The sequence below is a fragment of the Halobaculum sp. XH14 genome (genome assembly GCF_032116555.1).
GTDB lineage: Archaea > Halobacteriota > Halobacteria > Halobacteriales > Haloferacaceae > Halorarum > Halorarum halobium.
Genome location: NZ_CP134949.1, coordinates 1,940,480 through 2,050,486 on the forward strand (window position 1 = coordinate 1,940,480; position 110,007 = coordinate 2,050,486).

110 protein-coding genes and 2 tRNA genes (1 of these 112 running past the window's edge) are annotated in these 110,007 nt (G+C 69.7%); 52 read left to right on the plus strand and 60 right to left on the minus strand.

Features of this window, described 5'->3' with window-relative positions; translation table 11 throughout:
• Positions 1-178 carry the 5' end (the start) of a DUF7319 domain-containing protein gene (locus RJT50_RS09905; protein WP_313691101.1) on the minus strand. The gene continues 761 nt to the left of window position 1, outside the view, so the window shows 178 of its 939 coding nt (coding positions 1-178); its start codon is at positions 176-178; its stop codon lies beyond the left edge, outside the window.
• A gap of 352 nt (positions 179-530) precedes the next feature.
• Here RJT50_RS09905 and RJT50_RS09910 point away from each other — a divergent pair, with 352 nt between their 5' ends.
• A complete protein-coding gene (locus RJT50_RS09910) occupies positions 531-1,016 on the plus strand; it encodes a DUF7321 family protein (RefSeq protein ID WP_313691102.1) in 486 nt (161 codons plus the stop codon).
• Positions 1,017-1,061: 45 nt separating this feature from the next.
• Here the strand turns inward: RJT50_RS09910 and RJT50_RS09915 are convergent, their stop codons facing one another.
• The 3 genes from RJT50_RS09915 to pan1 form a co-directional block, all read right to left on the minus strand.
• Positions 1,062-1,310: a hypothetical protein gene (locus RJT50_RS09915; RefSeq protein ID WP_313691103.1), complete on the minus strand. Its 249-nt coding sequence runs from the start codon at positions 1,308-1,310 to the stop codon at positions 1,062-1,064.
• Positions 1,311-1,399: 89 nt separating this feature from the next.
• Positions 1,400-2,083 carry an endonuclease III gene (gene nth / locus RJT50_RS09920; protein WP_313691104.1) on the minus strand — a complete coding sequence of 228 codons (684 nt, stop codon included), beginning with the start codon at positions 2,081-2,083 and terminating at the stop codon, positions 1,400-1,402.
• A gap of 319 nt (positions 2,084-2,402) precedes the next feature.
• Complete coding sequence (pan1, locus tag RJT50_RS09925; RefSeq protein WP_313691105.1) at positions 2,403-3,620, minus strand: proteasome-activating nucleotidase Pan1; 1,218 nt, start codon at positions 3,618-3,620, stop codon at positions 2,403-2,405.
• Between the two features lie 123 nt (positions 3,621-3,743).
• On the opposite strand from pan1, the gene RJT50_RS09930 reads away from it, so the two are divergent.
• The 4 genes from RJT50_RS09930 (at position 3,744) to rad50 (ending at position 8,404) form a co-directional block, all read left to right on the plus strand.
• Positions 3,744-4,013 carry a winged helix-turn-helix domain-containing protein gene (locus tag RJT50_RS09930; RefSeq protein ID WP_313691106.1) on the plus strand — a complete coding sequence of 90 codons (270 nt, stop codon included), beginning with the start codon at positions 3,744-3,746 and terminating at the stop codon, positions 4,011-4,013.
• Positions 4,014-4,125: 112 nt separating this feature from the next.
• Positions 4,126-4,464 carry a DUF7966 family protein gene (locus RJT50_RS09935; RefSeq protein ID WP_313691107.1) on the plus strand — a complete coding sequence of 113 codons (339 nt, stop codon included), beginning with the start codon at positions 4,126-4,128 and terminating at the stop codon, positions 4,462-4,464.
• Positions 4,461-5,714: a DNA double-strand break repair protein Mre11 gene (gene mre11 / locus RJT50_RS09940; protein ID WP_313691108.1), complete on the plus strand. Its 1,254-nt coding sequence runs from the start codon at positions 4,461-4,463 to the stop codon at positions 5,712-5,714. The genes RJT50_RS09935 and mre11 overlap by 4 nt, the downstream gene beginning before the upstream one ends.
• On the plus strand, positions 5,714-8,404 hold the full coding sequence (gene rad50 / locus RJT50_RS09945; RefSeq protein WP_313691109.1) for a DNA double-strand break repair ATPase Rad50: 2,691 nt from the start codon (positions 5,714-5,716) through the stop codon (positions 8,402-8,404). The genes mre11 and rad50 overlap by 1 nt, the downstream gene beginning before the upstream one ends.
• 32 nt (positions 8,405-8,436) lie before the next feature.
• Here the strand turns inward: rad50 and RJT50_RS09950 are convergent, their stop codons facing one another.
• From RJT50_RS09950 to RJT50_RS09960, 3 genes are read right to left on the minus strand one after another with little or no spacing between them, the layout of a single operon-like run.
• Positions 8,437-8,856 carry a DUF7346 family protein gene (locus RJT50_RS09950; RefSeq protein ID WP_313691111.1) on the minus strand — a complete coding sequence of 140 codons (420 nt, stop codon included), beginning with the start codon at positions 8,854-8,856 and terminating at the stop codon, positions 8,437-8,439.
• Between the two features lie 55 nt (positions 8,857-8,911).
• Complete coding sequence (locus RJT50_RS09955) at positions 8,912-9,382, minus strand: DUF7322 domain-containing protein (RefSeq protein WP_313691113.1); 471 nt, start codon at positions 9,380-9,382, stop codon at positions 8,912-8,914.
• 48 nt (positions 9,383-9,430) lie between these two features.
• A complete protein-coding gene (locus RJT50_RS09960) occupies positions 9,431-9,607 on the minus strand; it encodes a DUF7331 family protein (protein ID WP_313691114.1) in 177 nt (58 codons plus the stop codon).
• Positions 9,608-9,750: 143 nt separating this feature from the next.
• On the opposite strand from RJT50_RS09960, the gene RJT50_RS09965 reads away from it, so the two are divergent.
• The 4 genes from RJT50_RS09965 (at position 9,751) to sufD (ending at position 16,278) form a co-directional block, all read left to right on the plus strand.
• Complete coding sequence (locus RJT50_RS09965; RefSeq protein WP_313691116.1) at positions 9,751-12,525, plus strand: DNA-directed DNA polymerase; 2,775 nt, start codon at positions 9,751-9,753, stop codon at positions 12,523-12,525.
• A 132-nt stretch (positions 12,526-12,657) separates the two neighbouring features.
• Positions 12,658-13,572, plus strand: a complete 915-nt coding sequence (locus RJT50_RS09970) for an ABC transporter ATP-binding protein (protein WP_313691118.1) — start codon at positions 12,658-12,660, stop codon at positions 13,570-13,572.
• A gap of 58 nt (positions 13,573-13,630) precedes the next feature.
• Complete coding sequence (sufB, locus tag RJT50_RS09975) at positions 13,631-15,061, plus strand: Fe-S cluster assembly protein SufB (protein WP_313691119.1); 1,431 nt, start codon at positions 13,631-13,633, stop codon at positions 15,059-15,061.
• On the plus strand, positions 15,058-16,278 hold the full coding sequence (sufD, locus tag RJT50_RS09980; protein WP_313691120.1) for a Fe-S cluster assembly protein SufD: 1,221 nt from the start codon (positions 15,058-15,060) through the stop codon (positions 16,276-16,278). The genes sufB and sufD overlap by 4 nt, the downstream gene beginning before the upstream one ends.
• Before the next feature lie 464 nt (positions 16,279-16,742).
• Here the strand turns inward: sufD and RJT50_RS09985 are convergent, their stop codons facing one another.
• Positions 16,743-17,945 (minus strand): MFS transporter, encoded by a 1,203-nt coding sequence (locus tag RJT50_RS09985; RefSeq protein WP_313691121.1) that lies wholly within the window; start codon positions 17,943-17,945, stop codon positions 16,743-16,745.
• 140 nt (positions 17,946-18,085) lie between these two features.
• Here RJT50_RS09985 and RJT50_RS09990 point away from each other — a divergent pair, with 140 nt between their 5' ends.
• The 3 genes from RJT50_RS09990 to RJT50_RS10000 all read left to right on the plus strand — a co-directional run bounded on the left by RJT50_RS09990 (position 18,086) and on the right by RJT50_RS10000 (position 19,346).
• Positions 18,086-18,574 carry a ferritin-like domain-containing protein gene (locus tag RJT50_RS09990; RefSeq protein WP_313691122.1) on the plus strand — a complete coding sequence of 163 codons (489 nt, stop codon included), beginning with the start codon at positions 18,086-18,088 and terminating at the stop codon, positions 18,572-18,574.
• Positions 18,571-19,005, plus strand: a complete 435-nt coding sequence (locus RJT50_RS09995; protein ID WP_313691123.1) for a metal-dependent transcriptional regulator — start codon at positions 18,571-18,573, stop codon at positions 19,003-19,005. The genes RJT50_RS09990 and RJT50_RS09995 overlap by 4 nt, the downstream gene beginning before the upstream one ends.
• A gap of 268 nt (positions 19,006-19,273) precedes the next feature.
• Positions 19,274-19,346, plus strand: a tRNA-Gln gene (locus RJT50_RS10000).
• A 75-nt stretch (positions 19,347-19,421) separates the two neighbouring features.
• Here RJT50_RS10000 and RJT50_RS10005 read toward each other — a convergent pair.
• From RJT50_RS10005 to RJT50_RS10015, 3 genes are all read right to left on the minus strand, one after another.
• The gene (locus tag RJT50_RS10005; protein ID WP_313691124.1) at positions 19,422-20,426 is read right to left on the minus strand and encodes a phosphotransferase family protein; all 1,005 of its coding nucleotides are present in this window, start codon (positions 20,424-20,426) and stop codon (positions 19,422-19,424) included.
• A 174-nt stretch (positions 20,427-20,600) separates the two neighbouring features.
• On the minus strand, positions 20,601-21,014 hold the full coding sequence (locus RJT50_RS10010; RefSeq protein WP_313691126.1) for a DUF5518 domain-containing protein: 414 nt from the start codon (positions 21,012-21,014) through the stop codon (positions 20,601-20,603).
• A gap of 221 nt (positions 21,015-21,235) precedes the next feature.
• Entirely contained in the window at positions 21,236-21,667 is a 432-nt protein-coding gene (locus RJT50_RS10015; RefSeq protein WP_313691128.1) for an ester cyclase, read from the minus strand.
• A 197-nt stretch (positions 21,668-21,864) separates the two neighbouring features.
• Between RJT50_RS10015 and RJT50_RS10020 the strand changes: the two genes are divergently transcribed.
• The 3 genes from RJT50_RS10020 to RJT50_RS10030 all read left to right on the plus strand — a co-directional run bounded on the left by RJT50_RS10020 (position 21,865) and on the right by RJT50_RS10030 (position 24,084).
• Entirely contained in the window at positions 21,865-22,326 is a 462-nt protein-coding gene (locus tag RJT50_RS10020; RefSeq protein ID WP_313691129.1) for a DUF2240 family protein, read from the plus strand.
• Positions 22,327-22,361: 35 nt separating this feature from the next.
• Positions 22,362-22,778, plus strand: a complete 417-nt coding sequence (locus tag RJT50_RS10025; protein WP_313691130.1) for a DUF7993 family protein — start codon at positions 22,362-22,364, stop codon at positions 22,776-22,778.
• Positions 22,779-22,848: 70 nt separating this feature from the next.
• Entirely contained in the window at positions 22,849-24,084 is a 1,236-nt protein-coding gene (locus RJT50_RS10030) for a DNA double-strand break repair nuclease NurA (protein WP_313691132.1), read from the plus strand.
• 49 nt (positions 24,085-24,133) lie between these two features.
• Here the strand turns inward: RJT50_RS10030 and RJT50_RS10035 are convergent, their stop codons facing one another.
• Positions 24,134-24,469, minus strand: coding sequence for a DUF7113 family protein (locus RJT50_RS10035; protein WP_313691133.1), 336 nt, complete (start codon positions 24,467-24,469; stop codon positions 24,134-24,136).
• A gap of 99 nt (positions 24,470-24,568) precedes the next feature.
• Here RJT50_RS10035 and RJT50_RS10040 point away from each other — a divergent pair, with 99 nt between their 5' ends.
• The 3 genes from RJT50_RS10040 to RJT50_RS10050 all read left to right on the plus strand — a co-directional run bounded on the left by RJT50_RS10040 (position 24,569) and on the right by RJT50_RS10050 (position 27,729).
• Positions 24,569-26,551, plus strand: a complete 1,983-nt coding sequence (locus RJT50_RS10040) for an ATP-binding protein (protein WP_313691134.1) — start codon at positions 24,569-24,571, stop codon at positions 26,549-26,551.
• A gap of 87 nt (positions 26,552-26,638) precedes the next feature.
• Positions 26,639-27,058, plus strand: a complete 420-nt coding sequence (locus tag RJT50_RS10045) for a universal stress protein (RefSeq protein ID WP_313691135.1) — start codon at positions 26,639-26,641, stop codon at positions 27,056-27,058.
• 134 nt (positions 27,059-27,192) lie between these two features.
• Positions 27,193-27,729 carry a CARDB domain-containing protein gene (locus RJT50_RS10050; protein WP_313691136.1) on the plus strand — a complete coding sequence of 179 codons (537 nt, stop codon included), beginning with the start codon at positions 27,193-27,195 and terminating at the stop codon, positions 27,727-27,729.
• Positions 27,730-27,804: 75 nt separating this feature from the next.
• Here the strand turns inward: RJT50_RS10050 and RJT50_RS10055 are convergent, their stop codons facing one another.
• On the minus strand, positions 27,805-28,992 hold the full coding sequence (locus RJT50_RS10055; protein ID WP_425499726.1) for a KaiC domain-containing protein: 1,188 nt from the start codon (positions 28,990-28,992) through the stop codon (positions 27,805-27,807).
• Between the two features lie 136 nt (positions 28,993-29,128).
• On the opposite strand from RJT50_RS10055, the gene RJT50_RS10060 reads away from it, so the two are divergent.
• Positions 29,129-29,950, plus strand: a complete 822-nt coding sequence (locus RJT50_RS10060) for an NAD(+)/NADH kinase (RefSeq protein ID WP_313691138.1) — start codon at positions 29,129-29,131, stop codon at positions 29,948-29,950.
• Between the two features lie 12 nt (positions 29,951-29,962).
• Here RJT50_RS10060 and RJT50_RS10065 read toward each other — a convergent pair whose 3' ends face one another.
• On the minus strand, positions 29,963-30,982 hold the full coding sequence (locus RJT50_RS10065; RefSeq protein ID WP_313691139.1) for a S66 family peptidase: 1,020 nt from the start codon (positions 30,980-30,982) through the stop codon (positions 29,963-29,965).
• 137 nt (positions 30,983-31,119) lie between these two features.
• On the opposite strand from RJT50_RS10065, the gene carB reads away from it, so the two are divergent.
• Positions 31,120-34,464 (plus strand): carbamoyl-phosphate synthase large subunit, encoded by a 3,345-nt coding sequence (carB, locus tag RJT50_RS10070; RefSeq protein ID WP_313691141.1) that lies wholly within the window; start codon positions 31,120-31,122, stop codon positions 34,462-34,464.
• 123 nt (positions 34,465-34,587) lie between these two features.
• Positions 34,588-35,154: an HD domain-containing protein gene (locus tag RJT50_RS10075; RefSeq protein WP_313691142.1), complete on the plus strand. Its 567-nt coding sequence runs from the start codon at positions 34,588-34,590 to the stop codon at positions 35,152-35,154.
• Between the two features lie 48 nt (positions 35,155-35,202).
• Here RJT50_RS10075 and RJT50_RS10080 read toward each other — a convergent pair whose 3' ends face one another.
• Positions 35,203-35,736: a DUF5815 family protein gene (locus tag RJT50_RS10080; protein ID WP_313691143.1), complete on the minus strand. Its 534-nt coding sequence runs from the start codon at positions 35,734-35,736 to the stop codon at positions 35,203-35,205.
• A gap of 72 nt (positions 35,737-35,808) precedes the next feature.
• The gene (locus RJT50_RS10085) at positions 35,809-36,141 is read right to left on the minus strand and encodes a hypothetical protein (protein ID WP_313691145.1); all 333 of its coding nucleotides are present in this window, start codon (positions 36,139-36,141) and stop codon (positions 35,809-35,811) included.
• Positions 36,142-36,985: 844 nt separating this feature from the next.
• Here RJT50_RS10085 and RJT50_RS10090 point away from each other — a divergent pair.
• Entirely contained in the window at positions 36,986-38,893 is a 1,908-nt protein-coding gene (locus RJT50_RS10090) for a S9 family peptidase (RefSeq protein WP_313691146.1), read from the plus strand.
• On the opposite strand, the gene RJT50_RS10095 is transcribed toward RJT50_RS10090, so the two are convergent.
• A complete protein-coding gene (locus tag RJT50_RS10095; protein ID WP_313691147.1) occupies positions 38,890-41,625 on the minus strand; it encodes an autotransporter outer membrane beta-barrel domain-containing protein in 2,736 nt (911 codons plus the stop codon). The genes RJT50_RS10090 and RJT50_RS10095 overlap by 4 nt on opposite strands.
• Positions 41,626-41,762: 137 nt before the next feature.
• On the opposite strand from RJT50_RS10095, the gene gpmI reads away from it, so the two are divergent.
• A complete protein-coding gene (gene gpmI / locus RJT50_RS10100; protein ID WP_313695967.1) occupies positions 41,763-43,307 on the plus strand; it encodes a 2,3-bisphosphoglycerate-independent phosphoglycerate mutase in 1,545 nt (514 codons plus the stop codon).
• A gap of 13 nt (positions 43,308-43,320) precedes the next feature.
• Here gpmI and dnaG read toward each other — a convergent pair whose 3' ends face one another.
• On the minus strand, positions 43,321-44,790 hold the full coding sequence (dnaG, locus tag RJT50_RS10105; RefSeq protein WP_313691149.1) for a DNA primase DnaG: 1,470 nt from the start codon (positions 44,788-44,790) through the stop codon (positions 43,321-43,323).
• Positions 44,791-45,032: 242 nt separating this feature from the next.
• Between dnaG and RJT50_RS10110 the strand changes: the two genes are divergently transcribed.
• The 7 genes from RJT50_RS10110 (at position 45,033) to RJT50_RS10140 (ending at position 51,375) form a co-directional block, all read left to right on the plus strand.
• The gene (locus tag RJT50_RS10110) at positions 45,033-45,845 is read left to right on the plus strand and encodes a YqcI/YcgG family protein (RefSeq protein ID WP_313691151.1); all 813 of its coding nucleotides are present in this window, start codon (positions 45,033-45,035) and stop codon (positions 45,843-45,845) included.
• Positions 45,842-46,402: a cysteine hydrolase family protein gene (locus RJT50_RS10115; protein ID WP_313691152.1), complete on the plus strand. Its 561-nt coding sequence runs from the start codon at positions 45,842-45,844 to the stop codon at positions 46,400-46,402. Before RJT50_RS10110 ends, RJT50_RS10115 begins: the two co-directional genes overlap by 4 nt.
• 255 nt (positions 46,403-46,657) lie before the next feature.
• Complete coding sequence (gene pyk / locus RJT50_RS10120) at positions 46,658-48,418, plus strand: pyruvate kinase (protein ID WP_313695968.1); 1,761 nt, start codon at positions 46,658-46,660, stop codon at positions 48,416-48,418.
• A 170-nt stretch (positions 48,419-48,588) separates the two neighbouring features.
• On the plus strand, positions 48,589-48,786 hold the full coding sequence (locus RJT50_RS10125; protein ID WP_313691154.1) for a DUF7312 domain-containing protein: 198 nt from the start codon (positions 48,589-48,591) through the stop codon (positions 48,784-48,786).
• 23 nt (positions 48,787-48,809) lie between these two features.
• On the plus strand, positions 48,810-49,466 hold the full coding sequence (locus tag RJT50_RS10130) for an NfeD family protein (RefSeq protein ID WP_313691155.1): 657 nt from the start codon (positions 48,810-48,812) through the stop codon (positions 49,464-49,466).
• Between the two features lie 40 nt (positions 49,467-49,506).
• On the plus strand, positions 49,507-50,688 hold the full coding sequence (locus RJT50_RS10135; RefSeq protein WP_313691156.1) for an SPFH domain-containing protein: 1,182 nt from the start codon (positions 49,507-49,509) through the stop codon (positions 50,686-50,688).
• 78 nt (positions 50,689-50,766) lie between these two features.
• A complete protein-coding gene (locus RJT50_RS10140) occupies positions 50,767-51,375 on the plus strand; it encodes a winged helix-turn-helix transcriptional regulator (protein ID WP_313691157.1) in 609 nt (202 codons plus the stop codon).
• Between the two features lie 63 nt (positions 51,376-51,438).
• On the opposite strand, the gene RJT50_RS10145 is transcribed toward RJT50_RS10140, so the two are convergent.
• Positions 51,439-51,699, minus strand: a complete 261-nt coding sequence (locus RJT50_RS10145) for a DUF7123 family protein (protein WP_313691159.1) — start codon at positions 51,697-51,699, stop codon at positions 51,439-51,441.
• A 288-nt stretch (positions 51,700-51,987) separates the two neighbouring features.
• Here RJT50_RS10145 and RJT50_RS10150 point away from each other — a divergent pair, with 288 nt between their 5' ends.
• On the plus strand, positions 51,988-53,913 hold the full coding sequence (locus tag RJT50_RS10150) for a flippase-like domain-containing protein (RefSeq protein ID WP_313691160.1): 1,926 nt from the start codon (positions 51,988-51,990) through the stop codon (positions 53,911-53,913).
• Positions 53,914-53,943: 30 nt separating this feature from the next.
• Here RJT50_RS10150 and RJT50_RS10155 read toward each other — a convergent pair whose 3' ends face one another.
• The 3 genes from RJT50_RS10155 to RJT50_RS10165 form a co-directional block, all read right to left on the minus strand.
• Positions 53,944-54,360 (minus strand): DUF8059 family membrane protein, encoded by a 417-nt coding sequence (locus tag RJT50_RS10155; RefSeq protein ID WP_313691161.1) that lies wholly within the window; start codon positions 54,358-54,360, stop codon positions 53,944-53,946.
• 80 nt (positions 54,361-54,440) lie between these two features.
• Complete coding sequence (gene yjjX / locus RJT50_RS10160) at positions 54,441-54,965, minus strand: inosine/xanthosine triphosphatase (protein WP_313691162.1); 525 nt, start codon at positions 54,963-54,965, stop codon at positions 54,441-54,443.
• Positions 54,966-55,040: 75 nt separating this feature from the next.
• Positions 55,041-55,802: a cobalamin-binding protein gene (locus RJT50_RS10165; protein WP_313691163.1), complete on the minus strand. Its 762-nt coding sequence runs from the start codon at positions 55,800-55,802 to the stop codon at positions 55,041-55,043.
• A 177-nt stretch (positions 55,803-55,979) separates the two neighbouring features.
• Between RJT50_RS10165 and RJT50_RS10170 the strand changes: the two genes are divergently transcribed.
• Positions 55,980-56,948, plus strand: a complete 969-nt coding sequence (locus RJT50_RS10170; RefSeq protein WP_313691164.1) for a transcription initiation factor IIB — start codon at positions 55,980-55,982, stop codon at positions 56,946-56,948.
• A gap of 67 nt (positions 56,949-57,015) precedes the next feature.
• Positions 57,016-57,705, plus strand: a complete 690-nt coding sequence (locus RJT50_RS10175) for a type I 3-dehydroquinate dehydratase (RefSeq protein ID WP_313691166.1) — start codon at positions 57,016-57,018, stop codon at positions 57,703-57,705.
• A 36-nt stretch (positions 57,706-57,741) separates the two neighbouring features.
• On the opposite strand, the gene RJT50_RS10180 is transcribed toward RJT50_RS10175, so the two are convergent.
• From RJT50_RS10180 to RJT50_RS10190, 3 genes are all read right to left on the minus strand, one after another.
• Positions 57,742-58,023 carry an ArsR/SmtB family transcription factor gene (locus tag RJT50_RS10180; RefSeq protein WP_313691168.1) on the minus strand — a complete coding sequence of 94 codons (282 nt, stop codon included), beginning with the start codon at positions 58,021-58,023 and terminating at the stop codon, positions 57,742-57,744.
• A complete protein-coding gene (locus RJT50_RS10185; protein ID WP_313691170.1) occupies positions 58,010-58,747 on the minus strand; it encodes a hypothetical protein in 738 nt (245 codons plus the stop codon). The genes RJT50_RS10180 and RJT50_RS10185 overlap by 14 nt, the downstream gene beginning before the upstream one ends.
• Before the next feature lie 202 nt (positions 58,748-58,949).
• Positions 58,950-60,140: a 3-dehydroquinate synthase II gene (locus RJT50_RS10190; RefSeq protein WP_313691172.1), complete on the minus strand. Its 1,191-nt coding sequence runs from the start codon at positions 60,138-60,140 to the stop codon at positions 58,950-58,952.
• A 286-nt stretch (positions 60,141-60,426) separates the two neighbouring features.
• Here RJT50_RS10190 and RJT50_RS10195 point away from each other — a divergent pair, with 286 nt between their 5' ends.
• Positions 60,427-61,098, plus strand: coding sequence for an HAD family hydrolase (locus tag RJT50_RS10195; RefSeq protein WP_313691174.1), 672 nt, complete (start codon positions 60,427-60,429; stop codon positions 61,096-61,098).
• 109 nt (positions 61,099-61,207) lie between these two features.
• Here RJT50_RS10195 and RJT50_RS10200 read toward each other — a convergent pair whose 3' ends face one another.
• From RJT50_RS10200 to trpC, 4 genes are read right to left on the minus strand one after another with little or no spacing between them, the layout of a single operon-like run.
• Positions 61,208-61,993 (minus strand): 2-amino-3,7-dideoxy-D-threo-hept-6-ulosonate synthase, encoded by a 786-nt coding sequence (locus RJT50_RS10200; RefSeq protein ID WP_313691175.1) that lies wholly within the window; start codon positions 61,991-61,993, stop codon positions 61,208-61,210.
• Positions 61,994-62,042: 49 nt separating this feature from the next.
• Positions 62,043-62,891, minus strand: a complete 849-nt coding sequence (gene trpA, locus RJT50_RS10205; RefSeq protein ID WP_313695970.1) for a tryptophan synthase subunit alpha — start codon at positions 62,889-62,891, stop codon at positions 62,043-62,045.
• A gap of 2 nt (positions 62,892-62,893) precedes the next feature.
• Entirely contained in the window at positions 62,894-64,150 is a 1,257-nt protein-coding gene (gene trpB / locus RJT50_RS10210; protein WP_313691176.1) for a tryptophan synthase subunit beta, read from the minus strand.
• On the minus strand, positions 64,147-64,995 hold the full coding sequence (trpC, locus tag RJT50_RS10215; RefSeq protein WP_313691177.1) for an indole-3-glycerol phosphate synthase: 849 nt from the start codon (positions 64,993-64,995) through the stop codon (positions 64,147-64,149). Before trpC ends, trpB begins: the two co-directional genes overlap by 4 nt.
• A 149-nt stretch (positions 64,996-65,144) precedes the next feature.
• Here trpC and RJT50_RS10220 point away from each other — a divergent pair, with 149 nt between their 5' ends.
• Entirely contained in the window at positions 65,145-65,606 is a 462-nt protein-coding gene (locus tag RJT50_RS10220; RefSeq protein WP_313691178.1) for an MGMT family protein, read from the plus strand.
• Between the two features lie 57 nt (positions 65,607-65,663).
• Here RJT50_RS10220 and RJT50_RS10225 read toward each other — a convergent pair whose 3' ends face one another.
• From RJT50_RS10225 to lonB, 4 genes are read right to left on the minus strand one after another with little or no spacing between them, the layout of a single operon-like run.
• Positions 65,664-66,083, minus strand: coding sequence for a rhodanese-like domain-containing protein (locus RJT50_RS10225; RefSeq protein WP_313691180.1), 420 nt, complete (start codon positions 66,081-66,083; stop codon positions 65,664-65,666).
• 31 nt (positions 66,084-66,114) lie between these two features.
• On the minus strand, positions 66,115-66,459 hold the full coding sequence (locus tag RJT50_RS10230) for a hypothetical protein (protein ID WP_313691182.1): 345 nt from the start codon (positions 66,457-66,459) through the stop codon (positions 66,115-66,117).
• A gap of 43 nt (positions 66,460-66,502) precedes the next feature.
• A complete protein-coding gene (locus tag RJT50_RS10235) occupies positions 66,503-67,453 on the minus strand; it encodes a CPBP family intramembrane glutamic endopeptidase (protein ID WP_313691184.1) in 951 nt (316 codons plus the stop codon).
• 6 nt (positions 67,454-67,459) lie between these two features.
• Complete coding sequence (gene lonB, locus RJT50_RS10240) at positions 67,460-69,553, minus strand: ATP-dependent protease LonB (protein ID WP_313691186.1); 2,094 nt, start codon at positions 69,551-69,553, stop codon at positions 67,460-67,462.
• A 166-nt stretch (positions 69,554-69,719) separates the two neighbouring features.
• Between lonB and RJT50_RS10245 the strand changes: the two genes are divergently transcribed.
• The gene (locus RJT50_RS10245) at positions 69,720-70,253 is read left to right on the plus strand and encodes a nicotinamide-nucleotide adenylyltransferase (protein ID WP_313691188.1); all 534 of its coding nucleotides are present in this window, start codon (positions 69,720-69,722) and stop codon (positions 70,251-70,253) included.
• Positions 70,254-71,093: an SAM hydrolase/SAM-dependent halogenase family protein gene (locus RJT50_RS10250; protein ID WP_313691190.1), complete on the plus strand. Its 840-nt coding sequence runs from the start codon at positions 70,254-70,256 to the stop codon at positions 71,091-71,093. It begins immediately after the preceding gene.
• Positions 71,094-71,116: 23 nt separating this feature from the next.
• On the opposite strand, the gene RJT50_RS10255 is transcribed toward RJT50_RS10250, so the two are convergent.
• Together RJT50_RS10255 and thsA are read right to left on the minus strand one after the other, a co-directional pair.
• The gene (locus RJT50_RS10255) at positions 71,117-72,469 is read right to left on the minus strand and encodes an APC family permease (RefSeq protein WP_313691191.1); all 1,353 of its coding nucleotides are present in this window, start codon (positions 72,467-72,469) and stop codon (positions 71,117-71,119) included.
• Positions 72,470-72,533: 64 nt separating this feature from the next.
• On the minus strand, positions 72,534-74,090 hold the full coding sequence (gene thsA, locus RJT50_RS10260; protein ID WP_313695972.1) for a thermosome subunit alpha: 1,557 nt from the start codon (positions 74,088-74,090) through the stop codon (positions 72,534-72,536).
• Positions 74,091-74,261: 171 nt separating this feature from the next.
• Here thsA and RJT50_RS10265 point away from each other — a divergent pair, with 171 nt between their 5' ends.
• Positions 74,262-75,092 carry an amidohydrolase family protein gene (locus tag RJT50_RS10265; protein ID WP_313691192.1) on the plus strand — a complete coding sequence of 277 codons (831 nt, stop codon included), beginning with the start codon at positions 74,262-74,264 and terminating at the stop codon, positions 75,090-75,092.
• 28 nt (positions 75,093-75,120) lie between these two features.
• On the opposite strand, the gene RJT50_RS10270 is transcribed toward RJT50_RS10265, so the two are convergent.
• Both RJT50_RS10270 and RJT50_RS10275 read right to left on the minus strand, forming a co-directional pair.
• Positions 75,121-76,035 carry a glycosyltransferase family 2 protein gene (locus RJT50_RS10270; RefSeq protein WP_313691193.1) on the minus strand — a complete coding sequence of 305 codons (915 nt, stop codon included), beginning with the start codon at positions 76,033-76,035 and terminating at the stop codon, positions 75,121-75,123.
• A gap of 145 nt (positions 76,036-76,180) precedes the next feature.
• Positions 76,181-76,453 (minus strand): MarR family transcriptional regulator, encoded by a 273-nt coding sequence (locus RJT50_RS10275; protein WP_313691194.1) that lies wholly within the window; start codon positions 76,451-76,453, stop codon positions 76,181-76,183.
• A gap of 125 nt (positions 76,454-76,578) precedes the next feature.
• Here RJT50_RS10275 and RJT50_RS10280 point away from each other — a divergent pair, with 125 nt between their 5' ends.
• Entirely contained in the window at positions 76,579-76,971 is a 393-nt protein-coding gene (locus RJT50_RS10280) for a PPOX class F420-dependent oxidoreductase (RefSeq protein ID WP_313691196.1), read from the plus strand.
• Between the two features lie 128 nt (positions 76,972-77,099).
• Positions 77,100-77,804, plus strand: coding sequence for a class I SAM-dependent methyltransferase (locus RJT50_RS10285; protein ID WP_313691198.1), 705 nt, complete (start codon positions 77,100-77,102; stop codon positions 77,802-77,804).
• 37 nt (positions 77,805-77,841) lie between these two features.
• On the opposite strand, the gene RJT50_RS10290 is transcribed toward RJT50_RS10285, so the two are convergent.
• Together RJT50_RS10290 and RJT50_RS10295 are read right to left on the minus strand one after the other, a co-directional pair.
• Entirely contained in the window at positions 77,842-78,246 is a 405-nt protein-coding gene (locus RJT50_RS10290; RefSeq protein WP_313691199.1) for a TRAM domain-containing protein, read from the minus strand.
• Positions 78,247-78,359: 113 nt separating this feature from the next.
• On the minus strand, positions 78,360-79,157 hold the full coding sequence (locus RJT50_RS10295) for a YkgJ family cysteine cluster protein (RefSeq protein ID WP_313691200.1): 798 nt from the start codon (positions 79,155-79,157) through the stop codon (positions 78,360-78,362).
• Between the two features lie 118 nt (positions 79,158-79,275).
• On the opposite strand from RJT50_RS10295, the gene RJT50_RS10300 reads away from it, so the two are divergent.
• Positions 79,276-79,485 (plus strand): DUF7511 domain-containing protein, encoded by a 210-nt coding sequence (locus RJT50_RS10300; protein ID WP_313691201.1) that lies wholly within the window; start codon positions 79,276-79,278, stop codon positions 79,483-79,485.
• A 41-nt stretch (positions 79,486-79,526) separates the two neighbouring features.
• Positions 79,527-81,224, plus strand: a complete 1,698-nt coding sequence (locus tag RJT50_RS10305; protein WP_313691202.1) for a sensor histidine kinase — start codon at positions 79,527-79,529, stop codon at positions 81,222-81,224.
• Here RJT50_RS10305 and RJT50_RS10310 read toward each other — a convergent pair.
• Both RJT50_RS10310 and RJT50_RS10315 read right to left on the minus strand, forming a co-directional pair.
• Positions 81,221-82,009 (minus strand): MBL fold metallo-hydrolase, encoded by a 789-nt coding sequence (locus tag RJT50_RS10310; RefSeq protein ID WP_313691204.1) that lies wholly within the window; start codon positions 82,007-82,009, stop codon positions 81,221-81,223. The genes RJT50_RS10305 and RJT50_RS10310 overlap by 4 nt on opposite strands.
• A gap of 7 nt (positions 82,010-82,016) precedes the next feature.
• Complete coding sequence (locus RJT50_RS10315; RefSeq protein ID WP_313691206.1) at positions 82,017-83,741, minus strand: radical SAM protein; 1,725 nt, start codon at positions 83,739-83,741, stop codon at positions 82,017-82,019.
• A 138-nt stretch (positions 83,742-83,879) separates the two neighbouring features.
• Here RJT50_RS10315 and pdxS point away from each other — a divergent pair, with 138 nt between their 5' ends.
• From pdxS to RJT50_RS10330, 3 genes are all read left to right on the plus strand, one after another.
• A complete protein-coding gene (gene pdxS, locus RJT50_RS10320) occupies positions 83,880-84,785 on the plus strand; it encodes a pyridoxal 5'-phosphate synthase lyase subunit PdxS (RefSeq protein ID WP_313691208.1) in 906 nt (301 codons plus the stop codon).
• Positions 84,786-84,957: 172 nt separating this feature from the next.
• On the plus strand, positions 84,958-85,491 hold the full coding sequence (locus RJT50_RS10325; RefSeq protein WP_313691210.1) for a hypothetical protein: 534 nt from the start codon (positions 84,958-84,960) through the stop codon (positions 85,489-85,491).
• A gap of 238 nt (positions 85,492-85,729) precedes the next feature.
• Entirely contained in the window at positions 85,730-86,245 is a 516-nt protein-coding gene (locus RJT50_RS10330; protein ID WP_313691212.1) for a thiol-disulfide oxidoreductase DCC family protein, read from the plus strand.
• On the opposite strand, the gene RJT50_RS10335 is transcribed toward RJT50_RS10330, so the two are convergent.
• From RJT50_RS10335 to RJT50_RS10345, 3 genes are all read right to left on the minus strand, one after another.
• Positions 86,246-87,121, minus strand: a complete 876-nt coding sequence (locus RJT50_RS10335; RefSeq protein ID WP_313691214.1) for a homoserine kinase — start codon at positions 87,119-87,121, stop codon at positions 86,246-86,248.
• A 54-nt stretch (positions 87,122-87,175) separates the two neighbouring features.
• The gene (locus RJT50_RS10340; protein ID WP_313691216.1) at positions 87,176-87,424 is read right to left on the minus strand and encodes a DUF8006 family protein; all 249 of its coding nucleotides are present in this window, start codon (positions 87,422-87,424) and stop codon (positions 87,176-87,178) included.
• 111 nt (positions 87,425-87,535) lie between these two features.
• A complete protein-coding gene (locus RJT50_RS10345) occupies positions 87,536-87,790 on the minus strand; it encodes a DUF7996 family protein (RefSeq protein WP_313691218.1) in 255 nt (84 codons plus the stop codon).
• Positions 87,791-87,953: 163 nt separating this feature from the next.
• Between RJT50_RS10345 and RJT50_RS10350 the strand changes: the two genes are divergently transcribed.
• The gene (locus RJT50_RS10350; RefSeq protein WP_313691219.1) at positions 87,954-89,183 is read left to right on the plus strand and encodes a GNAT family N-acetyltransferase; all 1,230 of its coding nucleotides are present in this window, start codon (positions 87,954-87,956) and stop codon (positions 89,181-89,183) included.
• Positions 89,184-89,199: 16 nt separating this feature from the next.
• Here the strand turns inward: RJT50_RS10350 and RJT50_RS10355 are convergent, their stop codons facing one another.
• The 6 genes from RJT50_RS10355 to RJT50_RS10380 all read right to left on the minus strand — a co-directional run bounded on the left by RJT50_RS10355 (position 89,200) and on the right by RJT50_RS10380 (position 93,144).
• Positions 89,200-89,739, minus strand: a complete 540-nt coding sequence (locus RJT50_RS10355) for a hypothetical protein (RefSeq protein ID WP_313691220.1) — start codon at positions 89,737-89,739, stop codon at positions 89,200-89,202.
• Positions 89,740-89,842: 103 nt separating this feature from the next.
• Entirely contained in the window at positions 89,843-90,658 is an 816-nt protein-coding gene (locus RJT50_RS10360) for a hypothetical protein (RefSeq protein WP_313691222.1), read from the minus strand.
• Positions 90,659-90,722: 64 nt separating this feature from the next.
• Positions 90,723-91,463 (minus strand): DICT sensory domain-containing protein, encoded by a 741-nt coding sequence (locus RJT50_RS10365; RefSeq protein ID WP_313691223.1) that lies wholly within the window; start codon positions 91,461-91,463, stop codon positions 90,723-90,725.
• 46 nt (positions 91,464-91,509) lie between these two features.
• Positions 91,510-91,926 carry a DUF7344 domain-containing protein gene (locus tag RJT50_RS10370; protein WP_313691225.1) on the minus strand — a complete coding sequence of 139 codons (417 nt, stop codon included), beginning with the start codon at positions 91,924-91,926 and terminating at the stop codon, positions 91,510-91,512.
• Positions 91,927-92,370: 444 nt separating this feature from the next.
• A tRNA-Ile gene (locus RJT50_RS10375) sits at positions 92,371-92,444 on the minus strand.
• 76 nt (positions 92,445-92,520) lie between these two features.
• On the minus strand, positions 92,521-93,144 hold the full coding sequence (locus RJT50_RS10380) for an FxsA family protein (RefSeq protein ID WP_313695974.1): 624 nt from the start codon (positions 93,142-93,144) through the stop codon (positions 92,521-92,523).
• 108 nt (positions 93,145-93,252) lie between these two features.
• Here RJT50_RS10380 and RJT50_RS10385 point away from each other — a divergent pair, with 108 nt between their 5' ends.
• From RJT50_RS10385 to RJT50_RS10395, 3 genes are read left to right on the plus strand one after another with little or no spacing between them, the layout of a single operon-like run.
• Positions 93,253-93,957: an SDR family oxidoreductase gene (locus RJT50_RS10385; RefSeq protein WP_313691226.1), complete on the plus strand. Its 705-nt coding sequence runs from the start codon at positions 93,253-93,255 to the stop codon at positions 93,955-93,957.
• Positions 93,958-94,011: 54 nt separating this feature from the next.
• Positions 94,012-95,586 (plus strand): DUF255 domain-containing protein, encoded by a 1,575-nt coding sequence (locus RJT50_RS10390; protein WP_313691227.1) that lies wholly within the window; start codon positions 94,012-94,014, stop codon positions 95,584-95,586.
• 42 nt (positions 95,587-95,628) lie between these two features.
• On the plus strand, positions 95,629-96,432 hold the full coding sequence (locus RJT50_RS10395) for a TrmB family transcriptional regulator (RefSeq protein WP_313691228.1): 804 nt from the start codon (positions 95,629-95,631) through the stop codon (positions 96,430-96,432).
• A gap of 45 nt (positions 96,433-96,477) precedes the next feature.
• Here RJT50_RS10395 and mptA read toward each other — a convergent pair whose 3' ends face one another.
• The 4 genes from mptA to RJT50_RS10415 form a co-directional block, all read right to left on the minus strand.
• A complete protein-coding gene (gene mptA / locus RJT50_RS10400) occupies positions 96,478-97,401 on the minus strand; it encodes a GTP cyclohydrolase MptA (RefSeq protein WP_313691230.1) in 924 nt (307 codons plus the stop codon).
• 163 nt (positions 97,402-97,564) lie between these two features.
• Positions 97,565-97,981, minus strand: coding sequence for a DUF7124 domain-containing protein (locus RJT50_RS10405; RefSeq protein ID WP_313691231.1), 417 nt, complete (start codon positions 97,979-97,981; stop codon positions 97,565-97,567).
• Positions 97,982-98,066: 85 nt separating this feature from the next.
• On the minus strand, positions 98,067-98,357 hold the full coding sequence (locus tag RJT50_RS10410) for a hypothetical protein (protein WP_313691232.1): 291 nt from the start codon (positions 98,355-98,357) through the stop codon (positions 98,067-98,069).
• A 194-nt stretch (positions 98,358-98,551) separates the two neighbouring features.
• Positions 98,552-99,796, minus strand: coding sequence for an NAD(P)/FAD-dependent oxidoreductase (locus tag RJT50_RS10415; RefSeq protein ID WP_313691233.1), 1,245 nt, complete (start codon positions 99,794-99,796; stop codon positions 98,552-98,554).
• Between the two features lie 153 nt (positions 99,797-99,949).
• On the opposite strand from RJT50_RS10415, the gene RJT50_RS10420 reads away from it, so the two are divergent.
• A complete protein-coding gene (locus RJT50_RS10420) occupies positions 99,950-100,543 on the plus strand; it encodes a DUF6149 family protein (RefSeq protein ID WP_313691234.1) in 594 nt (197 codons plus the stop codon).
• Positions 100,544-100,854: 311 nt separating this feature from the next.
• Here the strand turns inward: RJT50_RS10420 and RJT50_RS10425 are convergent, their stop codons facing one another.
• From RJT50_RS10425 to RJT50_RS10440, 4 genes are all read right to left on the minus strand, one after another.
• Positions 100,855-102,981 (minus strand): type B DNA-directed DNA polymerase, encoded by a 2,127-nt coding sequence (locus RJT50_RS10425; RefSeq protein ID WP_313691236.1) that lies wholly within the window; start codon positions 102,979-102,981, stop codon positions 100,855-100,857.
• Positions 102,978-103,247, minus strand: coding sequence for a DUF8156 family protein (locus RJT50_RS10430; protein WP_313691237.1), 270 nt, complete (start codon positions 103,245-103,247; stop codon positions 102,978-102,980). The genes RJT50_RS10425 and RJT50_RS10430 overlap by 4 nt, the downstream gene beginning before the upstream one ends.
• Before the next feature lie 67 nt (positions 103,248-103,314).
• Positions 103,315-103,986: a P-loop NTPase family protein gene (locus RJT50_RS10435; protein WP_313691238.1), complete on the minus strand. Its 672-nt coding sequence runs from the start codon at positions 103,984-103,986 to the stop codon at positions 103,315-103,317.
• Positions 103,987-104,206: 220 nt separating this feature from the next.
• Positions 104,207-105,565 carry an NAD(P)/FAD-dependent oxidoreductase gene (locus RJT50_RS10440; protein WP_313691240.1) on the minus strand — a complete coding sequence of 453 codons (1,359 nt, stop codon included), beginning with the start codon at positions 105,563-105,565 and terminating at the stop codon, positions 104,207-104,209.
• 632 nt (positions 105,566-106,197) lie between these two features.
• On the opposite strand from RJT50_RS10440, the gene RJT50_RS10445 reads away from it, so the two are divergent.
• Positions 106,198-107,100 (plus strand): HFX_2341 family transcriptional regulator, encoded by a 903-nt coding sequence (locus tag RJT50_RS10445; protein ID WP_313691242.1) that lies wholly within the window; start codon positions 106,198-106,200, stop codon positions 107,098-107,100.
• Positions 107,101-107,126: 26 nt separating this feature from the next.
• Here RJT50_RS10445 and RJT50_RS10450 read toward each other — a convergent pair whose 3' ends face one another.
• Complete coding sequence (locus RJT50_RS10450) at positions 107,127-108,221, minus strand: hypothetical protein (RefSeq protein ID WP_313691244.1); 1,095 nt, start codon at positions 108,219-108,221, stop codon at positions 107,127-107,129.
• Between the two features lie 71 nt (positions 108,222-108,292).
• Entirely contained in the window at positions 108,293-109,057 is a 765-nt protein-coding gene (locus RJT50_RS10455; protein WP_313691246.1) for a DUF1405 domain-containing protein, read from the minus strand.
• A gap of 144 nt (positions 109,058-109,201) precedes the next feature.
• Between RJT50_RS10455 and RJT50_RS10460 the strand changes: the two genes are divergently transcribed.
• Complete coding sequence (locus RJT50_RS10460) at positions 109,202-109,906, plus strand: DUF1405 domain-containing protein (protein ID WP_313691247.1); 705 nt, start codon at positions 109,202-109,204, stop codon at positions 109,904-109,906.
• The last annotated feature ends 101 nt before the right edge of the window (positions 109,907-110,007 follow it).

A 110,007-nucleotide genomic window follows, 5' to 3' on the forward strand; every position in this document is an offset into this window, starting at 1 on the left:
TCTCGGCCATGTCGGCCGGGGAGAAGTCGTCGAAGTCGTACTTCTCCTCCACCTCGGCGCGAAGCGCGTCGAGGTCGGGGTCGGCGGTTGCTGCCGCGCCGCCCTGCTCGTCCCGGACCGCCGGGGATGCCGACCGCTCATCGCGGTCCTCGGCCGGCGCGTCGGCGGGGTCGCTCATCGTCCGACGGTAGCTCTCGTGGCCGGATATGCGTTCCGACACTCGTTCGGGGTGAACGGGTTTGCGATGGGTTGACGGTTCGAACGTCATGTGATGGGTCCGAAAACCCTCCAGGCCACGACGCTCCGTCAATTTGTTCGGGCGTCGACAGCCCCGCGGCTGTCGGCTCCGGGGCCCCGCTGCGCTCCTCGGCCTGCGGCCTGCGGTGCTCGTCCCTCGCACGCGTCCGCTCGCACTCCTCGGGGTTCACCGTCACGCGCGCCACCTCGACCGGGTTCGACCGATCGGAGCCGACACACGGGGCATCGCCGTATCGGGGGGCTTTACCACCGACCGGCCGTAGCGGGCGGCGATGGTCGCAGACTGGGTCGTGGCCACCGTCGCGCTGCTGCTGGTCACGGCGAGTTTCCCGTTCTACCTCTACGGCGCGTGGATCCTGCTCGACCGTGACCAGGACAACGTGACCTGGGAACTGCTGGTTCGCCACCTCTCCGTTATCCTTCCCGGGCTGGTTCTCACGACGATTCCGGTCGCGCTCTGGATGGCACCGCGCCTGCCCGGCCAGCTCGGCGGGCTGTCGGCCGTGCACGCCTTCCTCGGCCTCCAGGCGTACGCGCTGCTCGTGTTCGGGCTCACGGGAATCGTGCGCATCTTCCAGGTGAAACGCGAGGCCGACCTCTACCGGGACCCGGGCCCCGACGTGAACCTGAACGACCTCCACGAGCACATGGGCGCCTGGCGCGGCCGGTTGCGCCTCGGCGTGTTCGGCTACACGCTCTTCTGGCTCTTGGCGTACCTCGTCGGCCTGTATCGGTACTACCTCCGGTACGTCGCCTGAGGCTGCCGCGGGGGCGTCGCGTTCGCCGAACCCCGACCCGTGGCCTCAGGACTGGTACGGCTCCTCGTCGCGGTGGGCGTCCGGGTTCTCCTGTTCTGCCGCGTCGCCCTCGCGCATCTCGCCGTCGGCGTCCTCGCGCGTCTCGCCGTCGGCGTCCTCGCGGCCGACCTCCTGATCGGGCGTCGGGTCCTCCCCCTCGGGTTCGGGCCCGTCGTCGTCCTGCACGTCGACGTCGGTGTGCTCGTCGACGTCGATGCCGTGCTCGTCCCCCCCATCCGACTCGTCACGTGCCATGCCCCGAGGTACGTGCTCGCGCCGAGTAAGTTCGCTGGCCACCTCGCGTTCGACTGGTTACCCGCCGCCTCGCCGGGCGCGTCGTCCGTCTACCACGCCTCGCCGTTCGCCAGGTCGACCGCCGAATCGCCGCGCTCGGACGGACAGATGTCCGCGAGCACGCAGTCCTCGCAGTCCGGGTTCCGCGCCGTACAGGTCGCCCGGCCGTGGCTGATGAGCAGATGGGTGAACATCCGCCAGTCCTCCTTCGGGACGACGTCGACCAGGTCACGCTCGATCGCGTCGGGTCGCTCCTCCCCCGTGATGGCGAGCCGCCGCGAGAGCCGCTGGACGTGCGTGTCGACGACGATTCCCTCGACGACGTCGTGGGCGTGCTGGAGGACGACGTTCGCCGTCTTGCGACCCACGCCCGGCAGGTCCGTGAGCGCCGACATGGTGTCCGGCACCTCGCCGTCGTGCTCCTTGGTCAGGATCTCGCCGATCCCCTTCAGGTAGCCAGCCTTGCTGTTGTGGAACGTGATGCCGTAGATGTCGTCGGCCAGTTCCTGCTCGTCGGCCGCGGCGTAGTCGGCGGCGGTCGGATACTTGTCGAACAGTTCCGGCGTCGTCTCGTTCACCCGTTCGTCGGTACACTGGGCCGAGAGGACGACCGCGACGAGCAGTTCGAGCCGCGTCGAGAAGTCGAGCGAGATGTCCGTGTCGGGGTACGCCTCGTAGAGCCTGTCGAGCAGTTCGGCGACCTGGTCCTCGCGCGAGTCGAGCGCCGTTCCCATGGCCCGGCCATCGGCGTGGCCGGTGTTGAGTGGTCCGGTCTCACCCGGCGGCGAGCAGGGGAGCCGGTCGGAAGGCAAGCGTGGGAGTAAGCCGGAAAGCGAGCGGGAGATCCGGACGGAGGGCAACGGTTTTGTCCCGGCAGGCGGATCTGATCGTATGAACCTCGAACACGAGTCGTTCCGCGCCGCGCTCGGCACCGCGGCGGGCTACGGGCTCATCCTGGCGCTCATGACGGTCCTGCTGTTCGGCGTTCCGTACCTCATCTTCTCGCTGTAGGCGATCGGCGTCGGGTGGGCCGAAAAGGGAACGAACGACGAGTTACGCGAACGCGAGCGAGTCGCCGCCGGAACTCTCCTCGGTCCGGGAGATCTTCTCCCAGGCCTCGCGGAAGTCGGCCATCCTGACCTCGGTCCGATCCTCGCGGATGGCGAACATCCCGGCCTCGGTACAGACCGCCTTCACGTCCGCGCCGGAGGCCTCCGAGGCCATCTCGGCGAGCCGCTCGAAGTCCACGTCGTCGGCGACGTTCATGTCGCGGGTGTGGATCTTGAAAATGATCTCGCGGCCCTCGTAGTTCGGCTTGGGCACCTCGATGAGGCGGTCGAAGCGGCCGGGGCGGAGGATGGCCGGGTCGAGCATGTCGAACCGGTTCGTCGCCGCGATGATGCGCACCTCGCCGCGCTCGTCGAACCCGTCCATCTCCGAGAGCAGCTGCATCATCGTGCGCTGGACCTCGGCGTCGCCGGACGTCTTCGAGTCCGTCCGCTTCGAGGCGATGGCGTCGATCTCGTCGATGAACAGGACGGCGGGCTCGTTCTCGCGCGCGACCTCGAACAGGTCCCGCACGAGCTTCGCGCCCTCGCCGATGAACTTGTGGACGAGTTCGGAGCCGGCCATCTTGATGAACGTCGCGTCCGTCTGGTTGGCGACCGCCTTCGCCAGCAGGGTCTTGCCCGTGCCGGGCGGGCCGTGGAGCAGGACGCCGCTCGGCGGCTGGATGCCGACGTCGGTGAACATGTCGGGGTTCTTGAGCGGCATCTCGACCGTCTCGCGCACCTCGTTCATCTGCTCCTCGAGGCCGCCGATGTCCTGGTAGGTGACGTCCGGCGAGTGCTCGACCTGCATCACGCGGGCCCGCACGTCGGTCTCCTTCTCCAGCTTCTTCACGACCGAGAGGGAGTTGTTGACCGCGACGCGGTCGTCCGGGTCGAGGTCCTCGCGCATCTCGTCGGTGACCTCGGTGAGTGCCTCCTGGTTGTTGCCGTGCTGTTTGATCACGACGCCGTCGTCGTTCAGTTCCTGGACCGTCGCCACGAATAGCGGCGACTGCTTGAGCTTCTTGTTCTCGTGGGTCAGCCGCTCCAGTTTCTGTTGGTACTTGTTGTTCTCCGCGTTCGCATCCAGGAGCTTGTCGCGCATCTCCTCGTTCTGGTCCTCGAGGACTTCGAGCCGTTCCTCGAGTGCCTCGATCTGCTCCTGACGCGACGTCGACTCCTCGTCGAACGGCAGGTCGACGTCGTCAACCGTGTCGGTCATCGACGGTGGTAGGGCAGACGGTAATAAGAGGCTTCGGGTGGGGGCGACCAGCCGGTAGATTCCCTGCAGTAATGATTTGAGATGAGAAGTATTATCTAACAGCATCCCATTGCCCGAACTACGATGGGTGTTTCCGACACGGAGGCCGTGACGACCGGCGAGGGCGAGGGAGTCGGCTGGGAGGCGGTCGAGGAGCTTCCCCCCAGCGCGAAGCTCGTGGCAAAGGTGCTCGAGTACGAGGACACGCTGACCCAGAGTCAGCTCGCAGAGGAGACGCTGTTGCCGCCCCGGACGGTGCGATACGCGCTCTCCCGGCTCGAGGACGCCGGCGTTGTCGAGTCCCGCTTCTCGTTCTCGGACGCGCGCAAGCGCCTCTACACGCTGAAGCTCTGAACCAGGCACGCCGTTCTCGCCACCGCTACTGACTCGGTGAACGGTCGCTCCGAGCGGCGATTCCGGACCAGCCACGGGAAGGTTTTTTCCGTGATACCGCACCAGACGTCCCGTGAGCGATGACGTCGAGGCGGTGAAACGAGCTCTCAGAGCGCTCGTCGACGACAACGAGCGGCAATCTACCGGGGAGTTCGACGAACTGGTCCTGCGAGCCGAACGGGCCCTCGAAGACGTACGTGCGGCCGCCGAGTTCGCCGACGCCGACGGGTTCGCCGCGCTCGAATCCGCAACATCGGAGGTGGGGCCTGTCGGCGACCCGGAGACGACCGACCGAGCGCGCGCGGTTCTGGACGCCGTCGGCGAGTACAGGGCGACCGCGGCCGACCACTTTCACGCCGGTCACGAGGGGCTTATGCCGGGTGACCCAGTATCCTCCGACGAGACTACATGACGCGGGTCATCCACACCGGCGACACCCACATCGGCTACCGGCAGTACCACTCGCCGGAGCGTCGTCGGGACTTCCTCCGTTCGTTCGAGCAGGTCGTCGCCGACGCGGTGGAAGAGGAGGTCGACGCGGTGATCCACGCGGGCGACCTGTTCCACGACCGTCGTCCGGAACTGCCGGACCTGCTCGGCACGCTCTCCGCGCTCCGCGACCTCGACGACGCGGGCGTCCCGTTCCTCGCCATCGTCGGCAACCACGAGTCGACGCGTGGCGGCCAGTGGCTCGACCTGTACGAGTCGCTCGGGCTGGCGACGCGACTCGGCTCGGAGCCGATTACGGTGGGGAACACGGCGTTCTACGGCCTCGACCACGTCCCCGAATCGCGACGCGACCGGCTGGAATACGAGTTCGAGCCACACGAGGCGGACCACGCCGCGCTCGTCGGCCACGGCCTGTTCGAACCGTTCGCGCACGGAAACTGGGATACGGAGACCGTCCTGACCGAGGCGACCGTCGACTTCGATGCGATGCTGCTGGGGGACAACCACGCCCCGGACACGGCGGAGGTCCTCGACGCCCGGGTCACCTACTGCGGGTCGACCGAGCGCGCGAGCGCGACGGAACGCGACGGTCGGGGGTACAACCTCGTCGAGTTCGAGGCCGGCGAGGTGGACGTCCGCCGGCGCGCGCTCGACACGCGGCCGTTCGTGTTCGTCACGGCCGGACTGGGGCCGAGCGAGGGCGTGAGCCGCGTCAGGGACCGCGTGCGCGAGCACGACGTCGAAGACGCGGTCGTCGTCGTCGAAATCACGGGCGAGGGTGAGCCGGTCGCGCCCGCGGCCGTCGAGGAGTTCGCCGACGAGCGGGGCGCGCTCGTCGCCCGGGTGAAGGACCGACGCGAGATCGACACCGAGACGGAAGTGTCGGTGAGCTTCGCGGACCCGGACGCGGCGGTGCGCGAGCGGGTGAGCGAACTCGGCCTCTCGACGGTGGCCCGCGACATCGACGACGTGGTACGCGGGGAGGCGGCCGACTCGAACGTTCGCGCCGACGTGAAACGTCGCGTCGCGGAACGGTTCGAGGGCGACGAGTTCGAGGCTGCCGTCGAACGGGCAGAGCCCGACGACGGGGACGACGGCGACGACGGCCCCGCCGAACCGGACGCCGACGGCGACGCCAGCACGGCCGCCGAGGACGACGAGCCGACGACCGACTCCGACACGGACCGGCAGGTCACCATGGAGGACTACTGATGCGCTTCGACCGTATCCGGCTCCGGAACTTCAAGCCGTACGCCGACACGGACCTGCGGCTCTCGGACGGCGTGACGGTCATCCACGGGCTGAACGGGAGCGGGAAGTCCTCGCTGCTCGAGGCGTGTTTCTTCGCCCTCTACGGGTCGAAGGGATTGGACGGGACCCTGGAGGACGTGGTGACGAACGGAGCCGAGGAGGCCGAAGTCGAACTCTCGTTCTCCCACAAGGGGGACGCCTACCACATCCGCAGGGATCTGAAGCGATACGGCGACCAGATCCAGACGACGGCCTGCACGCTCGAAGCGGAGGACGGCGACCTCGCGCGCGACGGTGCGACCGAGGTCCGCGCGTTCGTGACGGACCTGCTGCGGATGGACGCGGAGGCGTTCGTCAACTGCGCGTACGTCCGGCAGGGCGAGGTGAACAAGCTCATCAACGCCACGCCGACCGGTCGGCAGGACATGATCGACGACCTGCTTCAGCTCGGCCGGCTCGAGGAGTACCGCGAACGCGCCGCTGACGCGCGGCTGGGGGTCGAGGACGTGCTCGGCGAGAAACGCGGCGCGCTCTCGTCGGTCGCGGAGCAACTGGACGAGAAGGAGGAAAAGGACCTCCACGAGCGGCTGAACGGACTTCAGTCGGAGCTGCGCGAACTCGACGAGAAGGTCGAGAACTACGAGGAGCAGCGAGCGAAGGCCGAATCGACCCGCGACGACGCCCGCGAGATTCTGGAGGAGTTCGAGGAGCGACGCGATGAACTGGAGTCGATCGAGGCCGACATCGACGAGCTGGAATCCGACGTCCGGGAGGCCGAATCCGAGCGCGAGGAGTTCGGCACGCAGGTGGCGGAAACGCGCGACGAACTCTCGAATCTGCGGGAGAGGCTGGACGAACGGCTCGCGGAGATGGAGCTCGATGGGGCGTCCGCCGACGAGATCGAGGCCAGGCGGTGCGCCCTCGACGACCGGGAGGGCGAACTCCGGGAGGAGCGCGACGAGGTCCGGAGCGAAACCACCGCGTTCGAGAACCAGTCGGAGAACCTCGAATCGAGCGCCGACGAGTACGCCGAGCGCGCCGAAACGAACCGCAAGACGGCGGCCGATCTGGAAGTGGAGATCGAGTCCGCACGCGAGACGCTCGCCGACCGGGAGGACTCGCTGACCGAACTCGAAGCGGAGCGGGCGGAACGCGAAGCCGAGTTCGAGGACGCGCCGGTTTCGGTCGGGGAGGCGGCCGCCCACCGGGACGACCTCCGGGAGCGACTCGAAGCCCTCAGGGACGAGAAGACGGAGCTGACGGCCGAACTCTCGACCGTCCGTGCGAGCGTCGAGGAGGCCGAAGCGCTGCTCGACGAGGGGAAGTGCCCGGAGTGTGGACAGCCCGTCGAGGACTCTCCCCACGTCGACACGCTCGCGGCGGACCGCGAACGGGTGGCGGAACTCGAGGACGAACTCGCTGAGCTTCGGGAACGGGAAGACGAGCGGGAGGACGACCTCGACCGCGCCGAGGCGCTCCTGACCGCCCAGAACCGGCTCGACGAACTCGAGAGCACCCGGAGCCTGGTCGAGGACGGGATCGACGAGAAGCGGAGCGAAATCGAGGCGAAGGAGGGGCGGATCGAGTCGCTCCGCGAGGAAGCCGAAGAACTCGAGCAGGAGGCGGCAGAGAAACGCGAGATCGCGGAGCGGAAGGCCGAACAGGCGGGAGAGGCACGCGAGCGGGCCGAGGAGATCGAGTCGGGCCTCGCGGAACTGGACGAAGCCCGCGACCGGATCGACGCGGTCGAATCGACCGCCGAGGCGATCGAGGACGCCGAAACGAGGATCGAACGACTGGAGGAGCGTCGCTCCGACCTCGCCGAGAGGAACGACGAACGCCGCGAGTTCCTGAGCGAGAAACGCGACCGGCGCGACGAACTCCGCGACGCGTTCGACGAGGAGCAGGTCGAAACCGCGCGCCAACGGCACTCGAACGCCGAGGAGTACGTCGAACAGGTGTCGGAGACGCTGGCGTCGCTCGCGGAGGAACGGGACGAACTCACCAGCGCGATCGGCGCGACGGAACGGGAGCTCGAAGAACTGGAGGAGTTGCGGGACCGACACGAGCACCTGTCGGCCCGCGTCGAGGCGCTCGAATCCGTCCACGAGGAATCGGAGGAACTGGAGACGATGTACGGCGACCTCCGCGCTGAGCTCCGGCGGCGGAACGTCGAGAGCCTCGAACGGATGTTGAACGAGACGTTCGAGCTGATCTACGCCAACGACGCGTACTCGCACATCGAACTCGACGGCGAGTACGCGCTGACGGTTTACCAGAAGGACGGCGAACCGCTCGACCCCGAACAGCTCTCCGGCGGCGAGCGCGCGCTGTTCAACCTCTCGCTCCGGTGTGCGATCTACCGCCTGCTCGCCGAAGGGATCGAGGGGGCCGCACCGACGCCGCCGCTCATCCTCGACGAGCCGACCGTGTTCCTGGACTCGGGCCACGTCTCCCGACTGGTCGATCTGGTCGGCGAGATGCGTGGGTTCGGCGTCAGACAGATCCTCATCGTGAGCCACGACGACGAACTCGTCGGCGCCGCCGACGACCTCGTTCGCGTGGAGAAGAACCCCACGACGAACCGGTCGTCGGTCGAGCGGACCGACGCGGCCTCGCTCGCCGATCTCGACGCGTTCGCGGACGACTGACCCGCTCGGAAACGGCCCCGCGAGCCGATCGCTTACCCCCGAAGATGCCCGACCGCGTTCCGTGCCGCATCCGTCGGTTCGTACCCCCGTTCGCCCGCAACCTCGGCCTCCTCGATGAACCCCGCCGCCCGGAACTCGGCGAGGAGTCCGTGGAGGTCGGACTCACAGAGGTCGTAGCCGTCGAGGAGTGCACGGACCGACAGCGGGCCGCGGTCGACGAACTCGACCAGCAGTCCGAGCGAGCGCTCGTCCCGACACGCCAGCACCGCGCGACGGACGTCCTCCGGGAGTCCCCCAGCGGCGACCGCGAGCGGGGAGTCCCCCTCGGGCGTGAGTCGCTCGTTCGGCAGGTACCGCTCCTCGCCCGTCTCCGGGTCGCGGACGCGGCTCGACCCCGAAGAGCGCTTCAGGCGGATGTACCGGGTCCCGTCCTCGTCGCGGACTGACTGCACGGTCGGAACGAGGCGGGTCGGGCAAAAAGCGGTGTCGGTCAGGGAGCGATGTTGGTCAGGGAGCGGTGTCGATTTCGGCGTCCTCGCCCTCCGCTTCGACGCGCTCGTCGGTGTCGGAACCGGCGTTGGGTTCGTCGTCACCGTCGCCGTCCTCCCCGCCCGTGTCGCGCCGTTTGAACGCCCTGTGAGTCTGATAGACCCGGACCCCTGCGAGCAGGCCGACGAGTATCGCCGCCCCGCCCCAGCGCCACTGGGCGCGGAAGCCGATCAGCATGAGGCCGAACGAGACGCCGAACAGGGCGACGTTCGCGTAGAGCACCGCCGTCCAGAACGCCGTGAGCACGTCGGCGTCGACGTCGGCCGGGTCGGTGAGGTCATCCGCGGGGTTCCGGACCGTCGGGGGGTCGACCTCCCGGGTCCGCACGCTCGGCGGGTCCACCTCCGGGATGTCGACGTACTCCTCGGCGGGGTTCGGTCCGGACTCCTCGAGACCGAACCCGACCTCCTCGTCGTCGTCGTGCGGCACGGGACTGGATACGGACATCGCGTTCAAAAGGGTTCGTTCCCGACCCGCTCAGACCTGTTCGGAGACCGGGACGGCGAGGCTCGCCTCGACCCAGGCCAGCGGGTTCGCCGCGTCGTACAGTACCACCCGGCCGTCGTCCTCGTACGCCTCGACCGTGTCGACGGCCTCGTCCGAGCGCGCGTCCGCGCTCGTGCTGTCCCACGATGAGTCGGTTGGGTGGCTCATGGGGTATCCCGTGGTATACTTTCACATGGTATAGGCCTTTCCGTCGCGGCGGTCGTCGCCGGGCCGGACCCCCGACCTCGGCCGTTCGGACCGTCGGGGGGCGAACGGTTGGCTTTTTAGCCGGCACCGCCGAAGCCGCGACCATGACAAACGCGAGCCTCACGGACTTCGGTTCGGGTGACGCCGACGGGGGGGACGGCGACCGGCCGGACGAGGAGGCCGCCCACGTGGCCGGCGACGGGACGGGCCACGTCAGCGAGGTCGTCGACGCCCAGGACATCCGCGTTCCCGACTCGACCGGGACGCTGGAGCTGATGGTGACGGCCGTCGATTACACTGTCGAGGGGAACGGCGCGACCGAGTACCCCGTCGTCAACGTGTTCGGCAGGACGAGCGATGACGAGACCGAACACGTCCGGGTGCTCGGGACCGAGCCGTACTTCTACGTCCCGACGGCCGACCTGGAAGGTCGGGACCTCGCCGACGAGTACGACGTCGTCGTCAGCACGCGCGAGCATCCCCGGGGTGGCGGTGATGATGCCGGGGTCGAGAACGGCGAGCCGGGGGACGAGACCGGCGGGTTCGAGAGCATCCGCGGCGAGGACGTCACGAAGGTCATCGCGAGGACGCCCCGCGACGTGGGGCAGATCCGCGACGACTTCGAGCGAACGTACGAGGCCGACATCCTGTTCCCGAACCGCTTTCTCATCGACAACGGCGTCAGCTCCGGGATCCGCGTCGAGGAGCGCCGCCTCGACGACGGCCGTCTCCAGGTGTTCCCCGGCCACCTCGAAGCCGCGGACGTGGACGCGAACCTCCGGGTAAACACGTTCGACATCGAGGTCGACGACCGGCGCGGGTTCCCCGAGGACGGCGAGGAGCCCATCGTCTGTCTCACCAGCCACGACTCCTACCGCGACGAGTACGTCGCCTGGCTCTACGAGTCTCCCGACGCGGAGGTCGACTCCCCCGAAGAGCTCAGGGGGTACGAGCCGTACCGCGACGGTCCGGACCTCGACGTCAGGACGTTCGCCGCGGAGGACGCGATGCTCGACGCGTTCCTCGCGTACGTCAGCGAGACGGACCCCGACGTGCTCACCGGCTGGAACTTCGAGGACTTCGACGCGCCGTACTTCCTCGACCGCTGTGAGGAACTCGACCGCAAGAGCGAGTACGACCTCTCGCCGGACCGCCTCTCGCGGGTGAACGAGACGTGGCGCTCCGGGTGGGGCGGCCCGGACGTGAAGGGCCGGGTCGTCTTCGACCTGCTGTACGCCTACCAGCGCACCCAGCGCTCGGAACTGGACTCCTACCGGCTCGACGCGGTCGGCGAACTCGAACTCGACGTTGGCAAGGAGCGCTACTCGGGCGACATCGGCGACCTCTGGGAGCAGGACCCCGAACGGCTCCTCGAGTACAACGTCCGCGACGTGGAACTGTGCGTCGAGATCGACAGGAAGCAGGACGTCGTCACGTTCTGGGACGAGTCCCGGAAACTCGTCGGGTGTCAACTGGAGGACGCGACGACGCCCGGGGACGCCGTGGACATGTACGTCCTCCACAAGGCGTTCGGCGAGTTCGTGCTCCCGACGAAGGGCCAGCAGGAGGGCGAGGAGTTCGAGGGCGGCGCGGTGTTCGAGCCGATCACGGGCGTCCGGGAGAACGTCACCGTGCTCGACCTGAAGTCGCTGTACCCGATGTGTATGGTGACGATCAACGCCTCGCCGGAGACGATCGTCGAGGACCCCGACGCCTACGACGGCGAGACGTACCGCGCGCCGAACGGCACCCGGTTTCGGAAGGAGCCGGACGGGATGATGCGCGAGATGGTCGACGAACTGCTCGCGGAACGCGACCAGAAGAAGGCCGCCCGCGACGAGCACGACCCCGGCTCGGACGCCTACGAACAGTACGACCGCCAGCAGGCGGCCGTGAAGGTCATCATGAACTCGCTGTACGGCGTCTCCGGCTGGGAGCGGTTCCGCCTGTACGACAAGGAGAACGCCGCGGCCATCACCGCGATGGGCCGGCGCGTTATCGAGTTCACCGAGGAGGCCGCCAACGAGATCGACCACGAGGTCGCTTACGGGGACACCGACTCGGTGATGCTCGAACTCGGCCCCGACGTCTCGACCGGGGAGGCGATCGAGCAGTCGTTCGCCATCGAGGAGCACATCAACGGCCGGTACGACGACTTCGCCGCGGAGGAACTCGACGCCGAGCAACACCGCTTCCAGATCGAGTTCGAGAAGCTCTACCGCCGGTTCTTCCAGGCGGGCAAGAAGAAGCGCTACGCCGGACACATCGTCTGGAAGGAGGGGAAGGAGGTCGACGACGTCGACATCACCGGCTTCGAGTACAAGCGCTCCGACATCGCGCCCGTCACGAAGCGGGTCCAGAAGGAGGTCATCGAGAAGATCGTTCACGGGGAGGACACCGGGGCCGTCAAGGAGTACCTCCACGGCGAGATCGCCCGCTTTTCCGACGGCGAGGTCGACCTCGAGGAGGTGGGCATCCCGGGCGGCATCGGCAAACGGCTCGACGCCTACGACACCGACACCGCGCAGGTCCGGGGCGCGAAGTACGCGAACATGCTGCTCGGGACGAACTTCCAGCGCGGGTCGAAGCCGAAGCGGCTCTACCTTGAGAAGGTCCATCCCGACTTCTTCCGACGGATGGAGACCGAGGAGGGGTTCGACCCGGCGGCCGACGACCTCTACCGGGAGTTCAAGCGGACGCCCGACGTCATCTGCTTCGAGTACGCCGACGAGATTCCCGACGAGTTCGCGGTCGACTGGGCCAAGATGCTCGACAAGACGCTGAAGGGACCCATCGCCCGCGTCATCGAGGCGCTGGGCATGTCCTGGGACGAGGTGAAGACGGGTCAAGAGCAGACGGGACTTGGCTCGTTCATGTGAACCGACGCGACGTCGAGCCGACCGGGTTTCCCGAATCGGAAAGAAATTTTGGTGTGGGACGACCTCTCACGCGCGCATGCGAAAGGATTAACCCCCGAAGTCCCCCATTCCCGCGCACGAGGAATTCATACGATGGCAACACTCGAACTTCGCAATCTCAAGGCCGAGGTCGCCGAGACGGGGGAAGGGATCCTTCACGGCGTCGACCTCAAGGTTGAAAGCGGCGAGATCCACGCGCTGATGGGACCGAACGGCTCGGGCAAGTCCACGACCGCGAAGGTCATCGCGGGCCACCCGGCCTACGAGGTCACGGGCGGCGAGGTGCTGCTCCACCTCGAGGACGCCGACGTCTCGGACCTCGACGTCGACCTCGACGACGAGGACTACACGTGGGACCTGCTCGATCTGGAGCCGAACGAGCGCGCCGCGCTCGGCATCTTCCTCGGCTTCCAGTACCCGGCCGAGATCGAGGGTGTCACGATGACGAACTTCCTCCGCCAGGCACTCAACGCCAAGCTCGAGGAGCGCGAGGAGCTGTTCGAGGACGAGGAGGAGGCCGAGGCCGACGACGAGGACGACGCGGGCTACGACACCTCGCCGATGGAGGGCAACGTCGATGAGGGCGAGGTCGGCGTCGCCGAGTTCCAGCAGCTCCTGAAGGAGAAGATGGAGCTGCTCGACATGGACGAGAAGTTCGCCTCGCGCTATCTCAACGCCGGCTTCTCCGGCGGGGAGAAGAAGCAGAACGAGGTGCTCCAGGCCGCGATCCTCGAGCCTTCCATCGCCGTGCTCGACGAGATCGACTCCGGGCTGGACATCGACCGCCTGCAGGACGTCTCGGAGGGCATCAACGCGCTGCGCGACGAGCAGGGCACGGGCATCCTGCAGATCACCCACTACCAGCGCATCCTGGAGTACGTCGAGCCGGACCACGTCCACATCATGCTCGACGGCGAGATCGCAAAGAGCGGCGACGCCTCCCTCGCGCGCGAGCTCGAGGACGAGGGGTACGACTGGGTCCGCGAGGAAGCGTACGGCACCGCGTAATCGGATTCGGGTACTGAACAGCCTAATAACCGTTCGACGGTAATCAACAGACAAGAACATGAGTTCGGATCAAGACCACCTGAAGCAGACGGACACCGAGGACCGCTTCGACTTCAAGAAGGAGGAGAAGTCGGCGTTCCGGAGCGAGAAGGGCCTGAACGAGGAGACGATCAGGGCCATCTCGGAGGACAAGGACGAACCGGAGTGGATGCTCGAGCGGCGCCTGCGCGCGCTCGAGCAGTACCACGCGATGCCCATGCCGACCGACTGGCCGGGCCAGCCCGACCTCTCGGAGATCGACGTGGACGAGATCGTCCCGTACATCCGGCCGGACGTCGACACCCGCGGCGGCGTCGACGACTGGACGGAGCTCCCCGACGAGATCAAGGACACGTTCGACAAGTTGGGCATCCCGGAGGCCGAGAAGAACGCGCTCTCGGGCGTCGGCGCCCAGTACGAGTCCGAGGTCGTCTACCAGAACATGCAGGAGCGCTGGGAGGAGAAGGGCGTCGTCTTCTGCAACATGGACGAGGCCGTGCGCGAGCACGAGGAGCTCGTCCGCGAGCACTTCATGACGACCTGCGTCCCGCCCAGCGACAACAAGTTCGCGGCGCTGCACGGCGCGGTGTGGTCCGGCGGGTCGTTCGTCTACGTCCCGGAGGACACGACCGTCGACATGCCCGTCCAGGCGTACTTCCGCATGAACTCCGAGGGGATGGGCCAGTTCGAGCACACGCTCATCATCGCCGAGGAGAACTCGGAGGTCCACTACATCGAGGGCTGCTCGGCCCCGAAGTACTCGGCGTTCAACCTCCACTCGGGCGGCGTCGAGGTGTTCGTCGGCGAGGACGCACACGTCCAGTACTCGACGGTGCAAAACTGGTCGAAGAACACGTACAACCTGAACACGAAGCGCGCGCTCGCGGAGAAAGGCGGCCGCATGGAGTGGATCTCGGGGTCGATGGGGTCGAAGGCGACGATGCTGTACCCCTCGACGATCCTCAAGGGCCGCGGCGCGAGCGACAACCACATCACCATCGCGTTCGCCGGCGAGGGCCAGAACATCGACACCGGGGCGAAGGTGTACCACAACGCCCCGAACACGAAGTCGACCATCGAGTCGAAGTCCATCTCGAAGGACGGCGGCCGCACGAACTACCGGGGGCTCGTCCACATCGCGGACGGCGCGGAGGACTCCTCGACCGCGGTCGAGTGTGACGCGCTGATGTTCGACAACGAGTCGACCTCCGACACGATGCCGTACATGGAGATCAACGAGTCGAAGGTCGACGTCGCCCACGAGGCGACCGTCGGCAAGATCGGCGACGAGGACGTGTTCTACCTCCAGTCGCGCGGTCTCGACGACGACGACGCGAAGCAGATGATCGTCTCTGGCTTCATCGAGCCGATCACGGAGGAACTGCCCATCGAGTACGCGGTCGAACTGAACCGGCTCGTGGAACTGGAGATGGAGGGGTCGCTCGGATGAGCACGCAGGTGCCACTGAGCATCTCCGAGGACACCATCCACACCATCTCGGAGGAACGAGGCGAGCCCGAGTGGCTGCTCGAACGCCGCCTCGAAGCGTTCCGCGCGCTCGAGGAGCTCGACCTGCCGGACGTCATCCAGACGCCGGGCCGCCGGTGGACGAACCTCGAGGACCTCGCGTTCGAGGAGTTCGTCGACCCGCTCGACCAGCGCGACGAGACCGAGCGCGTCACCGCCGAGGGCGCGGAGGTGCTCCCGTTCACCGACGCGCTCGACGAGCACGAGGAGCTCGTCCGCGAGCGCTTCGGCTCGGTCGTCGACCCGGAGACGAACTACCTGACCGCGCTCTCGGCCGCGCTGTTCACCACCGGCACGGTGATCCACGTCCCCGACGGCGTCGACGCCGAGGACGTGAAGATCCGCGCCGAGATGAACAGCGGCTCGCTGTTCAGCCACACGCTCGTCGTCGCCGGGAGCAACGCCTCCGCGACGATCCTCGAGCGCGTCTCGAACGGCGAGGACACTCCCGCCGACGGCGACGACCGCCGCTACTTCAGCAACGTCGTCGAGGTCGCGACCGACGAGAACTCGTACGTCCAGTACGGCTCGCTCCAGAACCTCGACGAGGACGTCTACACCTACTCGCTGAAGCGCGGCGACGCCGCCCGCTACGCGACGATCAGCTGGATCGAGGGCAACCTCGGCTCCCGCCTCACCCGCTCGGACATCGAGACGGAACTGGACGGCGACTCCTCGGAGACGAAGATCGTCGGCGCCTTCTTCGGCCACGACGACCAGCACTTCGACGTCAACGCCCGCGTCTGGCACAACGGCGAGCACACGACCGCCGACCTGGTGACACGCGGCGTGCTCGACGACGAGGCGCGCTCGGTGTACGAGGGCGTCCAGGACGTCGGCCGCGAGGCCTGGGACACCTCGAGCTACCAGCGCGAGAACACGCTGATGCTCTCGGACGAGTCCGAGGCCGACGCCTCCCCGAAGCTCATCATCCACAACCACGACACCGAGGCGTCCCACTCGGCCACCGTCGGCCAGGTCGACCGCGAGGACCTGTTCTACATGACCTCGCGTTCGATCCCGCCGCGGACCGCCCGGAACATGCTCGTGGAGGGCTTCTTCGTGCCGGTGCTGGAGGAGGTCGAGGTCGACGAGCTTCGGGATGACATCCAGGAGCTCATCGCGCAACGGCTGGACTGACGCGGGCGAATTTTCGTTTTCCGGGTTACGAGCTTCGGTTTGGTTGAGACGGTGCAACGTTACGGCCGCTGTTCAATCAGCGCCCTCGAAAGCCCCCTGCCGTGCATGGTTCAGTGGGCGGTGCTGGAGTCGCTGCGACTGCCTCGAAACCCCCCGCGGGGTTCGGCTCCCGCGAACCGCGATGCGCGCATCGGCTCACTACGTTCGCCTACGGTGCTTGCGGGTTCGGGGTTCGCCGAGCCCCGCGGCCCCTATCAGTCCCACCCAGACCGCACCGCACAGCCACACGCCTCCCTTACGTCGGAGCACGCTCCTCGGAACTCACCCTCGCTTCGCTCGCGTGAACAGCCGATTCGCTCGGTCGGCTCGCTCCGCTCGCCAGCTCTCACTCATCCCTCGCGCGATTCGGCCGCCCACGAGGGGCGGCCGCCGCGCGCCACTGCAACCGATCGGTCGAAGAAGCGTCAGTCCCCGGAGCCGAACACCGCGGTCCTCCCCGTCCGACGACCCAGCCTGAGCAGCGCCGGCAGCGTCGCCAGCGCGACGAGCATCTCCAGCCCGCCCGCGACGCCGAACGCCGCGAGGTAGCCGTACGTCGCCGCGACGCCGCCGCCGACGAGCGACCCTGCCAGGAACCCGAGGCTGCCCGCGGCGTTGAAGCCGGCGACGGCCAGGCCGCGTTCGGTGTCGCCCGCGAGGTCGACCACGAGCGCCAGCGTCGCCGGGGCCATCAGCGCGCCGAGCACGCCGACCACGACCATGGCGACCGCCGCCCACGCCGCCGACGGCGCGAGCCCGACCGCGACCACGGCGACCCCGAACGTGAGCGAGCCGGCCGACACCGGGACGATACGGCCGACCCGATCCGAGAGCACGCCGAACGGGTACTGGAGGAGCGCGAACGGGGCGAAGAAGGCCGCGAGCATGAGCCCCGTCGCGGCCGGCCCGAGTCCGAACGCCTCCCGGAAGTAGAGCGTGCCGACGAGCGCGAAGAAGCCGGCCGTGAGCCGGTCGACGAACGCGAACGCGTACGGAACGGCGAGCTCCCGGCGCTCGCGGACGCCGCGGACGAGCGCCGAGAGGCCGCCCTCGTCGCTCTCTGCGGGCACCTGATCGGGGACGAGCAGCGCGAGCACGCCGGCGACCGCGAGCAGGCCGGTGGCGAGATACAGCGGCGCGAACACGTCGTACTCGTACAGCCGTCCGCCGACCGGCGCGCCGATGGCCGTCCCGAGACCGATTGCGATGCCCGCCGCGCCCATGTTTCTCCCGTTCCCGCCCTCCAGGTCCGCGAGCGCACTCATGGCGAGCGAGAACGCACCGACCGTGAGCGCCCCCTGGACCCCGCGGACGGCGAGCGCGCCGACGAACGAGAGGTCGACGAGGCTCGGCAGGACGGCGAGCGAGAGGTAGCCCGCCGCGCCGCCGAGCGCGCCGACCACGATGAGCGGGCGTCGCCGGCCGGTCGAGTCGCTGAGCGCGCCCCAGCCCCCGACGAAAAGGACGAACGCCGCGAACTCGACCGAGAGGAACAGCGTCGGCGCAGAGACGCCCGAGCCACCGAGCTCGGCCGCCAGGAGGTCGACGCCGGGGTAGACGAGCGTCTGGGCCAGCATGACTGCGAACACCACGGCCGTGAGCGCGACCCGGTCGGCCCTGTCGGTCATCAGCGACGGTTGGCGGTCCCCGGGCTTGAGGGTTGGCGATTCGGCACGCGAGGGAACCGCTTAAGTCGCAGGTCCCCCGAGAAATCCCTAATGGATCACGCATCGAGACGGGAAAACCGAACGGCGCGCGGCCCGGGCCGATGAGCGTCGGGCAGCGGGTCACCTCCGACCACCAGCTCGCCCGGCTGCTCCAGATCGGGGTGGTGCTGGAGGAGGTCGTCGAGGCGCGGGCGACCCAGCACTACCGCGAGATGGACGCGGCGTTCGACGACGAGATCGTCGAGCTCCTCGACCACGCGGCCGAGGAGTCGGCCGAGCACCGCGACCGCCTGGAGGAACTCATCGAGGAACTCGACGCGGAGTCGGTGTCCTACGAGGAGATCGAGGCGCTCGTCGAGGCCCAGTACGGGCAGACGAAGCCCGAGGACTTCGACGGCGTGCTGTACGACCAGCTGTGCAACGAGGAGACGGCCTACAAGTTCTACGACGACCTCATCCGCGCGGTCGAGGGGAGCGACGCGACGTACTCGATCGGGCGCGACCGCCTGCTCTCGACGCTGCGGGCGATCCGCGAGGAGGAGGCTGACGGCGTCGAGGACGTGACCGACGTGATGGAGCGACGAGCATGAACACGGCAGATCAGTACCTCAAGGCGATCTACCTGGTGCAGGAGATGGAAGACGGCCCGGCTTCGACCGGCGCCGTCGCGGACGCGCTGGACATCAGCCCCGCGAGCGCGAACGAGATGATTGGCAAGCTGGAGGATCGGGGCCTCGCGGAGCACGAGAAGTACAAGGGCGTGAGCCTCACCGAGGACGGTATCGTCCGCGCGCGCGACGCGATCCAGAACTACTGCATCATCGAGCGCTTCCTGGCCAACGTGCTCGAGGTCGAGGAGTTCCGCGCGGAGGCACACTCGCTGGAGGCCGTCATCGACGACACGGTAGCGGAACGGCTCGACACCATCATCGACCGCTCGTCGGAGTGCCCCGACTGCTTCGACGCCGGCACCGACGCCTGCCGCTATCTCGAAGTCGAACAGGAGAACATCGCCGACTGACGCCGACCGAAACGACCCACGGGAGTTAAGAGGTGGGACCGTTTCGGGCTACCCGTTCTACATGGGTGGGAGTGTAACGAAACGTCTTCGGCGGTTCGTCGGACTGGGTGCGGATTCGGCGGCCGCCTTCGAGTGCCAATCGTGTGGCGAGGGGTTCGAGATGGACAGACAGCAGTGTCCAGAGTGTGATGGGTTCGACATCCGTCGCGGGTGAGGCCGTTCCGGAACCGCTTAGTTTCGCGCGCCGAGACGGTTTCCCGTGGCAAGCAGTCCCGTGGTGTAGCGGCCAATCATAATGGCCTTTGGAGCCATTGACGGCGGTTCGAATCCGCCCGGGACTATGATTCTCCGAGACGCTCGGCGCGCTCACCGGCGAAGCTCACTAGCGAATTCGTCCGAACCGTCCTCGGCCACGGTTACGAACCGACGCGCGTCGGAAGCGGCGACCGCTCCAACCGCGACGAACCGGTACACAGGTCCTCGAAGGCCCGCCGGTGTTCGGCGACGCGTGCCGAGACCGCAGCCTCGGGGAGCCCCTCCGTCTCGGTCGTCAGATGGCGGGCGAGTCGCATCCTGGCGAGCAGTTCACAGCAGTGCCACCGCTCGGAGTCCGCGTCCGGGGGGTCGCCGTACCCCTCCCAGAACGCCGTCCGGTAGGACCGCCCGGCGTCCGCGTCGACTCCGTACCCCTGCGTGAGCAACGCGAGCGTCGTCACCGCGTCCCAGAGCGGGTCGCCCGCGGTCGGTAGTTCCCAGTCGAGGACGGCCGCGGTCACTCGCGACCCCTCGGGGTCGAGACGGAGGTTGTCGAGTCGGTAGTCGCCGTGGACGAACACCGGGTCGACGGCGTCGAGGTCGGCGCCGTCGAGCAGGTCGGATCCGAGGCCCCGAAGCCGATCACACCGGTCCGCGAACGGGGAGTCCCGGAGGTCACCGACCTGGCGATCGAGCGATCCGCGAAGCATCCGTTCGTACTTCCGCTCTTCGGCCACCGTCAGTTCGCCGTCCCGAACAGCGACGCGACCGAACGCGGGCAGGTCGAGCCGATGGAGGTCCGCGAGGTTGGACCCCGCCTCCCGGCAGAGCCGCTCGGCGGTCCGACGCGGGAGGTCTCGTATCCGGCCGTGGCCCGAGCCAGCGACGAACTCGGACACGGCGAACGGGTAGCCGAGCGGCGCCTGGCCGGTCGCGTGGACCGCCGGAACGGGGACGTCGGTCTCGCGGCCGACGACCCGCATCGTAGCCGGTTCGGCGTCGAAGCGGTCCGGAAAGCGCGTCCCGACCTTGAGGAACCGTCGCTCGCCGTCCCGCGTCGTGATCCGATACGCGTGGTTCTTTCCGGCCTCGACGACGGTGGTCGTCCGAATCGAGTCGCCAGTCGCACGGGCGAACGCCCGACCGAGCGCAGTCCGAGTGAACATTGGGATCAGGTGGAAACCGCGTCGCACCGGTCCGTCCGGCTCACGGCTCGGGAGTCGGGACCCGCCGGGAAAAGTCGGACTGTTCGCCGCGAACGGTCGCGGGGCGGTTCCGGAGGACGGACGGGGAGAGATGGATGGCTCTCCTCACCCTGATCGCTCACAAAAATGAACCGGTCAGCGGCCCGCGGGCCGCCCGGCGTCCATCTCGCTCGGCTCCTCAGCCGACCGCTTCGCCATCGCGCCGACCCAGCCGCCGATGGCCCCCGGAATCGCGTAGAGACCGAGCAGCAGGAGGGAGACGAGCAGCAGTTCGAGGCCGATGGCGGCCGCGAGGAACGACCCGGCGGCACCCAGCACGACGAGCACCGCGAGCGCGCCGATTGTCGTGGCGAGCGCCCCGTGGGCCGCGCCGGTTCTCCGCCCGGCGTCGGCGACGTAGCCCGCCGCCGCACCACCGAGGATGCCGGCGACCACCCAGCTCGCCCCGGAGAGCGAGAGGTCGGCCACCGGGACGGTGAAGCCGGCCACCACGCCCGCGAGGAGTGTGACGACGAATCCGATGCCTACCGCACGCCAGTTGATTGTCATGGTTGCAGCCGTACGGACGACGTGTGAGATATTAATCTAGTATTGCTGAATTACTGCCCGTTCGTTGTCGACGTGCTCGTGTGAGCCAACACGTCCGTGGCTCGGGCGCACGATTACCGGTGTATCGTGGGGTCCGGGGTCGTCGTTCCCCGGCAGTCGCTCCCGACCGGCGAGCCACGGCCGCAAGCCGACTCACACCGACAGCCCCACATGGGTCGATCCTACGGCATCGGGGAGTCGACGATACCCAGCTGGTTCAGCATCCCGAACATGTCGGGCTGGACCCATCGCTCGACGATCTTCCCGTCCTCGATCCGCGTGAACACCGTGTTCTGGATCTCGAAGCTCCGATTCGTCGGCTCCACCCCCATGAAGAGGCCCTCGTGGGTGCCGCGTATCGTGACGCGCATGGCGACCCTGTCGCCCTCCGTGACGACGTCCTCGACGGTCGCCGTAACGTCGGGGAACCCCTCCAGGAACTGCTCGAAACTCCGACGGATCGCGTCGCGGCCGCGGTGGTCGCCCACCGGGTCGTGTTCGACCGCGTCCTCGGCGTACAGTTCCTCGACGAGGTCGAGGTCCCGCTCGGTCGCCAGTTCCTCGGGGATGCGCCGTGCCAGTCGTTCGTTCTCCCGTGAGTGTGTAGTGGCCATCGTTCTCCTCGAGGCCCTCGACCGTCCGGTTCCGTCGGTGGGCGGGAGAGCCTCGTCCGGGAGTTCGCCATCCGTCTCGGTAGCCGTTGTCACACATTGGTTGCCAGATTGGGGTGGCGCCCACCGGGGGTCCGTCCGGCGTGGTCGAGGCGCGCGGGATAGCCGCGCTTTTGGTGCCCGACGCGGACCCTCCACGCATGACTCTCGAGGCGGCGGTCGCCGTCCCGTTCCGCGGGGCGGGCGCCGACAGGATGGGCGAGGGCGAGTTCGTCGTCGCCCTCTCGCTCGACCGCGACTGGTTCTCGCCCGACCAGGCGAAGCGGCTCGTCGACGTCGCGACCGGACGCGGACTCATCGCGCAGGACGACGGCGACCTCGTCGCGCGGTTCGACCCCGCCGAGGTGTCGGTCCCGGCGGACTTCGTCCCCGACGAGTCGGTGCTGCGCGAACAGTCCACCTTCGAACAGGTGGTGGACGCACTCGTCGCCGGCGGCGTCGAGAAGCGCGAGGCCGTCGCCGCGGCGAACGAGCGCCAGCGGGACCTGGGTGTGACGCTCGAAGCCGCTGCCGTGCTCGTCGCCCGCGAACGCGGCGTCGACGTCGACGGCCCGGCTGCCGCCGCGCGCGCCGACCTGCTCGCGGGAGGGGAGGACCGATGAGCCTCCCCCAGCAGCCTGACCGGGGCGAGTGAACGATGGTCGAGGAGCGCACGACCGACGGCGTCCGCATCGCGCAGCTGCTCGCCTCCGAACTGACCGGCGGGGGCGGGCACCTCGCGGACGTGACCGTCGCGGACGCCGACCCCGACGTGGCGCCCGCCCCGGACGGCGCGCTGGCGTACCGGGTGCGTCCGGGAACGGACGACGAACCGCTCGCGGACGCGTTCGTCCATCCGGACCGCGCCCGCGTCGAGTTCCGCGTCGCGCCCGACGTCGCAGCCGAGGAGGCGACCGAGGCCGGACTCAGGGTGCGACCGAAGGCGGTCAGGCCGCCCCGGACCGTCGTCTTCCTCGAGGACGGCGCGGAGGTAAAGCGGGTGCTCCCGGCGTTCGGAGCGGTCGTCCGTGCCGTCGCCGGCGACGCCGGCGATCGAGGTCCGGACGACGGGTAGGGAGACCTGCCGGACCATCCCGCCGGTAGGGACCGCACAGTTTTTGCACCGGCCGGGTAGTGACCCGATAGTGACGCTCGACCCCATCCACGTCGACACCATCGCGTATCTGGCCTCGGCCATCGCGGACGGGGTCGACGACGGGGATCACGACGACCTCGCGGGCACCGTCTGGACCGACTGGCTCGACCCGCTCCGGGACGACGGCAGACCGGTCATCGAACCGGTGGGCGAACACGAACTCCGGCGGGCGAGCGTCGAGGACGCCGCGCTCGCCGAACGACCGTTCCCAACCACCCACGGCGTCGACTCCGGGACGCTGAACCCGACGGCGTTCAAGAACGGGCTGGTGCTCGACGTCGCACACGCCGCGATGGGGACCGAGCCGACGGACCTCGACGTCCACCAGTCGCGCTCGATCGTCGTCACCGTCCACGCCACCGACGCCACCGTCCACCTCCCGGACGGCTGGAGCCGGTACGACGGCAGCAACAGCGAGCGACGGGTCCTGACGGTCCCTCGCACCCGCCGGTTCGCCGACGAGACGGTCCACGAACTCGCGCTCTCGCTCGCGGAGTCCCATCACGCGCTCCAGCACAGCCACGTCGTCGACGACCTGCTCGTGCTCGACGGGCCGCTCTACCCGAAGCAGCTGCTCAACTGGGCGACGAGGGACCGCGAACTCCGGGACCTGGCGTACGGCGACGCGGTGACGGAGGCCGTCGAGAACTACGTCCGCCTCGTCGAGCGGCACGTCGAGCGCGAGGTCCCGCTGCTCGGGTTCGTGAAGAACTCGACGTCGCGGTATCTCACCCGGACGCTGGACGCGAAGGGGGTGGAGGCGCCGTGGCCGGACGACGCGGCGATGTTCACCCGGCTGCTCGAACGGCGGGCCGACGGGGAGCGGGTCACGGACGAACTCACGTTCACGTCCTGGCTGCACTCCCGGGGCGGGTCGGACGAACCCCTCTCGGCCTCCGGCGACGCGCTCGGCGTGGAGCGGAACTTAGACCCGGCGCTGTACGAGGTGACGTTCATGTTCGTCTACGACCCCCGGGGGGACCTGCTGTTCAAGGTCGAGTCGCCCGCGGCGTTCACCGAGGACGAGGCGGTCCGGTCGGCGCTGACGACCCAGGTCGTCTCGGAGGTGGCAGCCGAACGCGGCCCGCCGCGGGCGGTGGACAAGGCCGACGAACTCGCGGCCATCGGCGTCGGCGAGAAGGAGTCGCTCCGCCGGAAGTTCGAGGAGCGGTTCGGCAGCGAGTTCCTCCACACGTACGACGACGTCCGGTGGGGCGAGGAGTAGGCGACCGCCCCGGTTCGTTCGGTGGGGGAGCCGGCAGTCGGGGCCCTGCTCACTCGGGGTCCGCCTTCTCCACCGCGACGTCGACTTCGTCGGCCGCGACGCCGACTCGCGCGAACTGCGTCCTGATGTGCTCTTTTGCCGCCTCCACCGCCTGGTCGCGCGTGTCGAACCCCCGGGGCATCGGCGACTCGAAGGCGACCTGGATGGTTCGACCGCCGAGTTCGAGGCTCGACCCGCCGCTCTCCACCTCGTAGAACTCGTCACAGACCCAGACGTACGCCGCGTCCTCCTCGGGCGCGCCCCTGAATCGGGGCGCGTCCTCCCCCCGCTCGTACACCGAGCCGGTCAGCTCGGTGCCCCAGGCTTCACCGCGGATGAGCAACATACCGACGGTAGGGTTCGGAGCCGGAAAAGTCGCCTCCTCCCGGCGCGGCCCCCGAGCAGGTGAGCGGTCTTTTTGGTGGGCCCCGCCGTGGCCCGGGACATGGCCGACTCCGGCGACTCAGAGCTCGGGGACTTCCAGGACGTTTCCTCGTCCGTCGACGGCGGCTCCGACCACGACGGGTCCGGCGACGCGCACGGGAGCGGTGGGACGGACGAGCCCTCCGAGGGGTCCACCGATTCGGGGTCCGACGACGGGGGATCCGGCTCAGTCGAGGGGGGCGCTGGCTCCGTCGACGAGGGATCAGGCTCCGTCGGCGACGACGATGAGGCGGCCGACGGGTTCGCCCAGTACGCGATGGACGCCGCCGCCGGTCCCGCGGCGACCGGCATCGGGACCCTCTCGGTCGCACAGGGGCTGTGCGTCTCCGAGGACGGCGAGGAGACGAGCCTGAAGGCGTTCGTCACCACCGGGAACCGCGAGGGGATCAGGCTCGGCACGTACCTGCTCGTGCCGTATCCGGACGGCGAGACGATGTTCTCGCGAATCACCGCGCTGGAGTACGCCCAGGAGTTCCACACGGACGACGCGACCGAACTCACCGCGCGCCGTCGCCTCCAGGGCAACGGCGACGCGTTCAGCGAGGCCGACTACAAGTTCGTCGCGGACCTCGACCCGACCGCCGTCCTGTTCTCCGATGACGGCGGCACCGCCGGCGACGGCGAGGGCCCCGACGACGACCTCAAGCGGCGGATGGTCGACCGCGTTCCGAAACCGGGCGCGCCGATCAGGCAGGCGACCGACGCCGAGCAGATCAAGACCGGCCTCGCCATCCCGGAGGAGGGCGTGTTCCTCGGCCACCTCTCCGTTGGCGGCGAGAAGGTTCGGACCGCGGCCGAACCGCCGACGGTGGACTACCGGCTGAAGGACGACTACGCCGACGGCGACCCGCTGGTGTTCCGCCACACGCTCGTCGCCGGGGGCACCGGGTCGGGCAAGACCCACGGCGCGAAGAACGTCCTCCGGCAGTACCTCGGGCGCAGCTACGAGATGGACGACGGCAGGGACGCGAAAGCGGCCGTCGTCATGTTCGACCCGCAGGACGAGTACGCCCAGATGCACGACGACAACCCCGCGTTCGACGGCGACTGGGCGAGGCGGCTGGATCGGGAAGGCATCGAACACGGTGGCCACGATGACACCGTCGCGCTCGTCCCGAAGGAGGCCGGCACGAGCTATCCCGGCGTGGGCCACCGCGCGGAACAGGTCGAGTTCACCGTCCCGTTCAGCATCGTCGACGAGTACGACATGCCGTGGCTCGTCGCCGGCGCGTCGCTGAACGACAACCAGTACCCGGCGCTCCTGACGCTGCTGAACCGGTTCTTCCGCAACTACGACGACGGCACCTACGAGCAGTTCCTCTCGTTCCTCGACGACCCGGCGCTGAAGGAGGAACTCCACGAGTCCGGCCGGGTCCACGAGGCGACCTACGACGCCGTGAAGCGTCGGGTTCGGGGCATCCCCTCCGGCGTGTTCGATCAGGACGCGAAACCGATCACGGAACTGGACACGACGCTCGTCCGCTCGGGCGGGCTGACGGTCATCCCGACGTACCACCTCTCCTCGGCCCGCGCGAAGGAGATGTTCGTGCTCGCCGTCTCCGCGATGCTCGTGGACGACAAGCTCTCGAACGACCCGAACAGCGCGCGCGTCGACGAGACGCCGCTCGTGCTCGGGATGGACGAGGCGCACAACTTCCTCGCGGACGCCGAGAACGTGCAGGCCCAGAAGGTCGTCCAGAAGTTCACCGAGGCCGCAAAGCAGGGCCGGAAGGAACGGCTCGGCCTGTTCCTCGTCACGCAGGACCCCCAGGACGTCGCGGATCCGGTGTTCAAGCAGGTGAACACGCGGCTCGTCCTCAACCTCGGCGACGAGGACGCGATCCGGAGCGTGAACATCCCGCCGGAGCTGACCGGGAAGGTGCCGTACATGGAGAAGGGCCAGATGGTCGTCTACTCGCCCGACAACTCGGAGCCGGTGGAGGTAACCGGCCTGCCGGTGTGTGTGACCAGACACGGCGAGTGACGACCGGGTCCCCCGACCGAACTTCGGGTGACTGCGGGGGACCGGTTCGCCGTCAGCATTTTGCGGTCGCATATGCTACCATTCCGCATGAAAAAGCGGATCCTCGTCGCCTTCGACGGCACCGAACAGTCGGCCGCCGCCCTAGAGTACGCGGCCGAGGAGTGGCCCGACGCGGAGCTGGTCCTCCTCACCGTCATCGACCCCTCGGAGGGCTCGTTCAGCGCCGGTCGGGGCGTCCCCAGCGGGTCCGAGGAGTGGTACGAGACGATGAAAACCAGGGCGGAGGGGACCCTGGCCGACGGCGCGGCGCTCGTGGACCGGGACGTCGAGACCGTGACCGAGGTCGGCGGACCCGCCGGGGCGATCGTCGACTACGCCGAGGAGGCCGACGTGGACGTCGTCGTGGTTGGGAGCCACGGCCGACGGGGCATCTCGCGGATGGTCCTCGGCAGCGTCGCGGAGCAGGTCGTCCGCACCTCGCCGGTCCCGGTGCTGGTCGTCCGGTAGCGTACCGAGTCCCACGCCGTACCGCCTTCCGGTGACCGCCCCGAACCCGATCCGTCACGGCCCGCGCCACGACCGTTTTCAACGCCGATAGACGGGGCGAAGCGTTTAGGGTGGGCCACCCGCCCGACCAGAGTATGGGAGCGAGGAGCGGAACGCTGGCGGTGCTGGTCGTGGTGCTCGTGGCCGCGCTCGCGGCGGGGTCGGTCGCGGGGGCCGAGGACACCCCGTGCGAGGCGGACGGGGAGAAGAAGTTCTGTCTCACCGAGGTCAGCCTCTCGACGGAGAGCATGACCGCCGGACAGTCGGCGACGCTCGACGTGACGGTGCGAAACGAGGGGAACGCGACGGCGAACGCGACGGTCGTGTTGAACACCGTCGACCCGAACAACGTCACCCAGTCGTACAACCTGCGGGAGCAGCGACTCGAACCGGGCGAGGAGGTGAGCCTCTCACAGCAACTCGACGCGACGACGCCGGGGATGCACGGGATGCAGGTGCTCGTGTTCGGCGACTCCATTGGGCACCGCTACGACGCCTCCGCGGCGAAGACGCTCTCGGTCGAGGAACAGACGCCCGGGCTGGGCGGTCCGCTCGACCGCGCGGAGTTCGCGCTCGTCGCGCTGCTGGGCTCCATCGGCGTGCTGGGGTTCATGACCTACCGGACCGACTGACACGGCTTCGCCGGGGTTCGACGAGCGAGCGAACGAAGTGAGCGAGCGAGGAGGACCCCGGTCAAAAGAGGTTCCCTAGAAGATGTTCGCCTGCCGGTAGACCGAGATTCCTTCGCCGGTGATCTCGTAGGGCTTCGTCTCGCGGGAGTGGTTCGCGTCGCGGATCTTCTGGATCTCAACCGCCAGCCGCGTCTCACGGAAGTCCGAGGGGCGGACGTACTGGAGGATGAACACCGCGTCCGTGAGATACTCCACGATGCCGTGCCGGGAGGCGTAGGCGTTCTCCTCGCTCGCCTCGGAGGTCAGCATCGTCGTCACGCCGGCGTCCTTTAGCGACCGCGCGAAGTCGAACACCTCAGAGCGCCGCTTCGACGGGTGGTCGTACATCATCTCCAGCAGGGAGACCGAGTCCAGGACGAGCCTGTCGGCGTCGAACTCCTCGACGAGCCGCGAGATGTCGTCCCGGATGGAGTCGAGCGAGTTCGCCATCTCGATCGGATCCATCGACACGACCGCGAGCCTGTCCTCCTCGACGTACTCGCGGTACGACCAGCCCTTCTCCTCGGCCGTCGAGAGGATCGCATCCCGGCACTCCTCGAGGGTGATGTAGACGGCCTTGCCGTCGCTCGTCAGCGCCTCGTTGAGGAACTGGAGCCCGAACGTCGTCTTCCCGGTGCCGGCGCTCCCGATGACCGTCATCAGCGACCGCCGGGGGACGCCCCCGAGGATCATCTCGTCGAGGCCGCCGATGCCGACGTCGATCCGCTCGATGTCGGAGTCGAACGCCTCCTCGTCGAACTCGACCCCGCCGCCGCCGAACCCGCCACCCTCCCCGGCCGTGCCGACGCCGCCGTCTCCGGTGCCCATGCCGAAGTCGTCGCTGCCCCCGGTTCCGAAGCCGCCGCCCCCGCCGAACCCGTCTCGCTCGCCGCCCGGGGAGGGGGCACCGCCCATCGCGTCGGCGAAGTCCTGTCCGAACGGGTCCGCCCCGTCGGACTCGGTTCCCTCGGCGTCCGCCGCACCGAACCCCGCGTCGGCTCCGGGTCCGTCGGGGCTACCGAACTCGCCGTCAGCCGCACCCGCGTCGAACCCGTCGGAGTCGTCACCGAACCCGTCGTCGGTTCGGCCACGCTCGGCCGCATCCGGACCGGCGGCGGAGCCGTCCTCGTCGTCGGCCGAATCGCCGTCCACGTCCTCCTCGTCGTCCTCGCGGAGCGCCCGCTCGAACCAGTCGTCCCCGTCCTCGTCGCTCACGCGGGCCACCCCGGCAGGCGTGTCGCGGACGACCGACCGGCGTCGCGCGCCTTCATCACGGTGCAAGAGCGTGCCGGACGCCATGAATGTTCCCCAGCGGTTCGGGGTCGGCGGGGTTTTTGTCGGGGGCAGCCAACCTCGGGGCATGGACGTCGGCATCGTCGCCCAGAAGGGGAACACCCGGGCAACGTACCTCGCGTCGGACGTGGCCGACCGCCTGGCGGCGGTCGACGTTCGCGTCCGCCTCGACGAGGTGACCGCCGACGCGCTCGACGCGTCCGGGATTTCGATGGACGAGATGGACGCGACGGACCTGGTCGTCTCCATCGGCGGCGACGGCACCTTCCTCTTCGCGGCGCGCGCGGCCGGCGGGACGCCGGTGCTCGGGGTGAACCTCGGGGAGGTCGGCTTCCTCAACGCGGTCCCGCCGGCCGAGGCGGTCGACGCGATCCTCGCCGAGGTCGAAGCGTTCCGGGACGGCGAGATGACGATCCGGGAGGCCCCCCGACTCGCGGCGACCTGCCGTGACTGGGAGAGCGCACACGCGGCCAACGAGATCGCCGTGCAGGGATCACGGCGGGGCCACGGCGGCGGCGTCGGCATCGAGGTGCGCGTCGACGGCTCGCTCTACTCGGGCGGGCACGCCGACGGCGTCCTCGTGGCAACCCCGACGGGGTCGACGGCGTATAACCTCTCCGAGCGCGGCCCGCTCGTCCATCCGAGCGTCGACGGCCTCGTCGTCAACGAGATGTGTGCGACCGGCGGAATGCCGCCGCTGGTCGTCGCGCCGGACGTCACCGTGAGCGTCACGCTCACCGACGCGGACGGAGCGGTCGTCATCAGCGACGGCCGACGGCCTCACACGGTGGAGGTCCCGACGGAGGTCGTCGTCGAGCGCGCCGGCCCGCCGGTCCGGGTCGCCGGGCCGTCCTCGGACTTCTTCGAGGCGCTGAAGAAACTGGAGTGAGGTCGGTCCGGTTCAGTCGAAGCGAACCGTCGCGGCCTCCGGATCGAGCGTCGCGGTCGCACCGAGCGGGAGCGGGAAGATCGGCGAGGTGTGCCCGAAGTCGACGTCGAAGGCGGCGGTCGCGTCCTCGCAGTACCGATCCAGTTCCCGGTTCACCGCTGCCCGGACGTTCGCACGATACTCGTCGAACTCGCGCGAGTAGTCCAGCGTGGGGTTGTTCGCCTGCGGGCGGGCCACGAGTACGCCCGCGAACCGCTCCAACCAGCCGCGCTCGCCGAGCGAGCGGAGCAGGTAGCCGACCTCGTCGGGGTCGGGCAGCGTTTCGGACGTCTCCAGGGCCAACACGGCGCCGTCCAGGTGCTCGGGCTCCGGCAGGTAGCGCTCCGTTTGGAGGTGCCATCCGACGATGGCGAGACAGCCGCCCCAGGTCGGCCCGGAAACCGTGCCGCGGTCGCGCCAGGTCCAGTCCGGGGCGTCGTGCCAGTCCCTGGACTCACCCGACTCGAAGTCGTACCAGTCGTCGGTCCACTCGGCCGCCGGCTCGACCGGGCCGAGCGCGTCGTCGAACAGCGCGCGGTCGAGGTACCGCGCGGTGTAGGGGTGCAACTCGGGGTCCACGACGAGGTCCGGCAGCGCGGTCGCGCCCCAGGACACCTGCCCCAGCGTCCAGAGCAGCAGCCGCAGGTTGTCGTTGTCCGAGTAGCCGAGGAATCGGGTCGGATTCGATCGGAGCCGCTCAGGGTCGAGATGCTTGAGGACGCGAAGCTGGTCGTCGCCGCCGGTCGCCGCGAGCACCGCGCCCACGTCGGGGTCCTCGAACGCGCCCATCAGCTCCTCGGCGCGCTCCGCCGGCGGTGCCGGGCCGTCCGCCGGGTCGCGGTCGGCGGTCGGGTAGCTGACCACGTCGAGGTCGAACCGGCCCGCGAGGCGACGCTCCGCGACGTCGATCAGTTCGTCCGGAATCGGCCGGGACGGCGCGAGGATCGCCACCGTGTCGCCCGACGAGAGGGCGGGAGGGCGCGTGTGCTCCATGTATCCGGCAAAAGCGGCGGTGCGGACCAAAGGTCCATCGACGGTGTGTGAACCGTTGGCTTGCGAATTTCGCAAACTCGCTACGAATATCGAGGCGCTTCGCCGAGCTTATTACGATACGCGAACTCGTCCCGACAATGAGTGGAGACGGCCGCACCATCCTCCTCATCGGCAGCGGACCGATTCAGATCGGGCAGGCCGCGGAGTTCGACTACTCCGGGGCGCAGGCCTGCCGCGCGCTTCGTGAGGAAGGGGCCCGAGTCGTGCTCGTGAACTCCAACCCCGCGACGATCATGACCGACCCCGAGATGGCGGACCGGGTGTACATCGAACCGATCACGACCGACGCCATCGCGGAGATCATCCGGACGGAGCAGCCGGACGGCGTCATCGCCGGGCTGGGCGGACAGACGGGGCTGAACGTCACCGCCGAACTCGCGGAGGAAGGCGTGCTGGAGGAACACGACGTGGAGATCATGGGCACGCCGCTCGATACCATCTACGCGACGGAGGACCGGGATCTGTTCCGCCAGCGGATGGAGGACATCGGCCAGCCCGTCCCACGCTCGACGACCATCTCGCTCGACGAGGGCGAGTCGGTGACGGAGTTGACCGAGGACTCGATCCGCGAGCGCGTCGAAGCGGCCGCCGACGGCGTCGGCGGCCTGCCGGTCATCGCCCGGACGACCTACACGCTCGGCGGCTCCGGCTCCGGCGTCGTCGGCGAGATGGACGAGCTGATCGAGCGGGTCCGGACCGGCCTGCGTCTCTCGCGCAACAGCGAGGTGCTCGTCACCGAATCCATCTCGGGCTGGGTCGAACTCGAGTACGAGGTGATGCGCGACGCCGACGACTCGTGTATCATCATCTGCAACATGGAGAACCTCGACCCGATGGGCATCCACACGGGCGAGTCGACGGTCGTGACCCCCAGCCAGGTCATCCCCGACGACGGCCACCAGGAGATGCGCGACGCGGCGCTCGGGGTCATCCGCGAACTCGGCATCCAGGGCGGCTGTAACATCCAGTTCGCCTGGCGCGACGACGGCACGCCGGGCGGCGAGTACCGTGTGGTCGAGGTGAACCCGCGCGTCTCCCGCTCCTCGGCGCTGGCCTCGAAGGCGACCGGCTACCCCATCGCACGCGTCACCGCGAAGGTCGCGCTCGGCAAGCGCCTCCACGAGATCGACAACGAGATCACCGGCGAGACGACCGCGGCGTTCGAGCCGGCGATCGACTACGTCGTGACGAAGGTGCCGCGCTGGCCCCAGGACAAGTTCGAGGACACGGACTTCACGCTCGGCACGGCGATGAAGTCCACCGGCGAGGCGATGGCGATCGGCCGCACGTTCGAGGAGAGCCTCCTCAAGTCGCTCCGTTCCTCCGAGTACGACCCGGCCGTCGAGTTCGGCGCGCTCGAGGACGAGGAGCTGACCGAGGAGTACCTCGAACGCCCGAGCCCCGACCGCCCGTACGCGATGTTCGAGGCGTTCGAGCGCGGGTTCTCCGTCGAGGAGGTGGTCGAGGCGACCGGCATCTACGAGTGGTACGTCGAGCGCTTCGCCCGCATCGTCGAGGCGAGCAAGGAGGTCGTCGACGGCGAGTTCACGCCCGCCGCCACGGCCGGGTTCACGAACGCCGAAATCGCCGCCCTCGCGGGCAACGAGTTCGAGGACAGCAGCCTCACCTGGCTGCCCGAGACCCGGGGTGCCTGGCGGACCGCGGAGGCGACCGAGGCGGTTGCGGGGGACGCGACCGGATCCACCGACGGCGAGGACCTCCCGGTCTCCGCGGCCCGCGCGGGCGTCGGCGAGGTGGAGGCCGCGGTGCCCGGCCGGACGTACAAGCAGGTCGACACCTGCGCGGGGGAGTTCGAGGCGTCGACGCCGTACTACTACTCCTCGCGCAAGCCGGAGTGGTTCAGCGGCCCCTACGAGGGGGACGCGGCCGCGGGCGAACTGCAGGTCGACCGCGACGTCGAGTCCGTGGTGGTGGTCGGCGGTGGCCCGATCCGCATCGGGCAGGGCGTCGAGTTCGACTACTGTGCGGTCCACGCGGTGCGCGCGCTCCGGGAGGTCGGCATCGAGGCCCACGTCGTCAACAACAACCCCGAGACGGTCTCGACCGACTACGACACCTCCGACGGGCTGTTCTTCGAGCCCATCACCGCCGAGGAGGTCGCCGACGCCGTCGAGGCGACCGGTGCGGACGGCGTGATGGTCCAGTTCGGCGGCCAGACGTCGGTCGACGTCGGCGAACCGCTGAAGGACGAGTTCGAGCGCAGGGGGCTCGACTGCGAGATCATGGGCACGACCGTCGAGGCGATGGACCTCGCGGAGGACCGCGACCGGTTCAACCGCCTGATGGACGACGTCGGCGTCGCTCAGCCGGAGGGCGACTCGGCGACGAGCGAGGCCGAGGCGCTCGAACTCGCCCGCGACATCGGCTACCCGGTGCTCGTGCGCCCGAGCTACGTGCTCGGCGGGCGCGCGATGCGGGTCGTCCACGACGACGACGAACTGCGGGAGTACATCACGGAGGCGGTCCGCGTCTCGCCGGACAAGCCGATCCTCGTCGACGAGTTCCTCACGGGCGCGGTCGAATTCGACGTGGACGCCGTCTCGGACGGCGAGGACGTGCTGATCGGCGGCGTGATGGAGCACGTCGAGTCGGCGGGGGTCCACTCGGGCGACTCGGCCTGCGTCATCCCGCCGCGCTCGCTGAGCGACGAGACGATGGCCCGCGTGCGCGAGGTGACGGCCGACATCGCCCGCGCGCTGGACACCGTCGGGCTGTTGAACGTCCAGCTCGCGGTCCGGGAGGGCGACGGTCCGGACGCGGACGTGTACGTGCTGGAGGCGAACCCGCGCTCCTCGCGCACGGTGCCGTTCGTCTCGAAGGCGACGGGCGTCCCCATCGCGAAGCTCGCGGCCCAGGTGATGACGGGACGGTCGCTCGCGGACCTGGACGCGTCGGAGGCGATCCCCGAACACTTCAGCGTGAAGGAGGTCGTCCTCCCGTTCGACCGCCTGCCGGAGTCGGATCCGCGGCTCGGTCCCGAGATGAAGTCGACCGGCGAGGTGATGGGCACCGCGACCAGCTTCGGGAAGGCGTACGGAAAAGCGCTCGAGGCTGCCGGCCAGGGACTGCCCGAATCGGGGACGGTCACGTTCGCGTTCGTCGGCGACGCGCTACCGGACGCCGGGAGCGGGGCGGCAGCAAAACTCCGCGACGGCTTCACGGAGTACTACGACGCGACCGAGTTCGAGGACATCCCGGCCGCGCTGCGCGAGGGCAAAATCGACCTGCTGGTCACCGACGAGCGGGACGCGCTCCGCGCCGCGGTGGACGAGGACGTGCCGTACGTCTCGACCGAGGCGGCCGCCCGCGCGTCGCTGGCGGCGCTGGCGAGCCGCGGGGACGACCCCGACATCCAGGCAGTCTCCGACCGGCCACACCGGGCGGCCGAGTGGGGTCGCTGAACCGAACTTCCGTCCTGACTTTTGAACCGGACTTCCGGACCGACCTTCCGAACCGAACTCGCAGCCCGGGCCGACCAGCGAACCGCTGAACGCTTTTCACCCAGCCGTCCGTCGCGTCGGTCGATGACCGACACGGGACCCGCCGACCTCGCGGAGACGTTTCCGGCACTGGAGGACGTCACGAACCGCACGCTCCGCGATGGTGTTCGGGACGCCTGGGCCACCGCGCTCGCCGAGACCGAGTGGGACGACCTCGATTCCGTTCCCTGGCTCCCCGACGAGCAGGAGCGACTCGGGCTGCCGGACGAGACGCTCGTCGCGCACGTGAACGACGTGGTCGAACTCTCGCGGGCGCTGACCGAAACGCTGCGCGAACGTCGCGGCGACGTCGTCTCGACGGACCTCGTCGTCGCCGGCGCGCTGATCCACGACGTGAGTAAGCTGTACGAGTTCGCCCCGGACTCGCCGGGTGGAACGAAACGCTACGACCTGCTCGGGCATCCCTACGTCGGCGTCCACGTCTGCGAGGCGGCCGGCCTCCCGGTCGAACTCGCCCACGTCGTGCTCTCACACACCCACCGGACGGCCGTCGACCCGGCGACGCTGGAAGCAACTCTGATCGCTCGCGCGGACCAGGTCGCCGCGGCCGCCATCCGCTCGCGGGCGCTCGACGACCTCCGGGACGCCTGAAACCGACCCGAACAGACGCCGAACCGTGGAACCGGGGAGACCGGAAAATCAGACGTACACGTCGTCGGCGTCCAGGTCGCGCTCGGCCCGGTACTGCTCGACGAACTCGCCCACGTCGAACTCGAGCATCTGCTCCTCGAACTCCGTCATCGCGCCCTCGTCGTCGCTGTGTGAGACGGCGTGCTCCATCAGCTCCACGACGAGTTCGACGATGACCTCGTGGAGTCGTCGGGAGTCGAAGTCGGTCACCCACAGCATCGTGTAGCCGACGTCCTGGTCCTCGCTCACGTCCTCGGCGGCGACCGACTCGGGGAACTCCTCCAGCACGATGCCCATCAGGTGGGGCGTGCCGAACTCGGGCATCTCGTCGCTCGTCGTCTCGACGGCCTCACGGAGCAGCGAGACGAGGAACTCCGGGAGGAAGCGGTCCGGCGGGTTGACGTCGGTGACGACCGCGTGGGTCGCGCCGCAGTCGCACTCGAACTCCCGCATCCCCATGTCGAACTCGCGGACGCGGACGGTCTCCCCGCACGGGAGGTCGAACGCCTCGCCCCCGCCGCCGGGGACGCGCGGTTGTGCCATACCGGGGGGTAGTGGTCGGGGTCGGTTAAAAAGCGCGTTCGACGCCGACGGCGCCGACGGACCCGACAGGTGTTACTCGAAGTCCTCGTACTCCGGCTCCTCGCCCTCGGGAACCGCGTCGGTCTCGCCGGTCGGCTGGTCGAGGTTCTCCGCCTCGCTGCCGGCGTCCTCGTCCTCCTCCCAGCCGTCTGCGTCGTCTTCAGGGCCCCATTCGTCCGCTTCGGATTCGTCCGCTTCGTGTCCCTCCCCACCGTGTCGCTCCACCTCGACTTCGACCTCGATCCCGACGCCGTCGACCTCGAGTTCGGCCTCCGCCTCCGTGACGTCGCCGACCTCGATCTCGAGTTCGTCCTCGTCCACTTCGACCTCGACTTCCACGTCGACGCTGAGTTCCGCTTCCGACATGGATGCGAGTACGTGTTCATCACGCTTCAGCGTTTTCGCCGTGATTGGATTCAGGCGCCGGTGTAGGCTGTCGCTGTCGTCCTCACGGTAGTCGGGTTTCGTGTCCGTTCGGTCTCTGTGTCAATCGTCTCGAAAGCCCCCGCGGTTCTCGGCTTACGTGTTTGATCGCGGTCGGTTCGGCCACCTCGAAAGCCCCCGCGGCGCTCGACTCGGTGCGGCCGCTGTCGTTCGAAAATCGAAGAGTTTCGTGATGACGAAAGGCGCTCGCGCCTTTCGAACCACGCTCCTCGTCACTCGGCTCGCTGCGCTCGCCTGCGGTGGTTGTCGGTCCGCGCCTGCGCCGACTTACGGGAGAGCACGCTCTCCTGAATTCACGGGCGCAAGCACCCGTGAACGCCGCGGCCCCTTTCAGTCCCACCCGCCGCACAGCACCTCACCCTCCCTTCCCTCGGAGCACGCTCCTCGGAACTCACCCTCGTGGTTCGAAAGACGCCAGGGCGTCTTTCGTCAGTACGGGAAACCGACGGTTCCCCGTCAGCGGTCGGATTCCGTCGGAATCCGACGGCATCACGAAACTCTTCGATTTTCGAACGACTCCGCTCGCGTGAGCAGCCTCCTGCGCGTCTCGACCTCCGGCCTGCGGTGCTCGTCCCTCGCACGAGCGGCCGCGCTCCGCGCGAACGTCGCGCGCCAGGTGGTTTAGTCGGGAAGAGGCGCGGGAATTCGGAGAGGTCAGGCCGGCGATTCGGATGGAAAGCCTCTGGCCGCCGTCCGGTGCAGGCGAGTGACCGCCACCGTTCCGGTACCCGGAGATACAAGCGTCCTGGCCGCCGTTCCTCGGAACATGTACCGACGCGACATGCGCGACACGAGCGCGGACGACCTGCTCGCGGCGATGGCGAGCGCCGACGCGGTCGTCCAGGCGGCCCCCTCGCCCGACGGCGACTCGGTGGCCTACGCGAAGTCCCGCGAGGGGCGGATCGACCTCTGGTGCTGGGACGGCGAGACCGACACGCGACTGACGAGCGAGGGGATCACGGCCCAGCGCTACGGCCGCGGCGACCCCGCGTGGTTCGACTGGCACCCCGACGGCGGCGAGGTCGCGTTCGTCGACGCCGACGGGTCGCTCTCGACGGTCGACGTCGACACCGGCGAGGTAACCGCGCTCACGACGGCCGACGAACCGGACCTCGGCCTCGCGTACGGCCCCGACGGCGAGGAACTCGCGGTCGTGACGAACCGGTTCTCGCGCGCCTCGCTCGCGCTCGTCGCGGCCGACGGCTCCCGCGTCGAGGCGCTCGCGGACGACGAGTTCCTCTATCAGGACCCCCGATTCGCCGAGGACGGCACCGTCTACGCAGTGCGAGCGCGCCACCGGGACCTGTTCGACTACGAGGCGGCGCTGGTCCGCGCGGACCGCGACGGCGTGACGGAACTGTTCGGCCCCGATGGCGTCCGCGTCCAGAACGTCCGCCCGCGACCCGGGAGCGACGAGGTGGCGTTCGTCCACGACGCATCGGGATTCGACGCGGTCGCGGTACTTGACGGTGAGAGCGCGGCCCGCGACGGCGGCAGCGACGACGACGGCGACGATATCGACGATGGCGACGGAAGGGTGGAGCCGGAGGAACTGTACGCGGTCGAGGGTGCGGAGGTCGCCGACCCCGCCTGGAGCCCGTCCGGGAAGTCGCTCGCGGTCACCGTCACCGAGGACGCCGCCGCGAACGTCCACGTGCTCGACCGCGACGGCTTCAGCGACGTCCTCACCGACGAGCGCGCGTTCCACACCGCGCCCCGGTGGCTCGACGGCGACGTGATCACGGTCCGCGACACGCCACACCGGCCGCCGACCGTCCGGAACGCGAGCGCGGGCGAGCGGGTGACCCCGACAGCCGCGCCCGACTTCGGCGCTCGAATCCCGACCCCGGAGACCATCACCTACCAGTCGGGCGACCGGGACGTCCAGGCGGTCGTCTACCCGCCGGGTCCCGAGTCCGGGGACGACTCCGTCCCGGTGCTCGTGAAGGCCCACGGAGGACCGACCTCCTTCGACCGCTTCCGCTTCGACCACCGCGCTGCGTACTTCGCCGCGCTCGGCTACTGCGTCGTCCTCCCGAACTACCGCGGCAGCGACGCGTACGGCCGCGAGTTCCGGATGGCGAACGACCGCGACTGGGGCGGGGGCGACCTCGAGGACGTGATCGGTGCCGCGGACGCGGCCGCGGCGGCCTACGACGCGGCCGATGGCGACCGCGCGGGCATCTACGGCGGCTCCGGCGGCGGGCTGATGACGGTGAACGCGCTCGGCAACTCGGACCGGTTCCGCGCGGGCGCAGCGTTCTACGGCGTCTACGACTACGAGACGTTCGTCGACGACACCGACGACGTCGGCTGGCAGCTGATGAAGCGCGAACTCGGCGACCTCTCGACCGACGTCGAAAACTACCGCGACGCCTCGCCCATCCGCACGGTCCCGGACATCGAGGACCCGCTGCTCGTCCTCCACGGCGAGGACGACGCCCGCGTTCCGATCAGCCAGTCCGAACAGCTCTGCGATGAACTCGACAAGCACGGCAAGCGGTACGAGTTCCGCCGCTACGACGGCGAGCCGCACGGCTTCGGCGACCGGGAGAACGTCGTCGACGCCTACACGCGGGTCGCGGACCTGTTCGCGAAGTACCTCGCCGTCGACCCCGACGACGGCTCCAGCAGCCCGCACGAGCCCGAGGAGCCGGACCGGTCGTCGAGCTAGGTTTCGGCGTCGAGCGCCTGTGCGATCCGGCGGTCCGCCTGTGCCACGCGGCGTTCCACGAGCGTCCCGAAGTTTCCGGGCAGATCATCGCCAGTTCGTTCGACGGCGTCCAGAACGGCAGAGAGCGCCGACCGAAGCTCGCGGAGCTGCCGGTCGGCCTCCTCCCCGTCGCCGTTCTCCGCCGCCGCGGCGGCGCGGGCCGCACGTGTGGTTGCCTCCCGGAGCGCGCCGAGCAGGTCCACGAAACCGCCGAACGGACCGCCTCCGGCGTCGCTACCGCCGTCCTCGGTTCCGTCACTCCCGCCGTCCTCGGTTCCGTCACTCCCGTCGTTTTCGGTTCCGTCACTCCCGTCGCCACCGTCTCCGGTGCTCGTCGTTCCGGTGCCCGGACTCGTTTCGGTCTCGGATCCGTCGGTCGGGGTGTCCTCCCGGAACGGACCGTCCTCGCCCCGGTAGTTCAGGTCGTCGAGCACGCCGCCGTCGCTCTCCGTCCCGTTGAGCAAACTCTCGGCCGTCCCTTCGGCGGTCGTCTCTCCGGCGGTCGTCTCTTCTGCGGTTCGAACGACGTCCTCGCCCGCGTCCGAGACGCTCGTCACGACGTCGCTCGTGTCGGTCGTCACCGCCTCGGTCGCGTCTGCGACGTCCGTCCCGTCGACCGCGTCGTCGGTCGTTCCGTTCAGGAGTTCGTCGCCGTCGGTGTCGTTCGGAAGATCGTCGCCGTCCGTCCCGTTGAGGATCCCGTCGTCCTCCGTCCCGTTGAGCAAATCGTCGCCGTCGGTCTCGTTCAGCAGGTCGTCGCCGTCCGTGTCGTTCGACACGCCGTCACCGCCGACGGTCCCGTTCGTCAGCATCTCGACCGTCGAGAGCGCGCCCTCGACGGCGTCGGTGGCCGCCTCGGTCGTCCGCTCGGCGGTGTCGTCGGGCGCCGCGGCCCCGTCGATGGCGTCGATGCCGTCCTCCGCGACCGCGACCGCCTGCACCAGCGTCTCCGAGAGGAGCGTGTCGAGAAAGTCGACGAGCGCCGCCTTGCCGGTCCGCAGGTCCTCGACCGTGGCGGTCGCCTGGTCCGCGTCCGGGTTCACCCGGAACGCGCCGACGTCGCCGTTCCGGTCGGTCACCTCCGCCGTGAACGCGCCGGCCCGGTGGACGTACAGGCCGAAGCCGCCGTCCTCGTCTTTCGGCGGGCTGCCGGCGTAGACGGCCCCGGCGAAGTCGTCCTCGACGGTGACCGCCGCAACGGTGGGGTCGCCGGACCCGCCGCCGGCCCGTACCTTCACCGCGTCCTCGTTGGGGGCGAGGACGAGCGCGCCGTCGGCACCCGCGGCCGTCGTTCCGCCCTCGTCCCCGCGTTCGAACGTCTCTGCGTAGGGCGCGACGCCGGGCGCGTTCACCGTGAGCCGGTGGTCGCCGGCCGGGACGTCCCGGAACGCGGCCACGCCGCCCCAGGTCGGGACGGCGACCGGATCCGACTCAAGCCGCGCGACGCCCTCCGTGCGCGGGCTCCGGGTGTCGACGCCGTTGCTGCCGGGCGCTTGCGTCGACTCGGTCGCCTCGCGGACGGCGCCGACGACGTTCCCGAGCGTCCCGGTGAGATCGAGATCGTAGCGCTCGGTGAGCGCGTCCCTGTGGATCGGGTCGGTCACGTCCGCCGCCGGGTTCTCGAACCGCGGCTGGGTCCACGGCGTACCCACCGAGGTGAGGTGTGAGGCGACGGCGTCCTCGGCGAACCCCGGGACGGCGAACTGGAAGCTCAACTGTGGGCCGGTGAACGCCTCGACGTGGCTCACCTCCCCGACGTGGACGAGGGCGTAGGTGCCGTCCGCGGCGTCGGCCTCCGGGTGGCGTTCGGGGCGGAGGTGCAGGCCGTCCTCGCGGGTCGGGAGCTCCGAGGGCGGCGAGTCGTACTCGTCGAACGAGTCGACGGTCAACTCGCCGGGAACCAGGTGCTCGCGCGTGACGTTCGGCAGCTCCGGCAGGTCGTACACCGGGGTCCCGTCGAGCTCCGGGACGGCGTACGGGAGCGGGATGCCCTCGTCGCGGGGCAGGCCGTAGGCCGCCGGGATGTCCACCAGGTCGAGCACGCTGTTCGTGATGTCGGCGATGCCGCCGTCGAGCGGGAAGCGCTGGAACGTCTCCCTGTCCGCGTTCACCCCCAGCGCGCTGGAGTGGCTGCCGACCTCCGAGATGATCGCCGGCCGGTCGAGGTCGGGGTCGAGGAACTCGTTGTTGGGCACCTTCCGCGAGTGGGAGCTCGCGACGAACAGGACGGGCTCGTCGCGTTCCAGGTCGAAGAAGACGTGGAGCACCTCCCAGTCGTGCCAGTGGAAGTTCACCGAGAACTGGTCGAACGCCGAGTAGAACCAGAACTGCACGACGCCGAGGTCGGTTCCGGCGTACGTCCGGCCCTGATAGAACGACGTCGGTGCCGGCGGCGACCCGGATTCGGAGAGCTCCCTCGCGTAGCCGTCGAACGCGTCGAACCCGGTGACGACGGTCCGGCCGTCGTCGGTCTCGGACGCGTAGCGTCGCGGATCCGTCGGGTACCACGCCTCGCCCGCGCCGAAGTGCAGGTCGGGCGCGAACCGGTCGGCAAGCCGGCGCTCCCGCTCGGCGTCCATCGCCTCCGTCTCGGGCGCCTCGGACGTGCCCGTTCCCGAGAGCAGCACGCCGGCGCCGATGGCCGCCGCTCCCGCCGTTCCCCCCACCAGCAGCTTCCGTCGCGTAAGTTCCACGGTCGGCTCCCCCCTGAGGTACCCGCTCGATTTCCGCTCCCGGATGAAAGGTCCATCGGCGTGGCGCGGCGACGAACCGGAGCCGGGCGATGGCGGCAACCGACGGAGTGATGGGCGACGGGAAGCAGTTGGTTCCCATGAAGGCCGCGCTCGTGATCCTCGACGGCTGGGGCCTCTCCGCCGAGGAGTCCCCCCAGCACCGCGACGCCGTTCGCACCGCCGAGACGCCCACCTTCGACCGGCTCAGGGAGACCGGCGCGTTCGGAACCCTCACCGCGTACGGCCGGGACGTCGGCCTGCCGGACGACCAGATGGGCAACAGCGAGGTCGGTCACGTCAACGTCGGGGCGGGGCGGACCGTCTACCAGGAGTACACGCGGATCAACGACGCCATCGAGTCCGGCGCGTTCGCCGAGAACGAGGCCATCGCGGCCGCGCTCGACCACGCCGCCGACGCCGGCGGCCGCGTCCACTTCACGGGGCTAGTCAGCGACGGCGGGGTCCACTCCGATCGGGCACACCTCGCCGCGCTGATCGAGGCCGCCGCCGAGCGCGGCGTCGATGCCGTCACCCACGCGTTCACCGACGGGCGCGACACCGCGCCGAAGTCGAGCGCGGGCTTTCTCGCCGACCTCGAACCGGTCGTCGCTCAGCACGGAACCGGCGACGTCGCCACCGTGTCGGGCCGCTACTACGCGATGGATCGCGATCGGAACTGGGAGCGGACGAAGCGGGCCTACGACGCCATCGTGAACCGCGAGGCCGACCACGAGACTCCCACCGCCGTCGGGGGGGTGGAGGAGAGCTACGAGCGCGGCGACACGGACGAGTTCCTGGAGCCGACGCTCGTCGCGGGCGGGCCGGCGCTCGCCGACGGGGACGCGGTCGTGTTCTTCAACTTCCGGGCGGACCGCGCCAGACAGCTCACCCGGATGCTCGCCGACATCCGCCCGGCGGACTGGGAAGCCGACGGCGTGGCGACCGACCCGCCGGACGTCCACGTCACGACGATGACCGAGTACGACGCGACGTTCGGGCTGTCGGTCGCCTTCCCGCCCCAGCAGCCCGAGGACACGCTGGGGGAAGTGCTCTCGGAGGCCGGGCTCACCCAACTTCGCATCGCGGAGTCCGAGAAGTACGCCCACGTCACCTACTTCCTCAACGGCGGGCGCGAGGTGGAGTTCCCGGGCGAGCGCCGCGAGATCGTCGAGTCGCCGGACGTGCCGACCTACGACATGCGCCCCGAGATGAGCGCCGTCGAGGTGACCGACACGGCGCTGTCGGTGATAGAACGCGACGACCCGGACGTGCTCGTGCTCAACTACGCGAACCCGGACATGGTCGGACACACCGGCGACTTCGACGCGGCGGTCGAGGCCGTCGAGGCGGTCGACCGCGAACTCGGTCGGCTCGTCGAGGGCGTCCGCGCGGCTGGCGGTCACTTGCTCGTCACCGCCGACCACGGCAACGCAGACGACATGGGGACCCCGGAGAACCCACACACCGCACACACGTTCGCGCCGGTGCCGTTCGTCCACGTCGCGCCCGATTCCGCGCGTTCGGACGGACCGGCCCGGCGGGTCCGCCAGGGTGGGTCGCTCGTCGACATCGCGCCGACGCTGCTCGAACTGGTCGGCGTGGAGAAACCGGCCGCGATGACCGGAACGTCGTTGCTAGAGTGAGTCCGGTCCCGAACTACTGCAACAGCGCGTCGGCGGTGAGCACCCGGACCGACGTCGGGCGCTTCACGTACTCGCCCTCGCTCTCCGCGACGATCCGTTCGACTCCCCGCTGGGCAGCCACGTCGAGCACTCGCTGGGTGAGTTCGCCGTCGAGCACGAGCGTCACCGGCCGCTCGTCGGCGTCCGAGAGCGCGTCGAACGCCTCAGCCGCGGGGACTTCCGCCACGACGCCGTACTCACCGTCGAGCACGCGAGCCCGGTTCGAGCCGTCGCCGATCACCTCCCGCACGTGGTCCTTGAGCGTCCGCGGCGTGTCGTCGGTCGGGCCCGCGTCGGCCGTCGCCGCGCTCGACGCCGCACCGTCGGGTGTCGATTCCGGGTCCGGGTCCGCCGCCGGCTCCGGTTCCCCTCCCTGCTCCGACTCCGGATCCGACGCTGACTCCGGCTCCGGTTCCGCTCCCGACGTTTGCGGGGGGTCTGGACCGTCGGGCCCCCTCGTCGTCTCTGGACTCTCCGTCCCGGCCCTCGTGGAGTCCGTGTCGGGGGCGGGGTGGGCGCTCCCGTCGGTCGCGGCCACCGAGTTCGACTCCGACCCGGAGCTCCGGTCCGTGCCCGGACTGACGGTCGAGTCCGGTTCGGACGGCAGGTCGCCCGTCGTGGGATCGAAGCGGTACTCCTCCAGGTCGACCGTGTCGAACGGGACCTTCTCCCTGAGCGCGGCCATCACGTCGCGGCGCGGCAGGTCCTCGACCGACCGGCCTGCCGGGGCGAACGCGACGTAGTCCACGTCCCCGACCTGGGCCAGTTCGCGGAGGATGAGCTTCCCGCCGCGGTCGCCGTCGAGAAACGCCGTGACGGTTCGTTCTGCCGAGAGGTCCGCCACCGCGTCGGGGACGTTCGTCCCCTCGACCGCGACCGCGTTCTTGATGCCGAACTGCAGGAGCGTGAGCACGTCGGAACGGCCCTCGACGACGATGATGGCGTCGGAGTCACGGACGCGGGGACCGGCCGGCAGCCCCTCGTACTCGTCGATGCGTTCGACCCGCTGGGCCTCCCGCACCTCCTCGAGAATTTCGGCCGAGTCCATGATCGACTCGTCGAAGGAGTCGGCGAGCAGTTCCTTGGCCCGGTCGACGACCTCGCGGCGCTTTGCCGCGCGCATGTCCTCGATGGTCCGCACCTCGATTCGGGCCTCGCAGGGCCCGACGCGGGTGATCGATTCGAGGCTCGCGGCGAGGATGGCGGTCTCGACCCTGTCGAGGCTCGAGGAGATGGTGATCTGTCCGAAGCTCTGACCGTTCTCGGAGCCGACGTGGACGTCGATGCGACCGACCTTGGAGGACTGCTGGAGGTCCCGGAGATCGAGTTCGTCCCCGAGCAGGCCCTCCGTCTGGCCGAACACCGCGCCGACGACGTCGCTCCGTTCGACGACGCCGTCCGCGGTGATTCGCGCGTGGATGAGGTATTTGGCTGAATCGTCCATGTGAATCCCCTCCCGGGGGTGATGTATGTGGTGAGACGGTGACGGTGGTCACCAGTTGATATATAAGCGTTCCACCGTGGAAATACCTGTCGTACCACGCGGCCGACGCGTGTACACGTGGGGGCCACCGAGCACGTTCCCGACCGAAGTGAAACGCCGCCTCGTCCCCCTCCAAAGTGGATGAACGGTCGGTCCCGCGACCCGTGCGAAAGACACATCGTACCCGGAACGTATCGGACAGTATGAACGAACCGGGGCTGTCGTCGCTGCTCGACCAGTCGACGATGGCCGAGCGCGTCGTGCGGTCCGGGTCGCCGGCGTGGGCCCGTCGGCACTTCGAGACGTTCACCGACGGGCTGACCGGCGAACGAAACGGGTCCCCGTTCCCGTGTCACTTCGGCACGAACGCGGTCCAGCGCGGCGACCTGCTGTTCACCGCGGTCCCGTCGCTCACGGCCCCCGATGCGCTGTTCGACCTCCGGGACGCGATGCTGGAGTACCTCGACGCGTACGACGAGCACGCCGACCTCGCGCCGCTGGTGGCGTTCTTCGCGCCGCCAGAGGGGGCGTTCGCTGAGGCGGACTGGCACGAGGCGCTCTGGCACGTCCTGCAGTTCCTCCACGTCAACGACCCGGAGCCGTGGCCCGACGACATCCCGACCGACCCCGACGACGCGCGCTGGGAGTTCTGCTTCGGCGGGGAGCCGCTGTTCCCGACCTCGCGCGCGCCGTTCTACGACGAGCGTATGAGCCGATTCTCGCCGGTCGGCCTCGAGATCACGTTCCAGCCGCGCTCGCTGTTCGACGGACTGACACATGACACCGAGGCGGGCCGGCACGCGCGGGAGGTCATCCAGGGACGGCTCGGCGAGTACGACGGCGTCTGCCCCCACGCGGACCTGGGCGACTGGGGCGTGGAGGGCGACCGCGAGTGGCGGCAGTACCTCTTTTTCGACGACGAGTCCCAGTTCCCCGAGGAGTGTCCGCTGACGGTGACTCCCGAGGTGACCGCGATGGACGACCCGCGCGTGGCGACCGACGGGGGCCGGCCGTGACCGCGCTGCCTGCCCTGCTGTTGATCGACTTTCAGGTCGGCTTCGACGAACCGGGCTGGGGCGAGCGAAACAACCCCGACGCGGAGGCGAACGCCCGCCGACTGCTCGACGCCTGGCGCGAGCGCGGCGGCGGCGTGTTCCACGTCCGGCACGACTCGACGGAGCCGGACTCGCCGCTCCGGGGCGACGACGACGGCTTCGCGTTCAAACCCGACCTGGCACCGGAAGACGGCGAGCGCGAGTTCGTCAAGCACGTCAACTCGGGGTTCATCGGCACCGACCTCGAAGCCGAACTCCGCGGGGCCGGCCACGGGGAACTGGTCGTCGTCGGCCTGACGACGGACCACTGCGTCTCGACGACGACCCGGATGGCCGAGAACCTGGGCTTCGCCCCCACGGTCGTCTCGGACGCGACCGCCGCGCACGAACGCTCGCTCGACGGCGAACGCTTCGACGCCGACACCGTCCACAGAACGGCGCTGGCCCACCTCGCCGGCGAGTTCGCCGACGTGGCCACGACCGACGACGTGCTCGCCCGTCTCCCGGACGGAGCGTAGGTCGGAGTTCCGACGGCGACGAACGGTCGTCATCCGCCAAACGAACGACCGATCGACACCCCGGCGTGGTCCCGGCGGGTGTCCAGTAGCGGCGCGGGCCCGACCATCCGCCGGGTGGGACTTTCCAGCCGTTAGGTGTGGTGTTGACGGTCGGAGCGAAGCCGCCACCACACGCGGATGCGCAGAATTCACTCGGTTTCGACTCCCATCGTCGCACCTTTATCAACCGTCCCGCAAAGGGGCTAGAACATGACCATGCGCCGCGCCAAGATCGTCTGCACGCTCGGCCCGGCCTCCGACGACCGCGGGACGGTGCGGGCGCTCGCCGACGCCGGGATGTCGGTTGCGCGTCTCAACGCCAGCCACGGCACTACCGCCGACCGGGGGAACCTCATCGACACCATCCGCGCGGTCGACGACGCGACCGCGGACCCGCTCGCCGCGATGCTCGACCTCCAGGGTCCCGAGGTCCGGACCGCCGAACTCGACGAACCGATCCGGCTGGAGACCGGTTCCCGGATCCGGTTCGTCGAAGGTGAGGACGCGACGCCCGAGGAGGTCGGACTCAGCTACTCCATCACGGCCGTCGAGGCCGGGGACACCGTGCTGCTCGATGACGGTCGCATCGAGACGACCGTCGAGGGGATCGACGACGACGGGGCGGTCGAGGCGACGGTCGTGTCGGGCGGCGAACTCGCCTCCCGAAAGGGCGTCAACGTTCCCGGCGTGGAACTGGGACTCGACACCATCACCGAACGGGACGAGGCCGAACTCGATCTCGCCGCCGAGAAGGAGGTCGACTTCGTCGCCGCGTCGTTCGTCCGTGACGGGGAGGACGTCTACACGGTGAGCGAGGCGCTGGAGGAGCGCGGCGCGGAGGACGTTCCCATCGTGGCGAAGATCGAGCGGGCCGGCGCGGTCGAGAACCTCGAGGGCATCATCGACCCCGCCTACGGCGTGATGGTCGCCCGCGGCGACCTCGGGGTCGAGTGCCCGCTCGAGGACGTTCCGATGATTCAAAAGCGCATCATCCGGGGCTGCGTCGAGTCGGGCACTCCCGTCATCACCGCGACCGAGATGCTCGACTCGATGGTCCACTCGCGGCGACCGACACGGGCGGAGGCTTCCGACGTCGCGAACGCCGTGCTCGACGGTACCGACGCCGTGATGCTTTCCGGGGAGACCGCCATCGGCGACCACCCCGTTCGGGTCGTGGAGACGATGGACCGCATCGTCCGCCAGGTGGAACGCAGCGACGAGTACGCCGAGACCCGGGAGGGGCGCGTGCCGCTGGCGGACGCCGACTCCCGGACCGAGGCGCTCGCTCGCTCGGCGCGGTATCTCGCCCGCGACACGGAGGCCGCCGCGGTCGTCGCGGCTTCCGAGTCGGGCTACACCGCGCGCAAGACCGCCAAGTTCCGCCCCGGCGTGCCGGTCGTGGCGACGACGCCGAGCGACAGGGTCCGCCGGCAACTCGCGCTCTCGTGGGGCGTCCGGGCGATGTACGCCGACTACTCGGGCGGCATCGACGCCGTCATGGACTCGGCGGTGTCGGCCGCGCTCGACGCCGAGGCGGCCGAATCGGGCGACACGCTCGTCGTGCTCTCGGGGATGATGACCGAACTGGAGGGGACGAACACGACGAACACGCTGAAGCTCCACGTCGCCGCCGAGACCGTCGCGGCCGGGCGGGCCGTCGTCAGCGGCCGCGTCGCGGGACCGGTCCGGCGCGTCGGCGACGGCGACCTCTCCGCGTTCCCGGAGGGCGGTATCGCCGTCCTCCCCTCGGAGTTCGACGCCGAGTTCGAGGGCGACACCGGGAAACTCGGCGGCATCGTCGACGCCCGCCCGGGAATGACCGGCTATCCGGCGCTCGTCGCCCGCGAGCGTGGGATCCCGATGATCTCGGGCGCGCAGCTTCCCCCGGACGTCGACGACGGAACCACCGTGACGCTCGACGCCGAGCGCGGCGTCGTCTACGAGGGCAACGTCATCGCACACGCGAGGCGACGCTGACGCAGGCGGCCGGTGACGCAGGGAGCCGGTGACGCAGGGAGCCGGTGACGCAGGGAGCCGGACGGGGTCGGAGCGACGTCTCCGTCGGGCGAGCAATACTCGAGTCCGAACCGAGTCCGGAGGTCGCAGGTCCCGTTACCCATTTACCGCCCCGCCACGAACTGGTCCGCATGAGCGACGAGTTCGGTGACGACGGCGAGGCCGACGACGAGGGGTGGCGCTTCGCGCTCGATGACGTCGACGAGGACGGCATCGTCGGCCCCGAAACCGACCCGATCGAACCCGAACACGTGTCCGTCGAGAACGCGCTGTTCGTCACGGTGGGCGTCCTCGGGACGCTGCTCGTGTTCGTCGCGGCCACGCTTTAGTACCCGCCCCCTAACACCCGGGTATGGTCCTGCAGTTAGACGTCCTGGGGCCCGACACCCTGCCGCTGTTGCTCGTCGCCTCGGGACTCGTCATCTCCATCCTCGAAGCGCTCGCGCCGGGCGCACACCTCATCGTCGTCGGCGTCGCCCTGCTCGCCGCCGGACTGGTCGGCCTGCTCCTTGGCCCGTTCGCAACCGTCCTGGCCAGCCCGTTCGTCCTCGGCCTGCTCGTCATCCTCTTCGGCTCGCTCGCGTTCTACGGCTACCGCGAACTCGACATCTACGGCGGGAAGGGTCAACAGCAGACGTCCGACTCCGACTCGCTCCGCGGCTCTACCGGCCGCGTGACCGAGACGGTGACGCCGACCGGCGGGGAGATCAAGCTCGACGGCGGCGGCTTCAGCCCGTACTACTCCGCGCGATCGGTCGAGGGCGAGATTCCGGAAGGCACCGAGGTGATGGTGGTCGACCCCGGCGGCGGCAACGTCGTCACCGTCGAGTCGCTGGCGGGCGGGATGGACGACATCGACCGCGAACTCGCGCGGGGTCGAGAGCACCAGCGCGAGTCCGCGGACGTCGAGGGCGGAACGAACGGCGGTTCCGGGGGGGACGAGGGTGGCGCAGTCGGCGGCGAGGAAAACCACGAGATCGAGCCGGAACGGGAGCGGGAACGGGAGTAGGGAGCCGAACGCTTAAGCCGCGAGGCGAGAAGCCTCCGACATGGTCCCGCTTCCCTTACAGTTCGCCGGGCTGACCGCGGCGTTCCTCGGGCTGTTGTTCCTGCTCGTGGTCGTCGTGGCGCTGTATCAGGCGATCGTCATCGTCGACGCCTACGAGAAGCAGGCGCTCACGGTGTTCGGCGAGTACCGACAGCTGCTCGAACCGGGAATCAACGTCGTCCCGCCGTTCGTCTCGCGGACGTACACCTTCGACATGCGGACACAGACGCTCGACGTGCCGCGCCAGGAGGCGATCACCCGCGACAACTCGCCGGTCACCGCCGACGCGGTCGTCTACATCAAGGTGATGGACGCGAAGAAGGCGTTCCTCGAGGTCGAGGACTACAAGACGGCCGTCTCCAACCTCGCGCAGACGACGCTGCGCGCGGTGCTGGGCGACATGGAGCTCGACGACACGCTCAACAAGCGCCAGGAGATCAACGCGCGCATCCGGAAGGAGCTCGACGAGCCCACCGACGAGTGGGGGATCCGCGTCGAGTCCGTCGAGGTCCGCGAGGTCAACCCCTCGAAGGACGTCCAGCAGGCGATGGAGCAGCAGACCTCCGCCGAGCGTCGCCGCCGCGCCATGATCCTCGAGGCGCAGGGTGAGCGGCGCTCCGCCGTCGAGTCCGCGGAGGGTGAAAAGCAGTCGAACATCATCCGCGCGCAGGGTGAAAAGCAGAGCCAGATCCTCGAGGCGCAGGGCGACGCCATCTCGACGGTACTTCGCGCGAAGTCCGCCGAGTCGATGGGCGAGCGCGCCATCATCGACAAGGGGATGGAAGCGCTCGTCGACATCGGCCAGGGCGACTCCACGACGTTCGTGCTCCCCCAGGAGCTCACCTCGCTCGTCGGCCGCTACGGCAAGCAGCTGACCGGCTCCGACGTGCAGGACTCGGCCGGGCTCGACTCGCTGGAGTTCGACGAGGAGACCCGCGAGATGCTCGGGCTCGACGACATCGAGGAGATCCTCGGCCAGATCGACGAGGCCGCCGAGATGGACACCGAGGCGCTCGAACAGGAGGCCGAGGCCGTGAAGTCCGGCGACATCGACGACAGCATCAAGTCCGCCGACGAGATCATCTCGAACGCGAACGCGGACGACTCCGTGCAGTCGGCCGATCAGGCCGTCGACGAGGGTGACGGCGCCGCCGACGCCGAAACCGAGTCGGAGACCGAGTAGTTACCGGTCGCGGCCGGCTACTGACCCGGCCGTCGCGGCGACGACATCCTTTTGCGGACACCCCGAGAACGTGGAGGCGTGACGCGCGAGGTCGACGCGAACAAGCGGGCCACGCTCCGGCGGTTCGCCGCGCTCGGAGCGGCGACGCCGCTGGTCGCGAGCGGCTCTGCCGCCGCCGAGGAGGACACCTCCGCGGTCCGGGACGCCATCCGCGGCTACCTCACGCGAACCCCCGGCGCGCACTTCTCGAAGCTCCGCGACGACCTCCGACTCGGAACCGGCGAGACCCAGCACCACCTCCGGCGGCTCGAAACCGACGGCGAGGTGACGTCGCTGAAGGACGGCGACTACAGACGGTACTACCCGGCCGAGCGCTTCTCGACGTTCGAGATGGTCGCGCTCGGCTACCTCCGCCGGCCGACGCCGCGCGGGATGCTCGTCGAACTGCTCAGGGAGCCCGACGCGACCGGCGCGGACCTGGCCCGCGCGCTCGACGTCTCGCGGGCGACGGTGAGCAACTACGCGGGCGAACTGGAAACCGCCGACCTGCTCGACCGGTCGGACGGCTACGCGGTCGCGGACCCCGAAACCGTCATCGCGCTGCTCGTCCGCTACGCCGACTCGTTCGGCCCGGACGCCGTCGCGTTCGCCGACGAGGCGGCGCGGTTCATCAGCTACGACGGGTAGGTACCGTCGAACGAATCGTCACGGTCGAACTGCAGTCGCAGGAAAACTGGTCCTCGGAGGGCCTCACGCCGTGACCATCCACGTCGTGCCCGAACTGTAGCCCCACTTCTCGACGTCGAGGTCGAACTCGCCCTCACAGATCGGGGGCATGTTCGCGCCGACCTCCTTCGCGCTCATGTCCAGTTCCTCGGCGATGAGCCGCGACTTGAAGTACGTCCGGCTGTCGGCGTGCTCGCGGAGGTAGCCGAGAATTCGAAGCTGTTTGTCGGTCAGGTCGGTCACCGCGGGGGCCGCCGCCGTCTCGGTCGTCCCGGTGGCGCTCATACACGTCCGTGGGTCCGCTCCGGACATAGGGGATTTGGTACGGTGGCTTAACACGCCGCCGTACCGCGATCAGAGTCGGACACGTTCGGGTGGGACTACCGACGGCACCCTCCCTCGGTACGGTCGTCAAACGTGAGCCTACCGTCGCGGCTCTCCCTCCGCCGAGCGCCGGAAGCCAGGCCGGTCGAGTCGATGGTCACCGGGAGGTGGGCGGACGACGGGGAGTTCCAGCGCGGACGGGACCGAGGACAGAAGGTTCTTACCCGGGCGAGGGCGACCTGTGGGGTAATGAGCCGACCCGGCGGCGACGCGGTCACGCCGGGGGACTCGTCCCCCCGACCCGTCGAGGTGAGCGTCGTCCTCCCCGCCTACGACGAGGAGCGGACCATCGAGTCCACGGTGCGGACGACCGTCGAGACGCTCTCGGCGTTCCTCCCGGCGAACGCCTTCGAGGTCATCGTCGCCGAGGACGGCTGCTCGGACCGGACGCCCCAGATCGCCGACCGCCTCGCGGCCGAGGACGAGCGCGTCCGCCACTTCCACAGCGAGCAGCGCCTCGGTCGGGGCGGCGCGCTGGAGTTCGCGTTCGAGCGGGCCGCGGGGGACACGCTGGTCTACTTCGACACCGACCTCGCCACGGACATGCGCCACCTCGAGGAGCTCGTGGCGACCGTCCGGTCGGGCGAGGCCGACGTGGCGACGGGGTCCCGTTGGATGCCCGGACGGGAGGCAGATCGCCCCCCAGAGCGTGGCGTGCCGTCCCGCGGGTTCAACCTCCTCGTACGAACCGTCCTGCGGTCGGACCTCCGGGACCACCAGTGCGGGTTCAAGGCGCTCTCGCGGGAGGCGTTCGACCGCCTGCAGGGCGACGTCGAGGACGAGCACTGGTTCTGGGACACGGAACTGCTCGTGCGCGCCCAGCGGAGCGGCCTGGCGGTCGCGGAGTTCCCCGTGGACTGGGAGCCGAAAGGTGACTCGAAGGTCGATCTCGTCCGCGACGTGTTCGGCATGGGGAGCCAGATCCTCCGGCTCTGGTGGCAGCTCTCGGTCACCCCGCGCATCACCCGCGGCCGGACGGTCGGTGCCGGCGTCCTGCTCACGCTCGTCGCGCTCGCGCTGATGACGCTGTACCTCGACCCGACAGCCGTGTTCGACGCCTTCGGGCGAGCCGACCTGACCCTGGTCGCGGCGGCGGCCGCCGTCTACGTGCTGTCCTGGCCGCTCCGGGGGCTGCGCTACCGCGACATCCTCTCGGAACTGGGCTACCGGGAGACGCTGGGCTTTCTCACCGGCGCGGTGTTCATCAGCCAGACCGGCAACCTCGTGTTCCCCGCACGCGCGGGCGACGCGGTCCGGGCGTACGTCGTGAAAGCCCGTCGCGGAATCCCGTACCCGACCGGCTTCGCATCGCTCGCGGCGGAACGCGTGTTCGACCTGCTGACGATCACCGCGATGGCCGGCGCGGTGCTGCTCGGACTGCTGGCGACCGGCAGCACGGGTGATCTCGCCGCGGCGGTCTCGGGCAACGTCTCGGGCGACGTGGTCACCGCGGGCGCGATCAGGACCGCAGTCCGCGTCGCGGCAGCCGTGGGCGTCGCCGCCGCCGTCGGGATGTTCGTCATCATCGCCTCGACCCGGACCGAGCGCAACTACGTCCGGGAGGTCGTCGGCCGGTTCTCCTCGGACTCGTACGTCGACTACGTCGCGGGCGTCATCGAGGAGTTCGTCGAGGGCGTCCAGACCGTCGCCGGCCGGCGGGGCTCGTTCCTGCGCGTGAGCGGCGAGTCGGTCGCCATCTGGTCGCTCGACGTCGTCACCGCGCTGCTGGTGCTGGCCGCGTTCCCGGACGCCGCCGCGTCGATGGGCACCGGCCAGCTGGTCGCGGTCGGCTTCTTCGCCGTCTCGGTCGGCAACCTCGCGAAGGTACTCCCGCTCTCGCCGGGCGGGATCGGCCTCTACGAGGCGGCGTTCACGGCGTTCGTCGTCGCGCTCGGCGGCGTCGCCGCGCCGGTCGCCTTCGCCGCGGCGGTGCTCGACCACGCGGTCAAGAACGCCGTCACGGTGGTCGGCGGCGTCGGCTCGATGCTCGGGCTGAACGTCTCGCTCACGGCCGCGGTCGAGGAGACGGAGGAACTCGACTCCGACGATGACGTGGACGCGGAGGTCGACGGTGACCCGGACGTCGAGAGCGACGTGGACGTCACCGACGACTGACGGCGGAACGGGGCGGGAAGAACGCGCGGCTCAGTCGTCCGCCGGCGACGCGCTCCCGAGGCGACCTCCACGGTCGTGATCGCCGGTCGCCGCCACGTACGCCATGAGCAGCATCGAGACGAGCAGGCAGAGGCCCCAGAGGAACGACGTCGGGATAAGCATCGTCACGCCGGCACCCTCGCCGACCCAGATCGTCACCGGGAGCAGCCACTGGCCGGCGACGAACAGCCCCGTCACCGCGCTCCGGAGGCGTCCGGTGACGCCGAGCGCGGGCACCGCGAAGCCGAGGACGACGGCGAGGATCGAGAGCACGCCCATGTGTGCGTGGCCGCCGACGAGCCAGCCCGGGACGCCCTGCCCGGACGCGAGGAGCATGTTCTGATACAGTCCGATCGTCATCATCGTGGCGAGTCCGAGGAACCCGGACGTCTTGAGAATTCGTGTCATCACTCGTCGGGAGGTGACAACGACAACTGATAAATGTGAGTGAATTTCTGCAGGGCGGCGACGGTGAAACCGAACGTCGCTCAGTAGAGTGAGCTTACGAACGGGCCGAGCGCGCCGGCGACCGCGGTGGTGAGCGCTCCCGTCCGGTCGATGCGACCGCCCGTGAGCGCGCCCGCTGCCCCCTGCCGTCTCGCCACGTCGTCCTCGCCGAGCGTTTCGTCCATCACCGGGCCGAGTTCCTCGCCCTCGCGGACGCGGCTGGCGATGTCATCCGGGAGGACGAGGCTCGGTCCCGCGCCGTCCCCCCGGCGGTCGCCGTCCGTGACGGCGGCCCACATGACGAGCAGGAGGTCGCCCTCGGGGCCAGGCGCGACGCCGCCCTCGATGCCGACTGCGAGGTCGTACCCCTCGGCGAGGACCGCCTCCGCGCGGTTTCTCGCGCCGGTACGCGTCTCGCCGTGCCCGGACGGCTGCTCGGGCACGCCCGAGGGGACCGGACACGCTTCGACTGCCGCGTCGGTCCCGAACGCGTCGGCCTCGCTCGTCAGTACCGCCCTCGTCGCCTCGATCTTGACCGGGTTCCCCGACCCGACGCCGACTCGCATCGAGTGTGAGACGGGAGTGCGGGGAGGTGTGTGTTACGGTCGCGGCCCCGGCGCGTCCGTCGGGGACGCCGGCCCTCAGTCGTCGTCCCCCTCGTCGACGTCGACCCCGTGGAGTCGTTCGGCGAGCCCCTCGATGCCGTCGACGAGTCGGGGGCTCGGCTGGTTCAACAGGTCGTCGTCGACGACGTGGACCTCGGCGTCGAGCTCCCAGTCGCGCTCCTCGAGGACGGACGGGTCCGACCGATCGCCGGAGCCGCAGACGTGGAGGACGACGTGGTCGGGGTCGGCGTCGGGGACCTTCTCCGGGCCGACCTCGTGCGAGCGGTCGCCCGGTTCGGTGAACGGGTAGCGGCCGCCGGCCGCGACGACGGCGTCCGGGACCCAGTTGCCGGCCGCCATCGGCGGGTCGGACCACTCCTCGCAGTAGACGACGGGTCGGTCGCGCCCGGCGACGGCGTCCCGGACGCGACGGACTCGCGTCCGACACTCCCGGACGAGCCGGTCGCCGTCCCCGGGGCGACCGACCGCCTCGCCGACGGCCGCGATGGACTCAAACACGTCCGCGAGCGTCGACGGCTCACGGTGGTGAACGTCGAGCCCCCGCCCCCGGAGTTCGTCCCGGAGCTCACGCTGGAGCGGGTCGTTCGTCAGGACGACGTCCGGGTCCAGCGCGGCGACTCGGTCCGGGTCGGCGTTCAACCAGCCCCCGAGCGACGCGGCCTCGTCGTACCCGCAGTGAGCAGTCACCCCCACGAGCGACTCGGCCGCGCCCATCTCGACCAGGGTCGCGGTCGCGCTCGGGGCGAGCGAGACGGTCCGAGTCGCCGGGTCGCACATACCGACTGGTAACGAGGTGGGTTGAAATAGGTCACGTTACGTGATGACACGACCCGTAGACGGCGGGGTGCTCTCGCGCTCGAAACCGTTTGGTTTATACGTCTGTCTTTCCTCCTTTACTTACAGAATTTGCCCGGGCCTTTTTCAGCAGTTACCCGGGAGCATTCGCGCCACCAAATGAGCGAGAAAACATACGCCCGACGGGAGACGACCGAGCGGGAGACGGCGACGGAGGAAACGGCCGACGAGACGCTCGCGTGTCCGGAGTGTAGCGGCAACGTCATCCAGGACGAGGAGCACGGCGAGACGGTCTGTGCGGAGTGTGGACTCGTCATCGAGGAGGACTCGGTCGACCGCGGGCCCGAGTGGCGCGCGTTCGACGCCGCCGAGAAGGACAAGAAGAGCCGCGTCGGCGCCCCGACGACGAACACGATGCACGACAAGGGGCTCTCGACGAACATCGACTGGCGCGACCAGGACGCCTACGGCCGGTCGCTCGGCTCCCGGCAGCGCCAGAAGATGCGTCGGCTCCGCAAGTGGAACGAGCGCTTCCGCACCCGCGACTCGAAGGAGCGGAACCTGAAGCAGGCGCTCGGCGAGATCGACCGGATGGCGAGCGCCCAAGGGCTCCCGGACAACGTCCGCGAGACCGCGTCAGTCATTTACCGCCGCGCGCTCGAGGAGGACCTGCTTCCCGGCCGCTCCATCGAGGGCGTCTCCACCGCGTGTACGTACGCCGCCGCCCGGATGGCCGGCGTGCCGCGCTCGCTCGACGAGATCTCGGACGTCTCCCGCGTCGAGAAGGACGAGGTCGCCCGCACCTACCGCTACGTCGTCCGCGAGCTGAAGCTGGAGGTCAAGCCCGCGGACCCCGAGCAGTACGTCCCCCGGTTCGCGTCCGCGCTGGGTCTCTCGGAGGAGGCCGAGCGCCGCGCGAAACAGCTCCTGAAGAACGCCAAGGAGAAGGGCGTCCACTCGGGCAAGTCGCCCGTCGGGCTCGCGGCCGCCGCGGTGTACGCCGCCGCGCTGCTCACCAACGAGAAGACGACGCAGGCGGCCGTCTCGGAGGTCGCCGACATCTCCGAGGTCACCATCCGGAACCGCTACCACGAGCTGCTCGAGGCCGAGGAAGGCCTCGTCGCGTAACGTCCGCGACCCCGGTTCGAACTGGTTCGCGGGAAACCGTTTTGCGCCGCCGTCCCGAGGCCCCGGTATGACCCTCGACTCGTTTCACCTCGCGGCGGCAACCGCCGACCTCGCCGAGGAGCCGGCGGCCCGCGAGCACGCCGACTGGCTGGAGTTCAGGATGGATCTGGCCGAGGAGCCGCTCGAATCGCTCGCCGACTACGACGGCGAACTGCCGCTGGTCATCACCAACCGGGCGACGTGGGAGGGCGGCGACGCCCCGCCGTACGAGCGGCTTGACGCCCTGGTGCGCGCCGTCGAGCACGAGTCGGTCGCGGCCGTCGACGTCGAACTGGCGACCCTCCTGGGTCGTCCGACCGGGACGAACGACGCGACCGCCGCCGACCTCGTCGGCGACGCGCGCAACCGCGGCGTGACCGTCGTCGCCTCGGTCCACGACTTCGACGGAACGCCCGACCCCCGGACGCTGGATTCGCTCCTCTCGGCCGCGGCCGCCGCGGGGGACGTGGGAAAACTGGCGACGAGAGCGGGGAATCGGGCGGACTCGCTCGCGCTGCTCTCCGCGACCCACCGCGCTACCGAACGCGGCGAGACGGTGGCGACGATGGCGATGGGCGAGGCGGGAAAACACACCAGGGCGGTCGCGCCGGTGTACGGATCACGCATCGGCTACGCGCCGGTCCGCGCCGAGGCCGCGACCGCGCCCGGCCAGTACGACCTGGCGACGTTGCGGAAGCTCGTCGATCGACTGCAGTGACCGGCGGGCTCGGTCGATGACGGCTACGGGAGGAGATCAGGCCGGGACGGAGGTTCGAAGCAGTCCGGCGAGCGTGTCGCCCTCGCGGGTCAGCACGTAACCCCCTTCGCGCTTTTCGACGAGGCGACCGCGGAGGCGACCGAGGTGGTAGTTGAATCGACCGGTGTCGCTCACCCCGAGGCGGTCACAGAGGACGCTGAACGGGACCGGATCGGAGTCACCCCCGGCTAGCTCGCGGACGATCCGCAAGCGAGTCTCGTCGCTGAGCAGGTCGAACGTCGACGCCAGCGCCGGCTCGTCCCCTTCACTCGTCGGCATCGAGCACCACCTCCGGAACGTCGACCTCGTCCACGGTCGGTCGGCCGTCCTCGCCGCGCGTCCAGGACAGGACGGGGCGGACGCGGTAGGACTCCGCGCCGTCGGCGAAGGACAGCACCGCCGCGTCGCCGGCGGCGAGGCGGGTGTTCACGCGCTGTCTGTCCCCGGCGTCGAAACTGTTCGCCTCCGCCACGCCCTTTCCTCGCCTGAGGGCGACGACCTCGATCGAGAGGCCGTCCGGCCCAGTCTCCAGCGCGACGCGGAGCGGAACCGTGGCGGACCCCTCGTCGTCGAGGAACGGAAACGCCAGCGTCGCGTCCTCGGCACTGGCGAGCGATTCCACCTCGTCGTCGAGCCCCCCTGGCGCGTCGGCGGCGTCCGGCCGCGGCGGCACGTCGATGCCGGCCGATCCGAACGACGACGCGAGCGTGTCGTACACCTTGTTCTGAATCTCGCGCTCGAGGCCGCTCGCAAAGCGGTCCCACCGGTCGCCCCGTTCCTCGCGGTGCTCGCCGTCCCTCGGGCCCGCCGGCCCGGGCTCGCCGACCGGTCCGCCGGCACGTTCTCCCGGGGAATCGTTCGGCGGCGACTGGCCCCCCGCTTCGCGGCGCGTTAATCCCCTGTAGAGCACCTCCTCCCAGGAGAGATCGAGCTCCCGCTTCCGGCGCTTCATCCGCTCGAACACCTCGTCGTCGTCGACGGTGATCCGTACCTCGCGGGCCATTATGTGAGTCCCCATCATATAAACATATAAATCTTTCGTCTAGAACTCACATGGGACTCACAACGAGGGGCGTTTCGCCGTTCCCCGACTGTGGGGTCGGGTCAGGTGCGCTCGACGACCTTCGTGCCGAACGATCGAGCCGCGGCTGGACGGGGGAGACGTCGGAGAATCGAGTTGTCGGGGAGGAACCGTCCGGGGCGTGTTACTGCTCGATGATGCTCTCCTCGACTTCCTCGCCGAAGTGGCGCGCGACGTCCTCGTAGTAGACGAGCACCTCGTCGCCCTCGGCGAGATCGGTGATGGGGACCCGGCCGCCCGCGGTGGCGACTTTCACCGTCTCGGCGTTCTGGATCAGCGTCTCGATCACGTCCACGCCGTCCTCGGTCTCGATCTCGGCCTGGACGCGGAACATCGGTCGTTTCTCGATCTTCACGCGCCCGACGATGGCCTCGCGCGTGTTGCCGTTCGTGTCGGCGACCTGCACCGTGTCGCCGCTGCGGAGTTCGGAGAGGTACTTCGTTCCGCCATCGGGCGTCCGGACGTAGGCGTGGACCGCGCCGGCGTTGACGCGGAACGGCCGGGAGGCGACGTACGGCGAGTCGGCCGTCTCGGCGTGGACGAAGAACAGCCCGCGGGACATCGAGCCGACGAGCATCCCCTCGTCATCCTCGAGGATGCTCCCGGTGTCGACACAGACCCGGTCGGCAGAGCCCATCTGCTCGACGGCCGTGACGGTCGCGTGCTGGAGGTCGAGCGTCTCCTGTTCGGCCTCGTCGCGCACCTCGACCGTCCGTCTGATCTCGTCGGGGTCCGCCGTGTCGAGCAGGACGCCCTCCGCGCCGAGTTCGAGCGTCTCGAACGCCGTCCGGGCCTCCTCGGCGGACGTCACGCCCGCGATGAGCGTCGTGTCGTCGCCGACCCGGGAGATGAGGTTCTCCAGCGGGATGATCTTCCAGTCCTCGCCGACGACCACGAGGAACTCGGCGTCCAGTGCCGCCTCCTCGGCGAACGTCTCGTACTCGGTGTCGAGGATGCGGACGTACGCGCCCTGCGCCCGGTTGTCCGAGCGGCGGAGCGTCGTGAGGTCGGCCGAGCCGGAGAGGTCCGAGGGCAGATCGACCGTGCCGTCGCCCTCGCCGTCCTTGCCGACGACGTAGGCGTCCGCGACGGCCTCGTCGTCACCCTCCGCGTCGTCGATGACGTCCACGTCGGCGTCCGAGCGGAACGCGGCGACGTTGACCGCGCCGAGTTCGCGCACCTTCGCCACGTCGCGCTCGTCCACGAGCACCCAGTCGACGCCCGCTTCCAGCCCGGCGGTGATGCGGTGTTTCCGTCGCTCCCAGTCGCCCACGCCGTCGTCGGCACGAAGCCAGACGCTCCGCTTTCCTGTCATTGGGTGTGCCTCACATCCGGGGCGCTTCAACTTGGCGGATGTTCGGTCGCGTACGACGGCTCGACTGTGGCTCGGCTTCCTAAGGGGCACGTTCACAGCGGGGACGACCTCGAAAGCCCCCGTGCGCTGGAGTCGGTGCGGCCGCTGCGCGAGCCGAGAGCCGGGGGGCTTCCGCGGTCTGCACCACGGTAGCTGCGGTCCGATACGCGTCACACCTTGCCACGTCTAAACCGACTCGGAATCAACAGCAGGCTTATCCCACTCACCAGCCTCCCACCAACCAGAAGTGACGGTCCTGTTCGACCTGGACGGCACGCTCTGTGTGAGCAACCAGTCCACCGACGCCCTCCTCGATGCGGCCTTCGAAACGGCCGGCGTCGAGCGGTACTGCGGCCCGAGTGACCTGAGAAGCGCCTCGGAGGTCATCGACCCCGCCGAGTCCGACGTGGCGTTCTACGAGCGCTGTCTCCGCGTCGCCGCCGAACGCGCCGACGCCGAGCACGCGAACCCGGCCGACGCCCACGCCGTCGCGCGGGCCTACGACGACGCGATCGACCACCGGTCCGTGTCGTTCCGCGACGGGGCCGCGACGGCCCTCGATGCCGCCATCGACTCCGACCGACGGATCGGGCTGGTGACCAACGGGGCGCGGGAGACCCAGCGGCTGAAGCTCGACTCGCTCGGCATCGCCGACCGGTTCGAGACCCACGTGTACGCCGACCCCGAACTGGGACTCAAGCCCGACCCGTACCCGTTCGAACTGGCGCTCTCGGACCTGGAGGCGGAGCCCGCGGGGACGACGTACGTCGGAAACTCGCTCCGGGCGGACGTCGGCGGCGCGAACGCGCTCGGCATGGAGACCGTGTGGACGCCCGTCGGTGACGACGACCGCGACCCGGACGATCCGACGCCCGACCACACGCTGTCGTCGCTCGCCGGACTGGCGACGCTGTTGTAACACGAGGACCGCTCGACGGGAAGACGAAAAACTGATTCCCGATCCGTTTTGCGCGACCGCCATCGGCCCGACTGCCGACGGTCCGACCGACTGCCGCTTTCCCGGCCGACTACAGTCCCGCGGCCGAGAGCGCGTTCTCCACGTCGGCGTCCTCGTGGACGACAGCCGAGACTGCCGAGGTGATCGCTTCGGGGTCGTCGTGCTGGAAGATGGAGCGGCCCATCGAGACGCCGGCCGCGCCCCCGTCCATCGCGCCCCGGACCATCTCCACCGTCTCGCGGTCGGTGCCCTTGCTCCCGCCGGCGATGACGACCGGCAGGCGCGTCGACTCGACGACGTGCCGGAAGCCGTCGCCGTCGCCCGAGTAGCCCGTCTTCACCACGTCGGCGTCGAGTTCCTCGGCCAGTCGGACCGCGTGGCCCAGCGCCTCCGGGTCGTCCCCCTCGACGCCCGGGCCGCGGGCGTACGCCATCGCCAGCACCGGCATCCCGTAGTCGGCCGCGTCCTCCGTGAGCCGTGCGAGGTGTTCGATCTGACCGGGTTCGTACGTCGAACCGACGTTGATGTGCATCGAGACGGCGTCCGCGCCGGCGCGGATGGCCCCCTTCACGGTGCCCGTCGGTCGCTTGTCGTTCTCGTCGGGGCCGATGGTCGTCGAGGCGTTCAGGTGGGCGATGTAGCCCGCACCGTTCGTGTTGCCGTGGACGCGCTCGGCGATGCCACGCTGGGTGAGCACCGCGTCCGCGCCCCCGCGGGTCACCCCGTCGATGGTCGCTTCGATGTCCTTGAGCCCCTTCACGGCACCCATCGTGATGCCGTGGTCCATCGGAACGATGAGGAACCGATCCGCCGTCGAAATCCTGTCGAGTCGTGCGTCGAGTCCCGGGAACGTCATCTGAGTGTGCTATCCTCTTCCAAGGGCGCGTAAATCGTTTGCGAACGGGTCATTCTGATTCGCCTTCCGGTTCCGGCGCTCTTTGCTCGAAGCCTCGCTCGGCTCCGGCCGACAGCTCCGCGGCGAGCGATTCGAGCCGGTCGGCCACCGCGCCGGTCGGGTCGTCGTTCTCGACCCCCTCGGCGACGATATCGACGAGCGCGGAGCCGACGATGACGCCGTCCGCGCCCGCCTCGACGACCGTCGCCGCCTGCTCGCCCGAGGAGATACCGAACCCGACTGCCTTGGGCAGATCGACGTCCGAGAGCCTGTCGATCGACGCCGCGGTCTGCCCGGATACGGACGCCTGAGCGCCGGTGACGCCGAGCCGCGCCTGGACGTAGAGGTAGCCCGAGGAGACGGACACCAGTTTCTCCAGCCGGTCCTCGTCGGTCGTCGGCGCGACGATCGCGATCAGGTCGAGGCCGAACTCGTCGCACGCCGCCCGCAGCGGCCCGGCCTCCTCGGCCGGGAGGTCCGGCACCACGAACCCTGAGAGGCCAACCTCGGCCGCCCGCTCGACGAACGGGCGCGGTCCCTGTTCGGTCCCGTACTGGTACACCAGATTGTAGTACGTCATACAGACGAGCGGCACGTCCACGTCGAGGTCCGCGACGAACTCGAAGAACCGGTCGGGCGTCATGCCCGCCTCGAGCGAGCGGACGACCGCCTCCTGGATCGTCGGCCCCTCCGCGATCGGCTCCGAGAACGGCAGGCCGAGTTCGATGGCGTCGGCACCGCCGCGTTCCAGCGCCTCGACGTGTGTCAGCGACGACTCGTAGTCCGGGTCGCCGACCGCGAGGTACGGGACGAACGCCGGGCCGTCGGCGAACGCCGAGGAGAGGTCACCGTCGGACACGGTCACAGTCCCCCCTCGAACACGCTCATGTCCGGCGCGTTCGGCACGTCCCGCTCTGCGGTCTCCTCGATGACCGACTCGAGGTCCTTGTCGCCGCGCCCGGAGACGTTCACGATCACCACCCCACCGAGGTCCGCGTGGTGCTCGTGCAGGTAGCCGAACGCGTGGGCGGTCTCCAGGGCGGGGATGATGCCCTCCTCCTGGGAGAGGCGGTGGAACGCCTCGAGGGCCGCGTCGTCGTCGACGCTGACCGGCGTGACCCTGCCCTCGTCGACGAGGTGGGCGAGTTCCGGACCGACGCCGGCGTAATCGAGCCCCGAGGAGATGGAGTGGGACTCGACGATCTGGCCGTGTCGGTCCTGCAGGAGCTTGGTGCGCGCGCCGTGGAGCACGCCCTCCGACCCGATCGAGAGCGACGCCGAGTTGGGCGCGACGCCCGCCGCCTCGTCCACGTCGAGCGAGGACCCGCCGGCCTCGACGGCGTACATATCCACCCCGTCGTCGCCGACGAAGCGGTGGAACGCGCCCATCGTGTTCGAGCCGCCACCGGCGCAGGCGAGGACGGCGTCCGGGAGCCCTCCTGCCCCTTCCCGGACCTGCGCGCGCGCCTCCTCGGAGATGACCGCCTGGAAGTCCCGGACCATGCTCGGGAACGGGTGGGGGCCGACGACCGAGCCGATGACGTAGTGGGTGTCTTCGACGTTGCTCGCCCAGTCGCGCATCGTCTCGGAGATGGCCTCCTTCAGCGTCCCGCGGCCGGTCGTGACCGGCGTCACCTCCGCGTCGTTGAGCTTCATCCGGAACACGTTCGGCCGCTGCCGGTTGATGTCTCGCTCGCCCATGTACACCTCGCAGGGCATCCCGAGGTGGGCGGCCGCCATCGCCGTCGCGGTGCCGTGCTGGCCCGCGCCCGTCTCCGCGACGATTCGCTCCTTGCCCATGTACTTCGCCAGCAGCACCTGCCCGAGCGCGTTGTTCAACTTGTGCGCCCCGCCGTGGACGAGGTCCTCGCGCTTGAGATACACCTCGGTGTCGTACCGCTCGGAGAGCCGTTCGGCGCGCTGGAGCGGCGTCGGCCTGCCGCCGAAGTCCCGGAGTCGACGCCGGAACTCGTCCAGAAACCCGTCCTCGTTCCCCAGGACGTACCGCTCGTACGCGTCGGTCAACTCCTCGATGGCCGGCATCAGCGCCTCGGGGACGTACTGACCGCCGTACCCCCCGAAACTGCCGTCGCCCGAACGGGATTCGCTCCCCGTCATGGCTCCCCCTCGGCTTCCGCACGGGTAAAGCGGCGGGTGTTCTCGCGGACGTCCGCGGTCCCCTCGCTCGGGCGCTCCCCCTTCCCGTCGTCGTCGCTCGCCTCATCGTCCCCGAACTCGCCGGCCGCGTCCACGATGGCCGACCCGACGAGCAGACCGTCCGCGCCAGCCGCGCGCATCCGCCGGGCGTCCGAGGGCGTGGTGATGCCCGACTCCGCGACGAGCGTCACGTCGTCGGGGACGTCGGGCGCGACCGACTCGAACGTCGAGAGGTCGACTTCGAGGGCCGCGAGGTCGCGGTTGTTGACGCCGATCAGGTCGGCGTCGGCCTCCAGGGCCAGGGCGAGTTCGTCGGCGTCGTGGACCTCCACGAGCGGCCGGAACCCGCGCTCGCGGGCCGCCGAGACGAGGTCGGGCAGGTCCGCACCGACGAAGCGCGCGATGAGGAGGACGACGTCCGCCGCCACGGCGTCGAGGTGGGCCTCCTCGAGGAGAAAGTCCTTCCGCAGGATGGGGACGTCCACGGCGTTCCGAACCCGTTCGAGCGTCACCGTGCTCCCCCCGAAGTGCTCGGGTTCCGTGAGAACCGACACGGCGGCCGCGCCGCCCGCGACCATCGCCTCGGCGAGTTCGACCGGGTCGTCGGTCCGCTCGCCGTCGGTCGTCGGGCTTGTCGGCTTCACCTCGGCGATGACCGGGACGCGGCCGTCGGCCTCGGCGGCGGCGAACGCGTCCTCGAGCGGGCGCGCCTCGACCGCCAGGCGCTCGTTGCCGCCCGAGCGCTCGGCGGCGGTCGCGAGGATGGACCGCACCGCCGGCGCGAGCCCGTCGTTCGTAGTGTTCATCTATGTACACCGATGGATGTATTCGTACATAAGGATTGCGTCGCGCGGCCGCGACGTGCGTCGTCGGCGGTCGCCGCCCACTCTCTCACTGAGGTCGTCGGTCGCTACGGTGCCACTGGATTGAAACGCCGCCGAATCGACGGTCACGTATGGACGACACCGACACCGGCGTGTACGCACGCGAGTCGGACCGGCTGGGCCGGGCGGTCGAACTCGGCGTGGCCGGCGGACGGGCCCTCTCGGTCTCGTTTCCCGAATCCCTGCCGCCGGACGCCGGCTCGGACCATCCGACGCTCGACCGGCTGTTCGCGTACCTCGATGGCGAGGAGGACTCGTTCTCGGACGTGACGCTCGCCATCACCGTCCCCACCGAGCAGCGCCGCGTGCTCGACGCCGTGGGGAACGTCCCCTACGGCGACACGGTCACGCTCGAGCTCGTCGTTCGGATGACGTCGGGGCTGGACCACGAGGCCGATGCCGACCTGGAGACGGCGCGGGAGGCGCTCCGGGCGAACCCGGTTCCGATCTTCGTACCGGACCACCGGGTGACGGACGCGACGGGGGCGACGCCGCCGGACGTGGCGGAGACGCTCCGCGGGATCGAGTCCTGACCGACGAGCAGCGCCGATCGCCGGTTCGGAATCGGCGACCGGGAGGCGGGCCAGTCGCTACGAGTAGTCCGCCTGTTCGACCTCGGTCGTCTCGAAGCCGGACTCCTGCCAGGCCGTGAATCCGCCCTCGACGTGGGCGACGTCCTCGAACCCCATCTCGTCCAGCACTTTCGCCGCGAGCGCCGAGCGACCGCCCTCGTTGCAGTAACAGACGAACCGGCGGTCCGTCTCGAAGTAGTCCCGGTAGTACTCCGTCTCCGGATCGGCCCAGAACTCCAGCATCCCGCGCGGCGCGTGGGTGTCCCCCGGGACTGCGCCCTCCAGCCAGCGCTCCCGGACGTCGCGCACGTCGAGGAAGATGGTCCGCCCGTCCTCGTCCCACTCCTCCCGCGCGTCTTCGACGGCGAGCACCTCCACGTCACCGTCGGCCTCGGCCTCGGCTGCCATGTCCCAGGCGTGCTTGCGAACGTCTCCCATGCGCGAACCGAACGGGGCGCCGGCAAAATAGCTACCGGCGGTGGGGTCGGGACGGACGGTCATTCCAGCGGCGCGCCCCGGCGACGACGAACCCCGCCGCCAGCACGGCACCGCCGGCCGTCGTCAGCGCCGGGACGCCCACGGGGCCGGCCGCGATCCCGAGCGCGGCCGCGACGACGAACAGCGTCGCGGCAACCTGGTCCGCGTCGATCACGAGAAACACCGCCGCGAGCGCGAGCGCGAGCCACGGGAGCGCGCTGGCGAACGCCGCGCTCGTGAGGCTGACCTCGTCGGTCACCGCGACCGCGACCGCGAAGAGGACGCCCATCGCGGCGAACAGCACCGTCCGCCGGTCCGGCGCAATCCGTGTGGCCATTGCCACCCCCACACTGGACCGTCACAAAAGCGTTTGGAGCGCGTCAGACGCCCGGCGTCCGTCCCTCGTGGACGAGGAACTCCAGCGCGTTCACGAGGTAGTGTGCGACGACCACGACGAGGAGGCTCCCGGTCGCCACGAACGCGACCGCGAGAACGGCTCCCAGCGTCCCCGTCACGAGCATCCCGGCCCGCCCCTGCGCGCCGTGCCCGACCGCGAACGCGACCGACGAGCCGGCGATCAGGAGCCAGGCCGGGAGACCGAACCCCGCGCCGAGCACCCCGACGAGCGCGGCCCGGAACAGGAACTCCTCGAACAGCGCGACGAGCGGCAGCACGCCCGCCAGCAACAGCACCCACCCGCCGGGCGTGTCCGGGGCGAGCAGTTCCCGGAGCCGTTCGCCGCCGTCGACGCCGAACCGTGCGCCGACGCGACCCGCGAGTTCGTTCGCGACCCACAACAGGAGCCCGAGACCGAGGCCGATCCCGAGCAGTTTCGGCGTCGCGACCGGATCGAGTCCGAGCGCGGAGAGGGGGATCTCTGCCCACCAGGCGCCGATGACGAGGACGAGTCCGAACAGCCCCTGCGAGAGCGCGACGTTGGCCAGCAACGCCGGCTGCGGGAGGTCGGCGAGTTCTGGCCGGGTCGGGCCCGGGGGGTGACTCGTGTCCTCACTGCCGGGCGCGTCGAGGACGTTTTGCGCGTCTGCCGACCGCGGTCCGGCGGGACCACTCTGCTCCTCGGACGGCCGTGACTCCCGCGTGACCGCCCTCTCGTCGGGGCCCCATCGCCACTCCTCGGCGAAGAAGTCCGATTTCGGGTTCCGGTTCCGGTTCGAGTCGGGAGCCGATCCTGTCGAGTGCGCGTCGCCGGACCGATCCGACCCGACGTCGGCGGTCCCGCCGCCGACCGCTTCCTGGGTGAGTCGCGCGAGAACGAGTAACAGCAGGAGGACGACGCCCGTCAGCCCCGCGAACGTCGTCCACTCGGGCACCGCTCGTTACTGCGGGCTGGGACTGGACGGGCCGCGGGTGCCCTGCCCTTCGCCGGCCTTCTCCAGCGCGGAGCCGGTGATGTTCTTCAGGCGGTCGACGAGCGAGTCCTTCTCGGGTTCGCCCTCCAGGGCGACCTCGAGCACCTCGGAGATGTGCGAGACCGGGATGATCTCGACCATCTCCTCGTACTCCTCCTCGATCATCACGTCCTGCTCGTTCGCCTTCGGGATGATGACCGTGTCACAGCCGGACTTGGCGGCCGCCTCGATCTTGTGGGTCACGCCGCCGACCGGGAGCACGTCGCCCCGGACCGACAGCGAGCCCGTCATGGCGAGGCTCTGGTCGACGCCGACGTTCTCCAGCGCGGAGATGACCGCGGTGGCGACCGTGATCGACGCGGAGTCACCGTCGACGCCCTGCTGGCCGGTCTGGACGAACTGGATGTGGATGTCCTTCTCGGTGATGTCCTCGTCGGAGAACTTCTTGATGATCGCCGAGACGTTCTGGACGGCCTCCTCGGCCATGTCCTGGAGCTGCCCGGTGGCGATGACCTGGCCGGGCCCCTGCGAGGGGGTCACCTCGGCCATGACGGGGAGCATGATACCCGAGTCCTCGCCCATGACGGCGAGTCCGTTGACCCGGCCGATCTGGAACCCCTCGGAGACCTGCAGTTCGTAGTCCTTCCGGCGCTCGATGTAGTCGTCCGCGAGCTGCTGTTCGATGGAGCGGCTGCGCCCCTTCGCCTGCAGCACGTGCTCGCGGGTGACGACGTCGGCGTCCTCGCCGCGGGCGATGTCGCCCGAGACGCGGACGAGGCCGCCGAGGTTCCGCATCTTCAGCGTGAGGTGGTCCTTCCGGCCGGCGCGGCGACGCGCCTCCAGGATGACCTCCTCGACGGCCTCCCGGTCGAACTCCGGCAGGCGGCCGTCCTTGGCGACCTCCTGGGCCACGAAGCGGGCGTACTTCCGGCGCATCTCCGGGGTGTCCTCGATGGTGTCGTCCATGTACACCTCGTAGCCGTACCCCTTGATGCGCGAGCGGAGCGCGGGGTGCATGTTCTCCATCGCGTCGAGGTTGCCCGCCGCGACCATGACGAAGTCCGTCGGGACGGGTTCGGTCTGGACCATGGCGCCCGAGGAGCGCTCGGACTGGCCCGTGATGGAGAACGCGCCCTCCTGGATCGCGGTCATCAGCTTCTGCTGGGACCGGATGTCGAGGGTGTTGATCTCGTCGACGAACAGCACGCCCTTGTTCGACTTGTGGATGGCGCCGGCCTCGACGCGGTCGTGGCTCGGCGTCTCCATCCCGCCCGACTGGAACGGGTCGTGGCGGACGTCGCCCAGCAGCGCGCCGGCGTGGGCGCCGGTCGCGTCCTCGAAGGGCGCGGTCTTCGTGTCCGCGTTGTTCACCAGCAGGTTCGGGATCATCGCGTCGGAGCCGCGCGAACTGTAGCGGAACGCGAGGTAGATGATCCCGGCGGCGATGATGCCGATGAGGATGTTCCCGATGGCCAGCAGCGCGTAGCCGAGCACCACCGCGATGATGATCCACATGAGGAACGTCCGCATCTGGTTTCGCTTGCGGGCCTCCTCCTTGTGGGCCTCCACGATCTGTTCACCTTTGCCCGCCGGGACCGTCCGGACCTTCGGGTTGTTCCCGTCGTCCGGGTTGTGGTAGACGAGGACGTCCTGGAGCTCCTCGGGCGGGAGGAGTTCCGACATCGCCTTGGCCAGCATCGACTTGCCCGTCCCGGGCGAGCCGATCATCATCACGTGCCGACGCTGTTTGGCCGCTTTCATCACCACGTCGCGGGCGTGTTCCTGCCCGATGACCTGGTCCACGAGACGGTCGGGGACTCTGATCTCGCCGGTCGAGTCGATGACGAGGCCGCCCAGCAGGTCGTCCTCGGACTCCTCGTCGATCTCGGCTTCGATCTCGACGTCGCTGCCGAGGTCCTCGATGGATCCCTCCTCCTCGGAGGGCCGGTCGGGATCCTCGAACGGCCCGTCACCCGTCGTCCCGTTAGACCCGGGATCGTCGACGACTGGCGCGTCCTCCGCGGGCACGCCGCCGCGACTGTCGTTCGAATCGTTACTCATAGAATCGTTGCTACCCGATTCGAGGGCCCGTGAACTGATATACTTTCTCCCCTTACGTGACGTCAGCAACCGGAGCCAGACGCACCGTAGTCGGCTCGATACGGCCGTTTTCCTGATTCGAGGCGTCTCGCCGGGCTTATAAACTCAGCGGGAGATACCGACTCGTATGCGGGGGTTCTACATCGGCCGGTTCCAGCCGTTCCACGACGGCCACCACCACATGGTCGAGGAGATCGCGGACGAGGTCGACGAACTCGTCCTCGGAATCGGTTCGGCCGGCGACTCCCACACGATGCGGAACCCCTTCACGGCCGGCGAGCGCATCATGATGGTGAGCAAGTCGGTCGACGAACTCGACCTGCGAACGTACCCCGTGCCGATCGAGGACCTCGACCGCAACTCGGTCTGGGTGAGCCACGTCCAGTCGATGTCGCCGAAGTTCGACGTGGCCTACTCGAACAACCCGCTCGTCGTCCAGCTGTTCCGGGAGGCGGGCGTCGAGGTCCGCTCCTCGCCGATGTTCCGCCGCGAGGTGCTGGAGGGCGCGGAACTCCGCGACCGGATGGTGCGCGGGGACGGCTGGAAGACGCTCGTCCCCGACGCGGTCGTCGACGTCATCGAGGAGATCGACGGCGTGGAACGGCTCCGCCGCGTCGCCGACACGGACGCGAACGGCGACGACAGCGCCGACCCCGAGTAGATGTTCACCCTGGCCTCCGACTTCGGCTCCCCGTACCCGGCGGCGATGAGGGGCGTCCTCCTCTCGGAAACCGACGGCGAACCGCGGCTGGTCGACGTCGCCCACGACCTGCCCCGACAGGACGTGCGCGCCGCCGCGTTCTGGCTGCGGTTCGTGCTTCCCGAGTTCCCGCCGGCCGTCCACCTCGCTGTCGTCGACCCCGGCGTCGGCACCGACCGCGACGCGCTGGTCGTCAGGGCCGGCGAGCACGCGCTCGTCGGGCCGGACAACGGCTCGTTGCTGCCGCCGGCGCGGGCACTCGTGGCCGAGTCGGCGAGTGATACCGACGGCAGTGCTCCGGCTGCGGGGGTCGACGCTGACGTCGAGGTCGAAGCGTTCGCGGTCGACGTCGAGAGCCCGGCCAGCAGCACCTTCCACGGCCGGGACGTGTTCGCGCCGACCGCGGCGGCCGTCCACGACGCCGGGGTGGCGGACCTCCGCGCGCTCGACGCGCTGACGCCGACCGACGACGCCGTCGACCTGCGACTCCCCGGGGCGGACGTGGACGACGACCGCGCCGCGGGCGAGGCGCTCGTCGTCGACGACTTCGGCAACGTCGTCACGAACGTCCCCGGCTCGTTTCTCGAGGGCCTCGTCGGAACCGAACTGCTGGTCGAGACGCCGCACGGCTCGATGCGGGTCCCGGTCGTGGAGACGTTCGCCGGCGTCGACTCGGGCGACCCGCTCGTGACCGTCGGGAGCCACGGCTACGTCGAGTGCGACGTGAACCAGGGGCGCGGGGACGACGCCTTCGGGCTCGCACCCGGCGACGAACTCGCGTTCTCCCCGCAGCCGGAGTAGGCCGATCAGCCCCGAATGGACCGTCAGAGCGTGTCGAGCGCCCGCTCCTCCAGCGTCTCGACCTCCTCCTCCAGGACGTCACGCTCGAAATACAGCAGTTCGACGGTCACCACTGCCGCGGCGAGCAGGAGCATCAGGTAGAACGTGCTCGGCGTCGACGTGTAGAGGTGATACGACAGGAGGACGAGGAAGCCGGCGGCCCCGACCGTCCCGACGACGGCTGGCGCGGGGTGGACGTCCGCGTGGTCGCGGTGACGGAACGCGAGGAAGCTCATCGCGCCGAAGACGACGATGAACGAGACGGACGCGAAGTTGGTGATGACGCCCAGGCTGCCGACCGCGCTGAACGCCGCCGTGATCGCGCCGAGCACGAGCAACGTCCGGCGCGGGACGCCGCTCGCGCTCGAATCGCCGACCCGATCGGGCAGCAGGTCCTTCGAGAGCATCCCCTTCGCGAAGTAGCCCGCCGAGAACAGCGTCGCGTTGATCGCGCTGCCCGTCGAGAACAGCGCCGACAGCGAGACGAGCAGCGCGCCCGCGCCGGCGAGTCCGACCACGCCCCCGACGCGGGCCGCGGCGTCCGTCAGCGCCGTGTGAGGGTTCGACTGGATCGCCTCCGGGGCCAGGTTGAACGTCACGACGCCGACGAGCACGTAAACGAGGACGGCGGCGGGGATCGAGACGTACACCGCCTTCCTGATCGTCGGCCGGGCGTCCTCGATTCCCTCCTGGTCGTAGAAGAGCAACTGCCACCCCTGGAACGCGACGAACGAGACGGCCGCGGCCATCACCGGTCCGAACGAGGTGAGCCCCGAGAAGCCGTACCGGGTCGGCTCCGGGGAGACGGCGTAGCCGTAAGCCAGCCCCGCGAGGCCGAACGCGACGAGGATGGCGACCTTCAGCCCGACGAGGACGTTCTCCGCGGACCCGGTCGCCCGCGCGCCCAGCAGGTTCAGGCCGACGAACGCGGCGACGACGAGGACGGAGACGACCGGCCGCAGCGGGAGGCCGGCGACCGAGTCGGGGACGCCAGGCAGCGTCAGGCCGAACTCGGCGAACGCGAACGCGTACATCGCCATCGAGCCGACGTAGCCGAACAGCAGCGTCCAGCCGACCATCCCGGCGAGCGTCGAGTTGCCGGTGAAGTGCTGGACGAACGTTACCGAGCCGCCGTTCTGGTCGGCCATCTCGTTGAGTTTGACGTACGAGTAGCCCGCACAGAGGGCGACGACGCCGGCGAGGAGGAACGCGAACCACGTCGTCGCGCCGGTGATCCCGGTGACGACGCCGAGCACGGCGTAGATGCCGCCGCCGATCATCCCGCCGAGCGCCATCGACACCGCCTCGGTCAGTCCGAGCCCGGACCTGCCCGACATGGGCGTCCGTTCGGCGTCGACGTCCAAAGGGCACACGGCCGATTCGGGACCGCGCCGGGTGGGCCTACTTCGCCGCGATGACGTCGTCGATGCGGAGGATCATCGTCGCCGCCTCGGTCGCGGATTCGAGCGCCTCGCGCTTGACCGCGGCGGGGTCGTAGACGCCCGCGTCGGCCGGGTCGCCGACGCGGCCGGACTGGCCCTCGGCGATGATGCCCGCGATCCCGTCGCGGTCGAACGTCGCGCGCAGTTCCACGAGCGCGTCGATGGGGTCCATCCCGACGTTCTCCGCGAGCGTGCGCGGGATCGCCTCGACGGCGTCCGCGAACGCCTCGACCGCGAGCTGCTTGCGGCCGGTGACGGCGTTGGCGCCCGCGCGGACGTGGTCGCCGACGGCGATCTCGGTGGCGCCGGCGCCGGGGACGACCGCCCCGTCGGCGATGGCGGCCGACACCGCGCCGACGGCGTCGGCCATCGCGCGTTCGAGTTCGTCGACGACGTGCTCGGTGCCGCCGCGGACGAACAGGGTGACGGTCCGGGAGCCCTCGGTTCCCTCGACGAACGCGAGGTCGTCCTCGCCGACCCGCTCGACGCGGACCTCGCGGGCCGTGCCCAGATCCGACGCCTCGAGGTCCGCTACCGAGCCGAGCCGGACCGCCCCGGTCGCCCGGGCGAACGCGCGGGCCTCGGAGCGCTTCACGTTCGAGAAGGCGAGGACGCCGGCGTCGGCGAGGTGGGCCGCGACCCGGTCTTCGATCTTCTTCGAGCAGACGACCACGTCGACGCCGGCGTCGGCGAGCGTCGCGGCGATGGCGCGTCGCTCGCCGTCCTCGGCCGAGAGCGCGGCGTCGAACTGGTCGGCCGACGTGATGGTGTACTCGGAGTCGATCTCGCCGGTCCGCACGTCGAGCTTCGTGTCCAGAACGGCGACCGACGCGTCCGTGACGTGCCGCGGCATGGCGTCGTTCGCGGGCTCCTCCTCGAGGACGACGCCCTGGACGAGCTCCGTCGCGGCCGCCGAGCCCCCGGTGTGGGTGAACGTCCGGACGTCGTCGTCCTCGACCCGGCCGTCGACGGCGACCTGGGTCACCGCGGAGACGACGAGTTCGGCGAGCCGGTCGGCCGTCACGTCGCCGGTCCCCTTGCCCGTCATGGCCGACTCCGCGACCGCCCGGAGCAGGTCGTCGTCGACCGGTTCGTCGGTCACCATCCCGTCGACGGCGTCCAGTCCGAGCCGGAGCGCCTCGGCGTACCCCTCGACGATGGCCGTCGGGTGGACGCCGTCCTCCAGCAGTTCCTCGGCGCGGGCCAGCAGTTCGCCGGCGAGCACCGCCGCCATCGTCGTCCCGTCGCCGACCTCCTCCTCCTGGGCCTCGGCGACCTCGACGAGCATCTGTGCGGTCGGATGCTCGATGTCCATCTCCGTGAGGATCGTCGCGCCGTCGTTCGTGATGACCACGTCGCCCGAGGAGTCGACGAGCATCTTGTCCATGCCGCGGGGACCGAGCGTCGTTCGGACCGCGCTGGCGACCGCACGACCCGCGGCGATGTTGGACGTCTGAGCGTCGCCGCCGCTGGTGCGCTGGCTGCCCTCCGCGAGGATGTACAGTGGTTGTTGCATGTATGACATGAGACTCGAAGTTGATTGGTCGCGGTTCGATATGAAGTTTTCGAGTTATTCATCGCGGAATTTGGACGAGTGCGACGTGGTTGTGCTGAGCACGCGGGAGGACCGTCGGGGCACACGTACTATCTGTAACAACTAAGGGGTGGCCTCCCCTTCCCCCGCTGGATGCTCGAACTGGAGCACGGGTTCCGCGTGGTCGACGTGCACGCGCAACTCGACCCCGATGAGGAGGCCGTCGCCACGCACGGCCGGGAGATCACCCCGGAACGGCTCCAGCGCGAGATGCACCAGGCGGGCGTCGTTCGGACCGCGGTGTCGCCGGGCCCCCGTCCGCGGGGGGAGGGCTACCTCAGGGCGAACAACGCCGTCGCACGCCTCTCGGTCGAACGACCGTTCGTCGCCATGGCTCGGCTCAACGGCCCGCGCGACGCCGGCAACGGGGCGCTCTCACAGCTCCGAAACCTCACCGCGGCACCGGCCGAGCACCACGCCGAACCGGGCGACGTCGAGCAGTACGCCTACGACGACCGGTTCCACGGGTTCGTCCTCGACCCGACGCGGGACGGCCTCCCGACCGAGGCCGTCCTGGAGGAGATCGCCGCGACCGAGTCGCCGGTGCTGTTCTACAGTTCGCCACAGATCCCGCCGAGCGCGGTCGCCGAGGCCGTCCTCGAGTACGACTTCCCCGTCGTTCTCACGAGCTTCGGCGGCTTCCCGCTGGACCGTGAGCGCATGGCGGAAGCGCTCTCGATGCTCGATACCTACGACGACCTCTACCTGGACACCAGTTTCGTCCGCTACCGGACGGTCCTCGAACGCGGTCTCCTCGAACACCCGGACAGAGTCCTCTTCGGCTCGGGCGCGCCCGACACGCATCCCGACGTCGGGGTGATGGAGGTGCTGACGCTGGACGTGCCCGAGGACCTGATGACGCGCGCGTTCACGAAGAATCCCGGCCGCCTGTTCCCGGGACTCACCGCCGGCGCGGCGGACTGATTCCGCTCGTCGGAACGGCCTCGTTCGGCTACTCGCGCCAGTCGTACTTCGCGACCGCCCGGTCGGCCCTCGCGGTCAACCCGTTCGGGTTCCGGGTGTCCGATCGGTCCTTCGCCCGGGCGACGATGCCGTCCGAGGCCCCGGTCGCCATCCCGCCGACCACGTCCCGTCCGTTGCCGACCCATCCCGAGGGGGTCGCCTCGCCCCGCACGACTTCGGTGAGCGTCCGTCGGGCGTCGCTCGCGGCGTGAGACAGCGTTCTCCGGACGACGGTCGGGCGGGGACCGTAGTTCTTCGTCAGTCGGTAGGCGAGCGCGCGGTACTTCCAGCCCCAGTCGCGCGCCTCGCGGCCGCCGTCCGCCGCCGTCGGCTCCTGTCGCCGCACACCCATCTCGGGGCGCCAGACGACCTCGACGTTCATCCCGCCGAGCCGGTGTGAGGCGTCCCGCGACCCGCCCGTCTCCAGATACTCGTCGAAGCCGTCGAGGTCCTCGAGCACGTCGGCCCGGAAGGCGACGTTTCGCCCGTTGAGGTACGTCACGCTCCGATCAGCGATGTTTCGGCGTTCGGCCTCGGCGCTCGTCGCACCGCCCTTCACCGTCCGTCGAAGCGGCCCCGTCACCACGTCGGCGCCGGTCGAGACCGCGTCGCGAACCGTCGTCTGCCAGTCGGCCTCGATCAGGTGATCGTAGCCGAGCATCGCCACGACGTCGCCGTCGGCCACCTCGATGCCGGCGTTCCGGGCGACGTTGACGTTTCTCGCCGAAATCTCGACGAGCACGTCCACGTCGTCCCGGTCGCGTACCATCCCGGTGGTGCCGTCAGCGGAGGGGCCGTTGACCACGACCACCTCCGCGTCGGACGCGTGTGCGGCGAGCGAGTCGAGGCTCGCCGCGAGGCGGTCCCGACCGTTGAGGGTCGGGACGACCACCGAGAGCTCCATACCCTCCATGTTTCCGTTCAGCGACTTAAAAGGGAGGCTTCGAACCGGGTCGGAACTGACAACCCGGCGTCGTGTCTCCACCGTTCGGGGTGGTTCGCCGACGTTTCGGCGCTCGGGGAGCCGGGAGGAGTCGAGACCGGGTTCGCTACGTGTTGAGGAAGTAGACCTGCTTGCGCGCGTCCTTGAAGGAGTAGCGCGATCCGACGAGATCACACTCCTCGAGCCTGTTCAGCGCGTAGCGCACGGTCCGGTCGGGCAGCAGCGACTCGTCCGCGAGCTGCCCCTGCGAGAGGGGCGTTTCACCCTCCAGGACCTTCGCAACCAGCTTGGCGCTGGGGGGGAGCTCACGGAGCCTGTCGCGGTACTCTGCCTTCGAGAGACGGTCGCTGCCATCCACGTCCGCGGTACTGGTGCTCATACATCGAGCGAATCCGAGGGGAATGGTAAAGGTTACCTCAATATGACTGGAAAGGGTCCGTATTCCTAATATCCCTTATATCATCTCAGCGGCGGGCTCAAGTGTCGGTTCGTCCAACCGCGACCGTGATTCCCGAGTCCCACCGCGACGTGTTCGAGAAGGAGTCGTTCGCACACCTCTCGACGGTGATGCCCGACGGCACTCCCCAGTCGACGCCGGTCTGGGTCGATCACGACGGGGGCGAGGCCGTCCTGCTCAACACGGCACGCGGACGACAGAAGACCCGTAACATCGAGCGGAACCCGAAGGTCGGCGTCTCGGTGCTCGACCCCGACGATCCGTACCGCTACGTCTCGGTTCGCGGCGAGGCCGAACTGATCGACGAGGGGGCCGACGACCACATCGACGAACTGGCGCGGGCGTACTTCGACGTCGACGAGTACCCCCATCACGGCGAGGAGTCGGGCGCGCGGGTGATCGTCCGGGTCCCGGCGGAAAACGTCGTGACGAGCGGCTGAGCCGGACGAGAACGCCGCAGTGCCGTCCCGAGGGGCCGACCGACGGGTGGCGAACGCCGCCACGAGAATCGGACGCAGACGCGACAATCAGTACGGTTTTACCACTCGGGTGTTCACGCCGTCATAGCGTGAAAGGGCAGGAGTGGTACCAAGCCGACTCGGTGGCCGAGGAGTACGACGCCAAGCGGTTCTCGCGGGGCGGCCGACTCATCGACCGGCGGGAGAAGGAGGCGGTGCTCGAGGCGGTCGCGCCCGTCGAGGACCAGCGGGTCCTCGAAATCGCCTGTGGCACCGGCCGGTTCACCGCCATGCTCGCCGAGCGGGGCGCGGACATCGTCGGCCTCGACATCTCGGACGCGATGCTCTCACAGGGGCGCGAGAAGGCCAGGCGCGCTGGCGTGAGCGATCACATCGAGTTCATGCGCGGCGACGCCGCCCGCCTCCCGTTCCCCGACGACCACTTCGACACCGTGTTCGCCATGCGCTTTTTCCACCTGGCGGACACGCCAGCGAAGTTCCTCGCGGAGATGGCCCGCGTCTCGAAGCGGCGCGTCTTCTTCGACACGTTCAACGGAGCCTCGCTCCGGGTGCTGTACAACTGGGCGCTCCCGATGGGCTCTCGACTCTACTCGGCGGGCGAGGTCGACCGCCTGCTCACCGACGCGGGTCTCCACCTCGCGGACGAGTCACACGACTTCCTGCTCCCGTACGGCTTCTACCGGAAGGTCCCGAACGCGGTCGCGGACCCCTTCAGAACGGTCGACACGAGGATGGGCGCGACCCCGGTGGGCGACGCGCTCGCGTCGGTCTCCTACTGGACGGCGGAAGTCTGAAAACTGGCGGCGGCCGCGGTCCGGCGACGACCCCGATTTACTCCTCGATGACCTCGCCGACGGCGAAGTTCGACTTCACCTCGCTCACCTCGATCTTCACGCGCTCGCCGACCTCGGCGCCGGGGACGATGATGACGTAGCCCCGTTCGACGCGGGCGATCCCGTCGCCCTGTTTTCCCAGATCCTCGATCTCGACGTAGCGGATCTCGCCGGTCTCGACCGGCGGCTGTGGGCCCTCCCGGGAGGCGTCCTCGCCAGTCTCGGCGTCGGTCTCGCCGCCCTGACCCCCCGCCGTTCGGGAGATGAGCGCGACGCGGTACACCTCCCCGGGAGTCACGCTTCCGGTCTCAACCTCGCGGCGCGGTACTTCGAGCACGTAGCCGTCGTCGTCCTCGCGGACCTCGGCACTGAACAGACAGAGTAGTTCGTCGGAGATTTTCACGATACGGACCTCCGTTGCAACCTACGGGCGGCGTGACAAATACCTACCGCCGCCGCCGGCTCGCCGGTCGGGCGTCCGGACCCCGCGAACCCGTCGGTCCCCACGCTCCGGCCTCAGCCGTCGAGGGGCGTCCCGTCCGGGCGCTTCGCGCCCTCCGAGTCGTGGACGACGACCTCGCCGCCGGCGGTCTCGACCGGCTCGTAGTTGTCACGTACCCCGATCGCCTCCTCGAGTTCCCTGACCGCTCGCTCCTTGAGCGCCGCCGCGAGCTCCTCGGCGTCCGACCGCGAGATGTCCCGGCCGAGCCCCTCGCACTCGTGCGCGCGAACCATCCCCTCCGTATCGACCGCCTCGCCCATCGGCTGGGAGGTACCGCCGAGCGCGACGCTGAACGGGTACGTCCTGCAGATGAGCGGCCGGTCCTCGTGGACCGTACAGGCACCGACCCCCTCGTCAGGTCCGACGGCGTCGCCGTCGCCCGGAGCCGTCTCCGACGGCTCACGGTAGAACGTGCAGTCCCCGCAGGCGTCGGTCCCGAGGGCCCACTCGAACGTCTCGCCGCTCGGGCCGTCCGAGCCGTCCGGATCGTCGGTCAGCCCGTACGGCATCGGCCTGGCGACGTCGCGGAAGTCGTACTCGGCATCGCGGTCGGGGGTGGCCACGGCCGAATCACCGTCCGCCTCGGAACCGCCGTCAGCCTCGGAACTACCCTCCACAGCGGCATCGCCCGTCACCTCCTGGAGCCGCCGGATCTCGTCGGGGAACACCGTCGCCGTATGCGGGTCGGCATCGTCGGCCTTACAGCACGCGCCACAGCGCGTACACTCGAAGCCGATGGACTCGATGGCGTCGGCCAGCGCACCCACCTCGAGCGCGCGGGCCCCCTCGAGTTCGGATTCGAGCGACTCCATAGGTCAGCCTCCGTCCGCCCGGGGGAAAACAGCGTCGGGTGGACGCTCCGGACGGCTCAATAGCCCCCCGAACACCTCTTAGCGGGCCTTAAGTGTCGTCCCCCGGGACCAGTCGGTGATGGCCGCCACTGCCGACGACGACGCACGCGTCGCGGAGTCCGACCCGCGGTTCGCGGCTCCGGCGGGTCTCGAACTCGCGCTGGTCCGGTACGAGGACGCGCCGGACCGGTGTACGCTCTCGCCGCGGGACGTCGACGAGGAGGAGGTCCTCACCCACTGGCTCTCGGTCGACGCCTCGCTCGCCGTCCCGTTATCAGCGATGCGGTAAGGAGGACAACGTTTTAGCCGCTGTACGGAGAGCGCCGCTCCGTGTCCTGGGTTCCGACGGTGTACTCGGTGCCGCCCCTGCTGGCCGCGGTCATCGCGCTCGGCGTCTTCGCCGGCGCCTGGCGACACCGCACGGAGCCCGCAGCGAGGCCGTTCATCGCCGTCATCGGGATCCTCTTCGCCTGGTCGGTCGCCTACGCCATCCAGATCGGGTACACGGGCGTCCGGACGCAGCTGTTCTGGCAACAGGTGTCGTTCACGATCAGTGCCCTCATCGCCCCCCTCTGGTTCGTCTTCGCCGCCCGGTACGCCGGGTTCGACGAGGTGCTCCGCCGGCCGGTGATCGGCTTCCTCGCGCTCGAACCCGTCGCGTTCGCGCTCGTCGTCTGGACGTCCCCCGCCGGCCTCATCTGGTCGAACCCGCAGCCGTCACCCCTGGGTGCCGCGCCCATCGTGCAGTTCGTGATCGGACCGGCGTACCTGGTCCACATCACGTACGTGTACCTCCTCATCGCGGCGGGCATCGGCCTCCTCGTGTGGGTCGCCGTCTCCGGGTCGCGGCTCCACAGCAAGCAGGCCGCGCTCATCACCGCGGCCGCCCTCGTGCCGTTCGGGGCCAACGTCGTGTTCACGCTCGGCATGAGCCCGGTGCCGAACCTGGACCTGACGACGTTCACCTTCGCGATAACCGGCGCCGCGATCGCGATCGCGCTGTTCCGGTACGATTTCCTCGACCTCGCTCCGGTCGCCCACCGGCGACTGGTCGAGGCGCTCGGCGACGGGCTCGTGGTGGTCGACGACGAGGAGCGGGTCACCGAGGTCGACGGCGTGGCGCGGGACGTGCTCGATCCGCCGCCGGTCGTTGGGGAGGAGGTCGGCACGTCGCTCCCGGGCGAAACGGTCCCCGCGGCGGACGGCGCGGTTCTGGAGGCGACCGTCGACGGCGAACACCGGTACTACGACGTCTCGGTCGGGCCGATGGCGGACCGGTACGGCCGCCGGGTGGCCCACCTCGTCGGCCTCCGGGACGTCACCGAGCGCGAGGAGTACCAGCGGCGCATCGGCGTCGCCGACCGCGTCCTCCGCCACAACGTCAGGAACGAGGCGAACGTCGCGCTCGGAACCCTCTCGGACGTCTCCGAGGACGATGCGGTTTCCCCTCCGGAGGCGGCCGACCGGACGAGGACGGCCGCCGAGCGGGTGGAGCGGATCGTCGACCTGACCGAGCGCGTCCGCAAGGTGACGACCGCGCTGGACCGCAGCGACACGCGCGATCGATCGGTCGACGTCCGTCGCGTCGTGGCCGGGGTCGTCGATTCCTGTCGGGACCCCGGGGCGGTCGACGTGTCGTGTCCACCGGAGGCGACGGTCGCCGCGCCCGGCGACCTGCTCGTCGAGCGCGCCGTCGCGAACGTCGTGAGCAACGCGCTCGAACACGGTCCGGACGGGGCGACGGTTGACCTGACGGTCGCGGTCGACGCCGACGCCGTCCGCGTCGTCGTCGCCGACGAGGGCCCGGGGATTCCCGAGCAGGAACGGGTCCCGTTCGACGCCCGGGAGGAGACGCCGCTCTCACACGGGAGCGGCCTCGGGCTCTGGATGGTGAAGTGGGCGATGGAGGCGGCGGGGGGCGACGTCTCCCTGGCCGAGAACGAGCCGACCGGCTCCGTCGTGACGCTCACCTTCCGGCGGGCGGGGCCGGAGACCCCGACCGTCGCGGTCGCCGCGGACGACGATTAGGCGGGTCCCACGTCGCCGGTCTCGGGGTCGTACCTGACCCGCCCCGAGCGGGACAGTTTCTCGAGGTGCGCCCGCACCGTCGCCCGCGCGAGGTCACGCACGCCGGAGAGGTCCTTCTCGTAGGCAGCAGACAGCACCGCGTCGACGTCGCCGGCACCGTCCAGCGCCGCCGCCTCGACTGCCGTCTCGCGGGCGAGTCGATGGGCGATGAGCCGACCGCACGCGGCACGTGGCTCCTCGATGACCGGACCGTGGCCCGGGTAGAGCGTCGAAGGATTTCGGGCGTGGAGCCGGCGGAGCGCGACCAGATAGGCCCGCACGTCGCCCTCGGGTGCGCCCACGACGACGCTCCCCTCGGCGACGGCGACGTCCCCCGAAACGATCCCGAGCGGCGTCTCGAAGGCGGCGTGGTCGGGCGCGTGCCCCTGCGTGTCGAGGACGGCCGCCGGGCCGACGCGGTCGCCCTCCGCGAACGTTCGGTCCGGTTCGACCCCGGTCGCGGCCGCGAAGCGCTCCGTCCGTCCGACCCGCGCCCAGACGGTCGCTCCCGTCTCCCGCGCGTAGTCGGCGACCGCGCCGACGTGGTCCGGGTGGGTGTGGGTGACCGCGACGTGGTCGACGGCCGTCTCGCGCACCGCGACGTCGAGGTTCTCGGTTCTCCCCGCCGGGTCGACCAGCAGCCGTTCTGTCCCGTCGGCCGGTCCGGGGCCAGCGACGAGGTAGGCGTTCGTCCGCCCGGTCGGCGCGCGCGTCTCGACGGGGACCGAGAAGCGGTCGACGTGCATCGGCCCGTCAGTCGGCCCCCTTCTCCCCGCGCTCGGGCGCTGCAGCGGCGGCGAACCGCGAGAGGTCGACGTCGGCGGCGGCGACCGCGTCGCTGGCCTCCTCGGGCGAGTCGTACGGGCGGTTCACGACGATGTCGCCCGCGGTCCCCTTCCCGACGCCGGGGATGGCCGTGAGTTCGTCCATCGACGCGCCGTTCAGATCGAGCGGGTACGGCACCGCCGTCACGGAGCGATGGCCCCAGTCGACGACCGCGACGTCGACCGTGCGGCCGAGTTCGCGCTCGCCGGGAACGCCGACGAGGATCGGGTAGGTGCCCAGCTGCCGGCCGAACGTGGTGCCACGCTCGTGGTACTCGAGGTGGACGTCGGGCAGGACCGTCCCGGGCGGCATCACCCGTTCGAGCATCGGGCGGTCGACCGTCTCCCGGACCTTCGTCTTGTACCGCTGGAACTGCTTCTTGTGGTCGCGGGCGAGTTGCGCGCCGGTCTCGGCCATCTCGGTGCCCTCGAACGCCATCAGCTGCCGGATGTTCACGCGGCGGAGCATGAGCCCCTCGTCCATCACGTCCCGGAGGAAGCGCCGGTTGTGCTCGAACGTCTCCTCGGTCTCCCCCTCGAGTCCGTGGACCAGGTTGATGCCGGGGAGCAGTTTCGGCAGGCGCGTCCCGCGCTCGTCGTCGGGTCGCCAGCCGGCCGCCTCGTTGACGACGCGGACGGCGTCGAGACACTCCTCCGCGGAGACGAGGAGGTTGTTCGCCTCGCGAACCTCGGGGTCGGCCGATTCCAGGCCGAACGCCGCGGTGTCGCCGGGCGTGTTGTGCTCGGCGATGATCCGGATTCCCTCCCGCGAGGCCTCCGGGTAGTCGGTGATCGTCACGGGGTTCATGTTGTCGAGGTGGAGCGTCTCCAGGTCGGGTGCGACCTCGCGGATGCCGCCGTACAGTTGGCGGAGCGCGTCGGGGTTGGGGGCCTCGCCGTCGCCGCCGAACGCGAGGATGTCCGCCTGTCGGCCGATCCGGAAGTGGGCGACGCCGTGGTCCGAGAGCGCGTCGACCTCCGAGACGACGTCCGGGGCAGACCGGAAGTCCGGGTCGCCGTACAGCGGCTCGGTGCAAAACGAGCAGCGGTACGCACAGCCCCGGGAGGTCTCGAGTTCGGCGATGAGGTAGTCGGGGTGGTTGGGGTGCTGCTCGACGACGAACGCGCCCATGCTCGACCAGCGCGTCACCTCGTCGTAGTCGCGGATACGGTTGCCGAATCCCTCCAGGCCGGCCTCCACGAGGTCGAAGGCGGCCGCCTCCACGTCGCCCATCGCGACGAAGTCGTAGTCGAGGTCGTCCCGCTCCATCTCCTGTGCGCCGGCGTTCTCGTCGCCGACGCCGAAGCGGACCGGGCCGCCCAGCAGCGTGACGCCGTCGGCGGTCCAGGCGAGTTCCCGGACCTCGTCGGGTTCCGCGGGGGTGCCGCCGACGTACTTCCCGGGGACGGTCATCCCGCCGACGTAGATCATGAGGTCGGCGTCGGCGACGTCGGCCCACTTCCGGCGGTTCTCGCGGAGTTCGTCGATGGTGTGGTAGGTGATCCCCGACTCGGGGACGCCGGCGTCGACGAGCGCACCGGCGGTAAAACGGGGGTAGGTGGAGATGTAGGGAGGGACGCCGAAGTGCGCCGGCTCGTCCACGTAGCCGTCGACGATGGTGACCGAGAGGTCGGCGGGAGCGGGCGCGGTCATGTGGCGACGTGGGGCGTCGAGCGGCTAAAACCGTGCGGTCTGGTCGATCGGTGTCCGTCGTCATCGAGACCGAACACTCCACCCAGCACACATGCCCGAAAGGGCACTCGTTAAGTGTGCGCCCTCGTACCATCAGGTATGACCGAGACGGACCTCGAAGACCTCAAGCGCGGGACCGACCTCGTCAAGCGGGGGTTCGCGCGGATGCAGAAGGGCGGCGTCATCATGGACGTCGTCGACCCCGAACAGGCGCGCATCGCGGAGGACGCCGGCGCAGTCGCCGTCATGTCGCTGGAAGCCGTACCGGCGGACATCCGGAAGCGGGGTGGCGTGGCACGGATGGCCGACCCTGGAAAGCTGGAGGAGATCATCGATGAGGTGTCGATCCCGGTGATGGGCAAGTGCCGAATCGGCCACACGGCCGAGGCACAGATCCTCGAGGCGACCGGCGCGGACATGGTCGACGAGTCCGAGGTGCTCACCACCGCGGACGAGCGCTACCACATCGACAAGCGCGAGTTCACCGCGCCGTTCGTCTGTGGCGCGCGGAACCTCGGCGAGGCGCTCCGTCGGATCGACGAGGGCGCGGCGATGATCCGGACGAAGGGCGAGGCAGGGACGGGCGACGTGAACCAGGCCGTGACCCACCAGCGCTCCATCCAGCGCTCCATCCGGAAGCTCTCGGGCATGAGCTTCGAGGAGCGCGACGAGTGGGCCCGGAAGAACGAGGCGCCGCGCGACCTCGTCCACGAGACCGCCGAGATGGGTCGACTCCCGGTCGTCAACTTCGCCGCCGGCGGCATCGCCACGCCCGCGGACGCCGCGCTGATGATGCAGCACGGCTGTGACGGCATCTTCGTCGGCTCGGGCATCTTCGGCGCCGAGGACCCCACGAAGATGGGAACCGCCATCGTCCGCGCCGTCAACAACTACGACGACCCGGAGACGCTGAAGGAGATCGCCAAAGGGCTCGGCAAGGGGATGAAGGGCCAGGCGAACGAGACGATGCCCGAGGAGGAGAAGCTCCAGGGCCGCGGCGTCTGACCGCCCGTCTCCTCGGGCCGCCCCGCACCGTTGGATTGCCCGCACCGTCAGTTCCCCGCCGTTCGTCGACCGCTTGTAATCACCCGGCGAGCACCGGCCCCGCGGTTATGACGGGCAGGTGCAATGGTACGCGCGGACGGTGGGGCGTTCGATCCCACCGGTTCCACCAGCGATGGACAGGAGCACCATCCGGACGGTCTGTGTCGTCGCGCTCATCGTCTGTGGGTTCGGTGCCGGCCCCGCGGCCGCCGGCGGATCCGACGCCACGCAGGTCACGCGAACACAGCCAGCCGCGTCCGCGAACGTCGCGGGCTCGGGCACTGGAGGGGTCCAGCCCGGACTCACGAACCGCGCGCCACAGGCGAACGGGTCGAACGGCCCGTTCGACCTCTCGATCAGGAACCTCACGCGGTGTGGAGTGAACTGTCGGCAGGTCACCGTGACCCTGTCGAACGCGGGCGACGTCACCGCCGAGAACGTCACCGTCACCAGCACGGTCCTGGCCGGCGACCGGACCGTCGTCGTGCGGCGGACGCGCATCGACCGGCTCCCGCCCAACGAGAGCGTCACCAGGACCATCACCGTCTCGGTCGGCCTCCTCGACGTGCAGGCGATCCAGCGGAACGGGGGGCGCATCACGGTCCGAACCGTGGTCTCGTCCGATCAGCACACCCAGCGGTTCGTCTCGAGTCGAAAGGTCCTCTGAGAGGGGTCAGGAGCCAGGAAGCCACGCCGTCGAGCGGACGACCCTTTTATCGGATGACGGGTCCAGTGACCCCGTGACCTGAACGCCGCCGTGGAGGGGTTCGCAGGTGTGCGGCACGCCGCTCCACGTCCACCCGGTACATTGGGCTCGACGCGCCGAAACTGCCGCGCCGGAACCGCCGCGTCGACGCCGCCGCCTGTCAGCCAGATTCATCCGCGAGCGCTGCGTAGCGCCGTCGATGAGCGACGAGGGAGACGACGGCGGCGACACGGGGGTCGACGACACCGAGGGAGGTCCGCTCGCCGACCTCGACGCAGCCGAAAACCCGGTCCTCCTGTTCGACGGCGTCTGTAACCTCTGTAACGGTATCGTTCGGTTCGTCGTCCGGTTCGACGCCGCCGGGACGTTCCGGTTCGCGCCGCTCCAGTCCACCGTCGGGCGGGCGTTGCTGGAGCGACACGACGTCGCACGCGACGGGGGCGACGGCTTCGACTCGGTCGTGCTGATAGACGGCGACGAGGCGTACCGGAAGTCGGCCGCGGCGCTCCGCGTCGCCCGCGAACTCGACGGCCCGTGGCCCCTCCTGTGGCCGCTCGTCTACCTCCCCGAGCGGCTGCGCGACCGCGTCTACGACCTCGTCGCCGAGCATCGCTACCGGGTGTTCGGTCGGACCGACGACTGCCAGGTCCCGTCGCCGACGGTCCGGGAGCGGTTCGCCGGCCGCGCGCTCGACGATGTGGACGTCCAGGAGTAGCTACAGGAGGCTCGCACCGCTTCCGACGCCGGTCTGGTAGGCGCGCGACCCGACCCCCGCATCCGAGAAGGCCTCGACCATCGCGCCGGCGACGCCGCGCCGCTTCTCCAGGTGACAGACCGCCAGCAGCGAGGGCCCCGCGCCGCTCACCGTCACGCCGGTCGCACCCGCATCGAGCGCCGCATCGCGCACCGCGTCGTATCCGGTGATGAGCTCCGCCCTCGCCGGCGTCACGACGGGGTCGTCCATCCCGGCGCCGACGAGCGACGGGTCAGATCGGCACATCCCAGCGGTGAGCGACGCGGCGTTGCCGACCGTCTCGACGTGGTCCGCCATCGAGAGCGAGTCGGGGACGACCTCCCGCGCGTCACGGGTCGACACGGCGACTTCGGGGAGACACGCCACCAGCGGGACGTCGGCGTCGATTCTGGTGACCTCCTCGCCCCGGACGATCGTGAAGCCGCCGAGCAGCGACGGTGCGACGTTGTCCGCGTGGGCCGTCCCGGAGACGACCGCCTCCCCCTTCGCCGCGATCGAGACGAGTTCCTCGCGGCTGCGACCGCGGTCGTAGAGTTCGTTCAGCGCGACCGCCGCGGCCGCCGCCGACGCGGCGGACGAGCCGAGCCCGGAGGCCGGCCGGACGCCCTTGTCGATGCTGATGTGGGCCGGCGCGTCGAGCGCCTCCGCGACCGCGCCGACCGTGTTCCCCTGCGGGTCCTCCGGGATGTACTGGGCGCCGGCTCCCGTCACCTCGATGGACGTTTCGCTCGCCCGTTCGACGCTGACCGTGTCGGCCGGGCGTTCGAGCGCGACGCCGAACGTGTCGAACCCGCTTCCCAGGTTGGCGCTCGTGGCTGGTGCGCGGGCGGTGACCATGGGAGACCGGTGTGATGGGGTGGCCAAAAGGGTTCGCGTTCGACTGAACTGGTCCTACGAGTCGGCCGTCACGTACAGCAGCGGCCCGACGACGACGAGCACGATGCCAAGGAAGAGGTAGTGTACCGGCACCAGCGTCTGTGGCGTGAGCAGGAAGATGACGCCAAAGAGGATCGTGTTCAGTGCGAGCACCTGTCGGGAGAGCGGCAGCGTCGCCACCGTCGCCAGAACGAACCCGAGCAGGAGCGCCTGCCCCACGTTATAATCGAGCAGGAAACTGTCGACGAGCTGTAGCGGCAGCATTCTTACCCCGATTTGACTCCGGGGCCCGCATTAACGTTCCGTTCTTTCGTCCGGGCTCGACCCCCGGATCGACGACGAGCGAGCGGTCTCACTCCCGGGGCCTTGCGCCGGTCACTCGTCGCGGTCGTCACCGCGTTCGGCCGTCGGACCGGTGATGTCCAGCGGTCTGATCCACCCGTACCAGACGAGAAAGACCGTCCCGCCGTACCCCAGGATGAACACGAGCCGACCGAACTCGTTGTAGCCCATCACGCCGAGCTGGCGGCGGATGATTCCGGTTCCGGCGATGCCGACCAGCAGCACGACCGCGAGGAGGAGATGGTCGCGCGGGAGCAGCGTCCGCCAGTCGCTCTCGGAGTCGCCCATGCGCCAGCCTGGGAGCCCCTCGCAGGTGAACCCCTCGGTTCGGCCCGGGCGACGGTCCCGACGGCGACCGGAGCCGATCGCCGAACTGACTGTCGCGAGTGGACCGTGTCACCGGCTCCCGAGCCGACGGAAGGGCTATACGCCGCGGGTTTCGAGCGGTCCCATGGACTACGCCACGGTCCCCGACGACCACGAGGAGACGTATGGCAGGGTCCTCTCGTACGCGTTCTCCCCCGAGCGCGGCCCCGACCCCGACGTGGAGGGTCCGGACCGGCCCGAATCGTTCCACCGGCGCGGCGTGTACGACGTTCCCGACGGCTCGTCCCCGGCGGAGCACGAGGCGACCGATCTGGCCGCCGTCTGTGGCTACTACGACTTTTCGGGGCGAATTCGCGGCGCCTTTCGCCGGGTGGGCGGGGTGTCCGCCGTCGCTTCGCCGCCGGAACGTCGGCGGGGCGGCACCGTCCGCGAGATGCTCGGGGAACTGCACGCGGAGTTCAGGTCCGAGGGCATCGACTTCGCCGCGCTCTGGCCGTTCAAGTACTCCTTCTACCGACGGCTCGGGTACGCGCGGGTGAACGACTACGCCCGGCTGACCCTGCCGCCCGACGAACTCGACGGCGCGGTTCCGCGACCGGCGGGGGCGTTCGTCCGACTCGCGCCCGACGACTGGGAGCGGCTCGATGCCGTCCACGCTGCCGCAGCCACCGAGCCGCTCGGGCTCGACCGGACCGAGGGCTGGTGGAGACGGCGGGTCTTTCGGTCCTGGCGGACCGACCCGTTCGTCTACGGCTGGGAGCGAAACGGGGAGCTCCGCGGCTACGTCGTCTACACGGTCGAGGAGGGAGACGACGACGGGAAGACGTTCCTGGCGCAGGAGCTGGTCGGCGTCGACGAACGAGCGCGTCGCCACCTCCTGCGCTTCGCCCGGAACCACGACTCCCAGGTCGAGCGAATCAGGTTCACGGCGCGGGCCGACACGCGCCTGTTCGATCGCCTTGAGGACCCCGGGTCGGTCGAGACGGAGATCAAGCCGGGACCGATGTTCAGACTCGTGGACGTCGCGGCGGGCCTGTCCGCGGTCTCGTATCCGGCTCACGTCGCCGGCGAGGCGGTTCTGGACGTGACCGACGACCACTGCGACTGGAACGACGACACCTTCCGCCTCTCGCTGGCCGACGGTTCCGCGACCTGCGAGCGGGTGGCCGGCGGAGCCGACGCCGACGTCTCGCTTGGGGTCGGTGCGCTCTCCAGGCTGGCGGTCGGCTCGCACTCGCTCGACCGACTGGTCGAACTCGACTCGATCGCGGTCGAACCCGGCGGCGAGGACGCTCGCGTGACGCTCGAGGCGGCGTTCCCCGGGACGGAGCCGTTCCTCCGTGAAGGGTTCTGAAGGGCCCTCGGGTCGGTCACTCCCCGCGCCGGGGTTCGCGGATCAGCGAGTCCTCGTCGACCCAGTAGACGACGTTCGCGTCCGACCAGTCCGCGTGGACGACGGTCGCGGTCGCGCTCCCCGTCGACTCGCCGCCGGTGTTCGAGTGGCCGGTACAGGACACGACGACGCGCCAGCCGACGCTCGTGTTCGCCGCGCCATCGATCTCACACGCCAGGCTGACGTCGCTGTGCTCGTTCGTCCACAGCTGGTTGTACGCGTAGCGGTACTCGTGGGTCCTGACGAACTCGCGGGCGGACTCGGCCGTCAACTCCTCGGGACGCTCGGGACGGTCCTTCGGGCCGGCCGGGAACGCGACGGTTCGGTCGGGCAGCGGGGTGGGCCGGCCGTCAGTGGTCGTCGACGGCTCGTCCGCGGGGGAGCCGTCAGTGACCGACGTCGGAGTCGGCGTCGGCCGATCAGTCGGCGCCGGTTCACCACCAGGCACGGAGCCGAGGCAGCCGGCGGTCACGAGCAACGTCGCCGCGAGCGCGGCGAGGAGGGCACGTCGTCGCATCGGACGTCGGGACGACGAGAAGGGAGCGGTAAACGCTTTGTCCCGATCCGTTCGGTCGGCCGTCCCGGATCGTCGGTCCACACCGGCGGCACAAACCGGCGGATCACTCGGTCGTCGTGAGGAAGAACGACGTCGCGGTGGCAGCCAGGACCGTGCCGATCGGCGCGGCGACGAGCGCGGCCAGCAGGACTCCAGAGATCCCGACCGCGTACGCGAGGCCGCTCACGACGGGCGAGCAGACGAGAACCAGCACCGCGTAACCGAGGGTGAACAGCGCGTAGGGCGCAGAGCCCGCGAGCGAGACGCTCCGCGAGAGCGCGTCGCCGAAGCCGCAGTTCCGGGCGACTGCGACGAACGGCGTCCCGTAGATCGCGTAGAGGACGGGGAGCGCGAGCAGGATGCCGACGAGGACGACCGCCGCGGATCCACCCGACGCGAGCGTCACCAGCGCGAGCAACAGCACGCCGAGCACGACGAGCACCTCGTAGGCGAGAACCGGCACGAAGTGCCGGCTGACCGCGGTCGTGAACGCCGGTGGCTCGCCGTCGGCGATGATCCCGGCCAGCACGCCGAGCAGTCCCGCACCGAGTACGGCGCGCACGAGCGTTCCGACGAGCAGCGTAGCGATTTCCGGCGCGCCGACGGTCCCGACGGCACCCCCCGTCACGCCCACCGCGGGCGTCGCGTTCAGGAACGCCCAGAGGTCGGGAACGGGCGAGGGAAGTCCGAGCGTGAACGAGATGACCTGGGTACTCGCCAGGAGGTCGTCGAGCCTGCCGAAGCCAAGGAGCGTCGAGACGAGCGGGACGAGGACGAGAAAGGGCGCTTCCGCGACGGCGTCGACGCCGCGTGAGAGGTGGTGAGGGAAGTCGTCACGGTCCTCGTCGGGGGCAGTCGCGGTACCGGTGGAGGGCGACATGAACGACCCCACACCGAGGGGCCCCGTAAGTATCACGGAGTGGCGAGGTCGCCGGATCCGATCCCTACGCTAGCGTTCGAACGGCACGGTCGACGATGGCTCGTTCGAAGGTCCAGAACCCGGAGAACGTTCCCGCCTCGCGCTCCTCGGCGACGAGCGCGAACGACCACTCGTCCTCGTCGGTATCGTCCTCGTCGGTATCGTCCTCGCTGGCATCGAACAACAGGAACCAGTATCGGCCGATCTGCTCCGCCGGTTCGGTGTGGAACGTAGCGGGCCACACCGGGAGGTCGTCGGTCGGCGCGTCGGGGACCGCGTACACGTGGACGTCGAGGTCGGTCTCGTCGGCCAGGCGGCGATACGTCGGCTCCTGTTCCCGGAACGCCACGACGGACTGGAAGCCGACCCGAAGCGTTCCGCGACCGCGCCGGTAGGCCTGTCCCTCGAGTTCCCGGGAGGCCGCCAGCAGCTGTCGCCTGTTCAGCGAGCCGAACACGGTGTCGTCGAGGAGTTCGAACAGGCTCCGGTACTCGGGCGGGAGCAGGTCGAGGTCCCAGGGCGCGCGGATCGGCGGGGAGAGGAAGCCGTCGAGTCGCTCGCGCCCGATGGCACACCGGAACCGATCCCCGTCGCGGAGAACGACGAACTCTTCGTCGATCACCTCCGGCAACGGCCGTCGCTCCACGGTGACGTTTCGCGTTTCGAACTGCCCGAGCAGCGCCGAGTCCACGGCCCCGTAGACGGTCAGCGACGGCCTGCGCTCCTCGGCCTCGGACAACAGGTCGCCGAGCGTCGGGTCGCTCATCTCCCGCCACCGATCGGGCACGGTTCGGTCGCCCGCCGTCCGCCCGTCATCCCGACCGGACCGACTCGAGGAACGATTCGTACTCCACGGCCGCCCGGATGATCTCCCGAACCGGGGCGGCGACCGGGACGAGTCGTACGTCGTCCGCGTCCGCGTCGTGGACGACGAGCCCCGCGTCCTCAAGCATCGGGATGTGCCCGTGATGGAGTCGGATGCTGACGTCCTCGTGTTCGGCAGGTCCGACGGGAGCGCCGGAACTCGTCGCCCGCCAGCCGCTCAACACGTCGGCGAGTTCCCCGGTCGAGACGGTCCCGCCGTGCAGGAGGTACCACAGCGTTCGCCGCCTGGTCTCGTCGCTCAGGGCCCTGTAGAGGTCGTCGGCCGCCGGCGACGCGACGGGGCCGTTCGGCTCAGCCGGGTCGTTCTCGCTCCGGTGCTCCGGTGGGGTATCGTCCCGGTTCATCGGTGATCCGGCCCGTCCGATGGTGAACGGACGGGAGCGAGTTCAATAGTGGTTCCGACCGATTAGTCATCTGATATGCGGGCTGCCGGACGTCGATCGATAGGTAGGACGATGGGAGACCGGTCCGTCTTCTCGCTCGCTGTCCCGGTCCGTGCGAGGGTCTGTGGCCGTGCTCGCCACCGAACAGGGCCGGGTTTCCGCGGGTGACGTGCGCGCCGCAGTTCCGGCCTCGGACGCGGTGTGCGCGGCCCCCGGCCGGACGGTGCTCCCGCGGACTACCCCGTTTCGGCCAAGGATGATCGCGTGACTGCTTCGGGGGTATGAACAACGCACCCGAGATTAGCCGCAGACTCTGCGTCTCGGTTCCGTTAGAACGCGGAAATTGGGTGGCTGGGGAGCCGACGGCCCCAATTCCTCCCGACCGGAGACCAGTCGGGACGGATATGGGCCAACACGGATTTGAACCGTGGACCTCCCGGTTATCAGCCGAGCGCTCAACCTGACTGAGCTATTGGCCCAGGTGAGCGCATTCAACGATTGCCGGGGGACTCGTTTAAGCGTTTCCGTTCGGCAACGGCCTCACGTCATGCGTTCTCATCCCTTCTCGACCGAGTAGTCGTCGGGGTCGACGTCGACCACGTCTTCGCCCGATTCGTCGCGTTCGCTGCCGGCCGAACCGGCCACGTCGCCGGCCCCGCCGCGGCCGCTGCCCGGACCGGAACTCCCGCCGCCGGGGCCGTCCGATCCACCACCGGTACCACCGACGCCGCCGACTCCGCCACCCGACCCGGCGTCCCCGGGGAAGCCGCTCGTCCAGACGGCGCCGGTGGCGAAGCCGTCGGTCCGGCTGTCGATGTACGGCGTGAGCACGTAGCGGTCGAGCAGTTCCCGGATCGGATATCGCGTCGGCGGCACCGCGAGCAGGAAGCCGATGGCGTCGGTGACGAGCCCAGGCGTGAGCAGGAACGCGCCGGCCGCGATGAGCAGCGCGCCGTCGAGCAGTTCCGTCGTCGGGAGCTGTCCGCTCGCCAGCTTGCGTTGCAGGCTGCGAACGGTGTGTCTCCCCTCGGCCCGCACGAGGAGCATCCCGAACAGCCCGGTCAGCACCACCAGCGCCACCGTCGCCACCGGGCCGATTTCGCCGGCGACGACGACGAGGAACGCGGCGTCCGCGAGCGGGATGAGCAGCAACAGCGCGATGACGTAGCGGGCGCGGATGCGCATACCGGGCGTTTCCGAGGACCGCCTATATCCCTTGCGGGTAGGGCGACCGAAACGCCGGATCGACGGAACGTGTTTTATCACTGCGGCCGTGGTGGCGGTCGTATGACCGAGACGAAAGTCGCGATCGTGACGGCGGCGGGAAGCGGGATCGGCGAAGCCTGCGCCCGGCAACTGGCCGAGGACGGGTACACGCCGGTCCTGCTGTCCCGGTCGGGCAGCGCCGTCGAAGTCGCCGGGGACCTCGGCGGGGACGGGTTCGAAGGCTCGGTGACCGACCCCGACGACCTGGCGGCGCTCGTCGAGACGACCGCCGAACGCTACGGGCGCATCGACGCGGTGGTGAACAACACGGGCCACCCGGCGACCGGCGACCTCCTCGAAATCTCCGACGAGGAGTGGCACGAGGGGCTGGACCTCGTCCTGTTGAACGCCGTCCGGATGGCCCGGCTCGTCACGCCCGTCATGGAGGAGCAGGGTCACGGCTCGATCGTGAACGTCTCGACGTTCTCGGCGTTCGAACCGTCGAGTTCGTTCCCCGTCTCGTCGGTGCTCCGGGCCGGGCTCGGGAGCTTCACCAAACTCTACGCGGACCAGTACGCGGCCGAGGGGATCCGGATGAACACGGTTCAGCCCGGGTTCGCCGATAGTTATGAGGTGGACGCGGAGACGAGAGCGGAGATCCCGATGGGCCGACCGGCACGGACCGGAGAGATCGCGGACGCCGTGGCGTACCTGCTCTCGCCGGCGTCGAGCTACGTCACCGGCCAGAACCTCCGGGTCGACGGCGGGCTCACGGAGTCCGTGTAGTCGACCGGGGCGCGCAAACGCCGACTTTACCCGCTCGCGCCGCCGAGTCGACGTATGACCGACGAGAGCCGCGTCGAGTGGCGCGAGTGGGGTGCCGACGCGTTCGACGCCGCCGCGCGGCGGGGGACGCCGGTGCTGCTCTGGCTCACGGCGACGTGGTGTGACGACTGCCACGAGATGGCCGTCGAGACGTTCGGGGACCCGCGGGTCGCGGCCAACGTCAACGACGGCTTCGTCCCCGTCCGCGTCGACGTCGACCGGCACCCGCGGGTCCGCGAGCGCTACAACATGGGCGGATTCCCCTCGACCGTGTTCACGACGCCCTCCGGGGAACTCCTGACCGGCGCGACGTATCTCGGCCCGACGGGGCTCAGACAGGCGCTCGACGGCGTCCGGGAGACGTGGGACGCGAAGGGCGAGTCCGCGGGCCGAATCCCGCGCGCGCTCGCCGACGACCCCACCCCGGTCGGCCCGGTGGACGAGCGAATCGAGGAGCACCTCGCCGGACAGCTCGAGGCCCAGTGGGACGCGGAGTTCGCCGGCTGGGGGACGGACGCGAAGTTCCCCCTCCCCCGGACCGTCGAGTTCGCGCTGAAGCGCGACCAGTTTCGGGCGACCCGGACGCTCGACGCGGTCGAGCGGAACCTGCGCGACGAGGACGGCGGCCTCTTCCGCTACGCGGGTGCCCGCGACTGGAGCGACCCTCACCGGGAGAAACTGCTCACCACCAACGCCGCGCTCCTGCGCGCGTACGCCAACGGCTACCTCTACACCGGCGAGGAGTCGTACCGCGACGTCGCGGACGGCGTCGCCGCGTTCCTCCGCGACCGCCTCTGGTCCGGCTTCGCGTTCGGCGGCAGCGTCGACCCGACGGGGGACCGACGGGACCTCACCGCCTACGCCGACGGCAACGCGCTCGCCGCGGACGCGCTCTTGACCCTGTTCGCCTACACTGACGACGACGACGCCCGCGAGTCGGCCGAGGGCGCGCTCGAGTACCTCCGGTCGGACCTCGTGGACGAAGACGGCCGCATCGTCCACTTCGTCGACGGGGACGAGACGGGCGAGCGGGACTTGCTGGCGGACGCCGCCGCCGTCGCCGGCGCGTTCGCCACGTCGGCACAGGTGCTCGGCGACGGCGCGGACCTCGCCCGCCGGGTCGCGGACCGCGCGCTCGACGTGCTCGGCGACGGCTCGGCGTTCCTCGATGGTCCCGAAACCGGTCCGGGACTGCTCGACAGGCCGCTCCGACCCATCGACGACACGGTGGCGCTCGCGAACGCCCTCTGTGACCTGGCGGCGCTCACGGGCGAGGACGACTACCGGGAGCGGGCCCGCGAGGCCGTCGGCGCGTTCGCCGGCGCCGCCGACCGGATGGGCCCGCAGGTCGCGGGCTACGGGGGCGTCGCCGCCCGGCTGACCCGTGACCCGCTCGTCGTCGCCGTGGGGGACTCCCCCGGGTCGGACCTCCATCGCGCGGCGCTTCGCGTCGCTGACCACGAGAAAGTCGTCGTTCCCGACGCGGACGACGCCCCGGAGGGGACCGCGCACCTCCGCGGCCGTGACCGCCAGCCGGCGGAAACCCCGGCGGAGCTGATGCGGCGCGTCGCGGCGACCGCGGAGGAATAAACTGTCGACGCGTTTTTGGTAGGGGGACACTAGCGATGCCGCATGGCCGATCTCCGCGACCTCGGGCTCTCCGAGTACGAGGCCCGCGCCTACCGCGCGCTGCTCGACGCCGGGCCCGCAACTGCAAAGGAGTTGTCAGATTCGAGCGGCGTGCCCATGGGTCGGGTCTACGACGTGCTCAACAGCCTGGAGCGCCACCGGCTCGCCCGGAGTCAGGCGGCGAGCCGTCCCAAGAAGTACGTCGCGGTCGAACCCGACGCGGCGCTGGACCGCCTGCTCGAGGAGAAGAGGCGGGAACTCGACGAGACCGCCCAGCAGTACGAGCGCGTCGTCGAGGAGCTCTCGACGGAACTGGAGGCGGGCGAGCCGCCCGACGAGCAGTTCTGGACCGCGGCCGTCGGCGCGGCCGAGACCGGTGACCTGCTGCTCGAACGCATCTCCGCGGCCGACGACCGCGTCGCCATGATCGCCTCGGCACCCGCGTCGGGGCTCGATCTGGGGGAGATCGGCGAGTCGGTGATGGAGGAACTGGAGGCGGCCCTGGAGCGCGGCGTCGACGTGTCGCTGCTGATGGAACGGGCGCTCCCCCCGCGGCTCCCGGAGAGCGTCGGCCGGCAGTACGCCGACCGGCTGGCGGAACACCCGAACTTCGACGTGCGGACCGCCGAGGGCGTCCGCGGCACGTTCACCCTCGTCGACGACGCGGAGGTGTGTCTGGAGGTTCCCAGTCCCGTCGACCCTGAGACGTCGTTCGCGATGATCGACCTCAAGGACCCCGAGTTCGCGGGCGACGCCCGCGAGCGGTTCCAGTCCCGCTGGTCCGAGGCGGAGCCGCTCCAGTTCTGATCCGGTGAAAATCGCGTTATCGTCGTCTCAGGCGATATCGTCGTCTCAGGCGAGCTCCTCGCGGAGCAGCCCCATCGGGACCTCGCGTTCGGCGTGGGCGTTGTGCTGGTGGATGGACTCGTCGTTCGACTGTTTCATGCGGACGGTCACGTCGTCCGGGAGGTGATCGAACTCCTCGACCACGTCCTCGGCCATGGTCCGCACGCAGTCCTCGACGAACTTCGCGTTCATGTGGGCGTGGTAGGTCATGTGGTCCTCGTCGGGGCGTTTCGCGTAGTTGTAGATGCGGGCGCTCATCGCGTCGCGCGCGGTGTCGATGACCTCGAGCAGGTCAACCTCCGGGGCGCCCTCGGCGGTGAACGTGAGCGTGGCGTGACCGCGCTGTGAGTGGCCCGGCTGGGGGACCGCGTCCAGGAACTCCTCGACCGTGCCGTCGTCGACGCCCAGTTCGGCGAGCTTGTCCCGGGCGCGCGACTCCGACATGCCCTGCGAGCACGGACAGACGGTCATGCCGGTCACTTCCGCGCCGATCTCCTCGCGGGTCCCCTCCTCGGTGGCGGTGGCAGAAGCGATGACGTCGACGGTGCTCTGTGTCCGGTGGTCGCTCGCGGGCGTCTCCTCGCGCCGGACGAGTTCCGCGGTCATCTCGACGACCGCCGTCGAGGTGTAGTCGTGCTTCTCGAGCAGGCGCTCGGCGGCGTCGCCACAGACGTCCTCGACGCGGTAGGCCTCCTCGCGGGTCGCCGACTCCAGCACCTCGTCGATGACCTCCATGTTCCGGCTCATGTCGATGCCCTTCCGCTCGCCGGGCAGGTCGACGAACACGGAGAAGTCGGCCATCAGCACCCACGGTCGCTTCCCGTTCCGGCTGATCTTCACCAGCTTCTCCACCCCGGTCACCCCGACCTGGCTGAGCCCGACCGTCACGTCCGGCCGGCTCGCCTGCACGTCGGGCAGGTTGTGACTCATTGGCCCGAATCAGGGGCGGGCGGCGATTATGGCTTTCGAAAGGGGTAGTTCGGCTTCGTTCGCGCGCACAAAACTACCGTGGGGCAAATCTCGAAGTTCCCGTCCGCGAAACCGAACGATCCCGCGACACCCGCCAAAATCCGACGGACCGAGCGACCCCGACCTACGGCCAGTCGTCGCGCCCCTCGCCGGCGAACTGGTCCTCGGCTTCCTCCCCGTCGGTCAGTTGCCAGCCCGCCGCCTCGGCGGCCGCTTCCAGCGGGAGGAACTCCCAGCCCGCGGTGCCCGCGGTCGCCTCGTCCTCGTCGGTCGTCCCGACGAACACGTGCCGGTCGGTCTCGAACTGCCCCTTGACGTTCTCCAGGGACTCCTGGACGCCGCGGGGTCCCGAGAAGAAGTCCTGGCGAACCCGGTGTTTTCGGGTGAAGTTCGTCACGACGTACGTCGGTTTCTCGGAGACCACGCCGACGTACTCGGTCCATCCGCGGGCGTCGTTGAACACCGCGTTCGGGTCCGCGAGGCGCTTGAGCGCCCCCAGTTCGAACGCGAGCGTCATGTCGGAAGAGCCGCCGCCGTCCATGTCCGGAGATGGGAGCGAGCCGCCGAAAACGGTGTCGGTCGGCCGCCGTTACCGGCGACCGTTCGTCGTCACGTGCGGTCCGTCGTCAGCGGCGGCCCGCCGTGGGCCTGCCGCCGTCCGTCGCCGCACCGGCTTCCTCCGATTCGATCCGCCCGCCGATCCGCTCTGCCCGCTCGGCTCGAACGACCCGGTAGTAGCGGACCGAGACGACGACCTCGCCCGGTTCGAGCCCCGGCGCTCGCCGGGGCTCGCCTCCCGCCATCGACGCCAGCGCCTCCCGCGCGCCGTCGGAGAGCTGATCCACGTGTCGGACCGTCGCCCCCGGCCGAACCGGTCCGGCACGGCGGACCGACAGTTTCGGGGCCGTTCGTGACACACGATAGCATATAACATGGTACACCTTAAACGTTGCTCCAGTGTGTCAGGACGAACAAGGAGGGTCCGTGAACGGTCGTCCATCCGGGGCGGCCGTGAGAACGTCGGCTACGGAACGTCGGCTGCGAAACCGCCGACTGGAGGATATCGGACGGAACGGAGTATCAGCTTGAAAACCGTCCGTGATCGGGCGGTCTACTCGCCCGCGGCCGCTTCCTGTTCGAGATCCTCGACCGAGAACTCCCGTTTCATCAGCGTCTCCTTGTGCGCACCGACGTCCACCTGCTCGCGCATGAGCTGTTTGTACGCGGACTGGGGAGCGAGGTCCCCGATGAGCACGCCGCCGACGATCTTGCCGTCCTTCAGCGCGAGGCGACGCCACTCGTCGTCGCCGAACTTGCGCTCGACCTCGTCGTCGCCCAGCGTCGGGTGGCCGAAGGAGAGGAACGGGAAGTCGAAGTGGGTGATCGAGTACGAGGAGACCCACTTGAACCCCTCAGACTCGTGCTCGAGCATGTTCTTGGCGGCGATGGTGCCCTGCTCCTTCGCCGAGCCCCAGGCGCCGTTCTGGGCGCGCTCGCCGAGGATGACGTCGTGGAACTGGGTGATGTCGCCCGCCGCGTACACGTCCTCGAGGTTCGTCCGCATGTACTCGTCGACGACGATGCCGTCGTCCGTCTCGATGGGGGTGTCCTCGACGAGTTCGGTGTTGAAGTTCAACCCGATGGCGACGCCGGCGAAGTCCGCGGGGTAGCGCTCGCCGTTCGGGTCGACGGCCGCCTCGACGTGGCCGTCCTCGTCCACCTCGAAGTGGTCGACGCCCGAGTCGAACACCGGTTCGACGCCGCGCTCGCGCATCGCCTCGTGCATGATCTCGGCCCCGTCCTCCGAGAGCGCGTAGCGCCACCAGCACTCGCCGCGCATCAGGTACTTCGCCTCGACCTCCTGCTCGCCACAGATGGCCGCGAAGTCGATTCCCAGCAGGCCCGCGCCGACGATGACGCCGCCGTCCGCGCCCTCGATTCCGTTCTTGATCGCCCGGGCGTCCTGGAACGTCCAGAAGTGGTGAATGCCGTCGGCGTCGGAGTTGTCGACCGGGAGCTGCTGGGGCGTCCCGCCGATCGAGAGGAGGAGCTTGTCGTACTCGTACACCTCGCCCTCGTGGGTCTCCACCTCGTGGTCGTCGGTGCGGAGGTCGACGACGTGGGTGTTGAGCTGGAGGTCGATGTCGCGCTCCTCGTACCACGCTTCGTCGTGGATGGAGATGGGTGCCTCGGGGAGCTTCCCCTTGGCGAACTCCTTGATCAGAATCCGGTTGTAGAGGGCCTCGCCCTCGTCCGTGAGCACGGTGATGTCGGCGTCTGGCTCCTCCTCCCGGAGGGTCTCGGCGGCGGACGACCCCGCGACTCCGTCGCCGATGATGACGAACGACTCGGTCATACCCGCCGGTTCGGCTTCGGGGTTAATGTGGGTTGCTATCCGCGCATCTCCCGGACCGGACGGGAAAGCGACGGACTCCGCCGCGATTCGGGCGCGCTCGGGGGCGTCCTCGTGGCCGACCGTTTATGTCCCACCGGTGCCAACCAGACCCCGATGAAGCTCCGCCAGAACCCTCGCCACTGGGCCGCAAAACGTGCGCTCACGACGCCGGGCGTCAAGAGCGTCGCCACCTACGGGCTCGTGAAGCTCCACACCAGAATCTTCCTCGGGAAGGCCGACGAGGCTCGCCGGGAGGAGCGCCGCGACCACCTCGACGACTTCTTCGCGGCGACGATGGACGCGTACGTCGCCGCGCTCGACGCCGGCTTCTCGGAGGCCGAGGCCCGCGAGATCACCCACGCGCAGGGCAACTTCGACTTCTTCAACCACGGCTGGACGGAGATGATGGAGGTCCCGGCCGAGGAACTGGAGCCCCACTACCGCCGCTACGGCGAGTTCTTCTCGGCCCACGGCATCACCATCGACGACCCGCTCGGTGAGTTCCGGCCCGCCGCCGGCATCGCCGAGGCGCCGGCCACGCCGGAGAAACTCGACGAGGGCGAGTACGCCAACGCGGTCGCCGGCTTCGCGGACGACGTGTACGTCGAGGACGAGGCCGGCGAGGTGTCGGCCGGTGGCGGCGAGGAGCCCGATGACGTGGACGTGTCCGAGGTACCTGGTGTCGACGACGGCGTGAACGCGGATTAGGTGGGTTTCTCTGACTCGGGCAGAGTGGACCTTCTCGCTCGTTGCTGGGAACTGGTGGGCTCGAAAGCCCCCGCGGCTGTCGGCTCTTCCGTCAATCCGATGGTCGCTTCGACCGCCTCGAAAGCTCCCCCACTTCTCGCTCCCTCCGGTCGCTGTCGTTCGAAAGGCGCTCCGCGCCTTTCGTGATGACGAGACCCCTTCGGCGTCTCGAACCACGATGCTCGTCCCTCGCGCGCGTCCGCTCGCTTCGCTCGCCGTCACGCGCGACAGCCGGCTGACTCCAATTGCTGACCCGACCGAACCTCAAGCATCTACCCACGAACATCGTACGATCCCAGCGTCGCGTCGCGCTCGGCCGACAGCTCCCGGTCCAGCCGGTCACGATCCCAGCCCAGCGGCGACACCACGCTCACGGCAGCCCGGAGCAGCAGTTCGCGGTAGTACGCCCCGTCGTACCTCTCGGGCACCTCGAACGGGAGCCGAACCCGGCCGCGCCCGCGGGCGTCGTCCTCGACCACGACGTACCGGACCGACTGGCCGGGCCAGCGCTCGACGCCGGCGTCCGAGAAGCGGTCGAGCGCGGCCGCGGTGAGGGTGTCCCCGTCGTACTCCTCGGCAGCCTTCGTCGCGCGCGTGGTGACGAGCAGGTCCGCGGGGTCGACGTCGCCGCGGTCGAGCTGCCCGAGGTGGACCGCCAGGCGGTCACGGACGGCCCCGGGCGACCGCTCGGCGTCGAACGTCTCGACGAGGTCGCGCTGGGCCTCGGCGACGAACGCGGGCGTGCTGCGCTGGCGACACTCGATTCCGCGGAACTTGTACGACCCGTCCCGCTTCCGGCCGAAGTACTTCGTCAGCGCGCCCGCGCCGGAGCCACGCTTCGGGACGAAACATACCCAGTCGTACGTCCCGTCGAGTTCCAGCGGGACGTCCGCGTCAGCCTCCACCGCCTCCGCCAGGCGGCGGGGCGGGGTCGCGTCCGGGTCCCGTCGCTCGACCCAGATGCTGTCCACGATGGCGTGGAGCACGTTCCAGCCGCCCGCCTCAAGCGTCTCCTTCGCGTCGAGCAGGGTGTCGCGGGCGAAGGCGTTGATCGCCTCGTGGCACTCGATGCGGCCGAACTTCGCGTTGCGATACCCCTGGTAGCCGAAACAGGAGACCAGCACCCACTTGATCGCGTCCGACCTGGCCGCGGCCGCGTCGTCGCCCCCGGCCGCGTCCTTCTTGAAGTCCGCGCGGTCCCGCAGAAGCTGGCCGAGCACCTCCGGAAGGAACCCCTGGCGATCACAGATGCTGTAGCCGAGTTCCGGCACGTCGCCCCGATCACAGCAGTCACACCGCACCGTCTCGGCGCTGATGTTGTGCTCACAGATGATCGACGGGTACAGCGACGCGAAGTCGAGTTCCACGACGTCCTCGTGGTAGCCGACGGCCGGGGAGAGCGTGAGCCCGCCGCGGTCGGCGTCGTGGAGCGTCCGCACCGGCTTGAACTGCTCGGGCTCCCACGGTCGCCAGGGCGCCGGAACGTCCCGCACCCTGGCGTGTCTGATCTGCATCGACGTGAGGATGCTCCCGATGCTCGCCCAGCCGGCCTCCTGGATGGGTCGCCACGACCGCTTCACGAGGTATCGTAGCCCGTCGAGCCCCGCCTTGCTCCACATGAAGCTGTTCGAGCGGTCGAGGACCGCCCGGCCGGGGACCGAGTACCGCGCCGGCGAGTGGCCGACCCGACCGTAGCTCTCGTACGTGTTGGCCCCCGCGAGTCGCCGCCAGTCGCCCTCGGCGTCCGATTCACTCCCACCGAGGTCGCGCCCCCACGAGAACGGCACGTCCAGCTCCTCGGCCCGCCGCGTCACGACCGGGATGGCGTCCGCGCTGGCCATCACCATCACGTCCGGGTCGGCCGTCCGCAGGCGCGCCGACAGCGCCTCGATGGCGTCCCGCTCCTCGTCCCCGAGCCGCTCCCCGCCGACGCGAAGGGCGCTCGCGTCCCCCGCCGAGAGCGCCGGTTCGGGAAGGTCGACCCGGAGCGTCACGAGGTCGCCGTGCGGGGACGGGTTCCGCCGGGTGTCGAGGTGGAACCGGAACCCCGGCGAGAGGTCCACGTCGTACAGTCGGAGCGTTCCCGGCGGATGGGACGCCGCCTCGAACTCCCGCCGAACGCGACGTGCGACTCGACCGGCGGCCTCCGGGTGATTCAGATCGACCCGGAGCATGAGCGTCGGTTCCCGCGCCGCGAGCAGCCGATACCGTTCGACCGTTCCGGTCCCGACGACGCTGTCGTCGCCGCGGAGCCAGGTCGAGAGGTGGTCCCGGACGTCCGCGGGCCCGGCGACGAACAGCGACGGCTCATAGTCGGCAACTCGCTCTCGCGATACCCCCTCGCTCGTTCGCGTCCAGACGATGGCGTCGCCGTCGCGGAAGTCGACCGTGACGGTCACGCCGTCCCGACCTCGTCTTCGAGGGCCGCCACCCGCTCGCGCAGCCGCCGGAGTTCGGTCTCGTGTGCGACCAGCAGCGAGAGGACGAGCGCCTCGGTCGGGTCCGGCGGGTTTCGCATGCCGGCTGCTGCCGCGTGGTCGGCCGCCCGCTCGAACAGCCGGTCGAAGTCCGCCCGGTGCTGCCGTCGGAGCGCGCGGCGGTACGGTGCCCACTCGGCCTCGTAGGCCTCCAGAAAGTTCCGGTAGGTGGGGTTCGTTCGGCCCATCAGCGGCCCTCCCGCCGAACCTGTGTCCCGTCCGCCCGAACGAGCCGAGCCGCTCCCGGGAGTCGACTCACGCGTTCACCCCGGGCGTCACCCCTGGTTCGCGCGGGACGATCCGACCGAGCAGGTCCACCCAGTAGGGGATGGTCGTCTGCCAGTAGCCGTCACGGTGGAAGCCCGAGGACGTGAAGCCGGGCGCGTCGTACGCCAGGCCGAGCCGGGTCCGTTCACAGTCGACGACCGTGTCGGCGGCGTCGACGACGCGCTCGGCGTGCGCGTCCTCGCCCGTCGTCGTGAGCAACACCGGGCAGTCGAACGCGGCGGCCAGTTCCGTCAGCACGGAGAGGCTCGCCTCGAGCAGGCGGTCGGCTTCGGCCCCCGGCACGTCGCCGTCGCGGTAAAGCGAGGCGGCGTTGGGGACGACGACGAGCCGCGTGCCCGGCCGGGCGGTCCCGGGGAGCCCCCGGACGAGTTCGTGGTGCTGGTAGGCGGTGAACGCCCGGGCCGCCATCAGCCCGGCGAGCATCCGTCGGGCGGGAACGTGATCGTACAGCAGTTGCGTCATCACCGCGTTGCGCGCGTCGATCCAGTAGGCCGGCCCGGACTCGTCCAGCAGCGTGTCGGCGACGAGCCGGTGGAGCGCCGGCGAGCGCGGGACGGGCGGGCGCAACACCGTCACCCCCGGGTCCAGCGTCGGCAGGTCGCTCGTCGGCTCGGGCCGGGTCGGTGTCCGGTCGAACATGTCCACTCCTCGAACTGCCTGCCCCAAAACCCCGAGCCGGACCACCACGACGGAAGTGAAACCCAGTTGACGAGGGGCGCCAGTTCGACGTACTGCGGTTTTCCGTCCGGGAACCGTCGACTCGCCGGGCGAAACTAAACGTCGGTATCGGTCCCCATCGGGTCAGTATCGTGATCGCACGGACCATCGCTCGTGTCCGGTCGCTCACTCGCCCGACGACTCACTCGCGCGTCGCGTCGATGCGCGCCGCGACCTCGTCGCCGGCGACGACGCCGCCGTTGAGGCTCCGTTCCGGGTACTGCGCGCGGGAGGCCATGCCGGCGTAGTAGAGCCCGTCGGCCACCTCCTCGCCCAGATCGTACGGGACGACGAGGTCGAGGTACCCCCGCTCGTAGACGGGGGCCGCACGCGGCGCGCGAGCGAGGCGGAACTCGCTCACTGCGTCGGGGTCGAACTGCGGGAACAGGTCGGCGATGCCGTCCAGCCAGCGCTCCTCGATCTCGTCGTCGGTCGCGTCCCAGAGCCACTCGTCGGGCGACTGGACGTAACTGGCGACGTAGAGCAGGTGGTCGCCGCCGTAGCGCTCGGGCGGGACGAAGTTCGTGTGCTCGATGAGCGCGCCGAAGGGGGCTTCGTCGGCGACGTTGAGCCAGTACGTGTCGGTCAGCGACTCGTCCATCGTCACGACCGCACAGACCGCGCCCTGGAACTCCACGTCGCAGGCGTAGCCGGTGAGGTCCTCCAGCACGTTCGGCATCGTCGCGACGACGACGTCCTCGACCGCCTCGACGCGGGTTTCGGTCCCGCCGTCCGGGACTCCCTCGACGCCGGCTCTGGCCGCCGATTCGACCGTGATCTCCGAGACCGCGCCGTCCTCGGTGGCGAGTTCGGTGACGCGGGCGTTCGTCTCGATGTTGTCGCGCCCGACGGCGTCGACGAGCGCGTCGAGCAGCACGCGGAAGCCGCCGTCGAAGTAGCCCAGGACCTCCCCGCGCAGGAGGTCGCGCTCGCCGCGGAACTTGATGCGCCCGAGCAGCCACGCGGCGCTCACCTCGTCCTTCCGGGAGCCGAACTTCGCGTCCAGCAGCGGGTCGAAGAACGTCTCGTACACGTTCTCGGTCGTGTGCTCCTTCGCGAACTCGACGGCCGACTGGTGCTCGAACTCCTCGAGGGTCTCGTAGGTGTCGAAGGAGGGGATTCCGCCCCGTACGTCGACGTCGAGGGTGAGCATCCCGAGCCGGAACTTGTCGTAGATGCTCCAGTGCGGAAACGCGAGGATCTCCCAGGGCGTGTCCATCGGGTGGACGACGCCGTCGACGTAGTAGGCGTTCTTCCCGACGAGCCACTCCAGGTCGTCGCCGACGCCCAGTTCATCCGCGAGTTCGACGATGGTCTCCTCGGACTTCGAGAGGTGGTGGTAGAACTGTTCGAGGTCGTCGCCGGCGGTCGGGTAGGTGCGCGCCAGGCCCCCGAGCGCCTCCGGGCCGCCGGCCTCGAACACGCGGACCTCGTGGCCGCGCTCGCGGAGCCGGTAGGCGGCCGTCAGCCCCGCGATGCCGCCCCCGACGATGGCAATCATGCCACGGAGTCGGCGCGGGCGGGCTAAGTCGCTTGTGGATGCTGCTCGGACAGGGCGTGGTGGTCCGTGCTCTCGACTACGGTCCTCGTTCGACCGTCGCTTCCACCGCCTCGAAAGCCCCCGCGGCCGTCGGCTCGGTGCGGCCGCTGTCGTTCGAAAATCGAAGAGTTTCGTGATGCTGTCGGATTCCGACGGAATCCGACCGCTGACGGGAAACCGTCGGTTTCCCGTACTGACGAACGGCGCTCGCGCCCTGCGGTGCTTGACGGTCCGCGCCAAATAGCTCAACCGTCCAATGCGGTCGGCGCGTGCCGACGGGCCTCCGTTCACGCGAGCGAGCCTGCGAGCGAGGGTGATCTCACGAGACCGCAGGTCTCGGGGAGTGCCCGCCGGATGCGCGCGAGGGATGAGTCGGGGAGACGAGCGAAGCGAGTCGATCGAGCGAATCGGCTGGGGAGCCGAGCGCCGCGGGAGGGTTTCGAAGGGTGCGGCACGATAGAGCGCCTGAACCAGAAGCCGAGAGCCGCTGGAACTTCCGGGATCACGGCACCCGAACGGAAACTGACCACCTCGGATCCGAACCATGATCGCGGCACGCTTTTCCCACCCCGAGCGAAACCACGAAGCAGTAAATGCAGACCCACGTCGTCCCGGTCGGCTTCGATTACGACCGGCTCATCGCGCCGCTCGTCCGCGACCAGCTCGACGTGGATCGGGTCGTCCTCCTCGAGGGCGCGGTCGGCAGCGAGGCGAACGTCGAGTACTCGCGGAACCTCACCAGAAAGCTGGAGAACGACTTCGGCAACCTGCTGGGCGCGGAGACCGAGCGCGTCACCGTCGCCGACGTGTACGACTACGACGCGGCGTTCGAACAGGCCTACGACCTCATCAACGCCGAACTCGACGCGGGCGCGGAGGTCTGGGTGAACGTCTCCGCGATGCCCCGGCCCGTCTCGTTCGCGTTCGCCACGGCCGCCCACTCGGTCACGCTCGAACGCCAGGAGGACCGCGACCGCATCCACACCTACTACACGGCCCCCGAGAAGTACCTCGAAACCGAGCTCGCCGAGGAGCTCCGCGCCGACCGGGACCTCCTCGCCGACCTGCAGGACGGCGGCGACGTGGACGACGAGCGCGTCGCAGAGCGGCTCCGTGGCGCGAGCGACCTGCTGGAGGAGTTCGACGAGCGCGGCGTGACCATCGGCGCGAAGGAGATCGACGGGAGCCACATCGTCGAGTTGCCGGTCGCCTCGTTCTCGAACGTGAAGCCGTTCGAGGAGCTAATCCTGTTCAAGCTCGGCGAGCACGGCGCGTTCGACTCCGTGAGCGACCTGGCGAAGTCGCTCGCGGCGGAGCTGAACGAGGAGTACACCGACGCGTTCCGCTCGAAGGTCATCTACAACGTCGACCGGCTCGGCCCCGGCGGGAAGGGGTACGTCGAGCAGGAGTCGGGCGGGAAGTCGTACCGGACGACGCTCTCGCGCATCGGGGAGCTCTGGGTTCGGGCACACCACGAGGACGACGGAAACGACTGAGGGTCGACCCGATGCTCGCCCGACGCTCAGAAGTCCAGCCCGCGCGGCGCGGCCGACGGCGCGAGCGGGCTGGCAGGCAGCCGAGCGGGCACGTCGGGATCGTTGTACGCGCCCGGCGCGACGTCGTTCGGGCCCTCGGGGTAGAACAGCGACGCGAGCAGGTGGAGGTGCGACCGGCCGACGCCGAGTTCGAACTGGCCGCCGCCGTACAGCGAGACGTCCCGCTCCGCCGCCCACTCCAGCGTCTCGAACAGCGACTCGATCGACCCGAACCGTGATGGTTTGACGTTCAGCCACCGCGGCTCGAACGGCAGCGACTCGACGCTGTCGACGCCCGTGATGGGGTAGTCCCACGAGACGCGGCCCTCCTCGCCCTCGAAGACCGGGCGCGTCTCGTCGGTGAGGTTCGGGTCCTCCAGGACGGCGTCCGGGAACGCCTCGGCGACGCGCCGGTAGAACCCCGCGTCGGGCTCCTGATCCACCTCCGTCCCCTCGTACAGACCCTTCAGGTCGAGAATCTTCACCCGCTCTGCGGGCAACCCCTCGAACACCTCGTCGGGCCAGTCGCTCGTCGGGTCGAGCTTGAACTCGATGCCCGGCACGCGCTCCGAGAGCTCCCTCACACGGTCGACCGTCGGCGGGTCGCCAAGCCGCGTCGAAGCGACGAACCGGACCGGGTCGCGCTCGCGGCCGAGCGCGCTCGCGAGGTCGGTGTCGGCCTGCCGCAACGCCAGGTCGAGCGCCGCGCTCTCGACGGCCCAGCGACGGTACGGCTTCGCCGTCTTCCGCTCGGGGTCGCCCCGCGGGAACAGCGCGACCGAGTCGAGGTGCTCCGAGAACGACGAGACCGTCCACTCGCCGAGGAGCGCCGAGAAGTCGGCCGCCGCGTCGCCGGCGGCGGGCACCGCCGTTCCGGTCGCGGCCGCCGGGTCGTCGTACAGGGCGTCGTGGTCGGGCGCGTCGTAGCCGACGTCCTCGCCCCGACCGAGTTCCCCGTTCCCGCGGAGCCGGAACGTGGTCGAGACGCGCTCGAACCCGGACGAGGTGTCGCGGGCGCGGCGGAACAGGGCGACCGAGTCGATGGCGACCGGGAGGTCGGCGATCGCGTCGTACAGCGTCATACCGGCCCCAGGTTCGCCTCCCCCTTAATCGGGTCCCCCGATCCGTGATGGCGACGCCGGCCGACCCACGCTCAGTCCAGTTCGCCGGCCCGCCTCTTCGCGCGCCACGTCGCCAGCGCGAGCGCCGTCCCGGTTACGGTGAGCGCGACCGCGCCGGCGGCCGCGACGAGGTGGATCTCCGGCGGGTGGGTGTAGCCGCCGAGCGCGGCGTCGTACGTCTGGCCGGGGATGAACGTGTGGTGTGGCGTGCCGACGATGGGGACGAAGTAGTCGACCAGGTCATTGAGTCCGTACCAGACGACCGCGACGGCGATGGGCCCGATCGGGAACTCCGAGACGCGGTGGAGGAGGAACGCCTGCACCACCATCGCCAGGTGTGAGAAGAACAGGAACAGGTACATCGGGACCGTGGTCCCGGCCAGGAAGCCGTCCGAGAACGCGAGCAGGACGAACGGCGTCCAGAACCCCAGCTTCCAGCAGCCGAAGAAGGCGAGCACGTTCCAGTACTCGCTCGGCCTGCCGAGCCACCACAGCCCCAGCGCGACGGCGATGAACAGCGTCGCCACCGGGCTGTCGGGCACGAACGCCCACATGACGGTCGGCGTCGCGGCGAACTGTCCGGTAAAGAGCGGGTCCGAGAGCGGGACCGGGTGGAAGCCGTAGTACCAGAAGCCGAACGCGGTCCCCACGAGGTTGACGAGCGCGATGACGCCGGCGAGCCGGAGCCCGAAGTTCTCCAGCCAGCGCGGGAGCGGGGCGACGTACCACGGCAGGTCGTCCGGTTCGGGCAACCCGTCCGCGTCGAACAGCGACCGGACGTCGGCGGTGGAGACCATGCGGAGTCAGCGTGAGCGAGGGCCCGACCCGACATAGCGGTGGCGGTCCCCGGCCGATCGGCCGCTCGCAGGGCCGACGAGGACGAGTCGAGGAAAGCCAGCCCAACCGGGAGGGCTATCCCACCCCCGTCCGAACCGGCGGGCGTGCCACCGGAGGAGTCGTCGGACGGGGAGCGATCGAGGGGGCCGATCCCGCGAAAGCTGGCCGAGTTCTACCTCACGACGCCGTGGACGGTCGTGCTGTTGCTCGTCGCGAACGCGTTCGCGTTCCTGATCGGCGTCCGGTACTACGTCGAGACGATGACGCCGGTCCCGACGTACGCGTGGCCGCTGTACGGCGACTCTCCCACTGCCATCGCGCTCGGGACGCTCGTGCTCGCCGCCGTGGTGCCGTTCGCGGGCCGCCGTCTGGTCGACGTGCCCCGAAACTACCTGCTCGACGGCCTCGTCACGCTCGCGGTCGTCTGGCTTCTCAAGATGGGACTGTGGACGTTCCTCGCGCTGAACGTCCCGCTCGTCCGTCCGGACCTCCCGGTCGACCTCTACGTCGGGTTCGGGCCGGACTCGCTGTGGGCCTACTGGGGCATCCTCCTCACCCACTTCGCGTTCCTGCTCTGGGCCGGCGTGCTCGCGCACGTCGGTCGGACCAGCAGGCGGACGCTCGCCGCCGCCCTCGTGCTCGCGCTCGTGAACGACGTCTTCGACTACGGTTTCCTGCTGGGCCTCCCGCTCTCGAACTACCCGCCAGTCCGGTACGAGCCCGGCTGGCTGCTCGCGGCCGCGACGGTGGGCATCTCGTTCCTCTCGGTCGCCGTCGCGGCGCGGCTGCTCCCGCGCGTCGAGCCGTAGTTCTCGGTGCGGAGTCGTAGTCCTCCGGCGGACTCGGAGGGCAAACGTGCGGTCGACCGGCGTCCGTGCGGACGAACGCCTTTTATGTACCCGGTCGCTTA

Bases quoted from the DNA above. Each gene is read 5' to 3' on its own strand.
- RJT50_RS09990 (WP_313691122.1), top strand. From the start codon at position 18,086: ATGAGCGTCGGGCAGCGGGTCACCTCCGACCACCAGCTCGCCCGGCTG.
- RJT50_RS10265 (WP_313691192.1), top strand. From the start codon at position 74,262: ATGCTCGAACTGGAGCACGGGTTCCGCGTGGTCGACGTGCACGCGCAA.
- RJT50_RS10415 (WP_313691233.1), bottom strand. From the start codon at position 99,796: ATGACCGAGTCGTTCGTCATCATCGGCGACGGAGTCGCGGGGTCGTCC.
- RJT50_RS10085 (WP_313691145.1), bottom strand. From the start codon at position 36,141: ATGTCGGAAGCGGAACTCAGCGTCGACGTGGAAGTCGAGGTCGAAGTG.
- RJT50_RS10190 (WP_313691172.1), bottom strand. From the start codon at position 60,140: ATGACAGGAAAGCGGAGCGTCTGGCTTCGTGCCGACGACGGCGTGGGC.
- pyk (WP_313695968.1), top strand. From the start codon at position 46,658: ATGCGCCGCGCCAAGATCGTCTGCACGCTCGGCCCGGCCTCCGACGAC.
- nth (WP_313691104.1), bottom strand. From the start codon at position 2,083: ATGGGAACGGCGCTCGACTCGCGCGAGGACCAGGTCGCCGAACTGCTC.
- RJT50_RS10330 (WP_313691212.1), top strand. From the start codon at position 85,730: ATGAGCGACGAGGGAGACGACGGCGGCGACACGGGGGTCGACGACACC.
- RJT50_RS10405 (WP_313691231.1), bottom strand. From the start codon at position 97,981: ATGGACGGCGGCGGCTCTTCCGACATGACGCTCGCGTTCGAACTGGGG.
- RJT50_RS10060 (WP_313691138.1), top strand. From the start codon at position 29,129: ATGGACGTCGGCATCGTCGCCCAGAAGGGGAACACCCGGGCAACGTAC.
- RJT50_RS10090 (WP_313691146.1), top strand. From the start codon at position 36,986: ATGTACCGACGCGACATGCGCGACACGAGCGCGGACGACCTGCTCGCG.
- RJT50_RS10275 (WP_313691194.1), bottom strand. From the start codon at position 76,453: ATGAGCACCAGTACCGCGGACGTGGATGGCAGCGACCGTCTCTCGAAG.
- RJT50_RS10420 (WP_313691234.1), top strand. From the start codon at position 99,950: ATGAAGCTCCGCCAGAACCCTCGCCACTGGGCCGCAAAACGTGCGCTC.
- RJT50_RS10040 (WP_313691134.1), top strand. From the start codon at position 24,569: ATGGCCGACTCCGGCGACTCAGAGCTCGGGGACTTCCAGGACGTTTCC.
- RJT50_RS10180 (WP_313691168.1), bottom strand. From the start codon at position 58,023: ATGCCGACGAGTGAAGGGGACGAGCCGGCGCTGGCGTCGACGTTCGAC.
- trpC (WP_313691177.1), bottom strand. From the start codon at position 64,995: ATGAACACTACGAACGACGGGCTCGCGCCGGCGGTGCGGTCCATCCTC.
- RJT50_RS10165 (WP_313691163.1), bottom strand. From the start codon at position 55,802: ATGTGCGACCCGGCGACTCGGACCGTCTCGCTCGCCCCGAGCGCGACC.
- RJT50_RS10035 (WP_313691133.1), bottom strand. From the start codon at position 24,469: ATGTTGCTCATCCGCGGTGAAGCCTGGGGCACCGAGCTGACCGGCTCG.
- RJT50_RS09915 (WP_313691103.1), bottom strand. From the start codon at position 1,310: ATGGCACGTGACGAGTCGGATGGGGGGGACGAGCACGGCATCGACGTC.
- RJT50_RS10045 (WP_313691135.1), top strand. From the start codon at position 26,639: ATGAAAAAGCGGATCCTCGTCGCCTTCGACGGCACCGAACAGTCGGCC.
- RJT50_RS10125 (WP_313691154.1), top strand. From the start codon at position 48,589: ATGAGCGACGAGTTCGGTGACGACGGCGAGGCCGACGACGAGGGGTGG.
- RJT50_RS10245 (WP_313691188.1), top strand. From the start codon at position 69,720: ATGCGGGGGTTCTACATCGGCCGGTTCCAGCCGTTCCACGACGGCCAC.
- RJT50_RS10310 (WP_313691204.1), bottom strand. From the start codon at position 82,009: ATGCACGTCGACCGCTTCTCGGTCCCCGTCGAGACGCGCGCGCCGACC.
- RJT50_RS10385 (WP_313691226.1), top strand. From the start codon at position 93,253: ATGACCGAGACGAAAGTCGCGATCGTGACGGCGGCGGGAAGCGGGATC.
- carB (WP_313691141.1), top strand. From the start codon at position 31,120: ATGAGTGGAGACGGCCGCACCATCCTCCTCATCGGCAGCGGACCGATT.
- RJT50_RS09930 (WP_313691106.1), top strand. From the start codon at position 3,744: ATGGGTGTTTCCGACACGGAGGCCGTGACGACCGGCGAGGGCGAGGGA.
- RJT50_RS10175 (WP_313691166.1), top strand. From the start codon at position 57,016: ATGACCCTCGACTCGTTTCACCTCGCGGCGGCAACCGCCGACCTCGCC.
- RJT50_RS10315 (WP_313691206.1), bottom strand. From the start codon at position 83,741: ATGACCGCGCCCGCTCCCGCCGACCTCTCGGTCACCATCGTCGACGGC.
- RJT50_RS10395 (WP_313691228.1), top strand. From the start codon at position 95,629: ATGGCCGATCTCCGCGACCTCGGGCTCTCCGAGTACGAGGCCCGCGCC.
- RJT50_RS10230 (WP_313691182.1), bottom strand. From the start codon at position 66,459: ATGGCCACACGGATTGCGCCGGACCGGCGGACGGTGCTGTTCGCCGCG.
- sufD (WP_313691120.1), top strand. From the start codon at position 15,058: ATGAGCACGCAGGTGCCACTGAGCATCTCCGAGGACACCATCCACACC.
- RJT50_RS10295 (WP_313691200.1), bottom strand. From the start codon at position 79,157: ATGGAGTCGCTCGAATCCGAACTCGAGGGGGCCCGCGCGCTCGAGGTG.
- RJT50_RS10010 (WP_313691126.1), bottom strand. From the start codon at position 21,014: ATGACAATCAACTGGCGTGCGGTAGGCATCGGATTCGTCGTCACACTC.
- mptA (WP_313691230.1), bottom strand. From the start codon at position 97,401: ATGAGTCACAACCTGCCCGACGTGCAGGCGAGCCGGCCGGACGTGACG.
- RJT50_RS10025 (WP_313691130.1), top strand. From the start codon at position 22,362: ATGGTCGAGGAGCGCACGACCGACGGCGTCCGCATCGCGCAGCTGCTC.
- RJT50_RS10155 (WP_313691161.1), bottom strand. From the start codon at position 54,360: ATGACACGAATTCTCAAGACGTCCGGGTTCCTCGGACTCGCCACGATG.
- RJT50_RS10110 (WP_313691151.1), top strand. From the start codon at position 45,033: ATGAACGAACCGGGGCTGTCGTCGCTGCTCGACCAGTCGACGATGGCC.
- RJT50_RS10430 (WP_313691237.1), bottom strand. From the start codon at position 103,247: ATGGGCCGAACGAACCCCACCTACCGGAACTTTCTGGAGGCCTACGAG.
- RJT50_RS10440 (WP_313691240.1), bottom strand. From the start codon at position 105,565: ATGATTGCCATCGTCGGGGGCGGCATCGCGGGGCTGACGGCCGCCTAC.
- dnaG (WP_313691149.1), bottom strand. From the start codon at position 44,790: ATGGACGATTCAGCCAAATACCTCATCCACGCGCGAATCACCGCGGAC.
- RJT50_RS10255 (WP_313691191.1), bottom strand. From the start codon at position 72,469: ATGTCGGGCAGGTCCGGGCTCGGACTGACCGAGGCGGTGTCGATGGCG.
- RJT50_RS10065 (WP_313691139.1), bottom strand. From the start codon at position 30,982: ATGGAGCACACGCGCCCTCCCGCCCTCTCGTCGGGCGACACGGTGGCG.
- RJT50_RS09960 (WP_313691114.1), bottom strand. From the start codon at position 9,607: ATGAGCCACCCAACCGACTCATCGTGGGACAGCACGAGCGCGGACGCG.
- RJT50_RS10365 (WP_313691223.1), bottom strand. From the start codon at position 91,463: ATGAGCGACCCGACGCTCGGCGACCTGTTGTCCGAGGCCGAGGAGCGC.
- RJT50_RS10020 (WP_313691129.1), top strand. From the start codon at position 21,865: ATGACTCTCGAGGCGGCGGTCGCCGTCCCGTTCCGCGGGGCGGGCGCC.
- RJT50_RS10200 (WP_313691175.1), bottom strand. From the start codon at position 61,993: ATGACGTTCCCGGGACTCGACGCACGACTCGACAGGATTTCGACGGCG.
- RJT50_RS10130 (WP_313691155.1), top strand. From the start codon at position 48,810: ATGGTCCTGCAGTTAGACGTCCTGGGGCCCGACACCCTGCCGCTGTTG.
- RJT50_RS10250 (WP_313691190.1), top strand. From the start codon at position 70,254: ATGTTCACCCTGGCCTCCGACTTCGGCTCCCCGTACCCGGCGGCGATG.
- RJT50_RS10225 (WP_313691180.1), bottom strand. From the start codon at position 66,083: ATGGGAGACGTTCGCAAGCACGCCTGGGACATGGCAGCCGAGGCCGAG.
- pdxS (WP_313691208.1), top strand. From the start codon at position 83,880: ATGACCGAGACGGACCTCGAAGACCTCAAGCGCGGGACCGACCTCGTC.
- RJT50_RS10455 (WP_313691246.1), bottom strand. From the start codon at position 109,057: ATGGTCTCCACCGCCGACGTCCGGTCGCTGTTCGACGCGGACGGGTTG.
- RJT50_RS10390 (WP_313691227.1), top strand. From the start codon at position 94,012: ATGACCGACGAGAGCCGCGTCGAGTGGCGCGAGTGGGGTGCCGACGCG.
- RJT50_RS10080 (WP_313691143.1), bottom strand. From the start codon at position 35,736: ATGGCACAACCGCGCGTCCCCGGCGGCGGGGGCGAGGCGTTCGACCTC.
- sufB (WP_313691119.1), top strand. From the start codon at position 13,631: ATGAGTTCGGATCAAGACCACCTGAAGCAGACGGACACCGAGGACCGC.
- RJT50_RS09985 (WP_313691121.1), bottom strand. From the start codon at position 17,945: ATGACCGACAGGGCCGACCGGGTCGCGCTCACGGCCGTGGTGTTCGCA.
- RJT50_RS10015 (WP_313691128.1), bottom strand. From the start codon at position 21,667: ATGGCCACTACACACTCACGGGAGAACGAACGACTGGCACGGCGCATC.
- RJT50_RS10345 (WP_313691218.1), bottom strand. From the start codon at position 87,790: ATGGGCGACTCCGAGAGCGACTGGCGGACGCTGCTCCCGCGCGACCAT.
- RJT50_RS09910 (WP_313691102.1), top strand. From the start codon at position 531: ATGGTCGCAGACTGGGTCGTGGCCACCGTCGCGCTGCTGCTGGTCACG.
- RJT50_RS10135 (WP_313691156.1), top strand. From the start codon at position 49,507: ATGGTCCCGCTTCCCTTACAGTTCGCCGGGCTGACCGCGGCGTTCCTC.
- trpB (WP_313691176.1), bottom strand. From the start codon at position 64,150: ATGACGGGGAGCGAATCCCGTTCGGGCGACGGCAGTTTCGGGGGGTAC.
- RJT50_RS10075 (WP_313691142.1), top strand. From the start codon at position 34,588: ATGACCGACACGGGACCCGCCGACCTCGCGGAGACGTTTCCGGCACTG.
- thsA (WP_313695972.1), bottom strand. From the start codon at position 74,090: ATGCAACAACCACTGTACATCCTCGCGGAGGGCAGCCAGCGCACCAGC.
- RJT50_RS09970 (WP_313691118.1), top strand. From the start codon at position 12,658: ATGGCAACACTCGAACTTCGCAATCTCAAGGCCGAGGTCGCCGAGACG.
- RJT50_RS10360 (WP_313691222.1), bottom strand. From the start codon at position 90,658: ATGTCGCCCTCCACCGGTACCGCGACTGCCCCCGACGAGGACCGTGAC.
- RJT50_RS10370 (WP_313691225.1), bottom strand. From the start codon at position 91,926: ATGAACCGGGACGATACCCCACCGGAGCACCGGAGCGAGAACGACCCG.
- RJT50_RS10005 (WP_313691124.1), bottom strand. From the start codon at position 20,426: ATGTTCACTCGGACTGCGCTCGGTCGGGCGTTCGCCCGTGCGACTGGC.
- RJT50_RS10435 (WP_313691238.1), bottom strand. From the start codon at position 103,986: ATGTTCGACCGGACACCGACCCGGCCCGAGCCGACGAGCGACCTGCCG.
- RJT50_RS10300 (WP_313691201.1), top strand. From the start codon at position 79,276: ATGGCCGCCACTGCCGACGACGACGCACGCGTCGCGGAGTCCGACCCG.
- RJT50_RS10145 (WP_313691159.1), bottom strand. From the start codon at position 51,699: ATGAGCGCCACCGGGACGACCGAGACGGCGGCGGCCCCCGCGGTGACC.
- RJT50_RS10170 (WP_313691164.1), top strand. From the start codon at position 55,980: ATGAGCGAGAAAACATACGCCCGACGGGAGACGACCGAGCGGGAGACG.
- RJT50_RS10150 (WP_313691160.1), top strand. From the start codon at position 51,988: ATGAGCCGACCCGGCGGCGACGCGGTCACGCCGGGGGACTCGTCCCCC.
- RJT50_RS09995 (WP_313691123.1), top strand. From the start codon at position 18,571: ATGAACACGGCAGATCAGTACCTCAAGGCGATCTACCTGGTGCAGGAG.
- RJT50_RS10355 (WP_313691220.1), bottom strand. From the start codon at position 89,739: ATGCGACGACGTGCCCTCCTCGCCGCGCTCGCGGCGACGTTGCTCGTG.
- lonB (WP_313691186.1), bottom strand. From the start codon at position 69,553: ATGAGTAACGATTCGAACGACAGTCGCGGCGGCGTGCCCGCGGAGGAC.
- RJT50_RS10350 (WP_313691219.1), top strand. From the start codon at position 87,954: ATGGACTACGCCACGGTCCCCGACGACCACGAGGAGACGTATGGCAGG.
- RJT50_RS10335 (WP_313691214.1), bottom strand. From the start codon at position 87,121: ATGGTCACCGCCCGCGCACCAGCCACGAGCGCCAACCTGGGAAGCGGG.
- RJT50_RS10185 (WP_313691170.1), bottom strand. From the start codon at position 58,747: ATGGCCCGCGAGGTACGGATCACCGTCGACGACGACGAGGTGTTCGAG.
- mre11 (WP_313691108.1), top strand. From the start codon at position 4,461: ATGACGCGGGTCATCCACACCGGCGACACCCACATCGGCTACCGGCAG.
- RJT50_RS09965 (WP_313691116.1), top strand. From the start codon at position 9,751: ATGACAAACGCGAGCCTCACGGACTTCGGTTCGGGTGACGCCGACGGG.
- RJT50_RS10325 (WP_313691210.1), top strand. From the start codon at position 84,958: ATGGACAGGAGCACCATCCGGACGGTCTGTGTCGTCGCGCTCATCGTC.
- gpmI (WP_313695967.1), top strand. From the start codon at position 41,763: ATGAAGGCCGCGCTCGTGATCCTCGACGGCTGGGGCCTCTCCGCCGAG.
- yjjX (WP_313691162.1), bottom strand. From the start codon at position 54,965: ATGCGAGTCGGCGTCGGGTCGGGGAACCCGGTCAAGATCGAGGCGACG.
- pan1 (WP_313691105.1), bottom strand. From the start codon at position 3,620: ATGACCGACACGGTTGACGACGTCGACCTGCCGTTCGACGAGGAGTCG.
- RJT50_RS10270 (WP_313691193.1), bottom strand. From the start codon at position 76,035: ATGGAGCTCTCGGTGGTCGTCCCGACCCTCAACGGTCGGGACCGCCTC.
- RJT50_RS10050 (WP_313691136.1), top strand. From the start codon at position 27,193: ATGGGAGCGAGGAGCGGAACGCTGGCGGTGCTGGTCGTGGTGCTCGTG.
- RJT50_RS10220 (WP_313691178.1), top strand. From the start codon at position 65,145: ATGGACGACACCGACACCGGCGTGTACGCACGCGAGTCGGACCGGCTG.
- RJT50_RS10445 (WP_313691242.1), top strand. From the start codon at position 106,198: ATGCAGACCCACGTCGTCCCGGTCGGCTTCGATTACGACCGGCTCATC.
- RJT50_RS10340 (WP_313691216.1), bottom strand. From the start codon at position 87,424: ATGCTGCCGCTACAGCTCGTCGACAGTTTCCTGCTCGATTATAACGTG.
- RJT50_RS10450 (WP_313691244.1), bottom strand. From the start codon at position 108,221: ATGACGCTGTACGACGCGATCGCCGACCTCCCGGTCGCCATCGACTCG.
- rad50 (WP_313691109.1), top strand. From the start codon at position 5,714: ATGCGCTTCGACCGTATCCGGCTCCGGAACTTCAAGCCGTACGCCGAC.